This window comes from Micromonospora sp. NBC_00617 (assembly GCF_045161355.1).
In the GTDB taxonomy this organism is placed as follows: domain Bacteria; phylum Actinomycetota; class Actinomycetes; order Mycobacteriales; family Micromonosporaceae; genus Micromonospora.
Genome location: NZ_CP107751.1, coordinates 919,211 through 1,034,553, shown reverse-complemented (window position 1 = coordinate 1,034,553; position 115,343 = coordinate 919,211). Strand labels below are relative to the sequence as shown.

The window sequence follows — 115,343 nt, the reverse complement described above, 5'->3', positions numbered from 1 at the left end:
CGGTCACCTCGCGGACGGCGTCGAGCACTTCGAGGACCGAGTAGCCGTCGCCGGTGCCGACGTTGTACACCTCCGCGCACGCGTCGGTCTCGAGCCGGGCGACTGCGGCCGCGTGCGCGTCGGCGACGTCGGACACGTGCACGTAGTCACGCACGCCGGTGCCGTCCGGGGTGGGGAAGTTGCAGCCGCAGACCACGGCCGGCTCGCCCGCGGTGATCCGCCGGAACACCAGCGGGAAGAGGTTGTCGCCGTTGGTCTCGCAACACACCGGGTCCTCGACACCCACCACGTTGAAGTAGCGCAGGGCGATCCAGGACAGCCCGTGTGCGTTGCCCGCCGAGCGGAGCATCCACTCGCACATCAGCTTCGTCTCGCCGTAGGGATTGATCGGCTCGGTGGGGGTTTCCTCGTCGACCCGCGTCGCCGCCGGCCGGCCGTAGACCGCTGCGCTGGACGAGAAGAGCACCCGCCGGACACCCTTCTCGACCATCGCCTCAAGGAGCACCCGCATGTTCTCGACGTTGTCCCGGTAGTACCCCAACGGCTCCTCGACGGACTCGGGGCCGGACTTGCGGGCAGCGAGGTTGACGACGCCGGTGATCCGGTGCCGGTCCAACGCGTCGCAGACGGCGTCGCGGTCGCCGCTGCTGGCGACGATGAGCGGCACGCTCCGCGGGACCCGTTCCCGCCGGCCGTTGGACAGGTCGTCGAGCACGACCACCCGCTCGCCCTCGGTGTGTAGTCGGCGCACGACGTGCGAGCCGATATACCCCGCGCCGCCCACCACCAGCCAGCTCATGATGTGGTCCGAAGATGCTTCATGACGGTTGTCCTCCGCTGCGGAACCGCTCGGCTGTGCCTGCCATGACAATATGGATGTTGCCAATATTCGCCTAACATTGCCAGCCTAGGCAACCCCATGCAACAGTTGGCGGGACCGCACCGCGTCGAAACTGGAAAGGACCTACCATGGCCGAATCCGGCGTCCCGCCCTCCGCCCCCGCCGCGCAGCGTGTCCTCGTCGGCGCCTGCGGGATGGGCAACGGACACGCGTCCCGCCAGTTGAACCTGGTGAGCCAGCTACAGCAGCGCGGGCACCAGGTCGCGATCGTCACCTTCGGCGACGGCATCGCCGCGCTCGACGAGGCGTTCCCCGCGCACGTGCCGATCGCCGTGCCCACCCACCATCCCGGAGGCTGGGTCGCAATGACGCCAACCGGCATCGATGTCAGCCGCAGCGCCGACAACGGGCGCGCGCTCGACCCGCGCGGCGACGCGTGGAACTTCGCACTGTGCGAGCAGGTCGTCGAGCAGCTCGGCGGCGCGCCGGACGTCGTGCTGACCGACTACGAGCCGGCCAGCGCGCAGATCGCGTACATGCTCGGCTCCCGCCTGGTCACCACCGAGCAGCAGAGCAAGTTCCTGATGTACCGCACGCCCGACGCCGGTGGCTACACGCGTTGGCACGAGGCGGCAAAGCTGCGGTACTTCTTCCCGGCGGCCGACCACCGGATCGCCTCGTCGTTCTTCCCGATGGAGTGGGACCGCGACGAGCGGTACTCCGGCGAGCTGATCGAGCCGATCCTCCGCCCGGACATCCCGCTGCTCGTGCCCGAGGTCGACGACACGTCGGTGGTGGTGTACCTGTCGCCGTACGCGCCGCTGCACCAGGATCCCGCCGGGTTCCTGGCCGCGCTCGCCGAGTTCCCGCAGGTCACCTTCACCGTGTTCACCAACCGGCCGATCGACGACGCACCGCAGAACGTCACGGTGTCCCCGTTCGACCGGCAGAAGTTCACCGAGGCCCTGCGCTCGTGTTCGGCCGTGGTGTCGACCGCCGGCCACCAGCTGCTGTCGGAATGCCTGTACCTGCACAAGCCGGTGCTCGGCCTCCCGTTTGACGTGTACGAGCAGCAGTTCAACGCCATGATGCTCGAACACTTCGGTATCGGCATGCGCTCGGACGGGCTGAGCCCGGACGTGCTGCGGACGTTCCTGGCGGGCCGGGAGGAGTTCGCCGCACGCGCCCGGGACCTGGCTGCCCGCCGGTTCACCGGCTCGTCGGCGGGCCTGCTGGATCGCATCGGCCTGTGAGTCCGGGGGGGCCGCTGTGCGCATCGCCTTGGTGCCCGGGATCTGGTCCTACGGGATCGGCTCCGCGTCGACAGTGCTGTCCGTCCGTGAGGCGGCGCTGCGGTCCGGCGACGAGCCGGTCGTCTTCTCCGGCCCGCACTTCGCCCCGCTGTTGCGGCGGATGGACGTGGCCGCAGTGCCGCTGCCCGGTCTGCCGGCCACCGACTATCCCGATCAGGATGACGTCCTGCGACTCGATGACCTGCTCTCCCGCTCGGTGTATACGGACAGCCGGTTCGTGACGGAGCTGATCGAGCGGCAGTGTGGCCTGCTGGTGGAACACCGCATCGACGCGGTGTTCCACGACTACGACGTCACCTCGGTGGTGGCCGGACGGCTGCTCGGTGTGCCGGTGGTCTCCCCGGTCACCTGGCCGGACCACAGCGGCTTCGGGGCGGGCAGCAGTGGTTTCCAGCCACCGGCGCGCGCCGCCACCGCGGCATTCGGTAAGGCGTTGGACCGCTTCGGCCTGACTGCTCCGCCGGACTTGTCGCAGCTCCTGTTCACCTGGAGCACCCGGCTGGTGTTTCCGCTGCCGCCGGTGCTCGACCCGATCGTCGCGCTGCACGCAGACGGTGAGTATGTCGGCCGGCTGGCCTGGGACGCGCTCGACCGCGCGCTGCCGTCCGGCGTGGCCGATGACTGGCCGCGTCCCGGCCGGGTGGCAGTCCTCGCCTACAGCAGCGGCCCGCCCACGGACGTGCCGGAGTACTTCGCCCGGTGCGTGGCGGCGTTCGACGGCACCGACGTCGACGTACTCATCACCGCCGGCCGGGTAGATCCCCGGTGGTCGGACCGGTCGCCCGCCGGAAACGTCCGGGTGGCCCCGCTCGTGCCGCTGCGGCGACTGCTCGACCGCGCCGACGTGCTGATCTGCCACGGCGGCCGCAACACCCTGGCGAGCGCGGTGGAGGCGGAGGTGCCAGCGCTCGTGTTCGCCGGAACCGACCCGGAACGCGGCTACTTCGCGGACATGCTCGCCCGGCAGGGCCTGGGGCTCAACTGTGCCGACGAGGACTGGTCGGCGCCGCGCCTGCGCGCCCTGGTCCGCGGGGCGGCCGGGCACCGCGCGGCCGCGAGCCGAGGGCCCGGTTCAGGGACCGGCGGCGCGGACCGGGTCGTCGAGGTGCTCCACGAGGTCGGCCGGTCCGACGTGCTCACCAACAGTGGGAGGTTTTCATGACATCCGAGCAGTACAGCGACCATTACGGCACCGAACTGACTCTCCGGCTGGTCGGCATCGCCGACCGCGGGCCGCTGGATGACGGCCACGCGCTCGGCGAGTTCCTACGCCGGATGGTGGCCGCCGTCGGCATGCGGATCATCGCCGGTCCGGCCATCGGGTCCGAGGACGGCTCACCGCAGCGGGCGGGCCACTCCGCCGTGGTGATCCTGGCGGAGTCGCACGCCGCGGTGCACACCTACCCCGGTCTCGGCGAGCTGTTCTTCAACCTGTTCTCCTGCAAGCCGTTTGCCGAGGAGACGGTGTTCGAGCAGTTCCGCGAGTTCGTCGGTGACTTCACGGTGTTGGAGCGCACCTCGGTGCGCCGGGGTGAGGACTGGCCGCGCGCAATCGAGCGGGCCGTCCGCCACTGGCACGACGTCCGGCTCACCCCTCAGGTGCCGAGCCCGCGCCGGCCGCGGAGCGCGCCGCCGCGGCGGACAACAGGTCGTGCACCCCGGCGAAGCTGAGATCCCGGTCGAGCAGACCCTCGATGATGGCCGGCAGCGCCGCGACGGTCTGCTGTCGGTCACCGCCGCCGTCGTGCAGCAGCACGACCGACCCGGGTTGCACCTTGTCGAGCACGGAAGTGCTGATGTGCCGAGCGCCGGGCAGCGCCCAGTCGAAGCCCATCGCGTCCCAGAGCACAACGATCGAGTCCAGCTCGTCGAGGTGGCGCAGCAGCTGCGGTGATCGTCCGCCGTAGGGCGGGCGGAACAGCACCGGCGGCTCGCCGCCGGACGCCCGCGCGATCGCCTCACCGGCACGTTCCACCTGGGCCGCCACCTCCGGGCGGGTGAGCTCCGGCAGAAACGGGTGGGACCACGTGTGGTTGCCGAGCGCGTGGCCCCGCGCGACGATGTCGGCGACCGTGTCCGGGAACGCGTCGGCCAGCATTCCGACGCAGAAGAACGTCGCCCGGACCGCATACCGGTCGAGGATGTCCAGCACCTGGCCGGTGTAGGGCGGCAGCGGCCCGTCGTCGAAGGTCAGCGCGATGGCCTGCCGGTCGCGGGCGCCATTGGTGAGGCACCGCCCGGCCGCGGTGAGTTCGGCGACCACCTCCACGCTGGACGCGAAGCCGGCGTTGAGGTCCTCGCCCCGGCCGCCCAGCGTCCCGTCGGCCAGGTCCAGTGGGGCGAGCCGGGCCAGGTCCTGCTGCGCGGCGCGGGCCAGTGTGCCCGCCGCCACCGACCCGAACCGCGGACGCGGCGGCAGGACGCCGGGATCAGCCCGGTAGACCTGGATCCCGGCGACGGTCAGGTGCCCGTCAATCAGCCCGTTGGTGCTGTCGATCACCGCCACCGCCGGCTGCTCGAGGGCCCGCAGGTAACCGGCGATCCCGCCGGCCCGCCGCGCGGGGAACCGGGTCGCCGGCCGCACCGCCCGGCCCGCCTCGTCGACCACCTCGACCTCGAAGCCCGCACCGTCCCAGGAGATTCCCGAATACCACATGAAGCTATGCTGACCGTTCTGGCAATATTTGGCAACTGCATGACTCACTTGGCATGCTTGGAGGCAGCGACATGTCCGACGAGAGTTCCCGGGTGCCACACCGCGCCGTCCTCGATCGCGCGGTCACGTGGGTGTGTGCCGCGCACGACGCGACCGGCCAGCAGGGCGTCTCGGCCGGCTACGACCTGCGATGTGGCTGGCAGCCGCCGTATCCGGAGACCAGTGGATACCTCATCCCCACCCTGCTGCGGGCCGCCGAAGCGCTGGACCGGCCGGAGCTGGCCGACCGGGCCGCGCTGGTCGGTGACTGGCTGTTGGGCCTGCAGCGCGCCGACGGCAGCTTTCCCGGCGGCATGGGCGTCGACGGGTCGCCGGTCGCGTTCGACACCGGCCAGATCCTGCTGGGCCTGCTCGCGCTGTGGCACGACACGCGCCGGGCGCCGGTACTCGACGCGGCGGTCCGGGCCGGTGCCTGGCTGCTCGCGGCACAACAGCCGTCCGGCACGTGGCTGTCGCACTTCGATGCTCCGAACACATACTCGTCGCGCATCACCTGGGCGCTGGCCGAGCTGTGGCGGGTCACCGCCGAGCCGGGCCTCCTCGCGGCCGTCGGCCGGTCCCTCGACTGGCTGAGCAGCCAGGTCCGCCCCGACGGCTGGATCGACGGCATGGCCTTCAGCCCGGGCCATCCGCAATGGACCCACACGATCGGGTACACGCTGCGCGGCATGCTGCGCACTGCCGACCTGGTCGGCGCCGAGCTGCCCGAGCCGGCGGGCCGGTGCGCCGACGCCGCGGTACGGTGCGCGACGGGGCTGGCGGCACTGCGCACCAACCTGGATCCGCTGCTGCCCGGCGAGATCGGCCCCGGTTTCACGCCGCGAGCAGAGTACGCATGCCTGACCGGCGACGCCCAGCTGGTCACGGTCTGGCTCGACGTCGCCCGCCGTACCGGTGACGTGGGCATGCGCGCCCGCTGCGACAGCGTTCTGGACCGGCTGGCGCAGCTGCAGGTACAGCAGCCGATCGAGCCTGCCACGGTGGGCGCCATCGCGGGTTCCTGGCCACTGACCGGCGGCTTCGAGCCGCTGACGTTCCCCAACTGGGCGGTCAAGTTCCTGGCCGACGCCGTCCTGGACCGCACCACGCGCTGACACCCGCACGCCGCGGGCGCGGGACCACCTTCGGTCCCGCGCCCGCCGAGTCATCCCCGTTGTCTCATCTGGGCCAGTCGATGTCCGAGCTAGCACCAACCGTCCGGCTCACGCACCAGAAAACCATGGGTGTTGTCTCCCCCCGACAGCATCACCTTCCATCGACTACTGTCTCCTGGTAACGCCGGTTTGAAACAAAAATCATTCAGCCGGTCGCTGAAAACCGCTGAAGTGCCGCTCGTCGAACAGATCCGGCCACGACGCGCCGAGACCCAGCTCGCGCGCCCGGGTCAGGGAAGCGCGCCAGTAGGGCTTGACCTGAGGCCACTGGATCCCGGCCTGGCAGTACGACGCGTCGATGAAGTAGCGGTCCCGGCCCCCGCCACCGGGGAGCGCGCGACGGGCGTGGAAGAGCGCCGAATGCAGCACGACGGTCGAGCCGCGCGGCAGCCGGTCGATCACCACCTCGCCGGGCAGCGAGTCGGTACCCGTCGCGGCGCGGGCGTCCTTCTCCGCGACTTCGAGGTGCGAGCCGGGCAGGACGACCAACTGCGCGGTGTCGGCGTCGAGGCCGTCGAGGTAGTGCAACGTGTGGATCATCGTGTACGTCCGGTCGGTCTGCGGCTGTTGCTCGTAGTCGTGGTGCCACGCCTTGCCCGGACGCTCCGGCTCCTGCCGGTCGCTGTGCAGGTGGTGAAACGCGAACGACGGGCCCATCAGCCGGGTGAGCACCGCCATCAGCGGCGGGTGTGTGATCAGCTCGCCGTGCGCCGGCATCTCCAGCTCCAGCACCTGCGGCACGCCGTGGGTGTCCGGATCGATGCTGCACTGGATCGACTGGGCACGCAGCCCTTCGTCCACCCACCGGTCGACCTCGGGCCGGATCCGGTCCACCAGGTCGTCCGGCAGGAAGCCGGGCAGGATCAGGTAACCGGACCGACGGAACTGGTCGACATCCAGCGACGCGGCCAGGCCGTCGACGGCCGGTCCCGGTGTTGCGGTGCGCGGGGTCATGTGATCCCTCCACTCTCGTCGTGAACGGTGTTGCCGGTCAGTTGTTGGCATACCCGGCCGCCGCGTTCCAGCAGCCGGCGCAGCCAGTCCCTACGGGTCTGCTTCGCGGTGCGGGAGACGACCGCGTCCGGGACCCACTGGTCGAAGCTGTGGAAGGCCCCGGACCAGACGTGCAGTTCGGCCTCACCGCCGGCCTGCCAGATCCGCGTGACGTAGGCGGTCGCCTCGTCCCGCAGTGCCTCGGCGGACCCCACGTCGACGAATGCGGGTGGCAGGCCGGACAGGTCGGCGGCCCGGGCCGGCGCGGTCAGCGCGGAGACGTCGGCCGTGCCGCGGCGTTCGCCCAGCAGCGCCGTCCATCCGGCGCGGTTGGAGGCGCCGTCCCACAATCCGGTGCGGCGGAGCTGGTGCTGTGCGGGCGCGTCGCACCGGTCGTCGAGCATCGGGCACTGCAGCATCTGCCCGAGCAGCGGCGGGCCACCACGGTCGCGGGCGGCAAGAGCCAGCCCGGCGGCCAGGCAGCCGCCCGCGCTGTTGCCGCTCACCACGATCCGCTCCGGATCCAGCCCAAGCCCCGCGGCGTGACGCGCGAGCCAGACCAGTCCCGCGTAACAGTCCTCGCGCGGTGCGGGGTCGGGGTGCTCCGGCGCCAGCCGGTAGTCCACCGCCACGACCGCCAATCCCAGCGCCTGCGCCCGGTCCAGGTCGTCGGCCAGCTCCGCGGTACGGGTGCCGCCAGCCACCATCCCGCCACCATGCGTGTGATAGATGACCGGATACGGTCCGACGCCCGTGGTGGGGCGACACAGCAGCAGCGGCACCTCCGGCGCGCCGGGCGGACCCGGCGCGGTCAGCTCGGTCAGCTCGAACACGCCGGCCCGCCGGATGTCCTCATCCGGCAGGCGGCCCGCCGCGGTGCGCGCGCGCCGGTCGGCGATCAGCTCCGGGCTGAGCGGGCCGGGCATCCCGGCCAGGATCGCCGACAGCGGCGCGGCCAGCTCGTGGTCGACCGCGGGCGGCGGCCCGACCGTCGCGGGTGCGTCGTGCAGCGCCGTCACCGGGTCACCGCCAGCGCGTTGCGGAGCAGCTCGTACGGCGGTTCGTCGACCAGATAGAAGTGGTGCCCGGCGACGACGTGCTCACGGAACCCGGCGGTGGTCAGCTCCGGCCACGGGCGCTGGTCGGCGTCGGTGTCGTCCGCGCCAACCACCGCGGTGACCGGGCAGTGCAGCACCGGTTCCCGCCGATGACGGTAGGCGTGGAACATCTCTCCGTCGCTGCGGATGTACGGCAGCACCAGCTCCCGGAAGAACGGGTCGTCGAGCATCGCCGCGTCGGTGCCGCCGAGCGCGGCCAGCCGGAGCGCGAGTTCGTCGGCCTCCAGCTCGGTCGGCGGCGCCACCTCCGGCAGCGGGCCCGCGCGGGAGCCAGACACGATGAGGTGTGCCGGCCGGACACCCAGCTCCTCCAGCGCGCGGGCGGTCTCCAGCGCCACGACCGCCCCCATGCTGTGCCCGAACAGGGTCAGTGGGACGTCGGTGTCTGCCAGCAACTCGCCGAGGGCGTCCGCGATGTCCCTGCCGAGCCGCACCATGTCGGCCGGTGGCGGCTCGTCGATCCGTTCGGCGCGGCCCGGGTAACGCACCGCCAGTACGTCGGCACCGGGCAGCTGCGTGGCCCAGTCACGAAAGAACCCGGCGGAGCCGCCGGCGTGCGGGAACGCCACGAGGACCTGCCGCAGTTCGCGGCACTCGACACTGCGCTGGAACCACCGGTCCGGCTGCGCGCTCATGCCGACCGCTCCCCCGAGTTGGCGCGCTGGCGCCGGGCCCGCACAGCGCGGGCGCGCCGGGCGACGGCCGCGCTGCGGTCCGGTGCCGACTGGCCGGTGCTCGTGCCACCCGCGGTGACCAGGTCGGCCTGCGCCGACACTGTGGTGTGCTGGAAGAGCGCCACCACGGAGGGCCGCACGCCGGTGTGCCGTTCGAGGGCGTCCTGCAGCTGGAACATCGCCAGCGAGTGCCCACCGAGGTCAAAGAAGTTGCCGTCGGCCGGCACCTGCGCGATTTTCAGCACCTCCGACCATGCGGCCGTGACCCCGGCCACCACTCCCGCCTGCGGCGCCTGTGGGGCAGGTGCCGCGGTCGGCTCGTCCGCGGCGGCACGCAGCTGCTCCCGGTCGACCTTGCCGCTGAACGTGAGCGGGAAGTGGTCCAACACGCGGATGTGGGATGGGATCATGGCCTGTGGGAGCCGCTCGGCGAGCGCGTCGTGCACCTGCTTGGGGTCGATCCCGGGGTCCGCGCGGACGAAGCCGACGAGAACGCTGTGGCCGGAGTCCGGGAGCACGACGGCGTCGCGGATGCCCGGCACGGCGGCGAGGGCGGACTCGACGGCGCCCAGCTCGACCCGGTGGCCCCGGATCTTCACCTGGTGGTCCTGGCGGCCGACGAAGTGCAGCGTGCCGTCCGGGTTCCAGCGAACGCGGTCGCCGGTGCGGTACATCCGCGCGTTAGCAACAGGGGTGAACGGGTCGAGCGGGAAAGCTTTGGCGGTGGCGTCGGGCCGACCCAGGTAGCCGGCAGTGACGCCCGCGCCGCCGACGCACAACTCACCGACGGTGCCGGGCGGTACCGGCCGGAGATCGTCGTCCAGGACGTACAGCCGGGCACCGGGGATCGGCCCGCCGATCGACACCGGCCCGGGCGCGTCGAACGCGCGGTAGCTCGCCCACACCGTCGCCTCTGTCGGGCCGTACTCGTTGACCAGGGTGACGCCGGCCCGGAGCTCGGCGAAGTGCCGCTCGACCAGCTGCTCGGGCAGCGGCTCACCAGCCACCACGACGGTCTGGAGGCTGTCCAGCGCGCCGACGCCGGCCCGCCGGGCGGCGTCAAGCAGCACACCGTACAGCGACGGCACACACAGCGTTTGCGTCACGTTGTGACGGCGGATCAGCTCGACCAGCTGCTCCGGGTCGCGGACCTCCGCACGGGACGCGACGACCAGCGTGCCACCGGCGGTCAACGTTCCCCACAGCCCGGCGACCGAGGAGTCGAAGGCCAGTGGCGACACGAGCAGGAAGGTCGGCGCGCCGGGGTAGACCAGCCGGCGGGCCAGCGTGGACGCGGCGAGTTGCCCGTGCGTGACGAGCACGCCCTTGGGTTCGCCGGTGCTGCCGGAGGTGTAGATGACGTAGGCGCCGGCGTCGTCGGACACGAGTTCCGTGGAGGGCTCCGCAGGCTGTCCGTCCGGTTCGTGCTCCCCCGCCAGCACGACCGGGACAGTGGTCCCGGCGAGGCGCGACGCGTCGCCACCGGCGCATACCACGGCGGCGACCCCGGCGTCGTCGAGCACCTCGGTGATCCGGCGATCGGGCCAGGCGGGGTCGACCGGGACATACGCGGCGCCGGCGCGCAGGATGCCGACGACAGCCGCGACCATTGCCGGTGACGGTTCGGCCAGGACGCCCACCCGGGTGCCGGTCCCGGCACCGGCTGCGGCCAGGTCCGCGGCCAGGCGGGCGGACCAGGCGTCCAGCTGCCGGTAGCTGACGCAGGTGCCGCCGCCGCGAACCGCGGGATGGCCCGGCCGGCTGTGGGCGTATCGGATGACGGCCTGGTGTACCGGTTCGCGGCCGGTCTCGGGCAGTGGCGCGCCCAGGCCTGCCGTGGCTGGCTCGACGGTGACTGTCATTGCTTCTCCTCAGGTCTCGGGGTTCAGGAGGTGGTGCCGGCCGCGGCACTGCGCAACTTGTCGCGGACGAGGGCCGTCTGCCGGCCGAGCGTGCGACCGGCGAGCAACTCGCGTAGCGGCACCCGGAGCCCGAACTCCTCGTGGATGCGGCGGGCGAGTTGCGTGATGAGCAGCGAGTCTCCGCCCAGCGCGAAGAAGTCGGAGTCGTCGTCCAGGTCGCCGTGTCCGAGCACCTCGGCCCAGAGCTTGGGCAGCACGACGGCGGGGGCGGCAGCCGGGACCTGGTCGGCCGGTGCCGGACCGGCTGCCGGGCCGGCTGCCGCCACCGGGGCTCGCGTCGCGGCCGCTGCGGCCACCGGCGCCACCTCCGGCGCGCTCCATCGCCGGTCGGCGAACGGGTAGCTGGGCAGGTGCACGGGCCGGCCACCGTCCGCGCCGAGCAGTTCCGGCGCCAGCGGCTGCCCACGCGTCCAGAGCGTGCCGAGCGCGTCGACCACTTCCTGGGCCGGCCTTTCGTCGCGCATCGGCAGCAGCGGGACGGCGTCGAGACCGGCGGCCGCGGCGAGACCGGACAGCACCCGACCCGGCCCCACCTCGATCGCCAGGCAGCCGGGCAGCCGCTCGGCGACCGCGGCCAGGCCACCGGCGAAGAGCACGGGGCGGCGGGCCTGTGCGACGAGGTCGTCCGCCGAGATCGGCTCGCCCGGCTCGATCAAGCGTCCGCTGAGGTTGCTCGCGTAGGGCACGGCCGGCGGGCGCAGCGTGACACCGGTCAACGCCTGGGCCAGCGCGGGCAGCGCCGGCTCGATCAGGCTGCTGTGGAACGCGTGGCTGGTCGGGAGCACCCGGGTCAGGACCTGGTCACCCAGCCAGGCGCGGAACCGCCCGATCTCTTCGTCCGGTCCGGCGACCGCGCAGCTATCGGCGCCGTTCTCGGTGGCCAGTTCGAGGTCCGCACCGGCGTCGGCGAGCAATGACCGCGCGGTCCCCGGGTCGCAGCCGAGCGCCAGCATGCTCCCGCGCGGGCAACCGTGCATCGCCTCGCCGCGGGCGGCGACGAACCGGGCGGCGTCGGGCAGGTCGATCGCGCCGGCCAGGCAGGCGGCGGTCAGTTCGCCGAGGCTGTGGCCGACCAGCGCGGCCGGGGCGACGCCGAGTCCGATCAGGGCCCGGCCGATGGCGTACTCCATCGCGAACAGCGCCGGCTGAGCCAGCACGGTCGCGGCCAGGTCCTCGGCCGGGAACTCCGGGTCGTACAGCGCGTGGCGCAGGTGCGCGGCGAGCGCGGCGCCGTACCCCCGCAAGCATGCGTCCAGTTCGTCGGCGAACCCGGGCAGCACGGCGGCCGGCCCGATCGCCATGCCCGGCCGTTGGGTGCCCTGCCCCGGCAGCAGGAACACGACCGGCGCGGGACCCCCGGTCGGGCAGGCGCCACGGACCACACCGGCGGCGTGCTCGAGGCGCTCAGCGACCTCCGCGGCGGTCCGGCCGGTGACTGCCAGCCGGCTGTTCAGCGGGTTCCGGCCGGTGGCCAGGGTGTACGCCACGTCGGCCAGGTCGGGCTCGGCGCGGCGCAGGTGGCCGGCGAGCCGGTCCGCCGCACGGTCGAGGGCGTCCGTGCCCGCGGTGGACAGGACCACGAGCCGCTCCCGCTCCGGCCGCGGCGGGACCACTGGCGCGGGCGGCGGCTGCTCGACGATGACGTGGGCGTTGGTGCCGCCGATGCCGAACGAGCTGACCCCGGCGCGCCGCGGCTCCGGACCGGTCCACGGACCGGCGGCGGTCGGCACGTACAGCGGGCCGCCGGCGACATCGAGCAACGGGTTGAGCTCGGTGAAGCCGGTGACCGGCGGCACCACGCCCTCGCGGAGCACCCGCATCGCGCGGATCAGCCCGGCCAGCCCGGACGCCGAGTCGAGGTGGCCGATGGTGGACTTGAGTGCGCCGACCGCCACCTGACCCGGGTGCGCGCCACCGGCCGACAACGCGGCGCTCGCGGCCGACCACTCGATCGGGTCGCCGACGTGGGTGCCTGTCGCGTGAGCCTCCAGGTAGCCGATCGAGTCCGCGCCGACGTCCGCGGCGGCGAGGGCGGCGACGATGACTGCCTCCTGACCCTCGGCCGACGGCGCGTAGTAGCCCGCTTTGGCGGAGCCGTCGTTGTTGGTGGCCGTGCCGAGCAGCACGCCGTACAACGGCGGGCCGTCAGTGACGTCGGCGAGCCTGCGCAGCACGACGCAGGCGACGCCGGAGCCGGCCACCACGCCGTCGGCCCGCGCGTCGAACGGGCGGCAGTGCCCCGACACCGACTGGATGCCGCCGGGCACGTGCAGGTGGCCGGCCTGCGGGTAGTCGATGCCGGCGGCGACCACGACGGCCTGGTCGCACTCGCCGTTGATCAGCGCCTGCACGGCCAGGTGCACGCTGACCAGCGACGAGGAACATGCGGTGCGCACGCCGAGCGCCGTGCCGGTGAGGCCCAGTTTGTACGCGATGAGGCTGGCGATGAAGTCAGGCTCGGTGCCGTGCAGTGCCTGGTCGAGCGTGAGCGGATCGAGCGGGCCGGCGGCGAGCATCGCCCGCAGGTAGCCGCTGCCGCTGTCCGACGCGTACACGGCGGTGGTGAGGTCGGCGGACCGCACGGCGGCGTCCTCCAGGGCCGCCCATGCCGATTCGAGCATGAGGCGGTGCTGCGGGTCCATCAGCTCCGCGTCGCGGGCGCTGATCCGGAACAGCGCGTGGTCGAAGCGGTCGGCCTCGTCGAGATGTCCCCGCACCGGCACGTAGTCGGGGTCGTCGGCGAGCTCCGGCGGAACCCCGGCGGAGAGCAGGTCGGTGCGGTCGAGCCGGGTGGTGAGCACCCGGCCGGCCAGCACGGCATTCCACCAGTCGTCCAGGTCGGCGGCTCCGGGGAACAGGGCGTGCACGCCGGTGACGGCGATGTCGAGCGATCGGTCGCGGCTCATGTCCCCAGGTTGCCTCAGTAGGCAATTTTAGGCAACATGGGAGGCGCCTGACTGGAAACACGGGACGGGAGGCAGTCGTGCGGAACGATCTCAACGAGGGTCTGCACCAGCGGGTCGCGCGGTTGGCCCGGCTCCGTCCCGACGCCGTCGCCCTCGTCGCCGAGGAGCGCCCCGTCACCTACGACGAGCTGGACCGCACCGCGGACGGCTGGGCCGCGCGGCTCGCCGGCGCCGGGGTCGGCCCCGGCAGCTGTGTCCCGGTGGTTCTCCCCCGTGGCACCGACCAGGTGACGGCGCTGCTGGCCGTGTTGAAGACCGGCGCGGCGTACGCGATGCTCGACCCGGCCTGGCCGGCAGCGCGCCTCGGCGAGGTGACCGCGATGCTGCCCGCGCCAGTGCTGATCGCCGACCGCCCGGTGCCCGGCGTACGCCGTCCGGTGTGGACACCACCGGAGGAGCCACTGTCCTTGCCGCCGGACTTCCGGCCCGCCGAGGTCGGCGGCCACGCGCCGTGCTGCGTGTTCTTCACCTCGGGGACGACCGGACGGCCAAAGGGCGTCCTCACCCCGCACCGGGCCACCGCGCGGCTGTTCATGGAGGGGACGTTCGCCACGTTCGGCGAGCACACGGTCGTTCCGCTGGCGGCACCGTCACCGTGGGACGCGTACTCCCTCGAGTTGTGGGCAGCGCTGCTGAACGGCGGCACGTCGGTGATCGTCGCGGAGCCCTACCTGACGGCCGGCGCGCTGCGCGAGGGCGTCTCCCGCCACGGCGTGACGACGGTCTGGCTGACCAGCAGCCTGTTCGACATGGTCGTGGACGAGGACCTCGGCGCATTCGACGGGTTGCGACAACTGATGATCGGCGGCGAACGGCTCTCCCCCACGCACGTGGGCCGGTTCCTGCGGCAGCATCCCGATGTGCTGTTGCTCAACGGATATGGCCCGGTGGAAAGCACGGTATTCACGACGACTCATCGGATCCGCCCGGAGGACGCCCGGCGGGCCGGCGGTGTTCCGCTCGGCCGGCCCGTGCCGGGCACCGAAGTGCTCGTGCTGGACGGCGACCGGCCGTGCGCGCCCGGTGCGGTCGGCGAGATCTGCGTCGCCGGCGCCGGGCTGGCGCTGCGCTACCTCGGCGACGACGAACTGACCGCACAGAAGTTCGTGAACGTCACGGCCGACGGCCGGACCGTGCGCGTGTACCGGACCGGCGACCTGGGCCTCCGCGACGCTGACGGGCTGCTGCACTTCCGCGGCCGCGCCGACCGCCAGGTGAAGATCCGGGGGCACCGCATCGAACCGGCGGAGATCGAGCGCCGCGTCGAGGAACTGCTGCCGGTGCGCTCCTGCCGGGTGGTGGCAGACCGGACCGGCGGCGGCGAGCCCGCGTTGGTCGCCTGGTGCATTCCCGAGCGGCCCGGCGACCCGCTCGACGGTGCCATCGGCACGCTGCGTGAGGTGCTGCCCGCCTATCAGGTGCCGACGGCAGTGCACACCGTCGGCGCGTTCCCCGTGACGCCACAGGGCAAGCTGGACGAGCGGGCACTGCTCGCCACGCTCGATCCCCGGCCCATGCGCGCCGTAGGGGTGACCACGGCCGCTGACGGCGGCGAGGCGCTTGTGGCCGAGGTGTTCGCCGAGGTGCTCGGCCAGGACAGCGCGCCGGTCGACGTGCCCTTCACCGAGCTGGGCGCCAGCTCACTCGACCTGGGGCGGGCATGCGCGCGGCTGGCGGCGCGTCTCGACCGCCCGGTGCCGCTGGTCCGCCTGCTGGAACACCCGAGCGCGCGGGCCCTCGCGGCGTGGCTCCGCGCGGACCAGCCGGCCCCGGACACCCCGGATGGCGACGCGGTTCCGCTCACGCCCATGCAGCTGGTCTACCTCACCCGGCACCTCGTCGACCCCGCCGACCGGACCGGGCACTGCCTGCTCACCTGGGTCATTGAGGGCGATCTGGACCACGCGGCGCTGGAAACCGCGGTGGGGGCGGTGCACGCGCGGCACGAGCCGCTACGCGCCGCGTACGTGGCCGACCCCCGGCCGATGGCGGAGGTCCTCGACATCGATCCGCCGCCGCTGGAGGTGCTGCCGGCCGCACCCTCGGTGGAGGAGGCGATGGCGGCGCTGCGGCGGCTCTTCGCGGACGAGTTGGTGATCGGCGAGGCCGACGTGTGGCGTGTGGCGGTCGCCGGGGCCGGCGATGCCACGGTGTTCGGTTGCGTGATCCACCACATCGCGTTCGACGGCTGGTCGGAGGCGGTACTCGCGCGGGACCTCGCGACGGCGTACAACGCCGCCCGGTGCGGTGCCGAGCCGCCCGCCAAACCGGCTCCGCCGTCCCTCGCCCACTCCTACCGCGACCACATCGCGCGGGTCGCGGCCAGCGGGACCGACGTTCGGCCCGACCGCGCGGGGTACGCCGGCCCGCCGCCGGTGCGCTGGCCGGGCAGCCCGGCGGACGGTGCCGGCACCAACGGCCCCGGGCTGGTTCCGACCCGGATCGAGCCGGCGGTCCTCGCCGCGGTGGACGACGCGGCCCGTTCTGCCGGCGTCAGCCGGTTCGCCGTCCTGCTGTACCACTTCGGCGCCGCCCTGGCCGAGGTCACCGGTCAGCGGGACCTGGCCGTGGGCGTGCCGGTGGCGCAGCGCCACGGCGCCGGATCGGAGCTCGCCGTCGGCTGCCACCTCACGATGCTCTGCCTGCGGCTGCGGGGTGCCGCGCTCGCCGATGGCCCGGCCGCCCTGCGCGCGACCGGGCAGTGTTTCGGCGACGCGTTCGCCGCACAGGACGGGCCCGCGTCCGAGCTGGCGTACCAGGTGCTCTTCGCTCTGCAGGACAACGCACCTGCGGAGCTGCGCCTCGACGGGGCTCGCACAATGTTCGTCCGCCAGCGGTACCTGGACCTCCCGCTGGACCTGCACGTGGAGCTCTGGCCGGAGGACGACGGCCTGCGGCTGACCGCTTACCACCGGCCGGAGCGGGTCGCCGAGGAGACGGCACGCGACCTGGTGAAGCGCCTGGACGAGCGGCTGCGGGCGTGAATCGGGCGCCGGTCACTGGGCGTCGCGCCACGCCACCCAGCGGCGCAGCGCGCCGAAGTCGTAGTCCGGGCCGGACACGCCGAGGGTGAACAGCGACACTCCGAGATCGCGCAGCTGCGGCCCGAGGTCCTCGGGCTCGCCGGCCGGCGACGGCCCGCCGCCGATGCTGCCGGAGATCTCAATGTCGCCGGGGTCACGACCGATCTCGGCGCAGTGGCGGTGCAGCACCGCGATCTTGTGCCGCATCGTGTCGACGTCGCCGAAGCTGTGCCAGCGGTCGGCATACCGGGCCACGAGGCGCAGCGTCCGCCGCTCGCCGCTGCCGCCGATCAGCAGCGGGATCGGGCGCACCGGCGGCGGGTTGAGCGCCCTCAGCCGCGCCCGGATGCGTGGCAGCGCGGCGGCGAACTCGTCCAGCCGCTCGACCGGAGTGGCCGGCGGATAGCCGTACTCGACGAAGTCCTTGTCGAACCAGCCGGAGCCCAGCCCCAGCACCACCCGGCCGCCGCTGATGTGGTCGACGGTGCGCGCCATGTCGGCCAGCAGATCCGGGTTTCGGTATCCGCTGCACGACACGAGCGGCCCGAGCTCCACCCGCGTTGTGGCTTCGGCCCAGGCGGCCAGCATGGTCCAGCACTCGAAATGCCGGCCGCCGGGGTCGCCGGTCAGCGGGAAGAAGTGGTCCCACGTGCAGACCATGTCGACGCCGAGTTCCTCGGCCTGCACGACGGCGGTCCGGATCGCGGGGTAGTCGGCGTGCTGCGGCTGCACCTGGACGGCGATGCGGACGGGTCGGACCGTCACGTCGGTGTTCCCACACGCGTCGTCCGGTACTCGGCACAACTGGGCATCCCGCGCTCCTTGATGAGATCGTTCATGTCGAAGAAGTCGATGACCGGCCGCACGGCGAGCAGCCGGGTGATCGGCGTGTCGTACTTGTCGGCGATGTAGTAGCGGTTGCGCATCGCCATCGCCTTGTCCAGCCCGAGCTTGGGGTGCGGGTGGTGGAGTGCGCCGGCGTCGCGGTCGATCAGGAAGACCGCACCGTCCTGGTGCAGCCGGTAGGCCAGGTCGATGTCCTCCGAGCCCCAGGTGCGAAACTCCTCGTCGAACGCGCCGACCGCGCGCACCTGCCTGGTGCGGGCCGACACGTTGCACGTCCAGTACATCAGCCACGGCGCCGGCAGGTCGCGCAGCCGATCGCCGACGCGCGTGTAGAAGTCCTCGCGGATGTCCAGCCACCGGCCCTCGCGGCGCAGCAGCCCGATCGTGCCATCGACGTCGTCGAAGTCGAGCGTCTCCTGCATGTCGCCGGCGTCCTCGTTGGCGTAGTTGAAGCAGTAGACGTAGCCGATCACCGCGGCCGGCTGCTCGGCCGCGTGACTGCGCAGGTGAGCGCGCAGGCAGCCGGAGTGCGCCAGCACGCCGGAGTCGAGAAAGACGAGGACGTCACCCCGCGCCTCGGCGATGCCCATGTTGCGCGCGGCCGCGACCCGGAACCCCTCGTCCGGCTGGAAGAAATACCGCACGTCCAGCCGGTCGCGGAAGCCGGCAACCATTGCCTCGGTGTCGTCGCTGGAGCCGTCGTCGACGACCAGCACCTCGAACGCGTCGGTCCCGATGTCCTGCCGGGTCAGCGCGTCCAGCGTCCGCCGCAGCAGGTCCATCCGGTTGTACGTGGGGATCACGACGCTGCACGCCGGGGAGTTACCCGCCATCGTTGCGCTGCCCTCCGTTCTCGGCCGACGAGAGTCATCGGCGTGGATGCGAAAGCTCATCTAGGCAACAGGCTAAGCAGATTTGTCAAAAGTTGCCACGCGGACGGCTGCGTGGTCTGCTTTTGACTGATACTTGGACGACGCGGCGGGAGTCGAACATGAAGGTGATACGGCGCGAGCGCATCCGGTCCTGGCTGCGGATGACGGCGCTGCTCCGGTACGCGGGGTGGGACGTCCTGGTGCCGACGGTGGTCCTGGCGATCCTGTCCGGGTTGCTGCCGGCGGCGTTCATCGTGGCGATGGCCCGGGTGCTGACCCGTCTGACAGAGGCGGGGGGCACCACCGGTCTCGGCGGCGTGATCAGCGAGGCCGGGCCAGAACTGGTTTTCGCGTTCGTCACGCTCGCCGGGCAGCAGCTGGTGCCGCCGTTCCAGGAGGCGCTCGCGAAGTGGGCGGGGCGCCGCATCGACGCGCACGTCCTCGGCGACCACCTGTCGGTGGCGCTGCGGGCGCCGCTCGACCGGGTGGAGCAGGAGCGCGCGGTGTCGGCGATGGCCGAGATCAGCGACGCCTACCTGCGCGCCGCACCGACGCCGGGCGTGGGCGCCGGCGTACTGCCGATGCTCGCGGGCCGCTACCTTCAGCTGGCCGCCGCGCTCGCGCTGGTCGGCGCGACGGTGTCGTGGTGGGTCGCCGTGCTGCTGCTCATCGGGGCGCTGGTGATCCGGTTCGGCCAGCGCGGTGCGCTCGCGACGTTCACCGACGACTGGGCCCGGTTCGGCGACGCCCGTCAGCGGATGAACTACATCCAGGCGCTGGGCATCGAGCCGGGTGCCGCCAAGGAGATCCGTGTGCTGGGCCTGCTGCCGTGGCTACAGCGGCGCTTCACCGCCGAGTCCGACGGCTACCTGCGGCCATTGTGGCGCCGCCGCCGCGAGGTGTACCTGCGGCCGTTCCTCGGTTACACAGCGATCGGGTTCGTGGTCGCGGTCGCGTCGTTCGTGCTACTCAGCGGGTCGTACGACCCGGCGGAGGGCGTCGCGGTGCTGGTCGTCGCGGTGCAGGCGATACTGCTGCCGCTGCGCTTCGGCGCGTACTTTCCGGAATGTGACGTCCAGACGCAGTACGGCCTGCAGTACCAGAACACCATGGCGGAGTACCGGGAGCTGGTCGGCGAAGCCGCCCCGACCGAGCGGCGTGCCGTCACGGCACCCCGCGTGGCGCCCGAGGATCGCACACCACACGAGATCCGCTTCGAGGACGTGCGCTTCCGCTATCCGAACTCCGAGAGGGAGATTTTGCGCGGACTGGACCTGACGCTGGCCGCCGGCCGGTCGACGGCGCTCGTCGGGATCAACGGCGCGGGCAAGACCACGCTCGTCAAGCTGCTCGCCGGTGGCTATCCGCCCACGTCCGGCGCGGTGCTTGTCGACGGGCAGGATCTGACCGCCCTCGACCCGCTGCGGTGGCGACGCGACCTGGCCGTCATTTTCCAGAAGTTCGTCCGGTTCGACCTGAGCCTGCGAGAAAACCTGCACCTCGGCGCGGCGCATCTGCCCGTTGACGAGGAGGCGATGCACGCGGCGCTCGCCCGGGCCAACGCTGTCGACGTGCTCGACCGCCTGCCGTCCGGACTGGACACCGTGCTGTCGCCCGAGTACGAGGGGGGCACTGGCCTGTCCGGGGGCCAGTGGCAGCGGGTGGCGCTGGCCCGCGCATTCTACGCGGTGCACCAGGGCGCGACGGTGCTCGTGCTGGACGAGCCGACCGCGCAGCTCGACGTGCGCTCGGAGGTGGACTTCTACGACCGGTTCCTGGAGCTGACCGAAGGGCTCACCACGCTCGTGATCTCGCACCGGTTCTCCACCGTCCGCCGCGCCGACGCGATCGCGGTGCTGGGGGACGGCCGGATCACCGAGTTCGGCGACCACGACCAGTTGCTGTCGGGTTCCGAGACGTACGCGTCGATGTTCCGCACCCAGGCCGGACGGTTCGCCGCCGCGGCGGCCGAGGGACCGGCCGACTACCACGCAGGAGGCCGCTCGTGAGAACGTTGACCGCCGCCCGGGAACTGCTGACGATGGCGTGGCGGATCGACCGGAGCAAGCTCATCCGGTCGATCCTGCTGCTGCTCGCCGGGTTCCTGGCCACGCCGTTCATCGCGCTGGGCCTGCGCGAGCTCACCGACGCGCTGCTCGCCGGCCGCACCGGATGGGCCGCCTGGCTGGGCGTGCTCCTCGCCGGGCTGCTGCTGGTCGAGCTGATGGGCGGGCACTTCGCCCACCTGCTCTACTTCGAACTCGGCGAACAGTCGCACACCCACCTGCAACAGCGGTTGTTCACCGCGGCTAACGCCGGTGTGCCGCTGTCGCAGCGTGAACAGCCCGACTACGCCGACGACCTGCAGGTCGCCCAGTCGCGCACGTTCGAGATCAACCGGGCGCTCGAGTCGATCCTGCAGTTCGGCGGACTGGCGCTGCAACTGGCCGTCAGCACCGTGCTGATCGCCCGGCTGCACGTGGTGCTGGTGCTGGTGCCATGCCTGGCGGTCTTCCTGGTGATGGCAAGCGCGTGGGCGCACCGCGAGGTCGAGCGTGCCCAGGAGCGCGCGGCCGAGGAAAACCGCCGCGCCCGGCACTTCCTCGAGTTGTCCACAGCGCCGGAGAGCCTCCTGGAGCTACGGCTGTGGGGTCTGCAGGACGAGGTGGTGGCCCGCCACACCGCCGCGTGGGAGGCGGCCACCCGGCGGCTGGGGCGGGGCCAACTGCGCGCCGCGTTGGGCAAGGTCGTCGGGCAGTTGGCGTTCGCCGCCGGATACGCCGGCGCGCTGCTGTTCGTGTTCCAGCAGCTGGCCGAGGGCCGGGCGACGGTCGGCGACTTCGTCATGGTGCTCGCGCTGACGGTGCAGACGACCATGCAGATCATCACGGCGGTGGGCCTGCTCGGTGTGTTGCAACAGGCGGGGCGGACGATCGCCCGGGTCGAGAAGCTCGGTGAGCCCCGTCCCGGCGCGGAGCCGGACCCGGTGGAGGCGACAGTGGCGGACGCCGACCCGCCGGCCGGCCGCGGCATCGTGCTGCGCGACGTTTCGTTCACCTATCCAGGTGCCGACCGCCCGGTGCTGGACCGGATCAGCCTGACGCTGCCGCCCGGCGGAGTGGTCGCCGTGGTCGGCGAGAACGGTGCCGGCAAGAGCACGCTGGTGAAGCTGCTGTGCGGGCTGTACCGGCCGACGGGCGGGCGGATCTGGTTCGACGGACGCGACGTGACCGCCGCCACCCCCGACCGTCCCACCACCGCCGCCCTGTTCCAGGACTTCGCGCGGTTGGAGCTGGCGGTACGCGACAGCGTCGGCGTCGGCGCCGTCGACGGTGAAGTCATCGCCGACGACCGGGCCGTTGCGGACGCGATCCACCGGGCGGACCTCGACGACCTGCTGGAGCGCCTGCCGGACGGGCTGGGTTCGGTGCTGGGCTCGCGATACGAGCACGGCGCCGAGCTTTCCGGTGGCCAGTGGCAGCGCGTCGGTCTGGCCCGGGCGCTCATCCGGGAACGACCGGCACTGCTCACGCTCGACGAGCCCGCCGCGGCGCTGGACCCGATGGCCGAGCACGCGCTGTTCGAACGCTTCGCCGCGGCGGCGCGGGAACAGGACGTCCACGGCGCGGTGACCGTGTACGTCTCGCACCGGTTCTCCACCGTGCGGATGGCCGACGTCATCGTGGTCCTGAAGGGCGGCCGGGTCGACGCCTACGGCACCCACGAGGAGCTGATGCGCGCGGGCGGCACCTACGCGGAGCTGTACACGATGCAGGCGCGGGCGTACGCCTCAGCCTGATCCGCCGGCACGTCAACGCTGGCACAGAATTTGCCAAGCTTGGCAACGTGTGGCAACGTCTTCTGTATCCGCCGAGGAGGATGTGTGATGGACCGTCGACCAGACTGCAGTGTCATCGTGCCCACCTACAACCGGGTCGCGCTGCTGGCCCGCACGCTCGACGCGCTCAGCCGCCAGGAGATGGACGGCCGCCGGTTCGAGGTGCTGGTGGTGGACGACGGGTCGACCGACGCCACCGCCGAGGTGGTGGACACCTTCCGCGAGCGCCTCGACCTGCGGTACTTCTACCAGCCCGACGAGGGCTTCCGGGTCGCCGCCGCGCGCAACGTCGGGATTCAGCACGCCGCCGCCGAGGTGTGCGTCTTCCTCGACTCGGGCGTGCTGGCCCACTCCCGTTGCGTGCGAGCCCATCTGGACAACCACACCGGCGCCACCTCGGTCGCGGTGATCGGCTACGTGTACTGCTTCAACCACAACAACGAAGACGCCGAGCAGATGCACGCCTCGCTCGACTTCGACGACGTCGACGGCACGATCGCCGCGCTGGCGGAGCAAGGCCGGTGGCTGGATGACCGCGAGCACTTCTACCGCCGCTACCCGGGCGACGCGATCGCCGACCTGCCCGCACCCTGGCTGATGTACTGGACGTGCGACGTGTCGGCCCGCACCGCCGACCTGCGCGCGATCGGCGGCTTCGACGAGGCGTTCCGGTCCTGGGGATACGAGGACGTCGACCTGGCCTACCGACTGCACCGAGCCGGAGCGCGGTTCGTCGTCGACCGGGCGGCCAGCGCGATCCACTTCCCGCACGACAAGGACCACGCGCACAACAAACGGGCCGCCGCTACCAACCTCCGGTACCTCATCGAAAAATACGACACCCCGGAGATCCGGGTGCTGTCCGCGGACCCGCCCGTCGGCTACTTCGACATCAACGACCACCTGCTTGAGCGGCAGACGCAGGCGAGCAACGCCGGATGAGGTGACGGGATGTCGAGTAGCGTGCGCAGCCCTGACGTTCTGGTCGTCGGCTCGGGCTTCGCCGGGTCGTGGGCGGCCAAGGAACTGACCGAGGCCGGCTGGCAGACCCTCGTGCTGGAGGCCGGCCCGCCCCGCGCGGCACGCGACGTCCCGCGGCGCTTCCCGTCCAGTTCCGACGAGCCGGCCGACGAGCCGACCCTCGGACCGGGCTGTGCCGCGCCACGCCTGGACGGTGCACTGCCGGCGACCCTTCCCACCCCGGTCGGCAACCCGGGGCAGCACGTGCAACGGGTTCACCCGGGATTCGGCCCGCGCGGCCCGCACCTGTTTGTCGACGACGACGAACACCCGTACCGGACGCCCGACGACCAGCCGTACCACTGGATCCGCGGGATGCAGATCGGCGGCCGGTCACTGACCTGGGGCGGCACCGCGCTTCGCCTGTCGCGCTACGAGCTGGACGCCGCGCCGCTCGACGGCTGCACGTTGGCATGGCCGGTGCGATACGAGACCCTCGCGCCCTACTACGCGCTCGTCGAGGACGTGCTGTGCCCGACCGGCAGCCGCGAGGGCCTCCCCCAGCTACCCGACAGCCGGTTCCGGCACGAGCCGCCCGCGCTGACCCCCGCGGAGAAGGATTTTCGGGAGGCGTACCGGCCACCTGGCACCCACCCGGTCCCGGTGCGCTTCATCCCCGACGAGAGCGGGCGGGAGGGCTGGCCGCGATTCACGATGCAGGCCAACGCGCTGGCCGCGGCCGAGCGCACCGGCCGGTTGGAGCTGCGGCCGAACGCCGTCGCCACCGACGTGACGATCGACCAGGACAGCGGCCGGGCCACCGGCGTCCGCTACGTCGACACGACAACCGGCGCCCGACACCACGTCACCGCGCGGATCGTCTTCCTCTGCGCGGGCACTGTCGAGACCGCCCGGCTGATGCTCAACTCGCGCGGCCCGCGCCACCCCGACGGGCTCGGCAACACCAGCGACTGGGTCGGCCGCGGACTCATGGACCATCCGGTGTTGGCGGCCTCGGGCGTGCTCGACGGGCACCCACCCGCCGATGGGTACGAGTGGTCCGCGCGGCAGCGTGGTCTCATGGTCCCGCCCGCGCCCACCACAGGCGACGTCCGGCCGTTCGGTCTATGGGTGACGCTGCAACGGCTCACCACTGACGGCGTACCCGTCGGGAGCATCGACGCGCAGGGCGAGATGCTCCCGTACCGGCACAACCGGGTCCGACTCGACGGCCGCACCGACCGCTGGGGCGTGCGCACGCCGGTCATCGAGTGCGCGTACGGACCACACGAGGACCGCCTGTACACCGCGATGCGTGCGGCGGTCGCCCGCGCGGCCGAGGCAGCCGGTCTGCGCCTCACCGGGGTCGCCGACGCACTGACGGTGCCCGGGCTGAACGTCCACGACATGGGTACGGCGCGGATGGGCGCCGACCCGGCGACCTCCGTGGTCGACGCGAACAACGCGTGCTGGGACTGCCCGAACGTGTTCGTCACCGACGGCGCCTGCTTCCCTGGCGGCGGCTGGCAGAACCCCACCCTCACGATCATGGCACTTTCGGCGCGTGCCGGCCGGCACGCCGCCGGGCTGCTCCGCGACGGCGTGTGGTGACCGTGGTGGACGAGGTGGACGGCATGACCGGCACTGTCGGACAGGTCACGATCACCGGCGTCACCGGGCTCATCGGCCGGTCGCTGTGCGAGGTGCTGACGCGCCGCGGTGTCCCGTATCGGGGCCTGGCCCGGACACCGGAGCGGGCCCGTACCGTGGTCGGCGCCCAGGCCGTCGTGGCCGGATCGATCGCCGATCCGGCCGCGCTGACCGAGGCGTGCGAGGGCAGCGCCGCGGTCGTCCACCTCGCGCGCTCCTCGCACGATCTCGCCGACCTATGCCGCTACGACTACCCGGCCCTGCACGCCGTCATCGCGGCGGTGAACGCCAACCGGGCCGAGCTGCATTTCGCCTCCAGCCAGGCGGTCTTCGGCGACGCACCGGATCCGCCGCCGCTGCTCGACGATGACAGCCCGCCCAACCCCACGACGGCGTACGGCGCGATGAAGGCCGCCTGGGAGCGGACCGCCCGGGCGGCGTGCACGACCCCACCGGTCGTGTACCGCCTGCCGATCGTCGTCCCCGACCGGCTCGCCGACGGCGCACCGTGGTTGCGGGAACTGCTCGGCACCGGCTTCTGCCACCTCACGCCGGACGGCACGACCCTGGTGCTGCGCCCGGCGGATGCCCGCTTCGCCCACGCCGGGGTGAGCTTCGTGCACGTCGACGACGTGGCGGAGACGATTGCGGCAAACCTCTTCCGCGCCGAGGCGCGCGGCACCGTCGCGATGCTCGCCGATCCGGAATACGTCCGCTTCCGCGAGTTGGCTGAACTGTTCGCCGGCCTCGCCCGCGACCGCGGCTTGACGGTGCGCGACGAGTGGCCCGACCCGGCCAACGGCGCGGAGCTGACCGGCGCGATGTACCGCTTCGACCCCACCCGCGCCGCGAAGTGTCTCGGCTTCGCCAGCCCGAACGGACCCGAACGACTACTGGCCAAGGCGGCCAAGTGGTTCACCGCGACTCTCGATGCCCACGCCACCGTCTGACCTCCGCAGACAACCGGCCGGACCGACCGAAGGCAGGAGCAGATGCACACCGATCGTCTCAAGTTCAGCATCGTTGTCCCGTTCAAAGGCCGCGAGCGCACCCTACGGGTGGTCCTCGCCGCGCTGGCCGAGCAGACCATGGATCAGGCGGAGTTCGAGGTCGTCGTCGGTGCCATGGAGTACTCCACGGAGTACGTGGAACTATGCCGCGAGTTCACCGACCGCCTCACCGTCGTCTCGGTGATGACGACTGGGGAGTGGAACGTGGCCCGCGCCCGCAACCTGGCGATCCGGCACGCGTCGGGTGAGGTGGTGATGACCCTCGACGCGGACATCGCGCTGCCGCCGGACTCCCTCCGCAACACCTACGACCGGTACTTCGCCCATGGCCAGAACCTGTGCGTGATCGGGCAGGTGGTCGGCTACGAGGCGGCGATGAATGAGCACAGCAGGAGTGCCAAGGTGCTGCCGTGGGACCATTACCGTGCGGTGCTGGCCGACCTGGCCGCCGACGGCGGGCCGTGGGACTACCGGTGGACCGACCGGTACGCGTCGGCGCTCATGAGGTTCCCGTGGGCGTTCGTCGCCACCGGTCTGACGGCCATCCCACGCCGCCTGGTCGAGCAGCACGACCTCTACTTCGACGAGAACTTCCGCGGCTGGGGACCCGAGGACCAGGAGTGGGGCTTCCGGATCTCCCGCGCCCACATCCCCATCGTGCACGCCGCCCCGGTGTTCGGTCTGCACCTGCCGCACCCGCGCGACCTGGCCGTCAACGAGGTGGCGGCGTGGACCAACAACCGGTATTACCTGGCCAAGTGGCCTCGGTTGGACCTGGAGTTGGCGCTCGCCTTCGGCTGGATCGGCGCGGACGAGTGTTACGCCGAGGTGGAGCGCGAACTGGCCGCGTGCCGTCATGGGGGCCGGCGACCGTCAGTACTTCGCGGTCCGGTGGGCGGCCGCGACACGGTCGTCGTCGGCGCCCTCGTCGACCCCCGCACCCAGGCGGCTGAACCGGACGTGGCGGCGCTCTTCGACCGGGGCAGCCGGCCGGAGATCCTGCCGCTCACCGGGTTCGCCCTGCCCTACCCGGACCGGTCCGTCGACGAGGTACGGGTACTCGCCGCGGTGACCGGCCTGAGCCCGCGCTATCGCGAGGCCATCCGAAAGGAGGCCACGCGGGTGGCGGCCCACGCGTCAGATGTCGATGTTTCCGCCGAGCCCGCACTCCAGCACGCCGGTTGATCAGTCCCCGGTGGTTTCGAGCTCCTCGGCCCACAGGCGGCGCATCTCATCGCAGTCGCGCAGCACGTCCCCGAGCCGCCCCCGACCCACCACCCGCCCCTGGTCGAGCACCACCACCTGGTCGGCTCGCTCCAGCGCCTCCCGCCGGTGTGACGCGACCAGCAGCGTGCCCGGGCCGCGCCCCTCGCGCGCGGCCCGGGTCACCCGGTCCCAGAAGAGTGCCTCGGTCTCGCCGTCCAGTGCCGACGACAGGTCGTCCAGCACCAGCAGATCGGGTGCGCGGACGAGGGCCCGCGCTGCCGTGGCGCGCTGTATCTGCCCGCCGGACAACCGGACCCCGCGCGGCCCGACGAAGGTCTCCAGACCCTCGGGCATCGCGGTCACGTCCTCGTCGAGCGCGGCGAGGTGCAGCGCCCGGTCGACAGTTTCACCCGGCCAACCGAGCAACACGTTCTCCCGCAGCGTCGCGGAATACAAGCGCGGGCGCTGACCGGCGTACGCCACGCGCGGCGGCACCAGGAACGTGCCCGGGTCGGCGACCGGCCGGCCGTTCCACCGGATCGTGCCGGCCTGGGCCGGGACCAGCCCGAGCATCGCCCGGATCAGCGTCGTCTTGCCGGAGCCGACCGCACCGGTGAGGACGGTGATCGAGCCGCGTTCGAGTCGCAGGTCCACGTCGTGCACCCCACGGGTCCCACCGTCGTGGTGGGCCGTCAGGCCACACACCTCCAGCACGGTCAGCGGATCGTCGTGCGTCGTCACCGGCCGCGCGTCGGGCGCCGGGGTGTCGCCGAACCACAGTCTGGTGTCGCGCACCAGGTCGGTGGGTGTCTCGCTGGCGGCGAGCAGCCGGTTGAGCCGTTCCGTCGCCACGACCGCCTGCGGCACCTGGAACAGCATCGCGCCGATGCTCCGCGGCAGGGCGGTCAGGCCGCTGACGTACGTGGTGAACAGGGCCAGGTCGCCAACCGTGAAGGCACCGCCGCGCATGGCAGAGGCGGCGAGCAGCAGCACCAGGCCGATGCCGATCTCGACGCTGGCACCGGTGCCGGCGTCGAGCAGGTCGGTGGCGAGCCGATCGCGGACCGCTGCCCGCCGCCGCGTCGCGTTGTGCTGGCGCAGCCGGGCCAGCACGTGCGAATCGGCGCCGGCCGTCTTGATGGTCAGGATCCCGCTGAACATCTCGCCGATGTACGCGGTGACGGTGGCCCCGCCTATCTGCGCCCGCGTATGCAGCCGCTTCACCGTCCGCGCGGCGAACGTGCTCAGGACGGCCACGGCCACCATCGGCAGGACCAGCATCAGGCTGATCCTCCAGTCGATGCGCACCGTGATGACGAGGGCGCCGACGGTGAACAGCACCGCACCGGCCAGCCGGATGAACTCGTCCGCGAAGTCGACCAGGCTCGCCACGTCCGAGCGCAGCCGGGCGAGCGACTCACCGGACGAGTCGGGTAACCGGTCGGCGGCCGGCCCGGGCGCGGTGAAGATGGACCGGAGCGCGTTGCTGCGGAGCACCGACGCGGCGGCGTCCCACCAGTAGACGCCGTAGGCCCAGGCGATGAGCATCGTCAGCCCGCGCACCAGCTCCGCGCCGACGAACGCCGCACACAGCCACCACACGGCGCTCAGGTCGACGGGCTGCCCGCCGCTGATCCGATCAAAGATCCACTTCAGGAGTACGCCCCCGGCCAGCGGCAGGACGCTCACCGGGAGCCAGAACAGCGCGCCGAGGACATACCGCCGCAGGTCGAACCGGATCAGCCGGGCGACTACCCGCACCATGTCGTTCATCGGGCGGCTCCGGTGAGGTTGAGCAGGCCGACGAACCGGCTGCGCGAGTCGGCGAGGAGGTCTGTGCGGTAGCCGAACTCCACGATCCGACCACCGGAGACCACCGCGATCTTGTCCATCCGGGACAGCACCGACAGCCGGTGGGCGATGACAACGCCGGTACGCCCCGCCAGCAGCCGATCGATGCACTCCTCCACCCGGCGCTCCGTCGCCAGATCGAGCCGGCTGGACGGCTCATCGAGCACCACGATGCCAGGGTCGCTGAGCAGGGTGCGGGCGAACGCCAGCAGCTGCGCCTCCCCGGCCGACACCCCGCGCAGCGCGGAGTCCAGCCCCTCGGGCTGCGCGGCGAACCACTCGCCGAGACCCACCTCGTGCAGCACCGCGCGTAGCCGGTCGTCGTCGGTGTCCGGCCGGAACAGCGTCAGGTTGTCGCGGATGCTGGTGGAGAAGAGCTGGACGTCCTGCGTCACCATGCCGGCCCGCCGGCGCAGCGACGCGCTGTCGACGTCCCGCAGGTCGAGCCCGCCGAGGCACACCGCCCCCGCGTCCGGGTCGTACATCCGCAGCAGCAGCCGCGCGATCGTCGTCTTGCCGCTGCCGGTCCGCCCGACCAGTCCGAGCGACTCGCCCGGCGCCAACTCGATATCCACATCGAACAGCGACGGTCGGTCGCCACCAGGGTAGGTGAACGACACCCGGTCCAGCCGTGCCGACAGCGGGCCGGTGGCCGGTAGCTGCCGCGGGTGGACCGGCTGGGGCAGCACCGGCTGGTGGCCGAGCAGGTCGGCGACCCGGGCGACGCTGGCCAGCGCCCCCTGGTAGGCCCGCAGCTGGTCGATCAGCCGTTCGAAGGGCGCCCGCAGCAGCAGAGTGTATTGCAGCAGCAGCACGGCGGTGCCGACGGTCAGCGCACCGGCGTTCAGCAGCCACGCGGCCGAGCCGAGCACCACGGCCGTCCCACCGGCGAACGCCACCGACACGCCGGCCATCACCGCCACGCCGATCCGCGCGGCCCGGTACTCCGCGTGGTACCAGGCGGCGCTCGTGCGGTGGAACCGGCTGAGCATATGCTCCCCCGCGCCGTTCGCCCGGAGATCCTCGGCACCGGCGAGCGACTCCTCCAACTCGCCGTACAGTGCTGCGCTCGCCGCCCGCGACCGGGTCGCTGACGGCACGGCCCAGCGCTGCCCGCGGGCCATCGCCAGGAACACGACTAGGCAGTATCCGGTCAGCACCGCGCCGAGCCGCACGTCCACGAGGAACACCCCGACCACGATGGCGGCGAGCAGCAGGACGTTCACCACCACGTCCAGCAGGAACGCCACAGCGAAGTCGGCCACGGCCGCCACGTCGCCGTCAACCCGTTCGATCAACTCGCCGGGCGGATGCTTGCCGTGGTATCCGAGGTCGAGCGCGAGCGCGTGCTCCGCCAGGCGCTCACGCAGCCGGTTGGTGCCGTCCCAGGCGAGCCCGTTGGCGAGCCAGCCGGTCACCGTCCTCGCCGCCAGGGCGGCGATCGCGAGACTCAGATATCCGACCGCGACGAGCACCAGGTGCCCGGTGCTCGCGCCCGTCATCGCGTCGTCGACGAACCGCAGCGTGAACTGCGGCGCCAGCACCGGCAGCACCGTGGTCGCGAGCACCGACACGACCAGCGCGAAGCCCAGCCGGCGGCCGGGCAGGAGGCTGCGAACCACCAGGGCGCGCCCGCGCGCGCCGGCGGACGTGCCGGTCACCGGCCGATCGCCGCGAGCGCCGTGAGATCGTCGGCCGTGAGCCGCCAGGATGCGGCCGCGACATTCGCGCGCACCTGCTCCGGCGTCGTGGCACCGGCGATCACCGAGGCAACCGCCGGCCGGGCCAGCAGCCCACCGATTGCGACATCGAGCATCGAACGGCCGCGCTCGCGTGCGTACGCCTCAATCTTCTCGATGGCGTCCCACGGCGCGGAAGCGAGCCACGGCTGGTATCGGTCGGTGGTCATCCGGCTGCCGTCCGGCGCCGCCTGGCCGCGCCGGTATTTCCCGGTGAGCAGCCCGCTCTCGAGCGGGAAGTAGGGCAGCAGGCTGAGACCGAACCGCTCACATGCCGGGATCACCTCGGCCTCGGCGGTGCGGGACAGCACGCTGTATCTGTTCTGCGCGCTGATGAACGGCGTGAACCCGCGCGTCCTCGCCAGCCAGGCGGCGTCGGCGATCTGCCAACCAGCGAAGTTGGAGTTGCCGACATACCGCACCTTGCCGGCCCGGACCAGGTCGTCCAGCGCGGCCAGCGTCTCCTCGATTGGGGTGCCCGGGTCGGGCTCGTGCATCTGGTAGAGGTCGATGTAGTCGGTGTCGAGCCGGCGCAGCGACGCCTCGACCGCGCGGGCGATGTAGCGGCGGGACCCGCGGGCGCTGAAGTCGGGCCCGTTGACCCCATCCATGTCCATGCCGAACTTCGTGGCTACCACGACGTCGTCCCGCCGGCCCTTGAGCGCGGCGCCGAGCATGGGCTCCGACGCGCCCCGTTCGAGGCCGTAGATGTCGGCGGTGTCGAAAAAGTTGATGCCCGCGTCCAAGGCGGCGTCGACCACCGCACACGCCTGGTCGAGCTCGATCATGCGGCCGAAAGTGTTGCACCCCAGGCCGACCACCGACACCCTCAGCCCGGACTCGCCGAGGCGGCGGAACTCCATCATGCTCGGGCCTCCGTCCGGGTCGCATCGTGCGCGCCGGCGATGAGGATCTCGTTGATCTCGAAGAGGCTGATCATCGGCTCCACCGCGAGCAACCGGGTGACCGGGGTGTCGTACTTCTCAGCCACGTAGCGCCGGTTGCGCGCGGCGAGCTGACTGTTGTGCGACCAGTCTTTCGCGTGCGGGTAGTGGATCGCCCCGGCGTCGCGGTCGAGCACGAACACCGCGCCGTCGCGGTGCAACCGGTAGGACAGGTCGATGTCCTCGGCGCCCCACGTGGTGAACGCCTCGTCGAACCCGCCGACCCGGCGCAGCTGCGAGGTGCGCGCCGACACGTTGCACGTCCAATAGAGCGACCACGGCGCGGGCAGGTCACGCAGCGGGCCGGGGTGCCGGGCGTAGAACTCCTCGCGCAGGTCGAGCCACCGGCCCTCGCGCCGCAGCCGGGCGATAGTCGCGTCGACGTCGTCGAAGTCGAGCGTCTGCCGCATCCGCTCGGCGTCCTCGTTGCTGAGGTTGAAGCAGTACACATAACCGATCACCGCCGCAGGCTGCTCGTTATCGTGCCTGCGCAGGTGCGCCCGCAGACAACCGGAGTGCAACAGCACCCCGCAGTCGACCATCACGGTCACGTCGGACACGGCGTGGCGGATGCCCATGTTGCGCGCGGCCGAGACCCGGAATCCCTCGTCCGGCTGAAAGAAATACCGCACCTGCAGTCGGTCGGTGAACTCGGCCATCACGTCCGCGGTGCCGTCGTCGGAGCCGTCGTCGACGACCAGCACCTCGAACGCGTCGGTGCCGATGTCCTGCGCCGTCAATGCTTCCAGGCTGCGCCGCAGCAGGGCCGCCCGGTTGTAGGTGGGGATGATGACGCTGCACGCCGGAGTGATATTCATCGCCGCCTCTCAACGTCGCATGCGATCGGATTTTCACCGTAACACAGATGTGGCAACGCGTTTGTCCACTGTTGCCAGAAGTTGCCAAGGTCTCTGACGCGTGGTTCGCTGAGGGTTGACGACACCTACACCTACGGGGGTGCCATGGACATCCACATCATGCTGGCCATCGACGACCACTACGTCCCGGGCGCCGCGGTCCTGGCCCACTCGGCCCGTGCCGAGCTGCGGGACGCCCACACGCGGCTGGTCTTCCACGTCATCGACTGCGACCTGAGCACGGAGCGCCGGGCCGAGCTCAGCGATCTCCTGGGCCGCTCCGGGCACCTGCGGTTCCACCGCATCTCCGACCGGCTGGGGCTGCACGGCCCGAGCCTCTGGTATTCCGACGCGGCCGTCGCCCGGCTGCACGTCGCCGAGGTCATTCCGCCCGACGTGTCACGCCTGCTCTACCTCGACGCCGACCTGCTCGTACTGGAGGACCTCACCACTCTGTACACAGTTGACCTGGGCGGCAACGCGCTCGGTGCGGTGCTCAACGGTTTCGCGCCGAACCGTTCCCTGGTAATCACCGACGAGGGCGCCCGGCAGATCCAGACCGGTGCCGTGCCGCCCGGGCACTTCAACTCCGGCGTCCTCCTCATGGACATGCAGCGCTGGCGCGCCGACCGGATCAGCGAGCGGGCGATCGAGATGCACCGCCGCTACGGCGCGGACACCACCCACGCTGACCAGGACATCCTCAACCACATCTGCGCGGGCCGCTGGACACCGCTGCCGGAGAAGTGGAACAAGATGATCGAGCACCCCGTGCTGGGCAAGTTCGGGGCGGGCCGGATGGATGAGCTAACCCGGCGCGAGGGCATCGTGCATTACGTCGGCGCGGTCAAGCCGTGGCACGACGAGTTCCCCGACAATCCGTTGCGGAACTTGTACGAGCACTACGCCGCCGATGTCGTCAGGGCATGACTGTGTGGAGCTGCAGGGTTTTGAACCCCTGCGCTTACCGAACGTCACGTTCTACAGCTTGTCATTGATCGTCGAACTTCGTCGCTGACCTGCACAGACGCACCGTCGACCAATCAAAGGGTCTGTGGATCTAACGGAGACCTCTTTGCTGCCGGCGGCTTGACAAGAGAGGTGCCGTTAGCGAGGCCCTGTCTCACATTCGGTGGTGACGGGGGGTGGTGGGGTTCGTTGCTTCCTATGTGGAGGTTGTCAACAAGCTCATACAGGTGGTGTTCTCGGGGTTGTCCCCGCTGGTCATCGAGGACGTGGTCGACGAGGGCGAGCGGATCGTGGTGCGGGCCCGGACGCCGCAGGACACCGCGGTCTGCCCGATGTGCGGGGCCTCGTCGAGACGGGTCCACGGCTATCACTGGCGGACGGTGGCCGATACTCCGGTCGACGGGCGCCGGGTGGTAGTCCGCGTGCGGGTGCGGCGTCTGGTGTGCCCCACGCGCGGCTGCCGCCACACCTTCCGCGAACAGGTTCCCGGGGTGCTGGAGCGATACCAACGCCGCACGGCCCGGTTGAACAGGCAGGTCAAAGCCGTGGTCAAGGAGTTAGCGGGCCGGGCAGGATCGCGTTTGCTGGCGATACTGGCCATGGGCCTGTCCCGCCACACAGCCCTGCGCGCCCTGCTGCGCATCCCGTTGCCCACCGGGCGGACGCCCCGTGTGATCGGCGTCGACGATTTTGCTCTGCGCCGACGGCACCGCTATGCCACCGTGGTGATCGACGCCGAGACCCATGAGCGGATCGAGGTACTGCCCGACCGCACCGCCGATACCCTCGAGGCGTGGCTGCGCGAGCATCCCGGCGTCGAGGTCGTGTGCGGCTCGGCTACCTACGCCGAGGCCATCCGCCGCGCTCTGCCCAACGCGGTGCAGGTCGCGGACAGGTGGCACCTATGGCACAACCTATGCGCAGACGACCCTGCAACGCTGGCACCAGGTCCACGGCCTCCTCGACCAGGGGGTGGGCCTGCTGGAGTGCGCTCGCCGTCTGCAGTTGGCCCTGAACACCGTCAAGCGCTACGCGAGAGCCGACCGGCCCGAGCGGATGCTCCGCGTCCCCAAATACCGTGCCAGCCTCGTCGACCCCTACCGCGAACACCTGCGCAAACGCCGAGCCGAGGACCCAGGCGTCGGCGTCAAACACCTCTTCGAAGAGATCAAGGCACTCGGCTTCACCGGCTGCCTCAACCTCCTACACAAGTACATCAACCAAGGCCGCGCGGACGCCGACCGCAGCCACATCTCCCCACGCCGGCTCGCCCGGATGATCCTCAGCCGGCCCGACAACCTCAAGCCCGAGCATCGCAATCTACTGGCACGGCTCACCGCAGCCTGCCCAGAGATGACCCAACTGGCCGCCACAGTCGGGCGCTTCGCCGAACTCCTGACGCCTCAGCCGGGAAACACCGACCGGCTCTCGCTCTGGATCGTTCAGGTCCGCGCGGCCGACCTACCTCATCTGCACGCCTTCACCCGCGGCCTGGAACGCGACCGCGACGCCGTGAACGCCGCGCTCACGCTTCCCCACAGCAACGGCCCCACCGAAGGCGTCAACACCAAGACCAAACGGATCGCACGTCAAATGCACGGACGAGCGGGCTTCACCCTGCTTCGCCACCGCATCCTCCTCGGATAGCAGCACCCTCCGTCACCACCGAAAGTGAGACAGAGCCGTTATTTGTACAGTCCCTTCCCCGGTTGCCATCGCCAGGGTGTTCACCACGGCAGGATGCGCACAGAGTCAGTGATGGTCGTGATGCTCGCCGCAGTGCTCGGAGTCCTCATAGCCGGGTCAGTGATGGTGGAAGCCAACTCAGACCTTCTGAAGGAACGTAGCGGAATCCGAGGACCGGGCGCGGAGGTCAGCGAGGCGATTCCTCAGCGCTGATGTCGGTGACAGTCGCGCCGTAGGCGGCGACCAGGGCGTCCGCGTCGACGAAGGCGACGCGCCCGCCGGTCCCCGCGCCCACGGCGATACGGCGGCCGACTATTCGCTCGTCGGCGACGACCGGCCAGGCCGTGGTCGACCCGATCGGCGTGACGCCGCTCCGGTAGCCCGTCGCGTCGAGGGCCACTCCGTCGTCGGACATCCGCAGCTTGTTGACGCCCACCGCCGCGCGGAGCTTCGGCCACGAGATCTTGCGGCCGCCGGGGATCAGTGCGAACAAGAAGCTTCCGTCGTGCCGCTTCACGACGAGCGACTTCACGATGTCGCCCGGCTCGACGCTGAGCAGCTCGGCTACCTCTGCGAGACTCTGCGCCTCCGGATGCTCGACGATCTCAACGTCGAGATCCGCGCGCGACCGCGTCCGCCTCGAACCGCTCCGCGCCGTCCATCACACGATCTGCGTCGCTCATTCTCCACCTCTCGGGCTTGAGCACGCAGGAATGTGACCCTCCGCACGGCGGTCACAATAGCCCGCAGGCCTCCAGAGCACAAAGCAACCGGTCGAGTGAGGAACCTGATGTCAGCCGAGCTGCTCAACCGCGCTTTGAAGCGGCGTCGGTCACAATCTGCCACATCTCGTAGTTCCCGCATTCTGCAGTGATCTCAGCCGTCGCCTGAGCCGCGGCGAAGAAGTCGTCGGCCATCGGCGAGGTGCGTGACGCCGCCATCGCGATGAATACCTGGTCGGGCGCCAAGCCCGAGACGGGCACGTAGCTGATGTCCGGCCGTGAGTAGAACACGGTCTCCGAACGCCCCACGAACGAGATGCCGCGGCCGGCCGCGACGTGCTCGAGCTTCTCCTCCACCCCGCGCACCCGGAGCCCGGAGTCGGGGTGCGGGCGCCTGGTGGGCTGCGTGCTCGCCTCGGCATGCCAGATCAGCGGCTCACCGGCCAGGTCGGCCTCGGTGACCTCCTCCTTGCCGGCCAACCGGTGATCGACGGGCAGCGCCACCATGAGCGGCTCGGTGTAGAGGGGAGTCAGGCGCAGGCCGGTCTCGTCGATGGGCAGCCGTACATAGCCGACGTCGACGCGGCCGTCGAGCAGCATCGGGGCCTGGTCGTCCCATTCCATGCGCTGCACGTCCACGACCACGTCCGGATGGCGGCCACCGAACTCCCGCGCCGCGGGAATGACCGGGATGCCGGCCCGAAAACCGATCACCAGCCGCTGGCCGCCACGGGCGGTCGCGGACACCCGGCGCCGGACCGCGTGCGCGGAGGCGAGCAGCGGACCGGCGTCGTCCAGGAGTTGTCGGCCCGCGTCGGTCAGCGTGACGCCGTGGCTGTCCCTGGTGAACAGGGAGGCGCCGAGATCCTGTTCGAGCGCGCGGATCTGCCGGCTAAGCGCCGGCTGCGCGATGTGCAGATCGTCGGCGGCGCGGCCGAAGTGCAGCCTGTTGGCGACGGCGACGAAGTAGCGCAGCTTGCGCAGGTCCAGATCCATGGGGGCCCTCCAGGTCCGGCAATGCCTCGAGGGTATCACCACGGCTGAAACAGGTCTTGGACACCCGTTCCGGCCAATGGCATCGTTCATGACAGCCGCGAGAAATCGGTACAAGAATTCGGGATCGGCATTTGATGGCAGGCCTGAAACCAGGATGAGCACATCAATAATTGGGCCTCTTCCGTTCCCGTTTCGGAAACCCATCAATTCAAAGGAGTGACCGTGGGAAAGCTCGATGGCAAGGTCGCGGTGATCACCGGTGGATCCACCGGCCTGGCGCTGGCCGGGGCCAAGCTGTTCGTCGAGGAAGGAGCGTATGTCTTCATCCAGGCGCGGCGGCAGGAAGCGCTGGACGACGCCGTCAAGCTGATCGGCCGCAACGTGACCGCCGTCCAGGGTGACGCGTCCGACCTGGACGACCTGGAGCGCTTGTACGACACCGTCAAGCGGGAAAAGGGCTCGATCGACGTGCTGTGGGCCAGCGCCGGGTTCGGCGAACCTGGTGTCCTCGGCGAGATCACCGAGGAACAGTTCGAACGCTCCTTCTCGCTCAACGCACGCGGAACCCTGTTCACCGTGCAGAAGGCCCTGCCACTGATCAACGACCACGGCTCGATCCTCATGACCGGTTCCAACGCGTCCCTCGGCGCCTTCCCCGGCTGGAGCCTCTACGCGGGAAGCAAAGCCGTCCAGCAGGCCTGGGCCCGTGTCTGGCTCAACGAGCTGCGCGACCGCAAGATCCGGGTGAACGTCCTGACCCCCGGCCAGGTCGGCACCGCCAAGCAGGAAGAGCTGTTCGACGAGGCGACGAGGGCCGCATTCGAGTCCCTCATCCCCCGCGGAACGATGGGCCGTCCCGAAGAGATAGCCAGCATCGCCCTGTTCCTCGCCTCCGACGACTCCAGCTACGTCAACGGTCTGGAACTGGTCGCCGACGGCGGCACCACCGCTATCTGAACCACGCACGAACAAGTCAGAGCGGCGCCTGGAGAACAGGCGCCTCGAGCACAGAGAAAGAGGCACACCTCATGAGCAGCATCACGTTCATCGGTGCGGGGAACATGGCCCGCACGATCGGCACGCTCGCTGTGGCGGGCGGCAACTCCGTCGAGATCATGGCACGTGATCGCTCCAAGGCCGAGGGCCTGGCCAAGGCTCTGGGCGGCGGCACGACGACGGGCGAGTGGGGCGCCGTCCCGTCCGGGGACATCGTCATCACGGCCGTGTTGTACGCCGGTGTCGTTTCGACCGTCGCCCAGTACGGAGACGCCCTCGCGGGCAAGACCATCGTCGACATCAGCAATCCCTTCAACGCCGCGTTCGACGGCCTGGCCCACAGCGAGGCGACCTCGATCGCGCAGGAGGTCGCCAAGGTGGCCCCGGCCAACGCCAGCGTGTTCAAGGCCTTCAACACCATCTTCCGTGGCGTTCTGGAGAACGGCCGGCCCGACGTCTTCTTCGCCGGTGACGACCCGCGGGCCAAGGCGGACGTGGCGGCATTCATCGAGAGCCTCGGCCTGCGCCCGCTGGACGTCGGCGGCCTGAAGATGGCGCACTGGCTCGAAGGAGCGGGAGTGCTCACGGTAGGCCTCGCCGGCAACGGGATCGGCCACGGGAACTTCGCCCTAGGCGTCAACGAGTTCACGGGCTGACCCAGCTGCCCCTCGGGGGTCACCAAGCAGTCGGCGAACAGAATGCCGTGCGCTCTGGTTGGTCGATGGACCACCGGCTCGCCGCTGTCAGACATCAACAGTGGCGAAGGAATTCGCCCGAGGAGGCTCAACGCAATGCAGCTCGGTTTCGTGATTCCTGTTGTCGGGCCCGCTGTCAGCGACGCCCCCGCCCTGAGCGCTTTCGTCCGCGGACTCGAGGACCTTGGCTACGACACCCTGTGGATCGGTGATCGCCTGGTCACGCCGGTTGATCTGGGCAGCGGCTATCTGGACCGAGGGCCGCAGATGACCCGCTCCCTCGATCCGATGCTGCTGTTGACCGTCGCTGCGGCGGCGACCAGCCGGGTGCGCCTGAACACCAGCACGCTCAGCACGTTCTACTACGAGCCGCCGCACCTGGCCCGGCAACTGACCACGCTCGACGTGCTCAGCGGCGGACGCCTTGGCGTCGGAGTCGGGGTGGGGTGGATGAAGCAGGAGTACGACGTGGCCCGCAACGCGGACTGGAGCCGGCGCGGCAGGATGCTCGATGACACGCTGGCGTTCCTGCAGGCGTGGTGGACGACCAGTCCCGTGTCCTGGGACAGCGAGTTCTTCACCATGGCGCCGGTCCACGCCGGCCTGCGTCCGGTCCAGGTGGGCGGGCCGCCCATCTGGATCGGTGGTGCCAGCGAGGCCGCGATGCGCCGGGTCGGCCGCAGCGGGGTGGGCTGGCTCGGGGTCGAAGGGCCGGCGCCCGCTGCGTCGATCAGTAGTCAGGACGAGGGTGCCGGCCGCCTGTGGTCGATCGCGCGTCGAGCGGCGCAGGACGCCGGTCGCGATCCCGACGCACTCAAGACGGCCATGCGGATCAACCTCGATCCGGGCAAGTCCGTGGACTCGGTCGCGGACCAGCTGAAGCGGTACGCCGAGTCCGGTGTTGACGAGGCGTACTTCGATGCCTTCGCGATGTTCACCAGCCTTGACCAGCTGCTCGACTTCGCCGGCGAGGTGATCGCGCGTACCGGCCGGTTGTGACCATCTAAGAAGCGACCAGCCAATAAACGACCACCTAAGAACGACGGACGGGCAAGCCGTTCGATTCAGACCAGAGGAAAAGAGTACTCATCATGAGCAGCATCAGTTTCATCGGCCTGGGGGGCATGGCCCACGCCATCGCCTCACGCGCGGTATCGGGCGGCCACTCCGTTCAACTCATCGGCCGCGACCAGGCCAAGGCCAAAGGCCTTGCCGCCGAGCTCGGCGTCGGGGCCACGGCGGGGACCTTCGGCGCCGTCCCTGTGGGCGACATCGTCGTCCTCGCCGTGCCGTACGCCAGCGCCGTGCCGGTCATCGCCCAGTACGGGGATGCCTTGGCCGGCAAGGTCATCATCGACATCTCCAACACCTTCAACGCCGACGCCACCGGGCTTGTCACTCCTGAGGGCACGTCCGGCGCGCAGGAGATCGTCAAGGCGGCCCCGGCGAGCGCGCACGTCGTGAAGGCGTTCAACACCGTCTTCGGCCACGTCCTGGTCCAGGAGCGTCCGTTGGACGTGTTCTTCGCTGGAGACGACGCACGGGCCAAGGCGAGCGTGTCGGCGTTCATCGAGAGCCTCGGGCTGCGTCCCCTCGATGTCGGCGGCCTGGAGATGGCCCGCTGGCTGGAAGGGGTCGGGCCGCTGCTGATGGGCCTGGCCCGGAACGGCGCGGGGACCTTCGACGTCGCTCTCGGCGTCGACTTCCCCCGCTGAGCCCACCCCGGCTGAGCCCACCCCGCACCACCAACGCTTCCCCCGCATCACTCACAAGGAGTAGTACCGTGCGCGTCTTCGTCACTGGCGGGACCGGCCATTCCGGTTCGTACATCATCCCGGAGCTCGTCACCGCCGGGCACGAGGTCACCGGCCTGGCCCGGTCGGACACCGCAGCGGCGGCGCTATCCGCGCTCGGCGCGAAGGTACGCCGCGGCGACCTCCAGGACCTCGAGGGGCTCAAGGAGGCTGCTGCGGACTCCGACGGCGTCATCCACGTCGCGCACCGGCAGGACCTGCTCCCGTCCGGCGGGGTGGCCGCCGTCGCCGCCGCGGAGCTTCCGATCATGCTCGCGTACGGCGAGGCTCTCGCGGGGACCGGAAAGCCGCTGGTCGCGGCGGGGAGCATCGGCTCGCCCGGCAGCGGGAGGGACCTGGGCCGTCCGGGCACCGAGAACGACCCGGCCCTTCCCGTCGGCGACGAGCACAAGGGCACCCTGCGGGCCCGTAACGTCGTGGAGGCCGCCGTCATCGGGCTCGCCGAGCAGAACGTGCGGTCCTCGGTCGTGCGGATCGCCAACATCGCGCACAGCACGACCGACCAGGGGGGCTTCCTCCCCACCCTGATCGCGCTCGCGAAGGAGAGGGGCTTCGCCGGCTACCCCGGAGACGGCGAGAACCGGTGGAACGCCGTGCACGCCCGTGACGCCGCCTCCTTGTTCCGCCTGGCGCTGGAGAAGGGCCCGGCTGGCAGCTACTGGCACGCGGTCGAGGACGGAGGCATCCCGTTCCGCGAGATCGCCGAGGCCATCGGCAGCCGCCTGGGCGTGCCCGCCGTGAGCGTCCCCCTGGACGAGCTGATGCTGCCGGGATACTTCGGGTTCCTCACGAACGTCGCCACGCAGAGCTACCCGACGTCCAACCTCATCACCCGCCGCACCCTCGGCTGGGAACCCGCTCAGCCCCGCCTCCTCGCCGATCTGGACAACGGCCACTACTTCTCCACTACCTGACAGCAGGAACCCCCATCGCAACGCGTCCGGCATGACAAGGACAAGGCCCTACTGGAAGGACATCGAGAACATGACAACCGTGGGGTTCATCGGAAGCGGATCCATCGGCAGCATCATCGCGCGGCTCGCCGTCACGGCCGGCCACCAGGTCGTGCTCAGCAACTCACGCGGTCCCGAGACGCTCGCGAACACGGTCGCGGAACTGGGGCCGCGGGCCTCCGCGGCGACGCGCGAGGAAGCCGCGGCGGCCGGTGGCATCGTCGTGGTCACGGTGCCGGTCACGGCTTTCCCCGACGTCCCCGCCGCGCCGCTGGCGGGGAAGACGGTCATCGACACCTGCAACTACGGCCCCGATCGTGACGGGCACATCCCCGAGCTCGACGGCACGTCGCTCACCTCGAGCGAGCTGCTGCTGCGGTACGCCCCGGACGCCGAGCTCGTGAAGGCGTTCAACACCATCTATTTCAAGCACCTGCTCTCACTCGCCCGCCCGGCGGGGGTGGCCGACCGCTCATACCTGCCGATCGCCGGCGACTCCGCACCCGCGAAGGCAGCGGTGACCGAATTCATCGCCTCCATCGGGTACGGCGTGGTGGACGCGGGACCGCTGGCCGACAGTTGGCGGCAGGCGACGGGCACGCCTGTGTGGGGAACCCCGTACGGGCCGGCCTCGAACGAGAAGGGCCGGCCAGCCGGCGCGGACGCCATCCGCGCGGCACTGGCCACCGCAACGCGATAACCGCAAGCTGGCGCGGGCCGCAGTACGACCCTGGCCGTGTTGTGGCCCCGTCCGCTTACCCACGGCTGGCCCAGCACCTTCCTGGAGCTCGCCGACCTCGGCCGGCGTCTCGCGGAACCGTCGAAGCACGGTCGTGACCCGGCCGACGCGTTCACGGTCATCGTTCCCTCGCTGCCTGGTATGCGTTCTCACCGCAGCGTCCGACCCTCCCGCCCGGGCTCCAGACGCACGAGATCTGGCACCGGCTCATGAGCGTCGAGCTCGGCTTCGACCGGTACGCAGCCCACGCGGCGACCTTGGCGCCGGAATCACCTCGCGCCTCGAAGAAGCCAATCAGGATGCGCTGGTGGGTATCCATCTGCTCGCCGTCGCCGCACCCCAGGAGTACGACCCAGCGAGCCTCACCCCGGACGAACAGGCCTACCTCGATCAGGTCGCCACCTGGAGCGCCGAGGACGGCGGCTACCAGCACCAGCAGAACACCCGCGAGTCGGCGACCCTGCGGGCCATCGGCCTGAGCAAGGAACAGCTACGCGGCATGCTCGCCGTCGAGGGCGTGCTCATCGCCGGCATCGGCCCGATCCTCGGCATCGTGCTCGGGCTCGTGTTCGGCTGGGCCGGCGCGGTTACGGCGCTGTCCCTCATGGGCGACGTGCGGTACACCGTCCCGTGGACGGACCTCGCGGCGGTCCTGGCCATCGCCCTCCTCGCTGGGCTCCTCGCCTCGGTGCTACCGGCGCGGGCCGCGGCCCGCGCCTCACCCGTGGCAGCGCTTGGGGCGGAGTGACGACCGCCCGTCGCCGTGCGCCACCCTCAGGTCACCAGCCCGTTGCGGTAGGCGTAGACCACCGCCTGCACGCGGTCGCGCAGACCGAGCTTGGCCAGGAGGCGCGACACGTACGTCTTGACCGTCTCCTGGCTGATCACCAGGGCCGCGGCGATCTCGCCGTTCGACAGGCCGTCGGCGATCAGACGCAGCACCTCCAGCTCGCGCCGGGTCAGCGCCGTGTCGCCGGGGGCGCCCTCGGTGGGCCGGATCCGCGTCGCGTACCTGCCGACGAGCTGCCTGGTCACCTCGGGCGCCAGCAGCGCCGCCCCGGAGGCGACCGTGCGGATGCCGTTCAGCAGCTGCGCCGCCGGGGCGTCCTTGAGCAGGAACCCGCTCGCCCCGGCGCGCAGCGCCTCGTAGACGTACTCGTCCAGGTTGAACGTGGTCACCACGAGCACCTTGACGGGACGCGCCACCCCGGCGCCGGCCAGCAGGCGGGTCGCCTCGATACCGTCGAGCACCGGCATCCGGACGTCCATCACCACGACGTCCGGGTTCAGTCGCCCAGCGAGGTCGACGGCGGCCCGCCCGTCCTCGCACTCGCCGACCACCTCGAGGTCGGGCTGGGCGTCGATGATCGTCGCGAACCCGGTGCGGATCAGCGCCTGGTCGTCGCACACCAGGACCCGGATCGCCGCACTCACGACCGGCTCCCGGTGGGGATGCGCGCCAGGACGACGAATCCGCCGTCGGCCCCGCGGTCCGCGCTGAACTCGCCACCCAGGGCTTCCACCCTTCCCCGCAGCCCGACGAGCCCCCGACCGCTCCCGCCGGGAGACCGCGGGCGGGCGCCGACGAGGGCCTGCTCAGGTCCGGTCCCGGCAGTGCTGATCTGCACGGTGATCTCCCGTTCGTCGTAGCGCACGCCGACCGCCGTCGGGCTGCCGTGGGCGTGCTTGAGGGCGTTGGTCAGGGACTCCTGCACCACCCGGTGGGCGACCAGCTCGGCGCTCCCGGCGGATTCCGACTGCGTGCCCTCCTCGGTGAGCTCTACCGGCTGCCCGGCCTGACGGGCCTGCTCGACGAGCGTGTGCGGGTCCCGGAGGAACGGTGCCCGGGCCGCGCCGTCGTGGCCCGGGTCGAGCAGGTCCAGGAGGTTTCGGAGGTCGCCGATCGCCCGCCGGCCCGTGTCGGTGACCGCATTCAGTGTCTCGTCGAGACGATCGGGGGCGTCTGTCAGGTACCTGGCAGCCTCCGTCTGCACGACCATCGCCGTCACGTGGTGCGTCACGACGTCGTGCAGCTCGCGGGCGATCCGCGTGCGTTCCGCGGTGCGGGTCTCCTCGGCGACCCGGAGGCGCCGTTCGGTCTCGGCGACCCGGGTGGAGCGCAGCCAGGAGCCGACGGCCCACACGAGGACCAGCGCCAGGTAGAACGTCAGGTACCCGTCCGCCCGCTCGGTACCGCCGACCAGGTCGATCGCGAGCGCCAGCACCACATAGGCACCCGAGAGGAGGATCGTGACCGTGCGGCGACGGTGTTCCAGGTAGGCACCCGCGCTCAGCAGCGCGATAGCGAGCCCGGCGCCCGCGAGCGTGTGGTAACCCCGGAGCTGGTCGAGGGCGAAGCCGAGGAACACCAGGACGAGGCAGGCGGCCGGCCACCGCCGGCGAACGGCGAGCGGGAAGCACTGGAGGACGATCGCCACGACGGCCAGCGCGTCGAAGGGACGGGTCGGCAGCGCGCCGACCTCCGTCCCCAGCCCGTGCAACGCCGGCACGATCGATGCGACCGCCGGCAGCAACGCGAGCGGCAGGTCCCGGACCGTGACATCGAGCTGCCGCCACCGGTCCAGGACCCGCCGGAGATCGATCACCGGGAGAGCCTAGCGGCCACGTCCGCCCGGGCCGAGCGACGGACGGGGACCACGTGACCACGCCGGTAGGCGAGCCACATGAACACGCCGGTGGCCAGCACGCCGAACACCACCGCGTAGACACTGGCCTCCGGTCCGAAGTCGCCGCCCGTGACCAGCACGGGACCCGAGATCGTCGCGTCCAGCAGGCCCTGCGCGGTGTTACTGCCGGACACCTCGGTGCTGAAGATGGCGCTCGCGGCGATGTTCCAGCCGAAGTGCAGACCGATCGGCACCCACAGCTTGCGGGTGGCGATGTACGCGGCGGTCAGCATCCCGCCTGCCTCGATGGCGATAGCGACGGCACCCAACAGGGTCGCGTTCGCGTTGGCCAGGTGGATCAGGCCGAACAGCGAGCCGGTCAGCGCGAGCGCGATCCAGGTTCCGGTCCAGCGCTCGATGTTGCGGAACAGGACACCGCGGAAGACCAGTTCCTCGGCCACAGCGGCACCCGCCATGATCCCGAGCAGGCTGACGGCGCTCGCCGGCGAGCCCAGGCCGTTGATCGTGTAGTCACCGAAGAAGGCGATGTTCGCGATGACTGCCCCGAACAGCGCAATGCCGAGCAGCGTGCCCCAGCTGACCCCGGCACCTGCTCCCTTCAGCGACACCTCGAGGGGGGCCCGGTGCTCGGTTCGCCGCACCACCCAGCCGTAGACCAGGACCCCGACGACGGCCGTCAGCAGGCCGGCGACGAGCGCCAGCCAGGGGGTGTCCTTCACCGCCGCCGTGCCCAGATTGCCGAGGACCCAGACCGCCGCAACCGCCAAGAGCTGCCATACCAGACGCACGATGACTCCTTTGAGAAGCCGCGGCGGGAGCGTCGCGGGGTACCCCGAACGCTATGGATTTGCCCGCCCAAAGTAGTCACCGCACGGTGGACATTCGCAGGTAGCTCGCACGGGGGACAGACTGGGCTGCACCGGGCAGCCCCGCCCGAACGTCAGCAGACGTACTGGCTCGGCGTCGACGACGAGCAGTTCTACGACCCATACGCAGGCCAGTAGGTAGCGGACCCATTGCGGTCGAAGTAGGCGCGACCTTCGGTGGGGTTGCGGAGCTGGACGGTGGCCATGATGTGCAGCACCGGGTTGATCTGCCGGTTGCCTGCGCGGGAGAGTCGGTGGCGGACCTGCTCGCCGGAGGATGCGTCGATGGGGGCGGTGCCGCTCCAGGAGGCGAAGTGGGCCCGGTTCGGGAACCGGGTGATGTCGCCAACCTCGACCAGCAGCCGGGCGGCGCCGGAGGGTCCGATGCCGTGCAGGTCCATCAACGTGGTCCCGGTGGAAGCAACGAGCTCTTTCAGTTCCTTGTCGGCTTCCTTGGAACGCCGGTAGACGCGTTCGAGGTCACCGATCAGCTCCGCAGCGACCCGGCGTCGGGCTTTGCCGACCGTGTCGCGGGGTCGGACCGTGGCCAGCAGTGCCTTGGCCCGGGCGGCGGACAGGCTCTTCTTCGCCCCACCCGGAATGAGTTCCAGCAGCAGTTGGTGTAGCTGGGGCGCTACCGGCTGCTGCACGCCGCCGCCCGCCTCACCCGCACCGCCCGCCGAACCCGGCTGGCCATCGCCACCGACTGGCCCCCGACGAACGCGCTGGTCACCGCGTTCAGCCGCCTCGCTGCACTACCACGCCCCGCCATCTGAACCATCACCCCGAGCCCGACAACCACCACGGAGGAACCCGGCCCACGCGCCGGGCCTTCACCATGCCCGCACCCAGCACGGGCATTCTCAATGCCGGAATCATCGAGCCACGCCTACCAACATCCACCCAGATGAAAGACCGAGGCTAGCCAGCCCTCAACTACGGCGGCACAGCAAGGAACAACGCCGGGCCCTGGGGTCGGGTCAGGTTCAGGCGCCAGGCCCACCGACCCGCGCCGGGTCAGCGTCACTGCCAGCGATGGTCGAGAGGTACTCGCGGATGACCGCGTCAAAGTCGGGAGGGGGCAGCAGGCCTAGCGATTCCGCGCGTTTCGTGGCGAAGCGCGCGGGCCAGCTGCCGACGATGGCGAAGACGGCGGGGTCTTCGGTCCAGTCGATCAGGTCGCTCGTGCCGGCACCGACCACGCGTTCCAACGCTTCTACCATCTTGCTGGGCGTGGTGGTGAGCGCTGGGAGGTTCAGCGCGGTACGGCTACCCCAAGTCACGTCGTCGGCCTCAGCAGCCCGGATCAGTCCGTCGATCGTGCGGCCTGGCGAGGAAAGGGCGATGGGGGTGTCGGGTGGCACCGGACAGTTGGCGCGTTGCCCCGCGATCGGCTCTCGAATGATCCCGGAAAGGAAGCTCGATGCTGCCGCGTTCGGCTTGCCCGGTCGCACGGAAACGGTCATCAGGCGGACACTGCGTCCGCGGACGAACCCTTTGCGGGTGTAGTCGGCCAGGAGTTGCTCGCCGATGAACTTCTGTGCCCCGTAGCTGGATTGCGGTGTCGGCAGGGTGTCGTCCCGCACGGTCTCGACTGCTTCGCCCGCGGGGTTGGTGCCGAAAACTGCAAGCGAACTCGAGAAGACCAGTACCGGAGGCGCGGAAAGCCGGCGAGCCCATTCGAAGAGGGCGCGGGTGCTGTCCACGTTCGTGCGCATGCCGAGGTCGAAGTCGGCCTCGGCGGCACCGCTGACGACGCCGGCGAGGTGGAACACGAGGTCGGCTGTGCCCACGGTGGGCAACTGCGCCTCCAGCTCGCCGGTGATCGGTACCACTCGCGGGTCTGCGAGGAGGTCCGGTTGGGGTGCTACCAGATCGACCAGCAGAAGTTCCTTGACTGCACGCGGTGCTGCGCCACCGACGCCGACCTCCCCGCAGAGGAGGCGGCGCGCCAACAGGGTGCCGAGGAATCCCGATCCCCCCGTGATCATCACTCTCATGCCGGTTTCTCCGATCTATTAGATGCCTTTTCCAACCGCTCGACGACGTCAGCCAGCGAGGTGTCATCGCCGACGTTGCCGGCGAACACCACGTAGGGCAGATCGGCGGCGAAGCCGCTGGCCGCCTCCCACAGCGACACGATGCCGTCGAGGATCGGCCCTCTGATCCAGGCCCGATCCATGCGAAGAGCCTGGGTTGCCACGTCGGAGGACGTGATGCCCCCCTTGGCGATGACAAAGGACGGGCGGCGTTGTCCGACGATCCGGGCGGTCGCGTCCACCAGCGCCGAGCTCACCGTCCGAGCGATGTCGAGGCTCCCGTTGGCATCGACCCCGGTGACGAGTTGCCGTGATGTGCGCAGCACCACCAGGTTGTCCGCCAATGCTGTTACTGCCTGCCGCACCAGCTGCTCGACGTGCGAGGCTCGGACCGCCGGATCCATCACCATTGCGACGTCCAGTTCGAGCTCGGTAGGGAAACGACGCTGTCGCAGCACGTCGAGCTGCCGCGTGGTCAGACCCACGTGCGAACCGACGACGACCAGGCCGTGGGCGTCGGGATCGACCAGTTGGGCGAGGCGCTCGTCGTCGATGCGTGAGCCGTCCTCCTGCCCGAGTCGCGCGCGTACGAACGACGGCCCGACCCGTTGGACGATGCCGACTCCGGCACGTTCGGCCGCGATGATGTCCAACACCGCCGAGCGCAGATCGTCGTCGGTGGCCGCGTCGATCGCCACGATTTGGCCGTGCCGCGCTGCGGACAGGACAGCCCGCAACGCCCCGCCGCCAGCAGCCCGGATGTCCGTGAGGTGGACCTCGGCCACCTGGGCAGCACGGAGACGACCGCCGCTCTTCTCTTCCACCCACTCCGCGAGGCGCGATGAGTGGTATCCGAACGTTGCGTCGCGCGCGTACTCGCCGTCGGCGATGGGCGCGAGACCGGCCGGCCCTGCCGCCCAGTGGACTCCATCCACGGTGACGCGTCCGGCGTCGATGTACGCCGGCGCGAGGAGCACCGCGTCCGTGTGTTGGCCGTGTTCCGCGAGGACCTCGGCCAGCACATCCGTTTCGAGGGGAAAGTGACCTCGAAGCGTGGAGTCGCCCCGGCTCGCGAACGTGAGCTGCACGTCTTCGAGTCGAGCTGCCTCCAGGCACGCCTTGGCTACGTCACGGTTGCGTTCGGCCGCTGCGGCCGGGGAGAGGCTTCGGGTGTTGGTGAGCACGTAGAAGCCGGATGTCCCCTGGCGCAGCGCCCACCGCACATCCTCGACGTCCCATCGCGTGAGCACGGGGACGTCCCGGACGGTCTGCGTGCCGGTCGGGTCGTCATCGAGCACGACGAGCCGGCGTGCCCCGCTGAGATGGGCGCGGATCTCGGCTGCGGTGACGCCGCGAGCCGGGGGTAGCGCCTTGGCCCAGTTCGCGTCGCGTGGGGCGACGAGCTGATCGCCGGACCCCGTCATTCGACGCCGCTCGCAGCCAGGAGCAGCCGCATGCGGTGCGCCGCCAGTGCGGGATCCGGGAACAGGCCAATCTCGTCAGCGAGCACGAAGAGATCAGTGAGGTGCTGCAGCGAGCGGAATCCTTCCCGACCGGTGACCATCCGGAAGTGGTTCTGGTGCCCGGACAGCCAGGCGATGAACACGGTGCCGATCTTGTAGCGGTCGGCCGGTGCCTCGAACATCTTGACCGCAAGGGGGATCGAGGAATTCATGGCCTCGACGAAGCCCGCCTCGTCGCCCCTGTCGAGCGCGGAGAAGCCCAGGGACGCGACAGGGGCGATGGGGTCGAGCACACCGAGGAGCCCGTGGCTGTGGTGCTCACCATCCCCCAGCAGGAGGTTGGTGTACCCGTAATCGTCGCCGGTGTAGACCTTCACGCCTTCCGGCAGGCGCCGGCGGAACTCCATTTCGAGCTCCTCGTTCAGCAAGCTGAACTTGATCCCGTCGAGGCGCGCCGAGTTCTCCTCAGCCATGCGGACGACGACATTCATCGCCTCGACGGGGTCGGCGTGTCCCCAGTATCCGGCGAGCGAAGGATCGAATCCGGTTCCGAGCCAGTGCACGATGGCGGGCTTGTCCACCTGGGCGAGGACCTGGCCGTAGGCCTTGAGGTAGTCATCTTCGTTGCGGGCGGCAGCGACAAGGGCGTGGCTGGCGCGGATCACCGCGGCGCTCCCTTGGGCCTGGACCCAGTCGAGCTGCTCGAGATACGCGTCGACGATCTCGCCCAGACCGGGGTCGCGGGACGTGATCTGGTCGGTGCCTACGCCGGCCACGACCGCGGCGCCTTCCTCCCTCGCGGCGGCCACGCCCAGTCGGATCAACTCCTTGGCCTGCCCCCACTGGAGGCCACCAGGACCGCGCTCGGAGGTGTCCATGCCTTCGGCGATGCCCACTCCGTAGCTGAACAGGTGCTTGCGGAACGCGATCGTGGCCTCCCAGTCGATGGGAGTCTGCTCCCCCGGGGTGTAGTCAGCACGAGCGTCCGCGACGACGTGTGCCGCGGCGAGCACGGTTCGGGAACTGAAGGGCCCCTGATGGCGCGGGTAGTCGACTGGTTCGTGCATGGCATGCACTTTGGTTCCGCCGTCAGCGGTGGGAATGGTGAGCTTGGCGGTCGTGAGCGTGTCCACGAATTCTCCTCGAGCAAAGCGTTGGTAGTTGGGCGGTCAGTCAGGACCAGGCGGGCCGCCCGCCCGTCGCCTCGCGATCCGACTCGGAGCCGATGACTCCGGCCGACTTCAGCTCGGCGATCTCGTTGGGGCTGAACCCGGCCGCACGGAGGACTTCGTCGTTGTGCTGGCCCACCTTGGGGGGCACCATGCGCAGGCGGGCCGGGGTCTCGGAGAGCGAAACCGGCATGCCGACGAAACGCACTGGTCCGATTCCGGCGACCTCCGCCTCGAGCACGAGGTTGTTGTGCCGAACCTGCGGGTCGTCGAAGACGGCGTCATAGTCGTGGACGGGCGCTACGAGGATGCCCTCCGCCTCGAACCGAGCCATGATCTCGTCACGTGGGAAGCGCGCGATCGCGTCCGCCAGCAGGTCGCGGGTCTCGTGGACGTGTTCGGTCAGCCCCTCGATGCTCTGGAAGCGGGGGTCGTCGATCTGCTCCGGGGTCAGGCCGCAGGCGCGCGCGGCCCTTCGCCACTGCTCGTCAACGTAGTACTCCCCGATGAGCGTGAACCACAGGCCGTCGGCGGCCTTGTAGTAGCCGTAGAGCGCTGTGTTGCGTGCGTGGGCGATGTTGGCTGGCGGGCGGGGATAGCGCTGGCCGGTGTTCAGGAACGTGGTGCCCTCTTGCAGGTGCGTCGTGATCGCGGCGTTCATCAGGTTCGAGTCCACGATCTGCCCGCGGCCCGTGCGTTCCCTGGCCGCCAGCGCGGCCATCATGCCCAGGGCGAACTGCATGGAGGCGACGTAGTCGATCATGAACGTGCCGCTCGGCATCGGGCCGGTTTCCTCGGTGCCTGACAAGGCCATCAGCCCACTGATGGCCTGCGCCGCCAGGTCCTGTCCGCGCCGATGGGTATACGGCCCACTGAGACCGTACCCCGAGGCATATCCGACGATGATGCGTGGATTGACAGCTGACAAGGCGTCGTAGCCCAGCCCGAGGCGGTCCATGACACCCGGCCGGAAGTTGCTCGCCACGATGTCGGCGTCCTTTGTCAGGTCCAGGATGAGCTTGCGGCCCTCGACCGACTTCACGTCGACGCTGATGCTCCGCTTGTTCCGGTTCGTCGCGGACCAGTGCGGGCTGTATCCATCGCCGATGAACGGGACCTGATTGCGCCCGATCTCACCCACGTCGATGCGCTCGATCTTGATGACGTCGGCCCCGAAGTCGGCGAGCATCTGGGTCGCGGACGGGCCCTGCTCGAGCTGGGTGAAGTCGAGGATGCGAATTCCCTCGAACGCGTCGGTCACGATGAGATCAACCTTTCTGTGTCTGCGGCCGGAAAAGACGGCGGGTCATCCGAGGCGGCGCGGAGGCAGGCAACGCAGCCCCATCGGCTCCGGACGGAACAATCGGCCGTCCATTTCTCGAAGTGGTTCGCGGATGATGGGGGTGAAGCCCATGCGTGCAAGGACGTGGTGCTGCAGGTCGACTCCGGGCGCGATCTCGATCAGTTCGATGCCGTCAGCGCCGAGTCGGAATACCGCTCGCTCGGTGACGTAGAGCACTCGTTGTCCCGCGCGGCGCGCTCGCCTCCCGTCGAAGGCGATGCGCTGGACTCGATCGACCAGCTTGCCGTAGCGGCCGTCTCGTACGATCTCGAGGCGGCCCTCTCCGACGCGCACGTCGAGGTCGCCACCGCGGAAGGTGCCGCAGAACACGACGGTCTTGGCCTTCTGGCTGATGTCGATGAAGCCACCGGGACCGATCGGTGTTCCGTCCACGCCCGCCACGTTGACGTTGCCTTCGGCGTCAATCTGGGCAAACGCCAGACCCGCGAAGTCCAAGGCACCGCCGTCGTACAGGTCGAACTGGCTCGACATGTCCACGATCGCCGTCGGGTTGATGGCAGTTCCCGAATCCAGGCCCACGCCGGGCAGGCCACCGAACACACCCTGCTCGATGCTGAGGGTGAACCGGTCGAGGAAGCCCTCCTCGAGTGCCACGTATGAGATGCCGTTCGCCATCCCGACACCGAGATTGGCGAGATCGTCTTCGTGGATCTCCTGCGCGGCTCGACGCGCCACCACCTTTCGGTGGTCGAAGGGCAGCGGGGTGATGGCCGTGGGCCGGTTCGGCTCCACGCCAGTTCGCCGGGGGTCGCTGCGGGTGATGGGGGTCTGATTCGGCCAGTCGGTGATCACGACGTGATCCACGAGTGCTCCGGGTACCTTGACCCGGCCGGCGGGGAGCTCCCCTGCGGCGACGATCTGTTTCACCTCGGCGACCACCGTGCCGCCGCTGTTGTGGACAGCCTGAGCGATGGCGAGGTTGTCGCTGAAGGCGGCCTCGTCGTCCATCGCCAGGTTGCCGTGGACATCGGCCACCGTGGCGCGCAGCAGCCCGAAGTGCACGTCGAAGCGGGGGTAGAAGAGCCACTCGCGTCCCGCGAGGGTGATCAGCTCGCTGAGACCTTCACGAGTACGGTCGTTCATCCGCCCCCACTCCTGACGGGGGTCGACGAACGTTCCCAAGCCGATATCCGTGAACAGCCCCGGTCGTCCGCCAGCGATCTCCCGGTACAGCAGCGAGATGGTGCCGGCGGGCAACCCGACCGCCTCGACCTGGTTGCCGGCAATCGTTTTCTGCTGGCGGGGCGAGAGCACGAAATGCGAACCGACAAACCTGCGCACCAAGCCAGGAATGGCGATGTGGTCGATCCCGCGGCCCTGGAGGTCGCCGAGCCCCATGACGTGCACGACCGTCAGGTCGTTGGGCGCCCGCTCCTTGCCCCAGCGCTGCTCGAGGGCAGCGAGCAGCGTCTCGGGCACCTGCAGGAGAGAACCGCTGCCGCCCACGGCGAGAGTGACGCCCGACGGGACCAGCGCCACCGCATCCTCGGGCGTCAGCACCAGCCCGGGGCGCCGAGGGTTGTCCCCTGGAGTGGGCTTGAGGGTGAGCGTCATGATCGACTAATCCTCTTTACCCAGGAATCTCGTGACACCTTCGCTTAGTTCACTACTCGCGAAGATGTGCTCCAAAGCATCTGACGCACGCACCAGGCCCGCGTTGAGCGGCAGATCGGTCGCCTCATCGACAAGCTGCTTTGCCAGCTGAAGCGACAAGGCACTGCGAGATACGAGAAGGTCGGCGAGTTCGACGGCGCGCTCCCACGCGGAGCCGTCGACGACCTCGGTCGCCAGCCCCCAACCCAGGGCCGTTACCGCGTCGATGGTCTCCCCGGTCAAGAGCAGCTGCTTGGCCCGTCCCGGTCCAACGAGCTTCGTGAGCCGTTGACTCCCGGTCGCGGCGAGCGCGCCGATCTTGACCTCCGGTAGCCCCAGGCGGACGCCGTGTCGAACCACTCGCAGGTCGCACGCCAGGGCAAGCTCCAGGCCGCCGCCCAGCGCCGGTTGGTCGATGGCGGCGATGGTGGGGAACGGCAGCTTGGCGAGCATCCGCAACATGCGGTCCTCGACGAGTACCTTGCGCTCAGCGGCTTGCTCGCCCAACGCCGCAAACTCACGCATGTCGCTGCCGGCACAGAATGCCCGCCCGCCGGCTGCACCCAGGACGAGGACTCGTGCGTCGGATTCGGCTGCACGCCGGAAGGTTTCGGCCAGGTCGGCGAGCATGCCCAGCGTCATCAGGTGCAGCGGCGAGTTGTCGAGTCGCACCAGCCACACGGGGCCGGACCGGTCGAGCCGGACCGCCGGGGGTACGGTGCCGCCCATCAGAGCATCACGTCCCCGCCGCAAACATTCAGCGTCTCCCCCGTGATATAGGAGGCGTCGTCAGAGGCGAGGAACGCCACGGCGGCCGCCACCTCCTGGGCCTGGCCGGTGCGGCCGAGCGGGATGGTGGCAACGCGGTTGGCCAGCATCAGCGCCGGATCCTTGTCGACCATGCGGCCGAGTTCGACGTTCGCCCGCTGGGCCAGCGGCGTGTCGATCCGGCCCGGAGCAACCGCGTTGACCCGAATTCCCCGTGGCGCCAGCTCAGCGGCGAACGTCTTGGTCGTGCTGATGACCGCGGCCTTCGACGCCGCATAGTTCGCCGACATCACATTGGGCAACACCGCCTGGATCGAGGCCACCGTCACGACGCTGCCGCCGTTCGACAGGAGCCGCGCCGCGAGTTGGAGGGTCAGGAACGTACCCCGAGCATTCACGGCCAGTACGCGGTCCCAATCCTCCACGCTCAACTCCAGTAGCGGTCCGAAGGTCTGGATACCGGCGTTGGCGACGACGACATCAACCTGACCTAAAAGGCCGCCGAGCGAGGCCAGCGAGGCTGAGTCCGAGACGTCGACCGTCGCGGACTCGGCGGAGCCGCCGGCGGCCCGCAGGACGGTCGCCGCTTCTCGCGCCAGGTCCTCGTTCACATCAGCAACGACGACATGTGCGCCCTCCGCGGCGAGCCGCTCGGCGATGGCCCGTCCGATCCCTTGGCCGGCTCCGGTCACCAGCGCGCGGCGATCCACGAACCGGAATGCGCTGCCGACCGTCATGACTTCGCGTTCGGCAGTTCGATGCCGTGGAGCACGCCCAGCCGCTCGAAGTGCTGGTAGATCCGGTCGGCGTACTTGCCGAAGGCAGGAGATTCCCCGAGCGCGATCGGCCGCGGACGGGGCAGGTCGACGACGATTTCATCGACGATTTCTCCCGGGCTGGGGCTCATGACGAAGATCCGATCGGAGAGCCCGACGGCCTCCTCCACGCTGTGGGTGATGAACAGGACCGTGGGGCGCCGCTCCATCCACAGCGCCTCGAGGTCGGTACGAACCTGCAACCGGGTCAGCGCGTCGAGCGCACCGAAGGGCTCATCGAGCATGAGAACCGACGGGTCGTGCACGAGCGTCCGGATCAGCGACACCCGCTGGCGCATCCCGCCGGAGAGCTGACGGGGGTACTTCTTCATCGCCTTGGTCAGCCGCAGTCGCTCGAACAACTGCTCTGCGCGACTGCGGATCTCCTGCTCGGGTAGGCCGCGGATCGTCGCTTGCAGCATGACGTTGTCGATAGCGGTCCGGAACTCGAGGAGAAGGTGATCCTGGAACGCGATACCCACGTCCGTGATGGGCCGCTTCACCGACTCACCCCCGACGCGGATGTCGCCGGTCGTGCGGTCGAGCAGTCCGGCGACCATGAGCATGAGGGTGCTCTTGCCGCATCCGGAGGGGCCGACGATGGAGATGAACTCGCCGGGCTTGATGTTCATGTCGACCGGCTTCAGCGCCTGGAACGGGTTCGGGCCGTCCAGTCCGAAGGTCTTGCTGACGGACTCGATGGAGATCGAGGCTTTCGTCCGAGCGTCGGCCGCGGTTGCGCGTGCGATCATGACTGTGCCTTCCCACTTGCATCGACCCCGCCGAGGGGCACCTTGGACAGAAGCTCCACCTTCTGCCCCTCCTGGCAGACGCGGCCGTCCTGGTCGACGACGCGCACGTCGAAGGTCACGATCGCTTGAGTCGGCTTGGACGCACTGTCGCGCATCTCGGCAACCGAGTACTCGACGAAGATCGTGTCGCCGATGAAGATCGGGGCCTTGAACCTCCAGTCCTTGATTCCGAGAAATGCGACGGCGGTGTCCCGCAGCATCTCGGTGCGGGGCCACATCAGGCCGTGCGCGTAGGCCAGGCCCAGCATGCCGTGCGCGATCCGTCGACCGAATTGGCTGGCTTTCGCGTAGACGTCGCTGGTGTGCACCTCGGAGAAGTCACCGGTCAGCGCGGCGAACCCGAGAACGTCGGCGTCGGTGATGGTCCGTCCCGGGCTGCGGAACGCAAGTCCGACGTACAGGTCCTGGTAGATCAGTCCTTGCCGCGGAATGTCGTGTGGCACGTGATCCCTCCTTTCCACAGATCAGTGAGAGGTGTTCGCTGCGGGCTCACTTCGCGGCCAGCGGCACCGGCTTGCCGTCCTGGCACTGCTGCATCTCCGCCTCGGCGGGAAGGAGGTCGTTCGAGTAGTACGTGGTGGCGTCCGTTCCGGCGGGCAGGAGCCCGATCGAGGAGAGCAGGTCCTGGGTACGGCTCCAGCTCTCGGCGGGCGCCTTGCCGACGGCCGTGGCGCCGCCGGCGCAGAACAGCGGAATAATCGCGTTGAGCTCAGCCAGGCTCTGCTGCTCGTTCGAGTTGGGGAAGTACGTCTTGACCGCCGCGGCGCCAGCCTTCGGATCCGCGATGACAGCCGCCCACCCCTTGAGGCTCGCTCGGATGAACGCCTTGACGTCGTCGGCGTTGTTCTTCAGGTAGTCCTCGTTGGCGAACACGCTGGTGCTGACCGTCGGAACCCCATAATCCGCGAACGTCCAGTTCTTGGTCTGCGCGCCCTGCTGCTCCAGCTGCACGCCGTACGCGTCGGTCGAGCCGAGGATGGCATCGACGCGCTTCTGCAGCAGCGCCTGAACCAGGGACTCCTTGGGCAGGCCCACCTGCTTGATGTCCGACGGCTTCATGCCGTTCTTTTCCAGCAGGATGGGCAACATCGCGGTCTGCGAACCGCCGGTCGGCACACCCACACTGCGGCCCTTCAGGTCCTGAATCGCGTTGATGCCGCTCGACGTCAGGGTCGTCACCTGGTTGGGGCTGGACTGGTAGACCGTCATGATGTTCTTCATGGGGGCGCCCTTGGCGATGAGGGCGCTCGTGGTGGCCGCGTCCGCGTATGCGACCTGAGCCTTGCCCGATGCGACCATCTGGGCGGTGACGCCGGAGCCGGCGCCCGGAACGATCTCGACGTCCAGCCCTTCCCCCTTGTACAGGCCGTGGACGGCGGCGTACTCGAAGCCCGCGTTGAATCCGCCCGCGGTGAAGTTGAGCTGGAAGGTGAAGGGCTTGAGCTTGGTGCCGTCGGCGCCGACGGAGGAGTCGCTCGAGCCGCCGCCGCAGGCGGTGAGCGCCATGGAGGCGGCCAGCACGGACGCGACCAGCGCGGATCGCCGGGGGATGTGGCGCATGTCTTTCCTTCCCAGGATCGTCGTCGATCCCGTTTAGTGAGGTGGTGCGTGGTGGAGGGGGGTGATCAGTTAGTTGTTACGCGCGCGCTGCCAGGGCGTCAGCAGCCACTCGACCAGCTCGACGAGGTAGTTGAGAGCGATTCCGATGATGGTCAGCACGACGAGGACGGCGAAGATCAGCGTGGTGTCCAAGGTGCTCGTGCCCTGGAGCAGCAGGTAGCCCAGCCCGGTGTTGGCTCCGACGAACTCGGCGACGAGGGCTGCCGTCGCGGCGAGCGTCGCCGATGTCTTCAGCCCTGAGAAGATCACGGGCAGGGCGGACGGGAACCGCAGATAGCGGAAGGTCTGCCAGCGCGACGCGCCCATCGACTTGGTGAGGTAGAGCATCCGGTCGTCCAGAATCCTGAAGCCGCTGATGCTCGCCACCAGGAGCGGGAAGAAGGTCATCAGGATGGTGAGCAGAATCTTGGACTCCATGCCGAAGCCGATCCACACCACGAAGAGGGGGGCGATCGCGATCTTGGGAACGAGCTGCATGAAGACGACCGGCGGGTACACCACCTGCCTGGCGACGCGACTGAGCGCGATCATCAGCCCGAGCGGGATGGCCGTCACGATGGTGATACCGAGACCGGCCACGATCTCGGTGAGCGTGACGCCGGTGTTCTCCCACAACAGCGGGAAGTCGTTGGCCATGCGGGCGAAGGTTTCCTGCGGGCTGGGCAACAGGTACGAGGGGATGTCAAACGCCTCCACCGCGCCGGCCCACAGAGCGACGATGGCCGCGAAGACCCCCACCGGGATGAGGTCCCAGGCGAGCTTGCGGAGTCGGCGGGGCCGATAGGTCGTCGCCGCGGAGGTCTCAGGCGCCGCGACGGCCTTCGGAACCCCGGCGGTCGTCGGGGAATCGGTTTGCATGGACATCGTGAACCTTTCGTTCATATCAGCGGCTCAGCCGGCTAGCGCCGGGGTGTGGGCAGCGCCTGTCGCGAGGATCGACTCGATCGACGACCTGAGCAGCCGGGCGGTGGAGTGCGCGGGCTGCCCGTCGAAGCGGTCCGTGAGAACTTCGACCTCGAGTGGTCCCGAGAAGCCCGCATGTCGCGCGATCGCCACGAACCCGGCGAGATCGATGACCCCTTCGCCGGGTACTCCGCGCCCACGGGGAAGGTTGACGGTGGGTACGAGCCAGTCGGACAGGTGCACCGCGAGGATGCGGCCGTCGGCGTGCGCGAACTGCGCCGCCAGATCCGGATCCCACCAGAGGTGGTAGGAATCTGCCGCGATGCCGACCCAGCGAGAGTCGAGCGCCTCGACCATGCTGAGCGCCGCGCGAAGGGTGACGAGCGCGGATTTCTCGGCAGCGAACATGGGGTGGAAGGGCTCAAGGGCGAGGGCAACCCCTCGGTCCTCGGCTTCGGGCAACAGTGCCTCCAGCACCCGAGCGGCTCGCTCGAGCGTGGCCCGTGCACTGTGCACTACGGGGCCGACGACGACGACGAGATGGTCGGCACCCAGTTCCGCGGCGTCGTCGAGAGCCTGCAGGCTGGCGTCATCCGCCGCCCGCTGGTCGGGTTCGACGAGATACCCCCCTCGGCAGACGGCGTGAACCGAGAGTCCCGCACGGCGCGTGGCCATGCCTACGGCAGACGCCGATTCGAAGCTCGGGGCGTGTCGCCAGATGTTCAGGGCGTCGAAACCGGCGATCGCGGCGGCCTCGGCGAACTCGTCGGCCGACACCGAGAGGAAGGTGCCCTGGCTCAGGACCGTGGGTCGGGTGTGCGTGTTCGCCACCATGAGGCCTCCCTGACTCCCGGACCGACTGGAACGCCGTTGCTTAGCGGAACGGTATTCCAGTACTGTCGACAGCGCAAGGGGCACGTGGAAGATTGGGTCACGTCAACTTCCCCGCAGCCGATGTGGGCGAGTGCCAATAGAAAGTGGTGGATAATGGTTGCTGCTGGGACACTGTCACGCGGCTTGGCGGTGCTCTCCTGCCTTGTCGGTGAGGTCGAGGGCGTGCCTCTAGCTCGCATCTCTGACCAATTGGGACTTCCCAGGAGCGCGACCCATCGGATCCTCGCGACACTCACGGACGAAGGCTTCGTCTTTCAACTCAAACCGTCGGGCAACTACGCGCTTACGCTCCGTGTCGTCGGCCTGGGGTTACGACACCTGGCGACCTCTACCATCACCGGGCTCGCCAAACCTGTCCTGGCCCGCCTCGCTCGCACCTCAGGCCAACTCGTCCGCCTAAGCCTGGTCGACAGGGAGCAGTTGATCTGGGTCGCCAAGGAGCAGGGCGCAAAGTCCGGACTCCGATACGACGCTGATGTGGATCACGGCCACGTGATTCCCCTCGACTCGACCGCGACGGGGATCGCCTGGCTGTCCGCGCTTCCCGAGGACCGGGCCCTACGGCTCGTCGCCCGGCAGGAGCCGCCGCGACGGCACCCGGTCGGGCCCGGCATGCCGCGCAGCCTCGCCGACGTGACGGCCCGCATCCGCGAAGCGCGAGAGCAGGGCTGGGCGCGCGTGCATGAGAGCAATGAACGAGGGATCTCAGCGATGGCCATGCCGCTGGTGGATGCGCACAGCGGCGAGGCGCTCGGAGCGGTGAGCATTGCCGGACCGAGCATTCTCCTGACCGAGGACCGGGTGCGCGAAATCGTCCCGGCTCTGCAACAAACTGTCGACGAGCTCGGGGGCATTGCCGCAGCACTGGCGGGCGAAGCCCATCGCAACGAGTCGTAGGGCTCTGTTGCGTTGAGCGTTGGCAAGGCCGAGTGGCCCAGAGCGGTACATCGATGCGGCCGACTCTCTTCAATGGCGCCTGAAACCACACCTGAGGTTCCCCCGTTAGCGTGGAGGCCGGACCTAAAGGGATAGATGGTCATGGCTGAAACGAGGAGACGGTTCGACCGGGAGTTCCGTGAGGGCGCCGTGCGGATCGTGCGGGAGACGGGTAAGCCGATCGCGCAGGTCGCTCGGGATCTGGGTATCAACAGCGGCACCTTGGCGAACTGGGTGGCGCAGGACCGACGGGATCGGGGTGAGGCCGCCGCCGGCGGGCTCGGTGAGGACGAACGCGCCGAGCTGGCTCGTCTGCGCAAGGAGAACGCCGAGCTGGCGATGGAGCGTGATGTGCTCAAGCGATCCGTGGTCCTGTGGGTCAAGGAGGCGACGAAGTGAGCGTGGCCGGGTTCGTCGCCGCCCAGAGGACCGAGCACGCTGTGCCGCACGCGGTGACCTGTCGGGCGCTTGGGCTGTCGCAGTCGTGGTTCTACAAGTGGCGTGACCGGCAACCCACCGCGCGGCAGACCCGCCGCGATGCCCTCGATGAGGCGATCCGGGCAGCGTTCGACGCCTCCGGCGGCACTTACGGCTCCCCGCGGGTGACCCTCGACCTGCACGCCGACGGGTGGCAGGTGTCGGTCAACACCGTCGCGGCCCGAGCAACCCCGGAGGACATCTCCCATGACAACCCAACCATCCGCCACGGCGCGAGTCGTCGGCGCATCGAGCTACAGCACCACCATCCCGCCCGCCCACGAAGCCGAGTGCTGGCATCGCCGTCCAGTCCGCTTTCTTTCACATCGGGGCAGCGGAGGCCAAGGAGCGAACGACGCACGCCCACCGACGCGTGTCCCGGCCGGGGCAACCGCCGGACGGAGGCGCATGACGCTGCCGCCCGATCACCAATATCAACAACGCAAGGAGCCGGATTCGGCAACGATCGCAGCAGCGGACGAGCGACTTGACCAGCCCAGCGAAGACAACGGTTCATGGACGGTCGACAACGTCGACGGCGGTGCAACGACCGGGGTCACCAGCGTGGCGGCGCCCGTTCAGCCACCCGAGCTACACCCCGGCGCCGCCGCCGCCCCACTCATCGACGATGCGACCTTCGAGCAGGCCCAAGCACTCCTGCAACGGCGCGGACGAGGAACCGGCGGTCAGCACGTCAGGCGGCGCACCCGCAACCCGTACGTCTTCCGCGGCATGATTTACTGCGCCGCCTGCGACCGACGCGTGCAGGGCCAGTACAACCACGGCGACGCCTACTACCGCTGCCGCTTTCCGCAGGAGTACGCCCTCGCCAACCAGGTCGTACATCCCCGCAACGTGTACCTGCGCGAGGACGCCCTCACCGACCCGCTCGACATCTGGCTGGCCTCCGCCTTCGCACCCCACCGCATCGAACAGACGATCACCGCGATGGCCGACGCCCAGCCCCTGGATCATCCGCCCGCACTTGCCACGGCAGCCCAGACAATCATCACCGCATGCGACGCCAAGCTGGAGCGCTACCGGGCGGCCCTCGACGCCGGTGCCGACCCGGCGGTAGTCACCGGCTGGATCGCCCAGACCCAGGCCGAACGCGCCCGCGCCGAAACCGACCTCCACGCGAAGGTGGGCAACAGCCCGCGCCGGATGAGCCGAACAGAAATCGCGAGCCTGGTGACGGCGGTCGGCGACTTCGCCGCCGTGCTCCGCGACGCCGACCCCGCCGACAAGGCCGAGGTCTACCGGCAACTCGGCCTCCGGCTCACCTACCAGCCTGAAACGCAAACGGTGCGCGCTGAAATGGATCTCAACGCGCACCGTGGGGTAATGGTTTGTGTCCGAGGGGGGACTTGAACCCCCACGTCCAGCATCCATGCACCAGATGGGTGCTCATGCGCCCAATCTACCAGCAGCGCGGAGCGGCAGTTCCGAGTCCTGAGCACAGGTCTCGTAAACCCGCCGAGCAGCTCGCTAAGGGACGTCTCGTATCTAGGTGAAGGCGTTTCCCAGCGCCGGCCCGGCGGTCAGCCGGTCAGGATGATGTTGTGAAGGTTGGCGATGCCGGAGGCGGCGTCGGCCAATGTGTGGGCGGCGCGGCGGTAGTCGCGCAGGATCTTGAAGCACTTCATCCTGGCCAGAGCGTGTTCGACTCCGGCGCGGACGGTGCGGTGGTGGCTGTTCAGCTCTTCTTTCCAGGCTGGCAGGACGCCGCCGTCGGCGGGCTTGCGGTACGGGATGATCACCTCAGAGTTGCCGCGGTAACCGCCGTCGGCCATGACGGGTCGCCCGGCCAGCTTCTCTTCGATGCCGCTGGTGCGGAAGACGATCGTGTCGTTTCGATTGCCGGGCTGCGGGTCGCCGACAGCGATGACCAGGCGGGTGCTGGCGTCGATGGCGACCTGCAGGTTCGTCGAGTACCGGTAGTTCTTGCTCTTAGTGGCCAAGCGGTGATCGCGGGTGGGGATCAGGGTGCCGTCGACGATGGCGATCTGGTCGACCGGCCGTCGGCGCACCGGTGCCAGGGCCAGCAACGGGCCGAGGGTGTCGATGACCCGGTGCGCAGCGGAGTGCGACACCCCGAACAGCGGACCGATCTGGCGCATGGTCAGGTTCGTGCGCCAGTACACGGCCACCAACAGCACCCGATCGGGCAGGTCGAGAGCCCATTGCCGGCCCGGCCGCCCGTCTCTAATCGCGTCACCGCCACGCTCCGCGACCAAGTGGACCAGCTGGCGGAACTGGGCGGGCTGCAGCCCGGTGAACGGGAAAATCCAAGCCGGGCGGGCTGCGGTGATCACCTGCACCCGGGCAGCCTGACCGACCATCTCAACCAGACAGTCGCCGGGGTAAGCAGACCTCCCTTGGACGACCTTCGAGTGGTGCTGGAATCCTGCTCAGATGAGCCAGGACCAGGCGCAGGTGCTGTCCCGTGTTACCAACTTTGCCGTCGTGCAGCTTTCGGGTAGGGCATTCCCCGGCATCCACCTGCAGGGCGATACGTTCGCTGCCCTGCTGGTACAGCTGGCGGACGCGGCGCGCCTACTGCGCCATGACCCCGGCGACCGCGCAGCTCTCGACGAGCTGGACGACGCAGTCGGAGAGTTAGAGCGCTTCCTCGGCTTCTACGAAGCGACGCTCGCGGAGCGAGGGATCCAGCGGCCGTACTGATACGGCGGTCACCGGCGGATGCTCACCTCGAAGACCACCGTCGGTCGGACCACCGCACCAGCGACGGACATCTCACCATCGTCGAGATACGAGACGTCCCTTAGGAGAAGTCCACAGCTCGCTCAACCGGGCTCGACGCCGGTCCAAGCGTCTCGGCTGATGGCTGTCGGCATGGTGTGGTGACGGATGCCAGGGATTTGGGGCACGACCTTGGAGGATCACCATTCAATCACGGCGGCCGCTCTCGCGCCTGAAGAACTGTCGGAGGCAACAACTACCCTGGTGTCTAGCGGCAACCCATCACACAGCGGGGGTGGTAGCGATCAGGAGTGGTAGAAGCTACGAGCGCCAGGTCATGCGGTATCTCACCGAGGAAGATCAGCATGTTACGTTCGAGCTCGATGCAAGAATCCTCGATAGGAGTCAGCGCTATCGCCGTCAGGTCGACATATGGCTACCGAAGTCTCGCGAAATCGTGGAGTGCAAGAATCATTCTCGAGTCGTGGGCGTGGGAGTGGTGGACGCCCTCGTGGGTGCAATCGACGACACCGAAGCCCACGGCGGACGGATTTTCAGTAACAGCGGATTCACCTCGATCGCCCGAGCTAGGGCGGAGAAGGCAGGAATCAGTTGTATTAAACTTCCGTACGGTGATCAAGTCGAGTTCTTTCACACATCCAAAGGTGGAGGCACATACTACGGTGACTACTTGGACCTGTGTTGGGCCTCGACCAAAGGCTGCGACAGCGTAGGAAGGATCAATTACTGCGACGAAGAAGGGGTCGACTTGCCGATAGTTGTAGGCAGTAGTGTGGATTGGGGAAATGTTCAGATGCGCGGCTTCATTGCCTATATCCTTCTGGCGCACCAGCTCGGGAAGCCCCCAGCAGAGTGGACAGTCGACAACTTCGTCTATGAGCATGGCAACATGTTCGAGTCCGGATTCGAGTGGACAATCAACGAAGGAAAGGTAAGCCACCTGGCGGTGGCATGAAATATACGACGCTGCAGCCCGACTACGGACTGGGTACCCAGAACCAGAGACTCCCTACGTTCCATCTCCGGGAGATGGGCCGATAAGACCTTGGGTGTTTACCCCTCGCACTCCGACCGGCGCCGAGAGCAGAGGGTGCGACTCACCCGTTAAGGCTGCCAAAGCTCGGGCGACCTCGTAGACGTCGGCTCGCACATAGGTGCTGGTAGTGCCGGCATCAGACCTGCCATTGTGACCTGCGAACGCTCGGGCTACTGCATAGCCGAAGCTCCGCTCCACCCAGGTCAAGGTTGTGTGGCGTAGCCAATGCGTGCTGACCTGCTGGGTAGCCACCCAAGGCAGGTGCTTACCGAGGCGCTGCCACAGATGGTCGTGGCGCCGGCTTGTGATGGGCCGACCGTTCCGGTATCTGAGCAACCGATCAGTCGGTTTGCCACCACCTCGGTCATCAGAATGCCCCGCAAGCTGAGTGGCCAGCGTAGGTGAGATCGGTTGCCACCGCACGGTCTCGCCCTTCTCGTGCAGCTGGACCATGCACTGCTCCATATCGAGATCCGCGCGGCGGAGGGCAAGCCCTCCGCCCCTCCTGCACGCAGTCTCGATATGGAGTCGCAATATCAGGGCATCGAGCTCAGGGTCGTTTCCGGTGGTGGCAGCGACTTCGTTGATCGAGGCAAGCTGCCGCTCGGACAGGGCCCGCCTCGTGCTGGCCAGGCGTCGGGGCTTGGGCACCCGCTTGGCAGGGTTGTTGAACTCGGTGATGAGCCCGTCGGCCTCGGCATAGCTGTAGAGGCACCTGAGCGAAGAGATGAGGTGCTCCGCGGCCGTCCGCCCGCCGCGAGAGTTTCTTCGCACTACGAGCTGGTCCTTCATGCGCTCGGCGAGCTGCCTGATCTCCAGCGGCGTCGGCTCGTTCAGGCGGCGGCTGCCCCAGACCTCTCGGACCCTGTTCCAGTAGGTACCGTAAACCCGTCCCGTGCCCGCCGTTACCGCCTCAGATACGCGTTCGATGTACTCGTCGAACGTGGGGACCATGCGAGGTGTGCTCTGCACGGTCAGGAGCTGCTCCGGCGTTACCCCTAGCCGAGCCAGAAGGAGCCGAGCCGCCTCCAGTTCGTCGCCCCCGCTGAAGGCCGACCCCATCACGCTGCCTCACGTACGCCGTATCGCGAAACCATGAGCTCAAGTGCGCTCATCGTGTAGACCAGCAAAACGGGGCGGTCCGGGTATGCCAGCACCAGGAGACGATGACCTCGTTCGACGCCGCAGCTCCGCCGCACTGAGGACGGCAGCACCAGGTGACCTTGCCGGTTGATCGTCCACCGCGCGCAGCGCCGCGCGGTCACCGTGATCACGTTGTCCCTAGCGACGAGGTCGATGGGACGACCGGCGAACCACCCGAGGGCTTGTAGTGGCCTGCGGTCGGCCAGACGGCCGCTTACGTCGACGGATGTGACTGCGCAATGTACCGCCTGAGGCTTGAGGGCCCGCGCAAGGGGCGGCAACGGCAGGCCGCGGGCGATAAGGCTGTAGTGGTCGTAGGGACCGGCTCCCAACTGACCATCCTCGGGTCCCTTGCATGCCGATACGGCTATCTCACCCTGTTCATGCAGCACGCGATCACCTCCCGTGAGCAGCAGACCCCAGGCCAGACGTCGCTGGTGGCTTCGTCCCGCTGTGATTAGTGGGAGTGCTCCCCGACGCCAACTCGAACCATGCCGAGATCCGGCTACCGTGCCGCTACCTGTGAGCGCCACGGGAAGCGGCAACGGTAGCGCTTCGCCGCTGGGCCAAGCGCAACCCAGGCTGCGCCGTCGCAACGAGGCCACGCCTGCCGTTCCACATCTTGGACACCGGCGAATATAGACGCGTGTGGAGCGAGGCATTCCAACGCGCCGCAGCAGCTAACCCAGATAAGCCGCAGATCTACAAAAAGAGGTCTGCGGTCTTGGGGAGGCCGACTGCCGCGAGATCGATGTCTAGCCAGGCGGGCTCGTCGCCGTAAGCGGCTGCCCACCAGTCGGTGTGCTCGGTCGCCTCACTGGAGAGAGGAACGATGATCGTCTCGCGCACGAGGTAGGGATGGGTGAGTCGTCGGAGGAAGACTCCGGACGCCGAACGACCGGTAACCGCTTGGGCAGCGGCATCGTTACCGTCGAAGTTCACCCCGGGCCCACTCGACAGTACGACACCGTGGGCGTTCGCAGGCCAGGTGATTCTGCTGCGGATCAAGGCAGCGATTGCATCGATGCGGTCTGCTGGCTCCATCGTGGTCCACGCTGTGAACTGAAAGAGCCCATCCAGGCAGTCCACGCGAACCCAGGCAGGCAGCGGGCCGGCGATCTGCGCAGCCTTCTTAGCGAGAGTTCGACCGAGCCGGTGCCAGCCGTCACGGTTTTGGGGAGCGCCGGTGAAGCTGGGTCCCGGCGGTGACAAGTCCGGGTAGATCACCACCACTCCAAGATCCCCTCGGAGCACCTGCACCTCGTGCGACTCTGCTGCAACAGACGCAAGGACGCCGACGGCCCTCAGCCACTCCCACGTCTCGGTTTCGTCCATGTGATCGTCCAGCGCCACTACACAGGTCACGTCGTGCGTGCGCTCGATTCCCCTGATCACGGCCTGAACATGGTCTTCGTAGTTTTCCCACGCCATGTCGACGGCTCCCCGAGGAACCGTGGTGGTCTCGACCATCCACGGCCTTTGCTCTGGGTCGATAAGGAGGTCCGCGTTCTTGACTGAGCCGGGAATCGGCGGCTCGAAGCTACATGGCGTTCCGGAGCTTGCTGCCGCCCGAGCAACCTCCAGTTGAAGCCAGGTGTGCCGCCAGGTTGCGGTATCCACGCCCTTCCTCATGTTGGTCCGGACTTTCGCGAACGTAGACTCACCGGCCGCAGCGTCCAGCCAGAGCGCCCATGACAGCAACTGAGGTAGCGCGTAGCGGTGAGTACCCACGAGCAGCAGTTCGCGTGGCACCCAGCCTTGCTTCTTGTACTGGCGGCCCAGCCAGCTCTCCCCGAGGTGCATGCGCAACCGACCGACAGCCCACCGTGCTGCGGCAACGCCATTGTCGGGCAAGCCATTGCGGACGATCATCTCGTCGATTAGCTGCCAGGTCGGTCCAGCCTCGCTCATCTCGTCAGGATGGTATCGATGAGCCCTCCGTACAAGCTTCTTTTTTGGCGGACAGGATCCCCTACCGCAGGGGAGAAGCCTGGTCGGCGTCGTCCTCGGCACACCAACGAGTGCAGCGGTGCTGTGAAGGATGCGCCGCGGTATCCGTCCAGCCCGAGGGCAAAACGGCGTCAGGTCAGATGGGTTGCCGCAGAGCTACCGCAATGGCAGGGCCGGAGGGCCGGTCCGGAAGGACCCAGCGCGGGAGGGCATCCAAGCCGAAAACCCACCGCTCCCCAACCCGTTCCTGTTCACCGAGTCGCATCGCCGTATTGACTCGTGCTTGTTGCCGGCGACGCCGTCGGAGAGGATGAACCAGTCCGCAGCGATCGACCGCCGCGTTGCCCTCTCGTTGATCGGTCGCCTGCAGGTCGTCGCCTTCCTCAGTAGGCGCTTGGCCCGGCTGCGCGCCGGACCAGCGCCGCAACGTCATCAAGAATCTCGTGCGGCTGCCTCAAGAGGTCGAGCGGGTGATGGATGATCTCTATCGTCGTATTCCGGATGTGCTTGCGCTCCGGCGGAGTCGTTCCCTTCGCGTATACCAGCCATCCAGCTCGCACATCGAGGGCAGCACAGTAGGCGAGCATCTGGTAGGTGTCTCCGTTCGGGAAACCCGACGTTGGATGCTCAAGCTTGTACTTTGCATCGAACACCGCGACGGGTCGGCCGTCGACCAGGTAGACCAGGTCGGGCCGAATCGGGATGCTCTGTTCGGCATCCAGATAGGTCCGATACTGCTCCTCCGCAACTCCTGGACAGGATCCGAGCGCCTCGCGGATCGCGGCGGCTACGAAGTTTTCGAAGACTGTGGCCATGTTGACGGCGAAGGCAGCGATTGCGATGCCGCCGGCATCGGGCTCCACGGACTGGTTATCGAGGATCAGCTCGGCCAGCCGGAGTGCGGGCACATACCTCATGTTGATCCGACTGGGGCTCCACAGGGGAACCGGCGCATGGGGTGGAAGTACGGGTACCCCGGCAAGGCGTGCGTCCAGCCGCTCTAGCCGCTCCCGTGCGGACGGCAGGAGCCGGGGCACGGCCAACATTCGGCGTACAGCGGTGCGGAGCAGGCGGTTCTCGACGATATCGACGGTCCAGTCGTCGAACTGCACCTCGATCGGCAGCGGTATGGCTGGCCGACGGGCGAACTGCTCGGCGAATCGAACGCGTCCCCGGATCAGAGGGAGTGCCTCCTCGAACGATGTGTACCCCTGCAGGAGACCACCAGCGAGGGCCCGCTCGGCCTGCCGGATCAATGACTCCGCCAGTGCCGGCCATAGTCCTGACGCCGGTGCCGCAGTTACGTCCTCCGGGCGGAACCGCGGATCTTTCGCGTACCCGAGAAAGAACAGCAACCTCACCACGCCGACCTTCGGCTGCACCTGGACGTCGAGGTCTCCAGCGCGGACCGCACCCACCTTGCCGCCAGGTCGAATACGCCAGCTCCTGCGCTCGGGGGTCAGCTTGACCAGGCCGGACGCCCGGAGTACCCGAACCTGAGCGTCGTCGAGGGGCCGCAGCACACCACTGGTATCCAGTTCCGGCAGGATGACCGCATCCACGCTGTCCACTGCTACCGCACGTCATCCGAATCATCGGCAATAACGACGGAAGCGGTTTGGGCACGGACCGCAGCCAGTCCGAATCGGCTGTGCACCTGCGCCCGGCTGAGTCGACCGTAGTAGTGCTCCTCGAGCAGCGGCAGCAGATCGTGCCGCCAGACGCGCTGGAGCGCAGCCTCATCGTCGAGGCCGGGCCGCATGAGATACGACGGCCCAATCTTGAAGTCGTGGTCTTGGGCACCGATCAGGGTGTTGAGTGAGGCCAACAACCCGGCACGCTCGTCGTCTTCGCGGCCGTTGGCGGCAAGCCAACTCCCGAGAACATCGCGAACCGGATCCTCGTCGGGGTGTAGTTCGATGAACGCAAAGCGGCGTCGGATGGCGGCGTCGATCATCGCGATCGACCGATCAGCCGTGTTCATCGTCCCAATGATGAACACGTTGGGCGGCAAGTTGAAGGCCTCGGACGGCGAGTACTGCAGCCGCACAGTGGATTCGCGGTACTCGAGCAGGAAGTACAGCTCACCGAAGACCTTGGCCAGGTTCGCCCGATTGATCTCATCGATGATCAGCACATACGGGCGGTGCCGGTCGTTTCTTGCCTGCGAAGCGATCTCCCGCAGCGGGCCTGGTGTCTTAACAAAGCTCACTGCGCCGCCCTCGACGTTCTCGACCGGCCGGAATCCTTCGAAGAAGTCCTCGTAGGCGTACGAAGGGTGGAACTGCACGAGGCGTATCGCGTCACGCTCGGCCACGTGGCCCGCCAGCGCTCGGGCCAGGTAAGTCTTTCCCGTACCTGGTGGACCGCACAGAATGATCTGCGACCGTTCCTGCCAGAGCTCGAGCAGTTCGGTGAGCCAGGCCCTGCTCATGTGTACATGCTCCGCCAACGCCGCGGTGGCGGCGTTGAGTTTCAGGGTTACGGGGCCGACCGCTCGGTCCACGACGTTCGCCGTACTTGCCATGCCCGTTTCCTGCTCTACCTGGCTGATTGACTCGAAGAGCTCGATCAGCACTGACAGTGCACCGGTCAGATCAACTACGTTGCCCTGCTGATCCAGCTCCGCTGGCAGGGGCGCGGAAAGCGCGGCAGCATCGAGCGACGCGACGGCCCACTCGGCCGGCCGGCGCAGCTCACTACCGGCTGCGGCCGGACGAAACTCCGGCCCGCCGGCCAGGATTCCCAGATACATCCGGTCGTCGATGAGCGTCGTCACAATGTCGTCACTTTCCATCTGGCTGAGGAAAGCATGGAACTCGTTGGCGTAGCTGACACGTTGGGCGTAATCGAGATGCTGGTATCCGATGTCCACGGCCGACCGAATATCGGCCCGGGACGCGCTTAACGCGACCTCCCCGAGATGCGAGGCGCCGAGGGATACGAACGATTCTTTTAGCCAGTCAGCCAACAGGCCAGGACCACCTTGACCCGGACGGATCAGCCAGGCTCGCCGTTCACCGGACGGCCTCTCCTTGACTCGCCACTGATTCACGAATGGTGGCAGGTAGTAGTCCACTGGCTGGCCGGTCTCGCTCTGGATTCTGGCGGTGATCCCAAGCAGATCGCGATTGATAGATGGCGTGCGATCATCTGGATCGCTGAAGGCGTCGCGGATCGCCCGCTTGTGTCCAGTGTTAACGATCGGCAGGAAGTGCGTGGGAAACCGCAGATAGAGAAGCGATTCTCGCAGGGATGGAACGATCTTGGCCTTGTCCACCAGGGCCTGCCACTCCCAGGGGTCGGCCAGCGCACGCTGCCGGCGGTCGGGCGAGATGGTCCACCACTCGCACAGGAAGACGACTGCGTCCGCCAGCCACTTCCAGATCATCGTGTGGCCGCCGATGCCGCCGTTCCATGTCCCCTGCTCGAACGCGGCCAGCACTTGCTCAGGGATGGAAACTGGTTCCTTCATCCAGCCGAGCACTGTGCTTACCCGTTCGCGCAGCTTGCCGGCACTCAGGTTCACCAACGGTAGTCCCTGCAGCGTCAGCAGCTCCGCTGCCAGTTGGATCGCGAGGTCGGATCCAGTGTCGAGCTGCCTGTGCAGCTTGACCATGAACGAATCCGTGCCGGTATCGACCCGTTCGTTGTACAGGTGGAACAGCTCTTCCGCTGTTTCCGCGCTCCAGACTTGCCACCCGGGCGTGAAAAGGGATCCGCCTCGATTCAAGCCCTGCTCGAGGAGCTCCCAGCCAACACGGCGGACCAATTCGTCGTCGCGGGGAGGGATAATCGCAACACTATCGTTCATGATCCGCTTACTCCCCTAGCTGATCGTCAGGTCCATAGGGCGCAAAGCTCAGGTCGGGTAAGGCTGGGTCGACCGGTGAGGGGCGATCAGCTTGACGAACCGCCTGCTCCACACCAACCTCAGCCACACAGAGAGAACCGAGGTCGAAAGAATATCCGCTGGAGTCGACCGGTCAAGCTCTACAAGAGAGGGGCCCGGCTGGGTTGGTCGTTGGGTCGAGGCAGCTGCCACCACCGCGCGGGTACTGCCAACCATGGTGGGCTCAAGATCACCCCGACGATCACCTCCTCGCCAAGTACGAATCGATCTTGAGCGTCAACTTTTCCCACGCGACGAGCACCGCCCGACGCGAGCTCCGAGCGACTATTCGGCTGCTTGAGGATGAGTAGCGCCGGAAGGCAGGATCCCGGCTCCCCCAGGGCGATGCGGTGACGCTCTACGAGCTAGGCGTTCGCAAGGCGCTGCCGCGACCTATTGATGTGAGCGCCTACCCGCTACCGTGATGCCATCGGGGATCATCGTTGGGGGGATCGGTGCGGCCGAGTCGACGTCCACCTATCGCTCTTCAGCTGTCATTACTGATCATCGCCGTCCTGCTGGAGATCGCGGCCAACTTCTTCGCTAACGCCGACACGTCACCGCTGACCGCCGGGATCCGTCAGGCCGCCGGTCCGGCGTTGATCGTCCTGCTGGTGGTGCTGATCGTCGGGAACGGCTTGGTGCTGTGGTGGCAGGCGCCTCGCAGTCCGCGGCCGATGTGGCGGTCGGATCGCAGCCCCTATCCCGGGCTCTCGGCCTTCACCGAGCAGGACGCGTCGGTGTTCTTCGGCAGAGATGAGCAGGTCACTGACCTGGTGCGGCGGATGCACGAGCTGGGGCTGGACGCGTCCGCCCGGTTCGTCTGCGTTACCGGCGCTTCCGGCAGCGGCAAGTCATCCCTGGTCCACGCCGGCATCGTTCCTCGGCTGCGAGAGGGGCGGTGGCAGGTGTTGCCAGCGGTCACGCCGGCGGGTGAGCCTCTCGGCGTGCTCGCGGACCTGGCGGTCACTCTGGGCGCAGCCGACCGCGCCTCCGCGTTGAGGGAGGTGCGGTCCCGCCCGGACAGCCTCGCCCGCCACCTGACGGCCTGGCGGGCTCGTAAGGGACATCGCCATGGGCGCGTCCTGCTGATTCTCGACCAGCTCGAGGAACTGGTAACACTTTCCAGTGACGCCGAACAGGCCACGTTCCTGGAGCAGATCGCGACGGCGCTCGACGCCGACCGGAGGCTCTGGGTTGTCGCGACGCTCCGTGTCGAGTTCCTCGCCGACCTCCTCGCCGGGCCCCGCCCGGAGCTCTTCGCTAGCCCGGTTGCGCTGGGCACCATGCGGCCGGCGGACCTCGTCGCGGTCGTGGAGCAGCCCGCCCAGCTCGCCGGAATGCGCTTCGAGGACGGCGTCGTCGACCAGATCGTCGCCGACACCGCCACACCGGACGCGTTGCCACTGCTGGCGTACCTGCTTCAGGAGCTGCACCGGGCGTCTGGCCCGGGCCAGACGGCTACCCGCCAGGCGTACCAGGCACTCGGCGGCGTCGCGGGGGCGCTGGGCCGCCAGGCCGACAGCGTCATGGCGGACGTGCGGCGCGAGAGCAGCACTGAGGACGTACTGGCCACCCTGCTCCGTCTGGTAGCGATGGAGGGTGCCGAGCCGACTCGGCGCCGGGTGCCGCTGCAGGACCTGTCTGACATTCAGCGTCGGGTGATCGGCGTCTTCACCGATGCTCGGCTGCTGACCATCGACGTGACCGACGGTGAGCCGTACGCGCAGGTCGCACATGAGGCGTTGTTCCGCCGGTGGGCGCCGCTGCGCCAGCAGGTGGAAGCGCGGGCGGAGCAACTGCGTCGGCGTACCGAGCTGGAGCGGTGGGCAGCGGACTGGGTCCACGCCGGGCGCAGCGCCGACTACCTGCTCACCGGGGAACGACTTGAGTTGGCCGGGCAGTGGCTGGAAGCGATGGAGTCCGCCGGCCAGGACAGCCCCGCCGCCCGCGCCCTGGTGAACGCCTCCCGCAGCCGGGACACCGCGTTCCTGCACCGAGTGTCCGAGACGATCGGGCAGTTCGCGCTCGGCAACGTCGACCGCTACCCGGAGCTCGCGGTGCTGCTGACCTCGGCTGCCCTGCAGGAGTGTCCACCAACGCCGATCGCCCGCCGGGCCTTGATGGCAGCGCTGGCGTTCAGCCACACCGAGGCGGTGCTCGCCGGGCACACCGACGCCGTCCGCGGAGTCGCCTGGTCACCTGACGGCGCCCATCTCGTCACCGCCTCCAGGGACGGCACCGCACGGATCTGGCACGCGGACACCGGCACCGTCGTGCGGGTACTGAGTGGGCATACCGGCATGGTGGACGCCGTCGACTGGTCACCCGACGCTACCCGCCTCGCTACCGCCTCCCGCGACGGCACGGTCCGGGTGTGGGACGCCGCAACGGTGGCAACGGTCGCGGTGCTGCCCTGCGCAGACGTGGCACGGGGCGTCACCTGGTCCCCCGATGGGTCCCGCCTCGCCGGATCGAGCCGGGACCGGACGGTCCAGGTCTGGGACACCACCACCTGGCGGCTGACCGCCCGCTTGCTCGGCCACGAAGGAGACGTGTGGGGCGTGCGGTTTGCCCCCGACTCCCGCCGGCTGGCCTCCGCCTCCCACGACCGGTCCGTCATCGTCTGGAACCTCACCACGGCCAAAGCGGAGCGGAGGCTAACGGGGCATGGTGACTTCGTCGAGGCCGTCGCCTGGTCCCCAGACGGGAACCAGCTCGTCACCGGATCCGGCGACCAGACGGTACGGATCTGGGACGTGACCACCGGTGAGACCCGACACGTCATCGGCGGACAGGGATCACCCGTCTGGTCGGTCGCCTGGTCCCCCGACGGTCGCACCGTCGTGTTCGCCAGCGGCGACGGCAGCGTCCGCGCCTGGGATGTCCACCGGCTGCGGGAGATGGCTGAGCTGCGGGGGCACTCCCAGGTCGCCTGGTCCGTCGCTCTGTCCCCTGACGGACGACGAGCAGTCAGTGGCTCCGGCGACGGCACCGCCCGTCTGTGGACGATCCAGCCGCGCGGCGCCGAACGGTGCCTACTAGCCGGACACGACGGACCGGTCAGCGCTCTTGCTCTGGACCGGACAGCGAAGATCGTCACCGGCGGCGCCGACGGCACGGTCCGAATCTGGCAGCCGGACGGCACGGCTGACGTGATGGCTCTGCCTGAGCCGGTCTTGGCGGTCGCCTGTTCGCCGACAGCCGACCTGATCGCCGTGGCCGTGCGCGACGGATCGATCCACCTGATCGGCACCGACAGCGATGTGCAGATTGGGGCTGAGGCGGAGTCGCTGGCCTGGTCACCGGACGGGTCCCGGCTGGCCGCAGGCTGCAAAGACAATTCCGTACGAGTGTGGGACGTCCGCACGAGCAGTTCTGCCGGCGTTCTGCGCGGACACGCCGACTGGGTGGGCACGCTCGCCTGGTCACCGAGCGGTCGGTACCTCGCCTCCGGCTCCGACGACCGAACCGTCCGGGTCTGGGACATCGAACACCCCGGCGAGAGCACCGTTCACTCCGGGCATCAGAACTATGTGGACGGGCTCAGCTGGGCACCCGACGAGCGCCGGCTCGCCACCTGCTCCGCCGACTGGACGGTCCGCGTCTGGGACCTCAGGGGCACCGACCAGCCACGGGTAATGACCGGCCACGACAAGCGCGTCCGCTCGGTGGCCTGGGCACCGGACGGCCGACGCCTCGCGTCCTGCTCAGACGACCGCACCATACGGATCTGGGCCAGCGCGGACGACGACCAAAGCGAGGTGGTCGGCGTTCACCGCGACGCTGTGACCAGCCTGGCGTGGCTGCCGGACGGGCGGCAGATCGTGACTGGCTCAGTGGATGGCACTGCCCGTGTCTGGGCGGACGCCGTCGACGTGGATGAGCTGACCGTGGCAGCACGCTCACGGGCGTTCCGTGCCCTCACGAACGACGAACGGCAGGCCCATCTACTACCTGGCCATGCGGACTCATAGCGTCTGCTCGACCTCGCGGGTCTCCTCGCCAACCAGGTAATCGTCCGGGTCCAGGCCGAGCGTCTTGCGACGCTCCGACGCCCAGTAGGCGGCGTTGGCCTCCTCGAACGACTCAGGTCCATCGTGGGAGATCACCCAGACGTGCTGATTCCGCTCGCGGTCCTTCCACGACCCATGGATCTCGAAGCCGAGATCACGGCGCAGCGGGACGACCAGCTGCTGCCACCTATCCACCCACTCATCCAGCAGCCCAGCCCGGACCGTGTACGTACGGATCTGCACAGTCCTTGCCATACCCGCCACCTCATTCGTGCCGTGATCCCAGGGCCTTACGCCATCGACCCTAACCGAAGCTGTGGAACCAAGCCGGCCACGGAATCCACCACCGGACGACGTCGGGCAGCCGCAGCGAGCGAGCCACTCCATTCCCGAAGCATCCGCCATCCTGTCTGCCATCGACCCGCCCGCCGGGGAGCGGGCCGCCGCCCGGCCCGCCACCGCCTGCGGACCTCGACGGCTGGTACGGACGCTGGCGGGCCGGGCGGCGGTCTGCTCGGCTTGCCCGGGTCGTTGGCAGACAGGATGGCCTACCGCCACCAACCTCGGAGCCGGCGGCCGCGGACGGCCCCCGGCCATCCAGGAGCCGGAGCGCCCCCGCCGGAGGCGCAATGACCGCAAACCACGCGTCGCGCAACTCGCCGACGCAGCCGGGGCCCTCCCTCACATCGCGCATGGTCACTCCGCCCCGCCCGGAGACCGCGCCCGGTCACCGGGGCCGAACCCACGTAGTGCCGCCCGTCGTGCCACCCGAGGGCCGAAACACTGCTGACTCCGATTCGGGACATCCCGGAATGCGTCCCCACCTCACATCTTGTCCTCTGCCTGGAGATTAGAACATCAGTACGCGTTGGCTAGGCCATTGGCTTGCGCGTGTTGCTGGCATGAGGTCGGCGCGCGGGATATGTTGTGCGGCTCGCTGCTGGGCCGACCTTCGGCCCACCCATCGTTGTCCGGCACTAGACAAACGCGGCGACTGTCCACGGCCGGCAAGCCGAAAGGGCTCTTTCGTGGTCGCCGAACACCCTTCGCAGCGCGTCCTGCTCACCTGGGCTGACATCACCGCCGCTGCAGCAGAACTTGAGCCGGATATGCGGGACCTGCTTCTGGAGCTAATCCAGGCCAAGAACCCGAATCTGGCAACGAGCGTCACCACCGCTGACGGGCCTTGGTATGTACGGAACGTGCATGTCCGGGGTCACATAGGAGTCGCCGAGGAAGCGGTCGACCTGCCTCTGAAGCCAACTGCGGGCCTCACGATCGTCACCGCGCGCAACGGCACCGGTAAGACGAGCATCGCCGACGGCGCCCGACACACCCTTAGCAGCGGAACCAAGCGGTCCTACCAGATACTGGCGAACAACATTCATTATCCGCACCGCGACATTGTCACCACAGTCAGCAATGGGCGGCGCGACATAGAGATTTTCTGCGGGGCAGATGAGGTTGTTCAATGGCGCAACGCGGACGGTTCGCTCAGTACGCCGCCCAGCGAGTGGACGGAGGCATTCGAACGCTACATGCCAGTGCTGCTGTATCCGGAGATGTCCCAGGTCATTCAAGATCCGAGCAATCTACACACGTTCCTAAAAGACGCGCTTGAGTTGACCGCACTCGAAGAACTACAGGCCCTGCTCAAAACTGACCGGGACAAGGGCGCGGTGGCCAGGCGCCTTGTGGAGGCCGCCCACACGAGCGCCCTCAACGGCATCGTTAAGGCGGGCCAGGAAGAACTGGCCAGGACGGTGCGGAACTGCGGCGCGTTCCCGGACGAGGAGGCCCAGGCTCGGATCACGGTCTTGACCGAAACCTTGCCGGAGACGGCACCGCCGCCGCTGGGCCTGCCCGACACCTGGGCGGTGGATGACGAGCTTCGCGTACGGACCGTCAACGCGCTCGTCCGGCTGGACAACGCCGTCGGTTCGGATGCGGCCGGGGCAAACGCGCTCCTAGCGGTGCTTCAGAAGGCACTTGCCCTCGGTGACGCGCGGCTCGACGACCTCCGTGACCGGGACGTATGCCCGGTCTGTGGGGCGGCCGGGCACGAGTGGATGCGGCGTGCCTCCGAGGATGCCGACCGGCTGAGGACGGCTACCCGGGAACTGCGCAATGCGAAGGCCGCCGCAACTACGGCGGTGGGCGACCTTGGCAGAAGCTTCCCGACCCCGCTGACCGAATCGCTGCGCCGGGCACTGACCCAAGTGACGGATTCCGCGACTGAACTACGGATTAGGCAGTGGGACCGGCTCGTCCGCCTGGCCACAGAGTTCGCCACCATGGCGCCATCCGTGGCGTCGCTGACTGAGGCGCTTGACGAGAGCGCCGATCTAGTCGGTTGGTACGGGGAGGTCCGCGACGGCCTTCTCGCCCGGCGTGACGACGTCATCGCCGCACAGGCGACGGTCCGCGCGCACATCGGATCGTGGATGGACGTCCGCAGCCAGGAACGGCCGGCGCTGACAAGGCTCGCTGTGGCCGAGCGGCTGGACCGCAAGGTCGACCAGTGGATCCGCACCGCGCGTGAGGACATCTTCGCACCCATCGGAAGGGAGGTGATGGAGTTATGGTCCGTGCTCAACCCAGACGCGGACCTCAAGCTGACCGGCATCACCCTCACCGGCGGTACGAGGATGCGGCGAAATGTGGCGTTGGACCTCGTCGACGGCGACGTCGCGCTGCCGGCCGGCAAGAACAGCTCCGCGGTCCTAAGTACCGGCCAGCGCAATGCACTCTCGCTGGCCACGTACCTGCCCCGTGCTACCCAGCCAGAGAGTCCGTTCGGATTCCTCGTCCTCGACGACCCGATCCACGCGTTCGACACCTGGCGAGTGCGGTACCTGGCTCGGCACCTCATGACCCTCGCTGAGCGCTTCCAGGTCGTCGTGTTCACTCACGACGACCGCCTCTGGCGCGAGCTTCGTGGCCTGGGCGCAATGCCGACGCACATCCGTATGGACCGGCACGGTGACGGCCGGCCGCAGGTCCGAGTGAAGCACGTGGCCAGCCCAGGGATTCAGCGGCTTGACGAGATCCAGCGAATCCTCGGGGCGGAGAAGGGAGCGTCCATCGGAACCCCCGCCGCCGTCACCGCAATGACGCTTGCCATCTGCCGGCAGGCCGTCGATACCGAAGTCGTCGCACAGATCGAGATGCTGGGCCGGCAGGTCGGCTCACCCGAGGCCACAGTCGTCGCCGACCTTCGAAAAGCGCGGAAGACTCTCGACCAGTTGGCGCTCCTAAACAACTATGCCCGCCGCGCGGGCCTGCGAGCCATCGACGTCAACGGCTTCACGCCGACCGTGCACGCACTCAACGGCGGAGCGCACGGCCGCGCCCCCGAGGGAGACGCGCAGCTTTGGATACGCCAAACTCGGAAGATCATTAAAGCCGTCCAGCAGATCGGGAGCTGAGATGGCAACCTACCCGGACGTCGAGCTAGCGGATCTCCAGGCCGCCTACCGGGGGTGGCCCGGTGGCACGGCCGAAAAGGCGGCGCTCGCGGCGCTGGTGCTCCGCGTTCGCATCGAGCGCGCAGCGGCCAGGCTGCCCAGCACGGTGATTGCTGCGAAGCCGGACATCTCGATGATCGAACGACGGCTGTACCTCAGCATCGGTGAGCCGGGGCTGTCGCCAGAGGCCCAGCTCTGCCGCATGCAGACGATCGCTGGCGCGCTAGAGGCATACGTCGCGATCTGCGAGATCCTGCACGGCCGCAACCCAGATCCGACACCTCCTCTGAAGGATATCGATGCATGGACTTCGGCCGTCGATGCGCTCGAGAAAGACCTCTACCCGGCTCCCGCGGCCGCCCGGGACCGAACGTTGCAGGGCACAACTACGGGAGGGTAAGTCGCAATGACAGCTGGCCAACGGCCACGCCTGGTGTGCGGCTCGGAACCCGTCGAGCAGTGGGCTGGTAGACTCGCCAGCACCCACGGTCAGACCTGTTTGCCTCCGAGCCCCGGCGTATTGGGCTTCCGTCCCCTACGAGTCTGTGCGCCGGTTCCGCTTCCTGTCCTCGGCGGCGACGCCTTCGCCCGCCAGTAGTCGAACTTCACCGCGGCGGCCTGCGTGTCGAGATGGTTCGGGCCGAGGAGCCGAACCCGTTCTCGGTACAGGTCGGCGTATGCGCTTGCCGCTCCGCTGGCGTCCGCGGCCTGCTCCCGCCAATACGCAAGGTTGCCACGAGCGACCATGCAATGAGGGTGATCGGGGCCAAGGACTCGCAATCGGTCAGCGAGCACCTCCGCGAAGGCCTTCGCCGCGCCAGCGGCATCACCTGCCTTTCCCTGCCAGTGAGCGAGGTTGCCGCGTGCGGCCAAGGTGTGCGGATGGTCCAAGCCGAGAACCCGTACCCGGTCGGCAAGTAGTAGCCGGAGTGCCGCGATTGCACCCGCAGCCTCTCCTGCCTGTATGTGCCAGTACGCCAGAGCTTCATGCGTCCGAAGAACGTCGGGGTGATCGGCGCCGAGGGCACGCACCTGGTCAGGAAGCAGTTCACGGAGTACCTCAGCCGCGCCAGTAGCGTCCCCAGCTTGCCCGTGTAGATCAGCAAGGTTGTTGCGGGTGAACATGACGTCAGGATGAGTGGGGCCGAGGACTCGCGACAGATCGGGGAGTAGCTCGCGGTGCGCGAGAATTCCTCCTGCTATGTCACCATCCTTTCCCCGCCAGGTGGCGAGGTTCTGACGGGTGGCGAGGGTCTCAGGGTGATCAGAGCCGAGGACGCGAACCCGATCGGGCAATAGTTCCTGAAGCAACTCCGCTGCGCCAGCGGCATCGCCAGCCCGCCCACGCCAGCAGGGCTGTTGCGTAGTCGGTGGCGGAGCATCTGAGCTGGGAGTTTGGGCGGAACTGGGGTCCATGTAGGACGGGTGCGATCCGTTGGTGATCATGAGGTTGCGAAGCCAATGATCACGAGAAGGACCGCACCCGCCGATGCCATCATCACCTACCGCAATGCTGCTGCCCCACCGGCCTACCGGTATACCCCTACCGACTGCGGTCACTGAGGGTGAACATCACAGCCTGATCGTGGCGTTGGCTACGGTGCCCGATCCGCGTGGCCTACGTGGCCGGCGCTATCCGCTGGTGAGCATCCTCTCCGTGGCGGTGTGCGCGGTGCTGGCCGGGGCGTGCACGTTCGCCGCGATCGCCGACTGGGTGCGAGATCTGGACCGGACGGCGTGGGGCCGGCTCGGGTTCACCGACCGGGTGCCCGCGGCCACGACGATCTGGCGGCTATTGATCCGTATCGACGCTGAGGTGCTGTCGGCGGTGCTGGCCCGATGGCTGCGGGCTCGGGCGGCGCCGGTCGTGGTGGCCGGGCGGCGGTGGCGCCTCGTCATCGCCGTCGACGGCAAGGTCGAACGCGGCGCCCGGCTTGCCGACGGGCGTCAGGTCCATCTGCTGTCGGCATACGACACCAGCACCGGCATCGTGCTCGCCCAGGTGCAGATCGCGGCGAAGTCCAACGAAATCCCCGCGTTCACCCCGCTGCTACGCCAGGTCGCCGCCCAACTGGGATCACTGAACGATGTCCTGGTCGTCGCGGACGCGCTCCACGCCCAGACCGGCCACGCCGAACTACTCGCCGCCGACGGCGGGCATCTGATGGTCGCGGTCAAGGGAAACCAGCCCACCCTGCACGCCCAGCTCAAGACCCTGCCCTGGGCGCAGGTGCCGGTCGGCTGCCAGACCCGCGAGACCGGTCACGGCCGTAAGGAGACCCGTACCGTCAAAGCCGTCACCGTGAACACCCCGGGCGGGCTCAGCTTCCCCCACGCGCAGCAGGCCGTCCGGATCACCCGAACCCGTACGATCAAGGGCAAGACCACCCGCGAGACGGCGTACCTGACCGTGTCTCTACCCGCCGAGCAGGCCCAACCCGCCGACCTCGGCACCTGGGCCCGTTCCGAGTGGCATATCGAGAACCGCCTGCACCACGTCCGCGACGTCACGCTACGTGAAGACGCCCATCAAGCCCGGACCGGGAACGGCCCCGCCGTCTTCGCCACACTCCGTAACACCTCGATCGGATACCACCGCACCAACGGTGCCACCAACATCGCCCGAGCCACCCGACGCGCCAACCGTCGACCGCACGACCTCATCGACGCCGTGACCAGGAGCAACCCGACAACGCAATAGCCCTGCCCACGCCAGTTAGCGACGTTATGCCGTGCGCCGAGGGTCTCTGGATGGTCGGGGCCGAGGACCCGCAGCCGATCCAGGAGCAACACTTCAAACTCGGCCACCGCACCAGCAGCATCGCCCACCTCTCCGCGCCAGTAGGCAAGGTTGCCGCGGGTCAACAGGGTTTCAGGATGATCGGGACCAAGGAGCCGCAGCCGATCCAGGAGCAACTCCTCAAAAGCCGCCACCGCACCGGCAGCGTCGCCCGCCTGCCCCCGCCAATGGGCGAGGTTACCCCGGGTGGCCAGGGTGTCGGGATGGCCGGGGCCGAGGACGCGCAGCCGCTCCACGAGCAACACTTCAAACTCGGCCACCGCACCAGCAGCATCGCCCGCCTGCCCCCGCCAAAAGGCAAGGTTACTTCGGGTGACCATAAGATCAGGGTGACCACTGAAGGAACGGCTTTGGTCAATAAGTAGTTCGTGCAGCCCACTGTCTGCAGCGGCAAGATCACCAGCAGTCCCCTGCCAGTTGGCCAGGCGACCCCGGACCTCCAGGGCGTAGGGGTGATTGGGGCCGACAAGCCGACTTAGGTCAGCCAACAACTGCGCGAGCAGAGCAGCCGCACCAGCCGCATCCCCGGCCCTCCCCGACCAGTTGGCGGCACTGCCGCGGGTGACCAAGGTATGCGGATGGTCCGGACCGAGACGTCCAGTCGAAATCTCCTGCAGACTCTGGAAGTAGTCGCGGGCAGCAGCTACGAGCCCTGATTCCCCGAGGCTGCTTCCGCTCCGCAGCAGCACGGTATGTACGCCAAAATCGGCGCTGATGAGGCTGCTCTCGCTGACCACCTGCAATGCGGCTGTGTTGGCTCTGAATGCCTGGGCGTTGGTCCCGACGTCTCCACGGGCGGGCCATGACAGCATGAGGGCATCAGCCGCGACCCGCGCCAGGGTGCGCAAGACGATAGCCGACGTGGCCTCCCGGACAACGCGTTGCACCATGGCGTGTACTCGTACGCTGCGACCGCTGCCATCTAGGCTCGCGAGGCTGAGACGGTGCAGCAGGCGCAGCGCATCATGTGTGTCGTCGTCGTCGATCGGCCGCCCGACTCGCTCAGCAAGGTAGGTGGTGATGGCGTTGGTGGCGAACAGTTCGGTGGGGATTCCGTTCGGGTCGAGCTGCGCCGCCAGTTCCAATATTGGTCGCGCCACGCCTCGCGTACGCTCGTCGGCCGCGTCGATTGACGGATTCCAGGTGAGTCCCACTGGCGCTGCCTGGTCGTCGGGTAGAGCGTGCGGTGCAAGGTCATGAAGCCGGCGGCGCCTCAGTCTCTGTCGGTACTGTGAGCAGGTTAAGTCCTGGTCAATGAGGTATGCAGCGGCCTGTGCCAGGGCCAGCGGTAGGTGACCGAGATCTTGGGCAAGCGCTTCGGCCTCATCAGGACAGTGCAGCGCATCCGAGAGTTTGCTTCGCAGATACTGGGTCGCCTCGTCGGGAGTGAACAGAGAAACGTCAATGACGTTCCGGCCAGCCAAAAGCGCCGCATCCCGCCGTCGTGTAGTCGCCACCACGTGACCGGACGGGGTATTGGGGGGCCATAGGCCCAGTAGATCTGCGGGATCGACGAGGTCGTCGAGCACTACCAGCCATCTGCGCGGCGTGCTGGCCAGCCAGGCCAGAAACCGGACTGCCCCGTCGTTGGAATCTGAATCTACGACGCCGGTCACTTCAGCAGCAGCCTGCGCGTAACGAGCAATTAGCGCGGTACGCGAGGCGGCGGTGACCCATACGAGGAGATCAACTCTTCCCTCCCGCCACCAGCGATCTGCCAGCGCGGTCGCAGCTTGCGTCTTGCCAACACCACCCGGACCAGTCAAGACCTGGCCAAGCGCCAGCGTTTCACGATGATGATCAACCAGCGCGGAGGCTAGCTGCGCGTCAGCCAAGCGGTCCAAGCGTCCCTGCGCAGGCGGCGGAAGAACGCCGACTCGGACCGGCCAAGTCACCGGCCGCGGCGGCAGGTAGAGCTGGTTGACTTGAACCCCGTGATCACCAACCTGCACGCCCATGGCGTGGCGGGCATCGATGGTCCACCTCGCATCACCGGGCCCAACCGTTGCCATCAGTTGAACGAGTTGTGTTGGACGTTGTGGTCGCCAAGCTGCACGCCCCGCGCCTCGCGAAGATCCGCCAAGTAGCGACTGGCTCCCATTCCACCCGAATCGACCGAAGAGAGAATTGCCCGCGCAGCTGAGAGAACTTCCTCATCACGGTCAGCATCCGCCTCGACCAGCGCCGCACTCAACTCCACTCGCCATTCACCAGAGGCATCCTCAAGTCCCTCGATGGCCCCAACTACTCGATTGCTGCCTGCCAATCGCTGACGCAACAAGTCCCGCAGGTCTGCATACGCGTCGACCACCAGCGCCTTCGCCGAGTCGGACACCCCAGCACCAGCCCCTGCGGCCAAGGCGGCAAGGATCATCTCGACACCAGTCACCACTTCACCTTTCAGCAGGCCAACGACACATTGTTGCAGGGCTTCTCAAGGGTTCTCAGGGCACGTAGCAGCTGCGTTGGGGATTCGAGCCTCACCACCCACGGCTCCCTGTGGGCTTCGGACGAGTTTCTCCTCGCACCACATCAACGGTTGCATACGCTGGGCTATTAGCCTGTGGCCTGGTCCGCGACTCTGCACTCAAGGCCATTTATTGATCCTGGAGGTCACGCCAGGCTAGGTCAGTGAGCGTCTCACCCGTCTCGACGGTCCAGCGCGCGGTTCCCTGAACAGCAACCGGGTGCTTTTCCCGGCCGGCCTCCTCCCATATTCTCATGATCAACCCGGACGGTGAATATTGCTGGCCGTCTGCCGACCACAAGATCGGCCTTGATCGATGAGGAACCCACGTGCCTCGCGCTCGTCGAGCGTCTGCAGCCAACCAGTCCCGCGTAGCCTCGATTTCAGCGGCCAGCGGGGTGAGCAGTGTGAGAGCCGCACCTTCGTCTAGAAGGCCTCGGTCGATGATGACCGAGACCGCATTAGGACGGCGCTTACGTTTGGTGGGTGGTACGCGTCGGTACTTGTTGTGGACATTGATGCTCTCCACCTCCGCTCCGGTGAGCACCTTCTGTGTCACTTCGCGACAGCGGTCGACATCCGCGCATACTGATCGAATCTGGGACCGATCCGAGTAAAGGGCATCGATCACCGCGACAACCGTCGGTAACAGCCCCTCCACCAAGTCTCCGACTTGCGCAAGTGCCTGCGCAGCCCAATCGAGTCGGGGGTCAGGCTCGTCGATGGATTCGGTGTCGAGCTGCTGAAAGACCAGATGCGTGAGCAGGTAAACACCATGATCCGCGAGCGCGGCACCGCGACCCTCGTACCGAGGCTTCAGGTCGTGGAGTGTCCGCCGCACCTGGCGTAGGACCTGCACCGCGTTCCACAACAGGTAGACCCCCGGCTGCGGCCGAAAAAGAACGTCGTAGATTCCTTGCGAGCCTCTCTCCCAGAGCACGTCGAGAGTCGTCGCCATGCGAGCCGCGTATTGGCTATCGGGATGGGCGCAAGCAAGGGCACAAGCGGCTTCCACGACCGAACATCCAGTGTCTGGCTCCGGCTCAAGCTCACCGCGGCGAACACTGTAGTCGAGCCCCAACTCGGCGCGCATCTCCTCCAAGATCGATGCCTGCACTGGGTCCAGCGCAATGAAGTCTCGATACTCAACCTTGTTCTGCCGGTTGGTCGCCTGAGTGGCCTGTTTTGCGAATTCGACAGACTTGCCCGTCACGATGACACGAACGCCCACCTGCGCTGACGCGACATCGTCGTCTGCCTCGAGGGCTTCCGCCACCGACTTAACTGTCTGGGCACCATTCACCACGCTTGCGTTTTTCAACGTCAGCCGAAGCGGGCGAGACTGCGGCGCACGCATTGACTGCTGGACGCGTTCAACCGATTCGCAAAGGATCGTGACGCCATTGTTGAAGTACCAAAAGTGGGCAGGCTCATCAACCAACGTCTCAATCATCTCGTTGTTGATAGGCGTGCGGCCAAGCGGATTACGAATGTTTAGATGGGAGAGATTGTAGCCGTTCTTCGCCCAATCGGCGACTTGGTCGGCCTGGACGACACCCTGATAAGACTCGTAGGGGACCGTGATGGGAAACCACGGGAACAGCTCCGCTTCCAGATCGACGGGCCGAGGCGCCATATCCTCACGCACGGAGGTCCAAACTTCAGCAGAGAGAATAATGCGGTTGTCGAGAACAGGGCCATGACGGTTGAACTCGGTCTCTCCACCCTCGACGGCGGCCAAAAAGCCCGCGGTTACCGGCTCGGCACGCATCAGCACGATCACCTGCGTCACAGGAACCGGTCCGCTGGACATGACGGTCTTGGCTGACTCGGCAAGGGGCCGGCCGCGGAAGTTGAACGGAGTGAAGTTTTCGTCGTCAATGAGCCGCAGCCCGGCGAGCAACTCCATCACCGCAGACCGCTCGGACTTGGCGTTTCCGTACTTACTCCACTTTGCCTGAACGAGGAAGACGTGGGGGTCGGGACCATCTATCACGGCAATCGCATCGATGCCTTGGTCTCCGTCGCCATCGATCACGGCAGCAGCCGCGTCCTGCGGCGTCCAACCCGTCACCATCCGCACGGCTTGCGCCGCGAGTGCTCGGGAAAGCGCGCGCGGCGTACGCTCCTCCTCCGGCTTGTCCTCGAGATCACTGAGGTCGAGAAGGCCCGATTCCACATAGACTGATCGAAGGGCTGCTTCAACCTGTCGCACCTGGACGGCCGTCTCTACTTGACTAGAGCCGCGTCGAATCGAGCTCAAACCTTCGCCCCCTAGTTCCGCAGTTTCAGACCACAGTGGACGTCTCATCCTACGCGTCTGAGCCGGTGGAAGCTTACCTGCAGCCAACAGACGACATCGATCAACCTGAGCCGCTGCGGGCCTCTCCGCTCCAAGGTCATCGTCGCGGTTGTCGGCAAGTGGCACGGCTATCCCCGAACACCCCATTCGGGCATCTTCATCAGTACGCTAGTGCCTGCCTCTCCGGCTGGCCGAGCAGCGCGATGAGTCCGGCGAACACGACAGGTCGCCGAGACGTCGTGTCTCGTCAGTCAACGAGGTAGTGAGCCTCGATGTAGGCGACGGTGGAGTCGTATGGCTCCCCCACCGGCTTCAACATGTACCGGCGGAAGACGGCGGCGGTGGCGCGGCGGACGCCCCGGTTGCGAGCGTCTGCGTTGTCCCATGATTGGGCGAGGGTCCGGGTGACCACCTGGTCGATTTCCTCGGCCAGGTTCCTCTCCGTGACGGTGAGGCCGGGCGGTGCGTGGTCGTGGATGATCCGCGACAGGACGCCGACCCGGTCGTCGTCCAGCACTACGATGGCTTCGTCGGGGTGTTTCTCGGCGTTGACGATGGCGCGGGCGATCCGGAGTGCTTCGGCCAGGAACTCCAGGGCGTCCTGGGCGTTCTGGATGATCCTGTCCCGCAGGAGCCTGATCCGCTCGGCGAGGGCGGTGTACTTCGCGGACCCTGGTTCGACCCCCTTGTCGAGGGCGGCCTTGATGTGGTCCAGGATCTCCGCCGCGGAGGGGGGTGTCTTGTCCTCGCCGTCGTCCTTGCCGGGCTTGGGGCGGACGAGGGCCATCAGCTCTTTGAGGATGGTGATGCCCTGGGCGTCCAGGACGAGGGCTTCCTCCTGGGAGGCGACCACGGAGAACGAGTGGACGTGGGCGTTGATGATCTCTAGGACCATCGGTCCCAGCTCGCCCAGCCGTTCCTTCCTCTCCTCGTCGGAGGACTTCTTGAACAGGGTTGTGTACACGGATCCGAACAGCCCGAAGCCGTCCCGGTACTTGGCGATCCGCTTGTCGGTGTTGATGAGCGGGTACAGGCGGGCCAGGAGCCGGTAGTCCTTGGAGAACACCTCGGCGGCGCCGGGGTTGGTGTCCAAGAAGGCGTTGATGGCCCGCACGGACTCGTATCCGTGGACCGTGAGGTTCAGGTCGTCGGCGTCTGCGAGGAGGTCTTCGATGCGGGCGAAGGTGGTTCGGAACTCGGCGACCAGCTCGGAAACATCGGTGACGAATCCGCCGCCCTCGCCGGTCCCCTCGGCGGTGGGGTCGACGACGGCGCGCTGCACTTCTTCGGCCAGGCCGATGTAGTCCACGACCACGCCGGCGGTCTTTACGAATCCGGTCGGGGATACCCAGGTGCGGTTCGGGCGGGTTATCGTCTGGAACAGGGTGTGGGCCTTCAGCGGCTTGTCCAGGTAGAGGACGCCCTCGTTGGGGGCGTCGAACCCGGTCATCAGCTTCGCGGTCACCACCAGGAAGCACAGCGGGTCGTCAGGTGTGAGGAACCGCCGCTTCTGTTCCTCCTCCTCGGCCTCCGAGAGGCGGTACGGCCGCATGGCGGGGTCTTCGTCCTTGGAATCGGAGACGGAGATGTTCACCTCAGCGGTAATCCGGGCGTGCTTCCCGACCTCGGTCAGCACCTGTGAGGCCTCGAAGCCGGCCAGCAGATCGTTGATCTTGTCCGTGTACGCCACGGCCAGTTCGCGGTTGTAGGCGACGACCTGTGCCTTGAGGCCGTTGCGGTAGGCGCCGGCCAGGTAGTGATCGACGATGTCTTGGCAGACCGTGTGGATGCGGTCGGGGTTGGCGAACACCGAGGTGAGTCGTCCAAACTTGCGGGACAGGGCCTCACGGTCGGGGTCGCCGAGGTCGAAGTCGTCGGCGAACTGGTCGAACTCGGCCTGCAACTCCTGGTCGTTCATCTCGAACGAGACCGGGTGCGGATCCAGCATGACCGCGACGGTCGCCTCGTCCTGTAGAGACCTCGACACGGAGTACCGGTGCAGCACCCTGCCCGGGTCGGCCTCCTCGCCGAAGAGGGCGAAGGTGTCGGTGGCGAGGTTCCTGAGGGGGGTGCCGGTCATCCCGAAGAACTTCGCGTTAGGCAGCGCCGCGCGCATCTGCTCTGCCAGGGTGGGCCTACTGGGCAGTCTCCCCCGGTCCCGGCTGACGACTTGGGTGCGGTGCGCCTCATCGACCAGCACGATGATGTTGTCCCGGGTCGACAGGTCCTTGCCGGCATCGGCGAACTTGTGAACGGTCGTGGAGATGACGCCGCGCACGTCGTCGGCCAGCAGAGAACGCAACTCCTGGCCGGTGGCGGGCTGGTGGAAGTAGGCGTGACCCATCGCCGAGGTGAACACCCCGGAGGTCTGCCGGACGAGCTGGGTACGGTCCGAGAGCAGGATGATCGTGGGCGACTCGGTCCGGGTGTCGGCCAACAGTAGCGAGGCGGCGAACACCATCAGTAGCGTCTTCCCGCTGCCCTGGTGGTGCCAGATCAGGCCCTTCTGGCCGCCGGCTACGACCCGCTCGTGGATCAGGTGGGCAGCTTCCATCTGCGGATAGCGGGGCAGGTACTTCTTGTCCACCCCGCCGCCGGAGGTGTCAAACAGGGCGAAGTTGGCGAGCATGTCGAGGACGGTGGCCGGGTTGAGCAGCAGCTCGACGGAGCGCTGCACGTCGGCCTGGCCCGACAGGTTCTCATCGTCGGCGGTGGACCGGAACGGCTGCCACAGGTTCGTCGGCGCACCGGCAGCGCCGAATCGCAGCTTCAGCCCGTCAGAGGCGACGGCGAAGACGTTGGGGGTGAAGAACCACGGGTACTCGGTGGCGTACACGTCGTTGATTTCGCGGGCGGCGTCAGCCCACCCGGACTTCGCGGTCGGCGACTTCACCTCGACCACCACCAGTGGCAGCCCGTTGACCCAGTACACGAGGTCGAACCGGCGGGAGGTCTTGCCGGGGACGGTGATGGTCACCTCGTCCGAGACGACCAGCGTGTTGGCGATCGGGTGCTTGAAGTCGATGACCTTCAGGACGTGCCACACGCCGCCGGCATCCCGGAACTCCTTGTGCCCGTGCAGCAGGCGCAGCACCTGCTCGTTGGCCCGCACCAGCCCGCCCTCAACAGCGTTGACCGTGGCGATGATCTCCTCGACCACCGCGTCCACGTCGAACCCGTCGATCACCCCAGGGTTGAGTCGGACGATGGCGTCCCGCAGCTGGCCGGCGACCACCGTCTGCGTCGTCTTCCGCGGTAGTGACCTGCCCGCTAGGAAACGCCAGCCCATCGGGAGGGACCACTGGACCATCAGGTTTTGGAACTCGCGCTCACGAACGCCCCTCGCCACGGCTCAGACCTCCAGCTTGGCGGACTGGATGTCAATGGTGTGGTTGAGCAGACCCGAGAGCAGTGCCAACCGCGCCTGACGGAGACGTTCCGCCTCAGCACGCAGGGCGGCGACCTGCGTGTCCATCGCGTCAGCCATTCCTGAAATACGCTCCTGCTCATCACGAGGCGGCACGGGCATAACGATCTTATTGAGGTTCGCGGCGGAGACGCGAACCACCTTGGTCTCGCTCGTGAACCGACGTTTCTGGTGCTGAAACAGGGGCGAGGCGAAGAAGTATGAGACGAACTTCGGGTCTAGATCATGGCGAAAGATGAAGCAGTCGTCGTGAACAGCCACATCATCATCACCCAACCAAGCAACCGCCTTGCCGACGTCTTCGACGTTCTCGCTCGTGCCGGCGATTACTACATCGCCGGGCCGTGCCAGGCGCATCGACCCACGGAAGCTCTCAGGCAGGTACGTCACCGTGCGTGTAGCCGACACCCCGTAGTCCGTATAGATCTGCCCGTAGTGGATGCATCCCAGGCCGGACTTCACGTAATCGCTCTTCACGAACCGACGGCCGCGGGCGAGCGTTCCAGCTTCCGACAACGGAGCGGACGACCATCCTTCACCGCCACGGGAGAGTAAGTCCCCCAGAGCAGCATTACGGACTCGAAGGAGGCTTTCTGCCTCAACCTCGAGTGCTGCGGCCTGTTGGTCTACCACGCTGACAACCTCGACTATGCGTTCCTGGAGAGGCAGAGGCGGGATGTCCATGACGATGTCGAGGAAGTCTGCGGGCTTCACCCGCTCGCGCCTGCCGCCCATCCCCTTCGACACACCTTGGAGCGCGTCCCACATGTTCTGCGTCGTGGTGAGGATGCGGAAAAAGTCGGCGTCCGCGTCAGACACGAAGGTAAAGGTAGGGAACTCTTGAGATGCGAACGATTCCGGCAGGCCGCTGGGCGTTACCGTAATCGCGCCTTCGAATGCCTTGAGCCGGCTGTAGACGAGCACGCTGGGGCCGATCCGGTTGAGTTTCTTGTAGGCCGTCGCGCTTCCTGCGACGGGATCGCGGTAGAGAAGCCCTCTCCCCCTGTTCAGGACTCCTACGGTCGGATAAATCCGATCCGGGTCCACGTCGACGAGCTCCACATCCGGTGTGAGGAACCGGGAGAGAGGTGCCCGAACCCACCCCTCTCGTCTGTCAGCTGCCGCGTCATTGCTCCTCGGGTCACTCATCGAATCCCTTAATCCCCGCGTCCGCAAGGACGGCGAGCATGTGCTGCTCGGTCTTCTGACGCTCGGCTCGGGCGAGGTTGTAAGCCTCGATCAGGGTAGGCAGGTCCGCCTGCTCGGTCGTGGTCTGCTTGATGTAACGACTGATGTTGAGGTCATAGCCGTTCGCCGCGATCTCGGTCGCGGATACGAACCGGGCGGTCAGTTCACCGTCTAGTCTTTTTCGCCCTGGTGGGCGGCCCGTTCCTGGGCTGAAAATGGGGGTTCGGTCGCCCGTTGACGTCGTTCCTCCTTGGTCGTTCAGGCCGTCGTCTAGTCGGGCGCTGGGAGTCACGTTGTGGGCCCTTCACTGTTGCTTCGAGCACGCGGATTAGCTTCGCTCCTGTCCCTGTGACTCCTGCGGGCGGCCGGCCCGGATGGTGCTTCGGCGTGGGAGGTTCACGGTGTTGGAAGAAACCCCAGACGACGCGCGGGCCGTGGAACGGGTCGCGGCATTGGATATCGGCAAGGCCGAGGTGGTGTGTTGTGTGCGGGTGCCCAGCCCGTCGGGGTCCGGGCGGCGGGTGCAGGAGGTACGTACCTTCACCACGATGACCCGGTCCCTGCAAGCCATGGGTGACTGGCTGGGCGGGCTGGGCGTGACCCGGGTCGTGATGGAGGCGACGTCAGACTATTGGAAGCCGCCGTTCTACCTATTGGAGGCGGCCGGGTTCGACGTGTGGCTGGTCAATGCCCGGGAGGTCAAACATCTGCCGGGTCGGCCGAAAACCGACAAACTCGATGCGGTGTGGCTATGCAAGATCGCGGAGCGGGGCATGGTCCGGGCGAGTTTCGTGCCGCCGGCCCCGATCCGTCAACTGCGGGATGTGACCCGTTACCGCGTTGATCTGGTCGGTGAGCGGGGTCGGGAGAAGAACCGGGTGGAGAAGCTGCTGGAAGACGCGCAGATCAAACTGTCGGTCGTGGCCAGCGACATCTTCGGGGTGTCCGGCCGGGCGATGATGGACGCCCTGATCAGCGGGCAGCGGGACCCGAAAGCCTTGGCGCAGCTGGCCCGCACCCGAATGCGCACCAAGCTGCGGGATCTGGAAGAGGCATTCGTCGGCCGCTTCGATGAGCACCACGCGTTCCTGCTGGCCCGGATGCTGGCCCACATCGACGCGATCAACGCCGACATCACCGCGGTCGAGGACCGGATCGAGGAACTGGTGGCCCCTTTCGCGCAGGCGGTGGCGAGGCTCGATGACATCCCGGGCATCAGCGTCACCACCGCCCGGGCCATCATCGCCGAGGTCGGTTTGGACATGACGAGGTTCCCCACCGCCGCGCATCTGGCCTCGTGGGCGAAGTTCGCTCCCGGAGTGAAGGAATCCGCGGGCAAAACCAAGGGCAACGCCTCAACCGGGCACGGTAACCGCTACCTGGCCCGGGCCTTGGGAGAAGCCGCCGTCGGCGCCGCGCGCACGAACACGTTCCTCGGTGAGCGCTACCGCAGGATCGCCCGGAGGCGGGGGAAGAAGAAAGCCATCGTTGCTGTCGGCCGATCCATCCTGGTCATCGTGTGGCAGCTCCTGGCCACCGAACAGGCCACCTTCACCGATCTTGGCCCGGACTACTACGACAACCGCGGCGGCACCCAACGCGCCGTCCGCAACCACATCCGCGGCCTGCAAGCCCTCGGCTACCAGGTCACCCTTCAAGCCGCCGCATAACCTCACCACCAACCCGAGCCCGGCGACGCTGCGCGCCGCCAGGCGCTGCCGCACGTCAACTCAACGTCATTTTCGGATTAGGGCGACCGTGTTGGCGTCGGCGTCGATGCCCGCGTGGTAGGCGGTGGCGAGTTCAGTCGGTGGAAGCATTTGCCTCGACGAGTTCGGTGAATATCTCGGAGGGCTTCTTCCAATCGTGGATCTTACGGGGTCGGTCGTTGATCTCGGAAGCCACCATCGCCAGGTATTTGGGGTCGGAGGTGATCGGGACGCCCTTGGGGAAGTACTCCCGCAGGATCCGGTTGGCGTTCTCGTTGCTGCCGCGTTGCCAGGGTGAGTGCGGGCGGGCGAAGTACACCGGCAGTCCGGCGGCGGTGATCCTCGCGTGGCCGGCCATCTCTGACCCGCAGTCCCAGGTCAACGACCGGGCCAGCTGCGGCGGTAGCGTCCCGGCGGCGGCGATGATCGCGTCGCCGACGGTCAACGCGTCCCGCCCGGTCAGCGGGACCAGGACCACGAACCGCGAGGTGCGCTCGACCAGCGTCGCCACCGCGCTCTTGCCGCCCTTGCCGATGACCAAGTCGCCTTCCCAGTGCCCGGGGACCTGCCGACCCTCAACCTCGGCGGGGCGTTCGTCCAGGTAGCGGGGCTCACGGATTCGCGGCGCAGGCGCCGGACGGGCACCGCCACGCCGGGCCGTGCGGCCGGTACGCAGCCGGATCAACTCCCGCGCCAGAGTGGACACGGGCTGGGCGTACACCCACTGGTAGATCGCCTCATGAGACACCCGGTAAGCCTGATCGTCGGGGTAGTCGAACGCCAGCCGACCTGCGATCGACGCCGGCGACCAGCCCAGCCGCAGACGCTCGCGTACCACCTCCTGCAGGCCCGGCGCACGCTCGACCGCCCACGTCTTCGGCCTGCACCGGGCGACCGTAGCCGCCGCGTCGGCCGCCGCGGCCCGGTACCCGGCCCGGCCACCGTGCCGGGCGACCTCCCGCGAGACCACCGACGGGTTCCGGCTGATCAGGACCCCGATCTGCTTGTACTCCAGGCCTTCGGCCAGGCCACGGGATATCTCTTCACGGTCAGCCAAGGTCAATATTGCGCGCACGGCGGAACATCCTGTCCCACCGAACCATCAAGATCAAATGCTACGACCGGCTGAACCTGCCGGTTACTGTGTCAGAGATGTCAGCCTCGGCGAGGACGTTGCGGTTCTTGGCTTTGATGAACCGCTTGGAAGCGTCGATGAACAGCACCCCGTTCTTGCGCTCGTCGATTTTGGTGCCGGGGGCACGGAAGACAAGGATGCAGGTCGGGATCGTTGTGTTGTAGAAGAGGTTCGGCGGCAGGCCGATCACGGCTTCAAGCAGATCGTCGTTAAGGACGCGCCGACGGATCGAACCCTCCGGGCCGCTGCGGAAGAGGACGCCGTTAGGCAGGACAACGCCAGCGCGCCCCTTCTTCGGGTCCATGCTGTGGATCATGTGCTGCACGAACGCCCAGTCCGCCGACGACTGCGGAGCGACACCGCCGAGGGCGCGCGGGTCCTTGGTCCAGGGTTTCCACTTCAGGCTGTAGGGCGGGTTGGCGACGATCACATCGAACTGGGCGATAGAACCGTCCGGCTTCTTGAAGCGCGGGTCCTTCAGGGTGTCGCCGACCTCGACCTGGAACTGAGTGAGGTTGTGCATGAAGAGGTTCATGCGTGCCACACCCGCAGTGTCCGGTACAGCCTCCTGCCCGTACAGGCGGAGCGTGTAGCCACGCCCGCCGTGAGCCTTCAGCAGGTTCGCGGAGGCGATGAGCATGCCGCCCGACCCGCAGGTCGGGTCGTACACCGACTCGAAGCTCTTGGGGGCCAGCACCTCGACGATCAGCTCGACGACCTCGCGCGGGGTGAAGAACTGACCGGCGCGGGTGCCGGAGCCGTCGGAGAACCGCTTCAGCAGGTACTCATACGCCCCACCGAGCACGTCATGGGACATGTTGCCCTCGTGCATTTTCGGGGTGCGGTCCATCGCCTGCATGACGGCTGCCAGCACCTCACCTGGCAGCACTTCTTCAGAGGTCCAGGTCATGGACCCGAAGAGGCGGGAGAACTTGTCAGGGTTGGCTGTCTCGATGGCTTGCAGGGAGGCGCGGACCCGTTGGCCGAGGCCGGGCTGGGTGATGGTGGCGAGGATGGACGACCAGGAGGCGCGACGCTGCTGGACGGTGTCGGGGTGGATGAACGGGATCTCGAACGACTGGTAGTCGCGGTACTCGATCTCGTGGGCTTCCTCGGCGGAGAGGCCGTCCAGGAGGCCCTCGTTGTCGGTCAGGAACTCCTGGTGGTGGTGATCCCAGGTGTCCGACAGGTACTTCCAAAACATCAGCGGGAACACGACCGAGGAGTATTGCGCTTCGGGCATCGCCACGCGCAGCTCGTCGGCGGCGTCCCACAACCGGTTCTCGATCTCCTGCTGCGTCACTGCCATCAGTGGGTGTCCTTGCTCGTCAAAGGGGCGGCCCGAAGGCCGCAGTGTTCCTGCCGGTCACCCTATTTCGGGGATCCAACCGACTCTGCACCGGTTACCGGTGCCGTAGCCGGCGATTCGTTCCACGACGGCAGCCTGCTCTGCATCGCCGGCCCGGAAGTAGCGGGCGGTGGTGTCGAGGGAGGCGTGGCCGAGTAGGGCTTGCACCTGGGCGGGGTCGGCGCCGCCCTGGCAGAGTCGGGTGGCGTAGTTGTGACGGAGTCGGTGCGGGCGCAGGCCGGGAAGTGGGCGTCGGCACCGGCGGCCAGGACGATTTGAGTGATTTCGGAGGTGGTGAGCCGGCCGCGTTGGCCGGTCCACAGCGGTCCCGGCTCGCCGCCGCGGCGGCGGATCCAGGCGGTGAGCCGGTCATGGGCTGGAGCGGGCACTGGGACTTGGCGGGCTTCGTCGCCCTTGCCGTGCAGGCGGATGGTGCCGTGCGGGCGGTGAGGGTGAGATCGGCGACGTCAAGGCGGACGCACTCCTCTGCCCGCGCGGCGGGCGTAGAGCAGCACGGCGACGATCGCTGCGTCGCGCATGGCGCGGCGGTCGGCGGCGCGTTCCACCGCGCCCTGCTCCTTCGGCGTGAGCGCTTTGGGCTCGCCGGGGCGCGGTACTCGGGCGCGTTTGGCCTTCAGCCGTAGATCGCCGCCGACCTCGTAAAGGAGGTCGGCGGCGAGGGCCTGGTTGACATGAAAACCTGGCTCGTTATGCGCTGCGCATCGCCGATGGCGCCTTGAAACCCGTCCTGGTCGAGGAGATCTACGTCAAGTGGTTGCTGGCTACGGAGTGCAGCTTGGCGTTCCGAGGCACGTGGGAACGGATTGCCGGCTGGTGGCCCTCGGGAAGAGCGTGGCAGTTGTTCGGCGAGGTGATCACGGAACATGTCAGCAGCGGAAGTTGGTCGTGTGCACCAGCACGAACCCGGCCGACAACCCTGAACACCAAATGACCCTCGGCCACAGCCGCCATCCCGAGGCCGCCCCCTTCCTCTGGGGCAGGCCCCCTCTGGTGCTGCGATACGTCACAACGCCGGCCGGCTCGATCGCTTGGCGCCAAACGCTCGCAGATCGACAGGAGGCCGCCGATCGCAAGGCGACTCAGGACACTGAAGAGCAACAACGCGTCAGGCGCACCAGGCCTTGATCGCTGAACGCGTTCATGCCGCCGTCGTGGGAGGCGCCGCGACCGAGCGCGACATGGTCGGTGCCACCGGATACAGCCGAGACGAGGTACGCGACGCGATCCACGCGCTCGTGGCCTGCGGCCGACTCACCTATGACGGACGCACCGGCTGGGGTCGCCACCAACGCTGGCAAGCAACAGCCCAGCGGGTGTCTGATGGTGCGTCCGAGACTTCAGCCGCTGACCCAGTAGCCGGCCCCGTCGCCCGTACTTCCCGGGGCAGACAACTGTTAGCGACGCTTCTGCACTGTCTGCCGGATCTGCATCAACGCTCGCTGCTTAACCGCCCCCGCAGGTGTCCCAGCCAGCCCTGCGCTTCCTCTGGCGAAACACCCTCCAGCAGTCAAACGAGCCGCTCTTCGCCTAGGGCTTGATGGACTCGGACGGCGGCCTGCTGCAGGTGCGGCAGGATCGGCCGCATCGCGGGGTGGCGGTCGTCCACGATCGCGGCGAAGGCCGTGCCGAAATGTTGTCGAGCCAGGCCGCTGCCTATTCGCGATTCACCGCAGTCACCACTCGCCCTGCCAGTGCGGTGGGCGCGACGGCGAGCCATTTCGGGGCGGTCGCCGCCTGGCTGGTGAAGAAGGCAACCGCGCCGTCGATCGGCATGTTCGCCAGAACTGGACGACCTTGTCGGGTGCTACTCTGCTCTGCGCAAGGACGGTGATCCAGTCGGGCATCTCGGCAAGGATCACCGGCGCGGCCTCGGCGGATAGCTGCGACAGAATTCCAGCTCGTTGGTCGTACTGGGTCCTCAGCAGCAGCTCGGCGGCGACCGCCAGCGGCATGGTGGTGAGCGCCGCGGCTGCGGCGGTCCGTTGCATCGCGCCGAGGATGTCACCGACAACCTCGTCGTCCATCTCGGTCAGCACTTCGACGGCCCGAGCGGCGGGCACCGCGTCGAGCCGGCGAGCGGCCTCCGACGCAGGCATGTCCGCCAGCTGCCCGACCACGTCCTCGACGGGCAGTGTCTCTGCCCCGGTCGGCCTCGGAGTCTCGGTCGGCACTCAAGGCGCGGCAGCCGGGCCACCCGCACGTCACGGGGCGGTAGGCCGGCGCATTCGGTCCGGCGGCGCTCCGGTCGAGCCGTGGTCACCTGCTCGGACTCGGGCGTTGAGACTGGCAGGGTCGCGTAATCTAAATGTCTTGTATTCGTGTTTATGGCTCGTCCAGCAATCACGGTGAGTCACGCCGAGCATGGTGCTGGCGGCGAGATCTGCATCCACGATCATCGTCTGAGGACGCGAGTTGTTCCGGTGCGGCGGGGCCTGATTCGTGTCACGCGTCGGCGGGCCAGGCGCGGCGTACGGCGTCGAGGGCGGTTTCCTGGTCGGCGCCGAGCAGCCGTGCCTGCCGCAGGTAGGCGGCCGCGTGCCGGTCGAGCGCTTGGCGGTGTCCGTCAGCGGGTGGCGCGGGCGCCTGGTCCGCGACGCGGGTGCCGCCGCCGCGTCGGGACCGGACCAGCCCGGCCGCCTCCAACTCGCGGTAGGTGCGGGCCACGGTGCCGACGGCCAGGCCGAGGTCGCCGGCGAGCTGCCGCAGCGGTGGCAGGCGGTCGCCGGGTTTGAGCGCTCCGGTGTGCATCAGGTCGGACAGTTGCCGGCGCAGCTGCTCGTATGGGGGCGTGGGGTCCTGCGTGTCGACCCGCAGGGTCGGGGTGCTCACGCCGACACCGGGGCGGGCCGGGCGGCGCGGGGGCCGGGGCGAAGGACGGCGACGGAGCTCCAGGCCAGCAGGACGGTCCAGGCCGGGACGAGCAGGAACAGCCCCCAGGCCGCGGCCGTCCACCACAGGGGCCGGCACGGGCTGGACAGCAGTCCGGCTGCGGTGACCAGGCTAATCCCGATGAGCGGGATGGTGACCAGCACGCCGCAGGCGCCGGTGACGGCGGTGGCGGAGCGGCGCCGCTCGGCGTCGTCGCGCACCAAGTCACCGGCGGGGGCCTGCGGGCGGGGACGCCCGACGAGCCGGTGCATCGCCAGCGCGGCGATCAGCACGCCGACGCCGACGACCAGGGCGAGTGGGAGGCTGTAGAAGGAGCCGGCCCATGGGCCGTGGGCGCCGGCGAAGTCGCCGCAGTCGTAGGCCAAGGCGCGGCCGGCGCGGCCGAGGTCGTCGGCGGAGCCGGCGGCGGTGGTAGCGGCCAGTAGGACGGCCAACGCGGTGCCGGCGGCGGCCACCGCCCGGAACGGTCGGCGTGGCAGGTAGTGGCGGACCTGCCGGGTCTCCAGAGCGGCCTGGCGGGTGCTGCCGGCGGGGCGCGCGACGACCCGGCTTTCTCCCGCCACCACTCCGGCCAGCACGCAGAGCCCGAACAGGGGTGCGGCCAGCAGGACGCCGCGTCCCAGCGGGTCGTAGCCGGCGGCGACGGCGGCGACCGCCGCCCCGAGGGCCAGGCCGGCCCACCGCCAGCGCCGGGTGGTGCGTCGGATGTGCTCGGTTGCGGGCTCGCCCGCCGCGGACGGGCCGGCCAGCGCGACGCCGAGCAGCGGCACCAGCAGGAGCCCCACAATCCATGCACCAACCACGATGACACCTTCCTTGTATCAAACGCTTGATACAAGCGAGGATGCCGAGACACCTTGGTTGTGTCAAGTGGTTGATACAAGCGAGGTCAGCCAGACAGGCTCAGCTGCTTCGCTTCGGCGGCGGCCTGGCCAAGGCAGGCCGGTGAGTCTGGCAGGGTGTGCGGTAATCCAACCGTCTTGTATTCACCGCTCGCCAGTCACGGTGCGTTGCGGGTTGGGCTGTAGCGGTTCCAAGTGCCGCCGGCGGCGGCGTGGTGCCGTTGGGTGGTGTGGTGGTGGAAGCCGAGGGCCTGGGCGACGACCGGTGCCGGGGCCTGGAGCACGAGCTGGCGCAGTGCGGCCAGGCGGCCGGGGACGGTCGGGATACCGAGGTCCCGGATGAGCGGGGCCATCGTGCCGACGGTGAGGGGCTGGCCGGCGCGGCGGCCGGGGAACAACCAGCGGGCGTCGCGGTTGGTGGCGGTGCGCATGTTGGTCCGCTGGTCGTGCAGTGCCAGCAGCAGCTCGGCGACGGGTTCCGGGACCGGTGTCGGCGGATCGCCGAGGTGCAGCAGGACGTCGGGCCCGGTGGTGTCGATGTCGTCGATGGTCAGGCGCAGGATGCGGCCGAGGGGTTGGGCGTAGAGCAGGACGAGGATCGCGGCCACGCGGGTGCGCAGTCCGCCGGTCTCGTCGGTGATCAGCTTGCGCAGCAGCGCGAGACGACGGTGCTGGGTGATCGGGGCCTGCTGGCCGGGCCGGTAGGGAGGAATCTCCAGGCGGGGCATGTGCCCGGCGCGTGCGGCCCAGGTCAGGAATGGCTTGAGGAGTTGCCGCTGGTGCGGCCGGTGGTCGACGAGCCAGCGGTCGAGGTCGGCCTGCCGCAGGGCAGCGAGGGCCACGCCCTGCTCCTGGGTCCAGGCGAGGAAGTCGTCGGCGCGCAGGACCTGCTGGCCGAGGCCGTTGCGGGTGGCGCGGCTGATGGGTCCGCGTTCGGCGCGGCGCCGGAGCCAGGGCAGGGTGTGCCAGGTGGTGTACTGGCGCAGCAGCCGGCGTTGCTCAGCCTCGGTGACGGTGTCCAGGTGTTCGAGCAGCCACCGCTCGAACAGCATGACCTGCTTGTCGATGCGGGGTAGGACGTCGCACTGCATGAGCAGCTCGCGTAGGTGGGCGGCGACGCGCCAGGGCCGCAGGCGGTGGAACGCCCCGTGGGTCAGCTCAATGTCGCCGCGTCCCAGGCCCCGCAGCAGATCGGCGGCCCCGGCGGAGCGACCGTGCCGGGATGAGACCCATGCCAGGCCGGAGAGTGGGTTGTCCATGCTGGTCAGCAGCTCGGCCAGCGGCACCAGTTCGGGCCGGACGCGTCCGGTGCCGTCGTCGAGGAGTTCGGCGACGCGCCGGGTGACGGTGCAGCGGGTGCAGCGGCGGCCGGCGTGCAGCTTGCCCTCCTGCCCGCACTCGGCACAGGCATAGGAGATGGAGAATCCGGCGCAGCTGGTGCAGATTGGCGCCTGGTCTTCGGCGCGCAGTCCGGCCAGGACCCGGTCGAGGCCGCAGCTGGGGCAGCGGCCATGGGTGCGTAGTGCCCGGTCGTGGCAGGTGCGGCAGACGTGCCCGTCGGGCCAGCGCGCCGCGAAGTTGCCCCGCCGACCGCAGCGGGCGCAGTCGCGGATGAACCAGCGTTCGTACTGCTCGGCGGTGGCGTAGTGGCGGTCCATCAGTCCGGTCGCACGCGGGCCCGCCGGGGCCGGACCGTGGCCAGGTCCACCGGCGCCGGGACGTCTCCGGCGACGGCCTTGCGCGGGGCGACGTTGGCCGCCGTGGTGACAACCAGGTCGGCGGGGGTGACGTCCAGGATGTCGCACAGCGCGGCCAGCACCGGCAACGACAGCCGCTCGGGGGTGCCGGTGACCAGCCGGTGGACCTGGGAAGCGGACAGGTCGATGCCGCGTTCGTGTAGCAGCGGCACCAGCTCAGTGGCGGTGAACACGTCGCGGGCGGCCATCATCTCCCGCAGCCGCCACCGGTAGCTGACCTGCCGTTTCATGCTCATTGCGCCCTCCGGGCCGGTCGTAGTGCCGCGTCCATGGTCGCGTCGAGAGCCTGCCGCAGTGTGCGGGTGCGGAAGTCCGACGACACGCAGGTGTAGATCGCCGTGGTGGAGGCGTGTTCGTGGCCGACCTGCTGCTGCACGAACAGCGGATCCCAGCCGGCCTCGATCAGGTGGGTGACGTAGGAGCGGCGCAGGGAGTGGAAGTCCAGCCCGGCGTCCAGGCCGAGGGCGTCGCGGTAAGCCGACAGCCGCGCGTTGATCTGCGCCAGCCCGACCCGGGGGGCCCGTTCCGAGGGCCACAGCGCCGGATTGCCCTCGACGGCCAGCAGCGGCCGGATGTCGCCGATCCACTCGGCGAGAACCTCCGGCACCCACCCCCAGACCGTCAACACGCTGCGCCGCTTCGGCGCCGAGCCCTTCATCGCCTTGCCGTGGCGCACGTAGAGCACGCCGTACTCGCCGAACTCCTCGGCGTGCGGGTTGCGGCCAAAGTCGGCCACGTCCAGCATCCTTGTCTCGTTGCGCCGCAGCCCGTACCCGTAGGCGATCTTGAACAGGGTGGCGTCTCGGAAGGCCGGCAGCCAGCCCTTGCGCCCCGCTGCCCTGATCCTGGCGACCTGCTCGTCGGCGTAGTCCAGCAGCGCCTGCACCTCGTCGAGCGTGAACGCCCGCTTGGCCGGATCGCCCTCGGCCGCGGCGACGTGGACCGCGGCGTTCCACTCGTGGACCACCTGCACCGGGTGCGTGCCGAAGCGCTTCTCACACTCACCGACCCAGCCGTAGGCCGGATCGGTGAGGTACGCGCAGAACATCCGGACCGCCTCCTGGTAGCCGCGCAGCGTGGAACGGCGTACCCGGCGCACGGCCCGCAGATCGGTGCACCACTCGTCGACCAGCTGCGGAGTCCACCGCCACGGCAGCGCCTGCGCGTGCGCGGCGAACGCCCGCACCGCCCGCTGCCTGTTCTCCACGGTGCCGAAGGACAGGTTCCGCGCGAGCTGCTGGTTACGCCAGCCGTCGAGCATCGCCGTGAACACCTGCTCGTCCGGCCGCAGCAGCCGCAACCCGTCGGCGAGGTGCAGGGCCGCCAACCCCGGCGTGGCGCGTTCCACGTCCACCGACAGTGACCTCCCCCCGCTCGCATCAGATGCGAGATTTTCGCATCTGATGCGATCCGCTTGTCAAACGGGCAGGTCAACGCGGGTGTTTGGCGCCCGCCCCCGCGGCGAGGGCGCGCCTATAACGTCCACGGCCGACGGCTGCTACCTTCGCGACCACCAGCGCCAGCCTTGACCGCGCTCGCACGCACACTGTCGCGTATTCGCATCAAATCGAATACGCGACGGAAGGAAGATCGGAACGAAAACTGGCGCTAAGACTCGGCGAGGTTGGCCTGCGCGGCGAGCTGGAACGCAGCGAACACCAGCCGCGCCCAGCTCAAGGTCGTCATCGGTGGTCTGGGGAGCACGAACTCGTCGGGGTAGTCGTCGGGCCGCCACGCCAGGCATGCCTCGTTGTCGACGCTCAGTGGCGGCAGCAACCCGCGGTCCGGGGCCAGCACCTTCGGCTCTGTGAACACGTCCTGCTCGTGCAGCCCGGAGGCGGCGTAGAAGGACATCCACGTCTCTGAAACTTGCAAAGTGCCGGTAGCCTCCTCGCTGATCCATGAGGACGCCGACCACCCCCGGGAAAGCGGAGTAAGCCCCACGATGACCAGCGAACCGACGGCCGACGGCACCGACGAGCACCGACGCGACGATCCGACCGGCATCCAAGAGGAACCATCAGGTGCCGAGACCTCCGCCGGAGATCGTGAGACCCCCGCCGCGGGGGACGAGGCTGGCGTGGAGTTGACCGGCGGCACGTGGAAGCCGGTCCTCCCGCCGGAGGTGATCGAGAACATCGTCGGCGCGTTCCGCCCGCAACTGCCTGCCTTCGACAAGATGCTGGGCAACCAGTTCCGCACCTTCGTCCCGAAGATCACGGCCGTGGTTGCACCGCAGTTCGCTGACCGCTTTCAGCTGATCGACTTCAGCAAGATCGCGGAGCCTTTGCTGCCGGACCTGTCAGCGATCATGCCGAAGGTCATTGCCCCGGGCCTGACCGAAAGCTTCCGTGACCTGCTGCAGCAGATCACGGACAAGATGCCGCCCAACTGGCCTGAGCAGGCCGACTTCGATCTCGTGTTCAAGGTCATTCAGGAGGACGGCATCCCACTGGTCTGGGTGCCTCGCCCGGAGATCGTGGCGGACCTGCTGGCCGCCCCTGACCGTGACGCGAGGGTCAAGGTGCTGACGGCCCGGGCCGCCGATGTGGCGCACGACTGCCGGGAAACCCTCGGCCAGATCACCCGCCCCGACCTCGTGAACATGCTGCCGATGGCATCCAGCGCCCTGGACGCGTACATCGACGGCCACCACGCACCCGCACAAGCTCTGTCCGTCGCGGTCGTCGAGACCGTCGTCACCCGGACGATCGGCAAGTACCAACAGGCCAAGACCTTCGCGAAGATCGACGATCCGAAGAAGCTTGGCATGGCCGAACTGCGCTTCCGCGCAGCCTTGGCGCCGATCGCACCGTTCTACGTCGCCTGGTGGCCCAGCTCGAACGACCCGATGCCCGAGCAGCTGAGCCGGCATGTCACCGTCCATCAGGCCGACCCCGCGCACTACACCCACGGCAACGCCACCGTGGCAATCATGCTGCTGGCCTCGGTGTTGCGCGGCGTCCAGGAGTATCTAGACCTCACGAAGCCTTCGCCCCCCTAGCCGCCCAGCTGTGGATCTCACCCCGGATCCACGGCAACGCCGGGCGGCGCCCGCGGGCCGTGATGCGGCCCGCGGCAGATCACGCGGACCGGTCACTATCGTGTCGCCGGCGGCGTGCAGCCGGGAAAAGGAGACCAGACGATGGAACTCGGAGATGCGGCGACGTGGGCGGCTGCCCTCATCGCAACCGGCGCGGCGGTCTGGTCGTGGCGTAGCGCGACCGCTGCGAACAGGTCCGCAGTTGCCGACGAGCAGATGCTCCACCACCAGCGAACCCCCCAGTTCACCGCGCTGGTCGAGGACATGAACGGCGACTCCACCGGCCACGGCGGCACCCCGCGTCTGATGCTGCAGCTGGTCTCCCCGCAGGCAGTGGATTCGGTGGAGGTTGAGCTGGTCACCCCGGAAACCGTGTTCCCGCCGTCGCAGAACGGGGTGGAGCCGGGTGCGCCCCGACGCATCGCGGTGCGCACCGACGGCGCCGGCACCCCGGTGCCCATGGCTGTGGGACAGGAGGCCCGCTGGAGGATCGCATTCCCCGCGGTGGACGCGGGACCGAAGGCCATCCCGCCCGTCGACGTCGTCCAGCTGGTCGTTCACGCGGCCAAGGGCAAGGCCCGCTGGGATGTCCTGGTGAAGGCCCCGGTGGAAGCCCGGCAGAAGTACCAGGGGGCCAGCGAGCAGTTCAAGAAGCTCAACCGCTACCTGACCGGCAAGCAATAGCCTCCGGCCGCCCACGGCAAGAGGGGCCCGTTCAACGCCCCCTGGCCGGGACCTGACACGGCCGACAACGCCTATGGCGAGCCGTAAGCCAAGGGTGTGTGACTGGGTCGTGGACTGCGGCCACATGTGGCTCTGCCTGGATGCGACCAACCGGCGCCTGTCCCAGCCTGTTGCCGGAGGGTTGGCTGATCCCATAGAGCTGGACCGCGAGGTCAACGCCGTTCTGGCCCACCACAAGGCTTCCCGATCGGCCTCTACCATCCGACATCTCACCGCGCAGCTGCCGCAACTGACCTCACGGAACCTGCTACCAGGCACCCGATTCGTGCCGCTGATCGTTATCCCGGAAGATGGCCTGCCCTGGACCCTCGGTGCACCGCAGGGTCCAGGAGATCTTGGCAGCGTCCGGGACGCTGCAAGCCAGTCACGGACGCCGCTGGGCGCCATCACCGTGGACGATCTTGGTTTGGTAGAGCGTGCCGTCGAGGAAGGCGCGAACGCGGGCGACCTGCTAAGCCGGTGGCGCTCCGAAGACCCGGAAGTGCCGCTGCAGAGATTCCTGCACACCCGTGGAATGCCGCTGCGGCGGCCTCGGCGGGAAGTCGAGACGTTCGAGCGGCTCACAGACGAGCTCCTGGATCGGATGACCGGTTATCAAGACGGCGTCACCGGGTCCTGATGCGATAGAACGCATCGAAGTGGTCGGCCAAGTCCCGGCAGAGCACCGAAAGCTGGGTACACGACCTCGCCTTGTGGACCGGCGAATGGGCCAACCATCGGACCTACGGCCGCCAGTCAACCCATGAGCCATAACCGGGGCCACCCTCTCGCCACGCGGCACCGGCAGCGGTCGGCCCAACTCCTCAACTAGCCAGCAGGCCCGCTGGGGACCGCACATCAGGTCACTCAACCGGACAGGTCCATGGCGGCCCGAACAGAGAACCAGCTGCGCTGCTCCCAATCTGCTCCCAATGTAAGCAGCACATACGGCGAAGCCCGTTACCGACTGATCCGGCAACGGGCTTCTGACCTGCACAAACTGAGAGTGGGCGATGCTGGTATCGAACCAGCGACCTCTTCGGTGTGAAACAGGATGCCGCACCGACTCTGACCTGCGGAAACGTGGAGCCGCAGGTCGACGTGGATGCCGTTGGGCGCTGTTCGGCCCCGTTGAGCGCAGTTGGCTGCCGTTCAGTGCGCCCGGTTGCTCCCATCCCACTCCCCCGATTCCCGGCCCCGCGATGGCCAAATCCGGGAGCATCGGGCACGAGCTGATCGCTCCGTGTGCGGAGTGCGGGGCAGCGACGGCTGGTGTCGTCACCGAGACGGTCGACGGGGACAGGCTCGCTTGGGCGATCTCATGGGCTGCCATCGGCTCCACCATGACACCCAGCGGCAGCCAACGGCACGTCGGTCAGGACCTCGCCCCGACACCGCTCCCACGAACTTCCCAGAGCCTGATCGTGGAGGTGGAGGTCGACCAGGACTTGGAATGGGCCGATCTTCTCGGCGTCGCTGAACCGCGTTGGCGGAGGCGTTCGATTCATGGGCGCTCCTCCTCCGCGACGAAGACATTGCGGAGAGCCACCATGCGGACGAAGGCCTGCTACGCGTCGGGGTGAGATCGCTGTAGCTGTGACCGGTCGATTGCGCCATCGATGACCAACGCATGGTTGCGGAGCACACACCGCCCGATGCACCCTCCGATGCTGCGGCGGACGGCTGTAGTATCAGCGCATGCGCACTCAGAGTGCGCACCAATGCGGAAAATCTGTGTCCGAGGGGGGACTTGAACCCCCACGCCCTATACGGGCACTAGCACCTCAAGCTAGCGCGTCTGCCATTCCGCCACCCGGACCTGCTCGTTCAGCCTACCTTGCCGCTCAAATGATCTTTCCATCCGAGGTCGGCACGGCGAGCCGCACGGGGAGTTACTGTACACGGCACTCGTGGATCATGCACATCGCCCACTGGTCCCTGCCGAATCGCACTCCCGCCCCTGCTCACACCCGTCACGCGAGGTCACCGAAGCGGGATCGGGTGTGAGCCGGGTAGCGTCGGCGGCCCGGTGACGGGCAGCATTGCCCTGTGTCCCATCCCTCTCCTCTGGCCGCCGTCCAGCAACGGGCCCTCGCACTGCGCACCGAGGGCGACCTCGGCACTGCCCGCCAGCTGCTCGCGGACGCTGTCGGGTCCGTCCGTCCGCCGTACGGCGAGGACCATCCCGAGACGCTGCACACCGCGCACCTGCTGGCCCGTCTGCACCGCGAGGCGGACGACCCGCTTGCCGCCCGCCGGGTGCTGGAGGAGGCCTTCGCGGCGGGCGAGCGGCGCTGGGACCATTCCGAGCCGACGATGCTCGCGCTCGCCTTCGAACTGGCCGAGGTCGCCGAGGAGTTGGGCAACAGGCACGAGGCCCGCCGCAACTACACGCGCGTCGCCAGCGCCGGGCCCGCCGTGCTCGGTGAGCACCACCCGGCGGTACGCGCCGCCCGCGACTACCTCGGCGAGGCCAGCCCTGGCCCGAACCGGCCGGACGTCGGGCCGCCGACGCCCGGCTCCGCTGCCACGACGAAGGACTCCGGCGCCGGATCGGCGTTGACCGGTCCGACGCTGTCCCTGGCGACCCTGGCCGCGATGCGCCCGGCGGCGGGCGACCGTCCGGCCTCCCCGTCGCCCTGGGCCCCACCGCCTCCCCCGACTCCCGCCCATCCAGCACCGGCCGCGTCCGTCATGTCGCCGCCGCCAGCCAGCCGTCCTGTTCCGGCCGCGTCCGTCATGTCGCCGGCGCCGGCGCCGGCCACGCCCACCCATCCGGTGCCGCCGCGCCAGCGGACCGAGCAGCAGCCGCCGGCGTCACCCCGGCCACCGGTCGCGCCGCCGCCTCAGGCGGCCGGCCGGCCGCCGGCGTACGTCCGGCAGCAGCCACCACCCGTACCGCCGCGTCAGCGCACGAGTGATCAGCCGATCCACCCGGTCGTCGAGGCACCGCCCTCCGCGCCGTCGGCTTCGGATCCGGCTCACCTGCCGGCCCATCCGGCGACTCCGGCCCCGGCAGCCGCCGCGCAGACCTCCGCCGCGCCCTCGGCACCCCCACCGTCGGCTCCGGCTCCGCGGTGGGCAGACCCGACCATTCAGGTACGGCAGATCGAGCCCCTGCTGGCCGAGGAGGCCGCCCGGATCGCAGTGACCGGGCCGAGCGGGGCGACCCGCACGACGGACGGGCCGGGGCCCTCCGGGACGGTCCCGACGACCCCAGACGTGGGGACCTCCCGCCCGGTGAGCGGGCCACCCCTGCACCACGCGGTCGGCGCGACGCCCGCCGCGCCGCAGCCGGTCTCCGCGCCGCCCGTGCACGTCGGCCCAGCCTCCGCACCGGCCGTGGGCTCTTCGCATCCGGTGTCGGCTCCGCCCGACCACGACCAACCCGTCTCCGGGCCGCCCGACCGGCCCCACCCCGCCTCCGGCCCACCGGCGGCCCACACCCAGCCGGCGTCCGGGCCACCCGGCTACGGACCGCCGGTCTCCGCGCCGCCCCTGCACACCTACCCCGTATCGGGGCCACCAGCGCAGCCGTTCCCGGTGTCCGGACCACCCGCCCACAGCCAGCCCGTGTCCGGACCACCCGCCCACCCCTACCCCGTGTCCGGACCACCCGCCCACCCGTTTTCCGTGTCCGGACCACCCGGCTACAGCCAGCCCGTCTCCGCGCCGCCGGTGAGCGCGCCGCCGGTGAGCGCGCCGCCGGTGAGCGCGCCGCCCTGGGGACTGACCGCTCCACCCTGGAGCAGCAGCGCGCCGCCCCCGCATCCGCTGCCCACGGCTGGCGGGATCCCCGTGGACCCGTCCCCGACGGACACCGCAGGGACCACACCCAATAGCGCGGCCACCCTGGGCGGCGCGGTCACACCGAACAGCACGACCACACCGAACAGCACGGTCGCCGTGGGCGGCGCGGCCACCCTGGGCGGCCGGTCCACAGCGGGCGGCGAGAACATGCCGGTCGCGAGCCCGCCGTTGCCGACCGTGCAGGGTGAACCGTCGGGGTTCGCGTCCGCGTCGACGGAGGTGTTCCCGGCCGTCGGGCCGGCGCCGGCCCCGCCGCGGGACACGACGGCGGCGCCCCTGGCGCCCGTTACCTACCGACCGTCGGCCACCGTCACGCAGCCGCCCGCCGCGCAGTACCCGTCCGGTCAGCAGTACCCGGGGCAGCCCTCTCAGCCGAGCCACGAGGTGTACCCGGGGCAGCGGTATCAGGAGAACCCCTACTCGACCGCGTACGCCGATGAGAGTGTTTCGACGGGCCGCAGCCGGGCGACGCTGATCGGTGCGGCGGTGGCGGCCGGGGTTGCCCTGGTTGCGGTCGCCGGCCTGGGTGCGATGGTGCTGAACCGCGACGACGCGCCGCCTCCGCCCGGGGGCGCGGTGACGGCGGCGCCGACGGTGACCGGCCCCCCTCCCGGTGACCTGAAGCTGCGCGACGACGTCGTGACGATCACTCTGACCTGGACGGATCCGTCCGGGGGTGCGGTGCCGTTCATGGTCGCCGGTGGACGGGCCGGTCTGGCGCTCGGGGTGATGGCCACCGTGGAACCGGGGCGGACCAGCCACACCGTCAACGGGCTCAGCTCCCGGGTGGACTACTGCTTCACGGTGCTCGCGGTCTACTCCACGGACAGCTTCGCCACCTCAAGCCAGGTCTGCACCAACCGCGAACGGTCCACGCCGCCAAGCTGATCGCGAACGGTCCACGCCGCCGAGTCGACACAGTCGGGTTCGCGATCGTCGGGCTGAGCTGGGCGTCCACTGCGCACGCTCGGTATCCACAGGGGTGACGGTGCGGGTTTCCCCGTTCCCGGCCGGGCCATATGATGGCACCCGGCTCAGGGGAGGGGTCGCCGCGAGGCGTACGCCACCTGCCACGACTCAGGGAAGGCAGCCGGCTGTGGCCAGCATCGACGACGCCGAGCGGACCGACGCCCCCCGTTCCCGGTCCCGACTGCGCGGCGGGCTGGTGACGGTCGGCACGGTCATCGCGCTGCTGGCCGCCATGGGGCTGACCGTCCTGGGGCTGGGGGCGGCGGACAACGCGGTGGCCAACTACGACGCGAGTTCCTGGCTGTGGAGCGGGGTACGCAGCGAGCTGGCCCGGGTCAACGGGGTCACCGCCCGGGTGGACACCCGCACCGAGGTTCCCGGTGCCCGCCGGCATCCGATGCAGGTCGCCCAGACCGATCGGCTGCTGATCCTGCGTGATCTGCAGACCGGGCAGATCAGCTCGCTGGACCTGGCCACCCTGCAGCTCACGGCGACCACGCCGACCACCCCCGGCCTGGGTGTGAGCGTCGCCCTGCACGAGGACGCGGCGTTCGTCGTCGACGCCGTGCAGGGCATCGTGCGGCAGCTCGACCCGCGGTCGTTGAGCCCGGTCGGCGAGCCGGTGCGCTATCCCCCGGGCATCACCGGTGGCACGTTCGACGGCGAGGGCCGGCTCTGGATCGCGGTGCCCAGCGAGGGCACCGTCTCGGCGATCACCGCCGCGAAGCTGCCGTCCGCGCCAGCGTCGGCCGCGCCGGCAGGTAGCGGGCTCAGCCCGGAACGGGTCGAGACGTACGACGTGGCTGACGCCAGCCACGAGCTGGTGGTCTCCACCCTGGACGACGGGGTGGCGGTGCTCGACCGTACGGCCGCCCGGCTGGTGCGGGTGCAGCGCGGTGAGGTCCGCCCGACGTCGCTGACACTGCCCGGCCCGGCGGCGATGCCGACCCGCACCTCGGGGTCGCGGGTGCCGGTGACGGTGCCCGCCGAGCGGCGGGTGTTGGTCGTGGGTGACGTCGGTGAGGAGCGGGCGTTCACGGTGCCGGGCAGCGGCGACCGGCTGAGCCCGGCGGTGGCCTGGGCCGACCGGTTCTACTGCGCCGACGAGGCGACCGGCACCATCTACTCCTTCGACGCGGGCGGCCAGTTGGTCGACACCATCAAGGGCAGGGCGAACGGGCCGCTGGAGATGGAGGTGCGGGAGAACCACCTCTTCATCAACTCGCCCGACTCGGCGACGGCCCGGGTGGTGGACGACAAGCACCAGGTGCGCGAGGTCGACAAGTACGCCAACGACGTGCTGGGCGGTGACCCGCCGCCGGCTCCCCCGCCGCCGCCCCCGCCGAAGAAGCCCCGGGTGGGCAAGCCGAGCGCGCCGCGCAGCGTCACCGCCGCCGCCGGCAACGCCCAGGCTCGGGTGAGTTGGCGGCCGGCCGCCGCGAACGGCGCTGAGATCATCAAGTACGTGGTGCAGGGTGCCGGTCAACGTCTGGAGGTGGGCGTCAACCAGCGTTCGGTGGAGGTCAAGGGGCTGACCAACGGCGAGACGTACCGTTTCGCGGTGCACGCCGTGAACGCCAAGGGGGACGGCCCGGCGCGCAGCAGCAACCCGGTGACCCCGACCGCCGCGGTGCCCGATCCACCGGCCAGCGTCACGGCGCAGGAGCGGCCGGACGGCACGGTGGTGGTGAAGTGGCCGGCCGCGAACGGGCAGGGCAACAAGATCGCCAAGTACGCGGTGACGGCCACGTCGGCGGGGACGAACGCGCCGGCCGGCGAGTCGACGAAGACGGAACTGGTGGTGCCGGCCGGTGAGTTGGAGTTCGGCACCCAGTACGCGTTCACCGTCGTGGCGGTCAACGACAAGGGCGCCGGCTCGGCGGCGTCGCCGGTGAGCAACACGGTGGTGCCGTTCGCGGCACCCGGCCGGCCGCTCGACCTGCAGGCCGGTACGGTCGCCGACCAGCCCGGCGCGGTCACCGTGCAGTGGTCGCCGGCCGAGGCGAACGGCCGACCGGTGACGAAGTACCTGGTGGACGTCGGCGGCAAGACGAGCGAGGTGACCGAGACCCGCACCACCGTCACCGGGCTGGGCAACGGCCAGAACGTCACGGTGAAGGTGAAGGCGGTCAACGAGGCCGGGCCCGGCCCGGAGGCCACCGCCACGGCCCGTACGGTCGCCGCGCCCCGGGTCACGGTCACCGGCTCGTCGGCGACGGCCACGTCGGCGACTGTCACGTTCACCGTGGACGCGGGCGGCGGCAAGGCCACCTGCTCGCTGAGCACGTCGGGTGAGCCGGCGAAGGCCGGGGCGTGCTCCAGCATCACGATGACGGGGCTGACGCCGGGCACGGCGTACACGTTCACGGTGACCGCGAGCAACGCCGCCGGTAAGGACACCGCGACGAGAGCGCAGAAGACACAGCCGCTATACGGGATCGCGACGTGTCGCAACGGGGCGTCCGGGCCCGAGTCGACTTACTGTGATCGGGATCGGGACGGCCGCAACGGCAACGAGATCTTCTCGGTCACCCGGCAGGACAACGACAAGCAGGTGGGTTGGGCGGAGCCGGGCACCCGGCTGCAGGCGTACTGCAAGAAGTCGGGCGAAGAGGTCTACGCCTACATCTACAACAACGACAAGCGCAGCACCTGGTGGGTGCAGGTCGAGTACAGCGGGAAGAACTACATTCCCTGGGCCTGGCTCAACCTGGAAGGCGGCGACAACATCAACGTCCTGCCCACCTGCTGAACCACCAGCCGAGGAGCACCACCGATCGTGAACACCCACGAGCCGCTCACCCAGCCGGAGGTGCAGGGCTTCGCCGCCCTGGCCGCCCGGCTGGCCGAGAACGTCAACGCGGTGGTGCTCGGCAAGCCGCAGGTGGTCCGGCTGGCGCTGACGGCGCTCTTCGCCCAGGGTCACGTGCTGCTGGAGGACGTGCCGGGGGTCGGTAAGACGACCCTGGCACGGGCCATCGCCGCGACCGTGAAGGGTCAGTGGCGGCGCATCCAGTTCACGCCCGACCTGCTCCCCTCGGACGTGTCCGGTGTGACCATCTTCAACCAGGCGAGCCGGGACTTCGAGTTCCATCCGGGGCCGGTGTTCGCCAATATCGTGATCGCCGACGAGATCAACCGGGCGTCGCCGAAGACCCAGTCGGCGCTGCTGGAGGTGATGGAGGAGCGCACGGTCACGGTGGACGGCGTCCGGCATCCGGTGCCCGCGCCGTTCCTGGTGGTCGCCACGCAGAACCCGGTCGAGATGGACGGCACCTACCGGCTGCCCGAGGCGCAGCTCGACCGGTTCCTGGTGAAGCTGTCCGTCGGCTACCCGGACGAGGCGGTCGAGGTGGAGGTGCTGCGCGGCGCGACGGTCCGCTCCCCCGAGGCGCTCGCCCCGGTCACCGACACCGCGACCGTCGGGGAGATGGTCCGGATGGCCCGCCGGGTGCACATCGCCGAGCCGCTCTACGCGTACGCGGTCCGGCTGGCCGCCGCCACCCGCACCCATCCGCAGGTACGCGTCGGGGTCAGCCCTCGGGGCGTGATCGCGTTGACCCGGGCGGCGTGCTCGTACGCGCTGATCGACGGTCGGGGCTGGATCATGCCGGAGGACCTGAAGGCGCTCGCCGAACCGGTGTTCGCGCACCGGCTGCTGCTGACCCCGGACGCGCAGGTGCGCGGGGTGACCCCTGCGGAGGTGCTGCGCCAGGCCATCGCCTCGGTGCCGGTGCCGCTGCCGTCGGGGCAGCCCGCCCCGGTGCAGGGCTGACCGGCAGCAGCGCCATGGGGATCACCGCCCGCGGAATCGGGCTGCTCGTCGCCGCCGTCGTCCTGCTCGGCCTGGGATTCGGCTTCGCGTACCCCGAGTTGACGTTGCTCGGCGCGGCGGCCGGCGCGGCCGTCGGCTACGCGGCGCTGACCGCGGCCTGGCGGCCCCGACTGGTGGTCAGCCGTCGGGCGGACCCGGACCGGGTCGCGCGCGGAGAGCCGGCGAGCATGACGCTTACCGTCCGCAACGCCGGCCGGCTGCGCTCGGCGAACCTGCTGGCCGAGGACCGGTGCGGGAGCCGTGCCGTGCCGGTGCCGCTGCTGCGCCTGCGGCCCGGTCGGGACACCGAGGTCCGCTACGACGTGCCGACCGACCGTCGCGGGGTGGTGCCGGTCGGTCCGCTGCGGGTGACCCGGCGCGACCCGTTGGGTCTGGTGGCGTTGGCCCGCCCGTACGGCGGGACGACGCCGGTCTGGGTGCATCCCCGGATCCATCCGCTGACGGCGGTGCCCACCGGCGCGGGGCGCAGCCTCGACGGCCGGGTGGACGGTGTGCCGCACGGGTCGATCACGTTCGACTCGCTGCGGGAGTACGTGGTGGGTGACGAACTGCGTCGGGTGCACTGGCGCACGAGCGCCCGGGTCGGCGAGCTGATGGTGCGCGAGAACGTGGACACCAGCCTGCCCCGCCTGGTCGTCCTCCTGGACAACCGGGCCGCCGCGCACCCGCAGCGGTCCGCCGGGGTGGCCGAGTCGTTCGAGTCCGCGTGTGAGGCGGCGGCGTCGGTCGTCACCGCCGCGCACCGCGCGGATCTGCCGGTGTTGATGCTGCTGGTCGGCCCGGAGCTGATCGAGCGCGGCCCGGCGGGGGACGCCGAGATCGGGCCCCTGGACCGGCTCGCCGCCGCCGACCTGTCCGACGAGGCCGAGGCGCTGCGCGCGGTCACCACCCGGCTGCGCCAGGACCGGCTCGGCGACACGCTGATCTTCCTGACCGGCCCCGGTGGGCGGGACGGGTTGGGACATGTCGGCGCGCTGCGCGGCGCGTACCCGTCGGTGGTGGTCGGGGTGTTCGGCGCTGCCGAGCCGACGCCGGCGGGCACGGCCGGCCTGGTGGTGGTCGACGCGGTGGACGGCGCGCAGTTCGCCGCCGAGTGGGACGGGGTACGCCGGTGGTGACGGGCATCGCGCCGCAGGAGGAGACGGCGGCCCCTCGACAGGCGCCACCGGCGGCCGGCGGACCGAGCGCCGCAGAGCGGGTGGTACGCGCGTTGCGGGCGGCCGTCGTGCCGCTGGCGCTGATCACGCTCACCGCGCTCGCCGGGGTGGTGCTCGGCCGGGTGTACGCGGGTGACCTGCTGACCCGGCTGGTGATCGGCGCGGCGGTGGGCTCGGTGCTGGTCAGCGTCGCCGCCCGACGGCTGCCGTCCTGGCTGGTCGCGCCGGTGTCGATGGCGGCGATGGCCGGGTGGACGCTGTGGTCGTTGCGGCTGGCCGCCGCCCGCGCCGACCTGCCCGGCAGCCTGCTGGAGGTGAGCGCGGACGCGGCACGCAACGGCATTCCCCGGCTGCTCACCGCGATGATTCCCGTGGAGCCCACACCGGACACGGTGCTGGTCCCGGTGGTGGCGGCGTGGCTGGCCGGTCTGGCCGGGGCGGAGGTGGCGCTGCGCACCGGCCGGGTGCTGCTCGGCTACCTGCCGGCGGCTGGGCTCTACGCCGCGGCCCTCTACGTGGTCGGCCCGAACGCCGAACCAGCGATCGGGACGACCATTGCCTTCGTCGCGGTCGCGGCGGTCGGGCTGGCCGCGCCGACGGGTACGCCGTCGGCCGGCGGTGACCCGACGGCCGGTCTCGCCCCGGGGATGCGCGCGGCGGTGCGGCTTCGGCTGGCGGTCTCGGCGGCGCTCGGCGTCGCGCTGGTGATCGGCCTGGTCGCGCTGCTCGGCCCGGTGGTCGCCGGTCAGGTCGACGGGCGTCCGGTGGACCCGCGCCGGTACGTGGAGCCACCGCAGGTGCAGACGCTCGACGAGAACCCGCTGATCCGCATCTCCGGGTGGGCGCTGCGCCCGGAGCAGAAGCTCCTCGACGTGAGCACGGTGGGCGCCACCCCGTCGGCCGGCGGAGCGGACGACCCGAAGGCGACCGGCGGCGTGGACGACGCAGCGACCGGCGACGCGGGCGACGCGAAGGCGGGCCGCAGCGTACAGATCCGGTTGGCGGTGCTCAGCGACTACGACGGGATCACCTGGCGGGTCGGTGCGACGTACCGCAACGCGGGGCGGATCCTGCCGGCCACCGCGCCGGCCCGGGACAGCACGGTGGATACCGTCCGGCAGGAGATCACCGTGGCGGAGCTGAGCGGTCGGCTGCTGCCGGCCGTGGCGACGCCGCGCGAGGTCAGCGGGGCGCGGGTGGCGTACGACCCGGCGACGGGAACGCTGATCAGGCCGGAGGGACTGACGCCGGGGCTGCGGTACAC

Annotated in this window: 93 protein-coding genes, 1 tRNA gene and 3 pseudogenes (2 of these 97 running past the window's edge); 40 read left to right on the top strand and 57 right to left on the bottom strand. The window is 69.0% G+C overall.

Annotated elements, in window-relative coordinates; translation table 11 throughout:
* A protein-coding gene (gene galE / locus OG505_RS04635) for a UDP-glucose 4-epimerase GalE (RefSeq protein WP_405431236.1) crosses the window boundary here: on the bottom strand, nt 1-799 show its 5' portion. The gene continues 158 nt to the left of window position 1, outside the view; only the first 799 of its 957 coding nucleotides appear in the window; its start codon is at nt 797-799; the stop codon falls past the left edge of the window.
* 170 nt (nt 800-969) lie between these two features.
* On the opposite strand from galE, the gene OG505_RS04630 reads away from it, so the two are divergent.
* From OG505_RS04630 to OG505_RS04620, 3 genes are read left to right on the top strand one after another with little or no spacing between them, the layout of a single operon-like run.
* Complete coding sequence (locus tag OG505_RS04630; RefSeq protein ID WP_405431234.1) at nt 970-2,094, top strand: glycosyltransferase family protein; 1,125 nt, start codon at nt 970-972, stop codon at nt 2,092-2,094.
* A gap of 16 nt (nt 2,095-2,110) precedes the next feature.
* Complete coding sequence (locus OG505_RS04625) at nt 2,111-3,316, top strand: glycosyltransferase (protein ID WP_405431233.1); 1,206 nt, start codon at nt 2,111-2,113, stop codon at nt 3,314-3,316.
* A complete protein-coding gene (locus OG505_RS04620) occupies nt 3,313-3,825 on the top strand; it encodes an S-adenosylmethionine decarboxylase (RefSeq protein ID WP_405431232.1) in 513 nt (170 codons plus the stop codon). The genes OG505_RS04625 and OG505_RS04620 overlap by 4 nt, the downstream gene beginning before the upstream one ends.
* On the opposite strand, the gene OG505_RS04615 is transcribed toward OG505_RS04620, so the two are convergent.
* Nucleotides 3,743-4,810 (bottom strand): polysaccharide deacetylase family protein, encoded by a 1,068-nt coding sequence (locus OG505_RS04615; protein WP_405431230.1) that lies wholly within the window; start codon nt 4,808-4,810, stop codon nt 3,743-3,745. The two genes, OG505_RS04620 and OG505_RS04615, sit on opposite strands and share 83 nt — an antisense overlap.
* A gap of 71 nt (nt 4,811-4,881) precedes the next feature.
* Between OG505_RS04615 and OG505_RS04610 the strand changes: the two genes are divergently transcribed.
* Entirely contained in the window at nt 4,882-5,964 is a 1,083-nt protein-coding gene (locus tag OG505_RS04610; RefSeq protein WP_405431228.1) for a prenyltransferase/squalene oxidase repeat-containing protein, read from the top strand.
* Nucleotides 5,965-6,165: 201 nt separating this feature from the next.
* Here OG505_RS04610 and OG505_RS04605 read toward each other — a convergent pair whose 3' ends face one another.
* From OG505_RS04605 to OG505_RS04585, 5 genes are read right to left on the bottom strand one after another with little or no spacing between them, the layout of a single operon-like run.
* The gene (locus OG505_RS04605; RefSeq protein ID WP_405431227.1) at nt 6,166-6,978 is read right to left on the bottom strand and encodes a phytanoyl-CoA dioxygenase family protein; all 813 of its coding nucleotides are present in this window, start codon (nt 6,976-6,978) and stop codon (nt 6,166-6,168) included.
* Nucleotides 6,975-8,036 (bottom strand): alpha/beta hydrolase, encoded by a 1,062-nt coding sequence (locus OG505_RS04600; RefSeq protein ID WP_405431226.1) that lies wholly within the window; start codon nt 8,034-8,036, stop codon nt 6,975-6,977. The genes OG505_RS04605 and OG505_RS04600 overlap by 4 nt, the downstream gene beginning before the upstream one ends.
* Nucleotides 8,033-8,770, bottom strand: a complete 738-nt coding sequence (locus tag OG505_RS04595; RefSeq protein ID WP_405431224.1) for a thioesterase II family protein — start codon at nt 8,768-8,770, stop codon at nt 8,033-8,035. The genes OG505_RS04600 and OG505_RS04595 overlap by 4 nt, the downstream gene beginning before the upstream one ends.
* Nucleotides 8,767-10,671, bottom strand: coding sequence for a non-ribosomal peptide synthetase (locus OG505_RS04590; protein WP_405431222.1), 1,905 nt, complete (start codon nt 10,669-10,671; stop codon nt 8,767-8,769). The genes OG505_RS04595 and OG505_RS04590 overlap by 4 nt, the downstream gene beginning before the upstream one ends.
* A 23-nt stretch (nt 10,672-10,694) precedes the next feature.
* Nucleotides 10,695-13,637, bottom strand: a complete 2,943-nt coding sequence (locus OG505_RS04585) for a type I polyketide synthase (protein WP_405431220.1) — start codon at nt 13,635-13,637, stop codon at nt 10,695-10,697.
* A gap of 77 nt (nt 13,638-13,714) precedes the next feature.
* On the opposite strand from OG505_RS04585, the gene OG505_RS04580 reads away from it, so the two are divergent.
* Complete coding sequence (locus OG505_RS04580; protein ID WP_405431218.1) at nt 13,715-16,681, top strand: amino acid adenylation domain-containing protein; 2,967 nt, start codon at nt 13,715-13,717, stop codon at nt 16,679-16,681.
* Nucleotides 16,682-16,693: 12 nt separating this feature from the next.
* Here OG505_RS04580 and OG505_RS04575 read toward each other — a convergent pair whose 3' ends face one another.
* Both OG505_RS04575 and OG505_RS04570 read right to left on the bottom strand, forming a co-directional pair.
* Nucleotides 16,694-17,485: an LLM class F420-dependent oxidoreductase gene (locus OG505_RS04575; RefSeq protein ID WP_405431216.1), complete on the bottom strand. Its 792-nt coding sequence runs from the start codon at nt 17,483-17,485 to the stop codon at nt 16,694-16,696.
* Nucleotides 17,482-18,399 (bottom strand): glycosyltransferase, encoded by a 918-nt coding sequence (locus OG505_RS04570; protein ID WP_405431214.1) that lies wholly within the window; start codon nt 18,397-18,399, stop codon nt 17,482-17,484. Before OG505_RS04570 ends, OG505_RS04575 begins: the two co-directional genes overlap by 4 nt.
* 158 nt (nt 18,400-18,557) lie before the next feature.
* On the opposite strand from OG505_RS04570, the gene OG505_RS04565 reads away from it, so the two are divergent.
* The 6 genes from OG505_RS04565 (at nt 18,558) to OG505_RS04540 (ending at nt 27,081) form a co-directional block, all read left to right on the top strand.
* Nucleotides 18,558-20,447 carry an ABC transporter ATP-binding protein gene (locus OG505_RS04565; protein WP_405431212.1) on the top strand — a complete coding sequence of 630 codons (1,890 nt, stop codon included), beginning with the start codon at nt 18,558-18,560 and terminating at the stop codon, nt 20,445-20,447.
* On the top strand, nt 20,444-22,237 hold the full coding sequence (locus OG505_RS04560; RefSeq protein ID WP_405431210.1) for an ABC transporter ATP-binding protein: 1,794 nt from the start codon (nt 20,444-20,446) through the stop codon (nt 22,235-22,237). The genes OG505_RS04565 and OG505_RS04560 overlap by 4 nt, the downstream gene beginning before the upstream one ends.
* A gap of 87 nt (nt 22,238-22,324) precedes the next feature.
* Nucleotides 22,325-23,218, top strand: coding sequence for a glycosyltransferase (locus OG505_RS04555; RefSeq protein ID WP_405431208.1), 894 nt, complete (start codon nt 22,325-22,327; stop codon nt 23,216-23,218).
* A gap of 9 nt (nt 23,219-23,227) precedes the next feature.
* Nucleotides 23,228-24,847, top strand: a complete 1,620-nt coding sequence (locus tag OG505_RS04550; protein WP_405431206.1) for a GMC oxidoreductase — start codon at nt 23,228-23,230, stop codon at nt 24,845-24,847.
* Between the two features lie 23 nt (nt 24,848-24,870).
* Nucleotides 24,871-25,836 (top strand): NAD-dependent epimerase/dehydratase family protein, encoded by a 966-nt coding sequence (locus tag OG505_RS04545; RefSeq protein ID WP_405431204.1) that lies wholly within the window; start codon nt 24,871-24,873, stop codon nt 25,834-25,836.
* A 42-nt stretch (nt 25,837-25,878) separates the two neighbouring features.
* The gene (locus OG505_RS04540; protein WP_405431202.1) at nt 25,879-27,081 is read left to right on the top strand and encodes a glycosyltransferase family 2 protein; all 1,203 of its coding nucleotides are present in this window, start codon (nt 25,879-25,881) and stop codon (nt 27,079-27,081) included.
* On the opposite strand, the gene OG505_RS04535 is transcribed toward OG505_RS04540, so the two are convergent.
* From OG505_RS04535 to OG505_RS04520, 4 genes are read right to left on the bottom strand one after another with little or no spacing between them, the layout of a single operon-like run.
* Complete coding sequence (locus tag OG505_RS04535; protein WP_405431201.1) at nt 27,082-28,875, bottom strand: ABC transporter ATP-binding protein; 1,794 nt, start codon at nt 28,873-28,875, stop codon at nt 27,082-27,084.
* The gene (locus OG505_RS04530) at nt 28,872-30,614 is read right to left on the bottom strand and encodes an ABC transporter ATP-binding protein (protein WP_405431199.1); all 1,743 of its coding nucleotides are present in this window, start codon (nt 30,612-30,614) and stop codon (nt 28,872-28,874) included. Before OG505_RS04530 ends, OG505_RS04535 begins: the two co-directional genes overlap by 4 nt.
* Complete coding sequence (locus tag OG505_RS04525) at nt 30,611-31,555, bottom strand: aldo/keto reductase (protein ID WP_405434387.1); 945 nt, start codon at nt 31,553-31,555, stop codon at nt 30,611-30,613. The genes OG505_RS04530 and OG505_RS04525 overlap by 4 nt, the downstream gene beginning before the upstream one ends.
* The gene (locus OG505_RS04520; RefSeq protein ID WP_405431197.1) at nt 31,555-32,454 is read right to left on the bottom strand and encodes a glycosyltransferase; all 900 of its coding nucleotides are present in this window, start codon (nt 32,452-32,454) and stop codon (nt 31,555-31,557) included. The genes OG505_RS04525 and OG505_RS04520 overlap by 1 nt, the downstream gene beginning before the upstream one ends.
* A 144-nt stretch (nt 32,455-32,598) precedes the next feature.
* Here OG505_RS04520 and OG505_RS04515 point away from each other — a divergent pair, with 144 nt between their 5' ends.
* From OG505_RS04515 to OG505_RS04505, 3 genes and pseudogenes are all read left to right on the top strand, one after another.
* Nucleotides 32,599-33,423, top strand: a complete 825-nt coding sequence (locus OG505_RS04515; RefSeq protein ID WP_405431195.1) for a glycosyltransferase family 8 protein — start codon at nt 32,599-32,601, stop codon at nt 33,421-33,423.
* 371 nt (nt 33,424-33,794) lie between these two features.
* Nucleotides 33,795-34,499, top strand: a pseudogene (locus OG505_RS04510) (ISL3 family transposase); the annotation flags it as partial.
* Nucleotides 34,500-34,518: 19 nt separating this feature from the next.
* Nucleotides 34,519-35,109 carry a transposase gene (locus OG505_RS04505; RefSeq protein WP_405434385.1) on the top strand — a complete coding sequence of 197 codons (591 nt, stop codon included), beginning with the start codon at nt 34,519-34,521 and terminating at the stop codon, nt 35,107-35,109.
* Between the two features lie 226 nt (nt 35,110-35,335).
* Here OG505_RS04505 and OG505_RS04500 read toward each other — a convergent pair whose 3' ends face one another.
* Together OG505_RS04500 and OG505_RS04495 are read right to left on the bottom strand one after the other, a co-directional pair.
* Nucleotides 35,336-35,752, bottom strand: coding sequence for an aminoacyl-tRNA deacylase (locus tag OG505_RS04500; protein ID WP_405434384.1), 417 nt, complete (start codon nt 35,750-35,752; stop codon nt 35,336-35,338).
* A 202-nt stretch (nt 35,753-35,954) separates the two neighbouring features.
* Nucleotides 35,955-36,866 carry a LysR substrate-binding domain-containing protein gene (locus tag OG505_RS04495; RefSeq protein WP_405431193.1) on the bottom strand — a complete coding sequence of 304 codons (912 nt, stop codon included), beginning with the start codon at nt 36,864-36,866 and terminating at the stop codon, nt 35,955-35,957.
* A gap of 222 nt (nt 36,867-37,088) precedes the next feature.
* Between OG505_RS04495 and OG505_RS04490 the strand changes: the two genes are divergently transcribed.
* From OG505_RS04490 to OG505_RS04460, 7 genes are all read left to right on the top strand, one after another.
* A complete protein-coding gene (locus OG505_RS04490) occupies nt 37,089-37,823 on the top strand; it encodes an SDR family NAD(P)-dependent oxidoreductase (protein WP_405431191.1) in 735 nt (244 codons plus the stop codon).
* A 71-nt stretch (nt 37,824-37,894) separates the two neighbouring features.
* Nucleotides 37,895-38,518: an NADPH-dependent F420 reductase gene (locus tag OG505_RS04485; protein WP_405431190.1), complete on the top strand. Its 624-nt coding sequence runs from the start codon at nt 37,895-37,897 to the stop codon at nt 38,516-38,518.
* Between the two features lie 135 nt (nt 38,519-38,653).
* Nucleotides 38,654-39,556, top strand: a complete 903-nt coding sequence (locus tag OG505_RS04480) for a TIGR03619 family F420-dependent LLM class oxidoreductase (RefSeq protein ID WP_405431189.1) — start codon at nt 38,654-38,656, stop codon at nt 39,554-39,556.
* Between the two features lie 92 nt (nt 39,557-39,648).
* Nucleotides 39,649-40,272: an NADPH-dependent F420 reductase gene (locus OG505_RS04475; RefSeq protein WP_405431188.1), complete on the top strand. Its 624-nt coding sequence runs from the start codon at nt 39,649-39,651 to the stop codon at nt 40,270-40,272.
* 68 nt (nt 40,273-40,340) lie between these two features.
* Nucleotides 40,341-41,285 carry an SDR family oxidoreductase gene (locus OG505_RS04470; protein ID WP_405431187.1) on the top strand — a complete coding sequence of 315 codons (945 nt, stop codon included), beginning with the start codon at nt 40,341-40,343 and terminating at the stop codon, nt 41,283-41,285.
* Nucleotides 41,286-41,355: 70 nt separating this feature from the next.
* On the top strand, nt 41,356-42,024 hold the full coding sequence (locus tag OG505_RS04465) for an NADPH-dependent F420 reductase (RefSeq protein ID WP_405431185.1): 669 nt from the start codon (nt 41,356-41,358) through the stop codon (nt 42,022-42,024).
* A 346-nt stretch (nt 42,025-42,370) separates the two neighbouring features.
* On the top strand, nt 42,371-42,811 hold the full coding sequence (locus tag OG505_RS04460) for an FtsX-like permease family protein (RefSeq protein ID WP_405431184.1): 441 nt from the start codon (nt 42,371-42,373) through the stop codon (nt 42,809-42,811).
* A 26-nt stretch (nt 42,812-42,837) separates the two neighbouring features.
* Here the strand turns inward: OG505_RS04460 and OG505_RS04455 are convergent, their stop codons facing one another.
* The 16 genes from OG505_RS04455 to OG505_RS04380 form a co-directional block, all read right to left on the bottom strand.
* A complete protein-coding gene (locus OG505_RS04455) occupies nt 42,838-43,497 on the bottom strand; it encodes a response regulator (RefSeq protein WP_405431183.1) in 660 nt (219 codons plus the stop codon).
* A complete protein-coding gene (locus tag OG505_RS04450; protein ID WP_405431181.1) occupies nt 43,494-44,669 on the bottom strand; it encodes a sensor histidine kinase in 1,176 nt (391 codons plus the stop codon). The genes OG505_RS04455 and OG505_RS04450 overlap by 4 nt, the downstream gene beginning before the upstream one ends.
* Entirely contained in the window at nt 44,666-45,499 is an 834-nt protein-coding gene (locus OG505_RS04445; RefSeq protein ID WP_405431179.1) for a CPBP family intramembrane glutamic endopeptidase, read from the bottom strand. The genes OG505_RS04450 and OG505_RS04445 overlap by 4 nt, the downstream gene beginning before the upstream one ends.
* A gap of 191 nt (nt 45,500-45,690) precedes the next feature.
* Nucleotides 45,691-45,978: a transposase gene (locus tag OG505_RS04440; protein ID WP_405434383.1), complete on the bottom strand. Its 288-nt coding sequence runs from the start codon at nt 45,976-45,978 to the stop codon at nt 45,691-45,693.
* Between the two features lie 585 nt (nt 45,979-46,563).
* Nucleotides 46,564-47,577 (bottom strand): D-erythronate dehydrogenase, encoded by a 1,014-nt coding sequence (denD, locus tag OG505_RS04435; RefSeq protein WP_405431178.1) that lies wholly within the window; start codon nt 47,575-47,577, stop codon nt 46,564-46,566.
* Complete coding sequence (locus OG505_RS04430) at nt 47,574-49,040, bottom strand: four-carbon acid sugar kinase family protein (protein ID WP_405431176.1); 1,467 nt, start codon at nt 49,038-49,040, stop codon at nt 47,574-47,576. Before OG505_RS04430 ends, denD begins: the two co-directional genes overlap by 4 nt.
* On the bottom strand, nt 49,037-50,212 hold the full coding sequence (locus OG505_RS04425; protein ID WP_405431174.1) for a DUF993 family protein: 1,176 nt from the start codon (nt 50,210-50,212) through the stop codon (nt 49,037-49,039). Before OG505_RS04425 ends, OG505_RS04430 begins: the two co-directional genes overlap by 4 nt.
* 40 nt (nt 50,213-50,252) lie before the next feature.
* A complete protein-coding gene (locus tag OG505_RS04420) occupies nt 50,253-51,509 on the bottom strand; it encodes a CaiB/BaiF CoA transferase family protein (RefSeq protein ID WP_405431172.1) in 1,257 nt (418 codons plus the stop codon).
* A 45-nt stretch (nt 51,510-51,554) separates the two neighbouring features.
* Nucleotides 51,555-53,165, bottom strand: a complete 1,611-nt coding sequence (locus OG505_RS04415) for an acyl CoA:acetate/3-ketoacid CoA transferase (protein ID WP_405431170.1) — start codon at nt 53,163-53,165, stop codon at nt 51,555-51,557.
* Between the two features lie 6 nt (nt 53,166-53,171).
* On the bottom strand, nt 53,172-53,933 hold the full coding sequence (locus OG505_RS04410; protein WP_405431168.1) for an enoyl-CoA hydratase/isomerase family protein: 762 nt from the start codon (nt 53,931-53,933) through the stop codon (nt 53,172-53,174).
* Entirely contained in the window at nt 53,933-54,709 is a 777-nt protein-coding gene (locus OG505_RS04405; RefSeq protein WP_405431166.1) for an SDR family oxidoreductase, read from the bottom strand. Before OG505_RS04405 ends, OG505_RS04410 begins: the two co-directional genes overlap by 1 nt.
* Nucleotides 54,706-55,539: an ABC transporter ATP-binding protein gene (locus tag OG505_RS04400; RefSeq protein WP_405431164.1), complete on the bottom strand. Its 834-nt coding sequence runs from the start codon at nt 55,537-55,539 to the stop codon at nt 54,706-54,708. Before OG505_RS04400 ends, OG505_RS04405 begins: the two co-directional genes overlap by 4 nt.
* Nucleotides 55,536-56,042, bottom strand: a complete 507-nt coding sequence (locus tag OG505_RS04395) for a MaoC/PaaZ C-terminal domain-containing protein (protein WP_405431162.1) — start codon at nt 56,040-56,042, stop codon at nt 55,536-55,538. The genes OG505_RS04400 and OG505_RS04395 overlap by 4 nt, the downstream gene beginning before the upstream one ends.
* A 46-nt stretch (nt 56,043-56,088) precedes the next feature.
* Nucleotides 56,089-57,120 (bottom strand): ABC transporter substrate-binding protein, encoded by a 1,032-nt coding sequence (locus OG505_RS04390; protein ID WP_405431160.1) that lies wholly within the window; start codon nt 57,118-57,120, stop codon nt 56,089-56,091.
* A 108-nt stretch (nt 57,121-57,228) separates the two neighbouring features.
* Complete coding sequence (locus tag OG505_RS04385; protein WP_405431158.1) at nt 57,229-58,083, bottom strand: ABC transporter permease; 855 nt, start codon at nt 58,081-58,083, stop codon at nt 57,229-57,231.
* Between the two features lie 27 nt (nt 58,084-58,110).
* Nucleotides 58,111-58,956 carry a sugar phosphate isomerase/epimerase family protein gene (locus tag OG505_RS04380; RefSeq protein ID WP_405431156.1) on the bottom strand — a complete coding sequence of 282 codons (846 nt, stop codon included), beginning with the start codon at nt 58,954-58,956 and terminating at the stop codon, nt 58,111-58,113.
* 120 nt (nt 58,957-59,076) lie between these two features.
* Between OG505_RS04380 and OG505_RS04375 the strand changes: the two genes are divergently transcribed.
* From OG505_RS04375 to OG505_RS04360, 4 genes are all read left to right on the top strand, one after another.
* Nucleotides 59,077-59,913 carry an IclR family transcriptional regulator gene (locus tag OG505_RS04375; RefSeq protein ID WP_405434381.1) on the top strand — a complete coding sequence of 279 codons (837 nt, stop codon included), beginning with the start codon at nt 59,077-59,079 and terminating at the stop codon, nt 59,911-59,913.
* Nucleotides 59,914-60,054: 141 nt separating this feature from the next.
* On the top strand, nt 60,055-60,351 hold the full coding sequence (locus tag OG505_RS04370; RefSeq protein WP_091446604.1) for a transposase: 297 nt from the start codon (nt 60,055-60,057) through the stop codon (nt 60,349-60,351).
* Nucleotides 60,327-60,920, top strand: coding sequence for an IS3 family transposase (locus OG505_RS04365; RefSeq protein ID WP_405431153.1), 594 nt, complete (start codon nt 60,327-60,329; stop codon nt 60,918-60,920). Before OG505_RS04370 ends, OG505_RS04365 begins: the two co-directional genes overlap by 25 nt.
* Nucleotides 60,838-61,800, top strand: coding sequence for a zinc ribbon domain-containing protein (locus OG505_RS04360; protein WP_405431151.1), 963 nt, complete (start codon nt 60,838-60,840; stop codon nt 61,798-61,800). Before OG505_RS04365 ends, OG505_RS04360 begins: the two co-directional genes overlap by 83 nt.
* 170 nt (nt 61,801-61,970) lie before the next feature.
* Here OG505_RS04360 and OG505_RS04355 read toward each other — a convergent pair whose 3' ends face one another.
* Nucleotides 61,971-62,750 (bottom strand): transposase family protein, encoded by a 780-nt coding sequence (locus tag OG505_RS04355; RefSeq protein WP_405431149.1) that lies wholly within the window; start codon nt 62,748-62,750, stop codon nt 61,971-61,973.
* Nucleotides 62,751-62,844: 94 nt separating this feature from the next.
* Here OG505_RS04355 and OG505_RS04350 point away from each other — a divergent pair, with 94 nt between their 5' ends.
* Together OG505_RS04350 and OG505_RS04345 are read left to right on the top strand one after the other, a co-directional pair.
* Nucleotides 62,845-63,114, top strand: a complete 270-nt coding sequence (locus OG505_RS04350; RefSeq protein WP_405431147.1) for a DUF6959 family protein — start codon at nt 62,845-62,847, stop codon at nt 63,112-63,114.
* A 355-nt stretch (nt 63,115-63,469) separates the two neighbouring features.
* Nucleotides 63,470-64,108, top strand: a complete 639-nt coding sequence (locus OG505_RS04345) for a restriction endonuclease (RefSeq protein WP_405431145.1) — start codon at nt 63,470-63,472, stop codon at nt 64,106-64,108.
* Between the two features lie 54 nt (nt 64,109-64,162).
* On the opposite strand, the gene xerC is transcribed toward OG505_RS04345, so the two are convergent.
* The 5 genes from xerC to OG505_RS04320 form a co-directional block, all read right to left on the bottom strand.
* Complete coding sequence (gene xerC / locus OG505_RS04340) at nt 64,163-65,143, bottom strand: tyrosine recombinase XerC (RefSeq protein ID WP_405431143.1); 981 nt, start codon at nt 65,141-65,143, stop codon at nt 64,163-64,165.
* 107 nt (nt 65,144-65,250) lie between these two features.
* Nucleotides 65,251-65,724, bottom strand: a complete 474-nt coding sequence (locus tag OG505_RS04335) for a hypothetical protein (RefSeq protein ID WP_405431141.1) — start codon at nt 65,722-65,724, stop codon at nt 65,251-65,253.
* Between the two features lie 310 nt (nt 65,725-66,034).
* Nucleotides 66,035-67,243 carry a hypothetical protein gene (locus OG505_RS04330; protein WP_405431139.1) on the bottom strand — a complete coding sequence of 403 codons (1,209 nt, stop codon included), beginning with the start codon at nt 67,241-67,243 and terminating at the stop codon, nt 66,035-66,037.
* Between the two features lie 422 nt (nt 67,244-67,665).
* The gene (locus OG505_RS04325; protein ID WP_405431137.1) at nt 67,666-68,853 is read right to left on the bottom strand and encodes an McrC family protein; all 1,188 of its coding nucleotides are present in this window, start codon (nt 68,851-68,853) and stop codon (nt 67,666-67,668) included.
* A gap of 2 nt (nt 68,854-68,855) precedes the next feature.
* The gene (locus tag OG505_RS04320; RefSeq protein ID WP_405431135.1) at nt 68,856-71,096 is read right to left on the bottom strand and encodes an AAA family ATPase; all 2,241 of its coding nucleotides are present in this window, start codon (nt 71,094-71,096) and stop codon (nt 68,856-68,858) included.
* A 533-nt stretch (nt 71,097-71,629) separates the two neighbouring features.
* Here OG505_RS04320 and OG505_RS04315 point away from each other — a divergent pair.
* Nucleotides 71,630-75,151 carry an eIF2A-related protein gene (locus tag OG505_RS04315; RefSeq protein ID WP_405431133.1) on the top strand — a complete coding sequence of 1,174 codons (3,522 nt, stop codon included), beginning with the start codon at nt 71,630-71,632 and terminating at the stop codon, nt 75,149-75,151.
* Here OG505_RS04315 and OG505_RS04310 read toward each other — a convergent pair.
* Nucleotides 75,146-75,445 carry an NIPSNAP family containing protein gene (locus OG505_RS04310; RefSeq protein ID WP_405431131.1) on the bottom strand — a complete coding sequence of 100 codons (300 nt, stop codon included), beginning with the start codon at nt 75,443-75,445 and terminating at the stop codon, nt 75,146-75,148. The two genes, OG505_RS04315 and OG505_RS04310, sit on opposite strands and share 6 nt — an antisense overlap.
* Before the next feature lie 773 nt (nt 75,446-76,218).
* Between OG505_RS04310 and OG505_RS04305 the strand changes: the two genes are divergently transcribed.
* Nucleotides 76,219-78,618, top strand: coding sequence for a hypothetical protein (locus tag OG505_RS04305; RefSeq protein WP_405431129.1), 2,400 nt, complete (start codon nt 76,219-76,221; stop codon nt 78,616-78,618).
* Between the two features lies 1 nt (nt 78,619).
* Nucleotides 78,620-79,057 (top strand): hypothetical protein, encoded by a 438-nt coding sequence (locus OG505_RS04300; protein ID WP_405431127.1) that lies wholly within the window; start codon nt 78,620-78,622, stop codon nt 79,055-79,057.
* Nucleotides 79,058-79,146: 89 nt separating this feature from the next.
* Here the strand turns inward: OG505_RS04300 and OG505_RS04295 are convergent, their stop codons facing one another.
* A complete protein-coding gene (locus tag OG505_RS04295) occupies nt 79,147-79,782 on the bottom strand; it encodes a tetratricopeptide repeat protein (RefSeq protein WP_405434379.1) in 636 nt (211 codons plus the stop codon).
* Nucleotides 79,783-79,923: 141 nt separating this feature from the next.
* A pseudogene (locus OG505_RS04290) lies at nt 79,924-80,073 on the bottom strand (hypothetical protein); the annotation flags it as partial.
* A gap of 169 nt (nt 80,074-80,242) precedes the next feature.
* On the opposite strand from OG505_RS04290, the gene OG505_RS04285 reads away from it, so the two are divergent.
* Nucleotides 80,243-81,358 carry an ISAs1 family transposase gene (locus OG505_RS04285; protein ID WP_405425859.1) on the top strand — a complete coding sequence of 372 codons (1,116 nt, stop codon included), beginning with the start codon at nt 80,243-80,245 and terminating at the stop codon, nt 81,356-81,358.
* 56 nt (nt 81,359-81,414) lie between these two features.
* On the opposite strand, the pseudogene OG505_RS04280 reads toward OG505_RS04285, so the two are convergent.
* The 6 genes and pseudogenes from OG505_RS04280 to OG505_RS04255 form a co-directional block, all read right to left on the bottom strand.
* A pseudogene (locus tag OG505_RS04280) lies at nt 81,415-83,415 on the bottom strand (tetratricopeptide repeat protein); the annotation flags it as partial.
* Between the two features lie 53 nt (nt 83,416-83,468).
* Nucleotides 83,469-83,846, bottom strand: a complete 378-nt coding sequence (locus OG505_RS04275; RefSeq protein ID WP_405431125.1) for a hypothetical protein — start codon at nt 83,844-83,846, stop codon at nt 83,469-83,471.
* A gap of 208 nt (nt 83,847-84,054) precedes the next feature.
* Complete coding sequence (locus tag OG505_RS04270; RefSeq protein ID WP_405431123.1) at nt 84,055-86,103, bottom strand: AIPR family protein; 2,049 nt, start codon at nt 86,101-86,103, stop codon at nt 84,055-84,057.
* A 370-nt stretch (nt 86,104-86,473) separates the two neighbouring features.
* The gene (locus OG505_RS04265; RefSeq protein WP_405431121.1) at nt 86,474-89,575 is read right to left on the bottom strand and encodes a type I restriction endonuclease subunit R; all 3,102 of its coding nucleotides are present in this window, start codon (nt 89,573-89,575) and stop codon (nt 86,474-86,476) included.
* Between the two features lie 3 nt (nt 89,576-89,578).
* Complete coding sequence (locus tag OG505_RS04260; RefSeq protein WP_405431119.1) at nt 89,579-90,715, bottom strand: hypothetical protein; 1,137 nt, start codon at nt 90,713-90,715, stop codon at nt 89,579-89,581.
* A gap of 79 nt (nt 90,716-90,794) precedes the next feature.
* Nucleotides 90,795-91,133, bottom strand: a complete 339-nt coding sequence (locus OG505_RS04255; protein WP_405431117.1) for a hypothetical protein — start codon at nt 91,131-91,133, stop codon at nt 90,795-90,797.
* A gap of 142 nt (nt 91,134-91,275) precedes the next feature.
* On the opposite strand from OG505_RS04255, the gene OG505_RS04250 reads away from it, so the two are divergent.
* Nucleotides 91,276-92,511, top strand: coding sequence for an IS110 family transposase (locus tag OG505_RS04250; protein ID WP_405427134.1), 1,236 nt, complete (start codon nt 91,276-91,278; stop codon nt 92,509-92,511).
* Between the two features lie 133 nt (nt 92,512-92,644).
* On the opposite strand, the gene OG505_RS04245 is transcribed toward OG505_RS04250, so the two are convergent.
* The 10 genes from OG505_RS04245 to OG505_RS04200 all read right to left on the bottom strand — a co-directional run bounded on the left by OG505_RS04245 (nt 92,645) and on the right by OG505_RS04200 (nt 102,396).
* Complete coding sequence (locus OG505_RS04245; RefSeq protein ID WP_405431115.1) at nt 92,645-93,607, bottom strand: IS30 family transposase; 963 nt, start codon at nt 93,605-93,607, stop codon at nt 92,645-92,647.
* Nucleotides 93,608-93,665: 58 nt separating this feature from the next.
* Nucleotides 93,666-94,994: an N-6 DNA methylase gene (locus tag OG505_RS04240; RefSeq protein ID WP_405431113.1), complete on the bottom strand. Its 1,329-nt coding sequence runs from the start codon at nt 94,992-94,994 to the stop codon at nt 93,666-93,668.
* 57 nt (nt 94,995-95,051) lie between these two features.
* Nucleotides 95,052-95,354 carry a tyrosine-type recombinase/integrase gene (locus tag OG505_RS04235; protein ID WP_405431111.1) on the bottom strand — a complete coding sequence of 101 codons (303 nt, stop codon included), beginning with the start codon at nt 95,352-95,354 and terminating at the stop codon, nt 95,052-95,054.
* A 1,373-nt stretch (nt 95,355-96,727) separates the two neighbouring features.
* Nucleotides 96,728-97,171, bottom strand: a complete 444-nt coding sequence (locus tag OG505_RS04230) for a magnesium transporter MgtE N-terminal domain-containing protein (RefSeq protein WP_405431109.1) — start codon at nt 97,169-97,171, stop codon at nt 96,728-96,730.
* 325 nt (nt 97,172-97,496) lie between these two features.
* Nucleotides 97,497-97,883, bottom strand: a complete 387-nt coding sequence (locus tag OG505_RS04225; RefSeq protein WP_405431107.1) for a GntR family transcriptional regulator — start codon at nt 97,881-97,883, stop codon at nt 97,497-97,499.
* Complete coding sequence (locus OG505_RS04220) at nt 97,880-98,746, bottom strand: hypothetical protein (RefSeq protein WP_405431105.1); 867 nt, start codon at nt 98,744-98,746, stop codon at nt 97,880-97,882. The genes OG505_RS04225 and OG505_RS04220 overlap by 4 nt, the downstream gene beginning before the upstream one ends.
* A gap of 197 nt (nt 98,747-98,943) precedes the next feature.
* Nucleotides 98,944-100,443 carry a hypothetical protein gene (locus OG505_RS04215; RefSeq protein WP_405431103.1) on the bottom strand — a complete coding sequence of 500 codons (1,500 nt, stop codon included), beginning with the start codon at nt 100,441-100,443 and terminating at the stop codon, nt 98,944-98,946.
* The gene (locus OG505_RS04210; protein ID WP_405431101.1) at nt 100,443-100,778 is read right to left on the bottom strand and encodes a helix-turn-helix domain-containing protein; all 336 of its coding nucleotides are present in this window, start codon (nt 100,776-100,778) and stop codon (nt 100,443-100,445) included. The genes OG505_RS04215 and OG505_RS04210 overlap by 1 nt, the downstream gene beginning before the upstream one ends.
* Nucleotides 100,775-101,815, bottom strand: coding sequence for a tyrosine-type recombinase/integrase (locus OG505_RS04205; protein WP_405434378.1), 1,041 nt, complete (start codon nt 101,813-101,815; stop codon nt 100,775-100,777). The genes OG505_RS04210 and OG505_RS04205 overlap by 4 nt, the downstream gene beginning before the upstream one ends.
* Nucleotides 101,816-102,150: 335 nt before the next feature.
* Nucleotides 102,151-102,396: a hypothetical protein gene (locus OG505_RS04200; RefSeq protein ID WP_405431099.1), complete on the bottom strand. Its 246-nt coding sequence runs from the start codon at nt 102,394-102,396 to the stop codon at nt 102,151-102,153.
* 91 nt (nt 102,397-102,487) lie between these two features.
* On the opposite strand from OG505_RS04200, the gene OG505_RS04195 reads away from it, so the two are divergent.
* The 3 genes from OG505_RS04195 to OG505_RS04185 all read left to right on the top strand — a co-directional run bounded on the left by OG505_RS04195 (nt 102,488) and on the right by OG505_RS04185 (nt 104,948).
* On the top strand, nt 102,488-103,546 hold the full coding sequence (locus OG505_RS04195) for a hypothetical protein (protein ID WP_405431097.1): 1,059 nt from the start codon (nt 102,488-102,490) through the stop codon (nt 103,544-103,546).
* Between the two features lie 141 nt (nt 103,547-103,687).
* On the top strand, nt 103,688-104,269 hold the full coding sequence (locus OG505_RS04190; protein WP_405431095.1) for a hypothetical protein: 582 nt from the start codon (nt 103,688-103,690) through the stop codon (nt 104,267-104,269).
* A 124-nt stretch (nt 104,270-104,393) separates the two neighbouring features.
* A complete protein-coding gene (locus OG505_RS04185; RefSeq protein ID WP_405431093.1) occupies nt 104,394-104,948 on the top strand; it encodes a hypothetical protein in 555 nt (184 codons plus the stop codon).
* Nucleotides 104,949-106,043: 1,095 nt separating this feature from the next.
* Here OG505_RS04185 and OG505_RS04180 read toward each other — a convergent pair.
* Nucleotides 106,044-106,127: transfer RNA gene (locus OG505_RS04180), tRNA-Leu, on the bottom strand.
* Between the two features lie 230 nt (nt 106,128-106,357).
* On the opposite strand from OG505_RS04180, the gene OG505_RS04175 reads away from it, so the two are divergent.
* The 5 genes from OG505_RS04175 to OG505_RS04155 all read left to right on the top strand — a co-directional run.
* Nucleotides 106,358-109,006, top strand: a complete 2,649-nt coding sequence (locus OG505_RS04175; protein ID WP_405431091.1) for a tetratricopeptide repeat protein — start codon at nt 106,358-106,360, stop codon at nt 109,004-109,006.
* 208 nt (nt 109,007-109,214) lie between these two features.
* Nucleotides 109,215-111,839 carry a fibronectin type III domain-containing protein gene (locus tag OG505_RS04170; RefSeq protein ID WP_405431089.1) on the top strand — a complete coding sequence of 875 codons (2,625 nt, stop codon included), beginning with the start codon at nt 109,215-109,217 and terminating at the stop codon, nt 111,837-111,839.
* Between the two features lie 27 nt (nt 111,840-111,866).
* Nucleotides 111,867-112,862, top strand: coding sequence for a MoxR family ATPase (locus OG505_RS04165; protein WP_358158818.1), 996 nt, complete (start codon nt 111,867-111,869; stop codon nt 112,860-112,862).
* Between the two features lie 14 nt (nt 112,863-112,876).
* Nucleotides 112,877-114,040: a DUF58 domain-containing protein gene (locus tag OG505_RS04160; protein WP_405431086.1), complete on the top strand. Its 1,164-nt coding sequence runs from the start codon at nt 112,877-112,879 to the stop codon at nt 114,038-114,040.
* A protein-coding gene (locus OG505_RS04155; RefSeq protein WP_405431084.1) for a transglutaminaseTgpA domain-containing protein crosses the window boundary here: on the top strand, nt 114,016-115,343 show its 5' portion. The gene runs 1,195 nt beyond the window's last position; 1,328 of the gene's 2,523 nt are visible here — the first part of the coding sequence; the start codon lies at nt 114,016-114,018; its stop codon lies off the right edge, out of view. The genes OG505_RS04160 and OG505_RS04155 overlap by 25 nt, the downstream gene beginning before the upstream one ends.

Coding starts and splice junctions, on each gene's coding strand:
- OG505_RS04380 (WP_405431156.1), bottom strand. CDS start 58,956: ATGGTGGCGAACACGCACACCCGACCCACGGTCCTGAGCCAGGGCACC.
- OG505_RS04595 (WP_405431224.1), bottom strand. CDS start 8,770: ATGAGCGCGCAGCCGGACCGGTGGTTCCAGCGCAGTGTCGAGTGCCGC.
- xerC (WP_405431143.1), bottom strand. CDS start 65,143: ATGGTCCCCACGTTCGACGAGTACATCGAACGCGTATCTGAGGCGGTA.
- OG505_RS04210 (WP_405431101.1), bottom strand. CDS start 100,778: ATGAGCATGAAACGGCAGGTCAGCTACCGGTGGCGGCTGCGGGAGATG.
- OG505_RS04610 (WP_405431228.1), top strand. CDS start 4,882: ATGTCCGACGAGAGTTCCCGGGTGCCACACCGCGCCGTCCTCGATCGC.
- OG505_RS04485 (WP_405431190.1), top strand. CDS start 37,895: ATGAGCAGCATCACGTTCATCGGTGCGGGGAACATGGCCCGCACGATC.
- OG505_RS04360 (WP_405431151.1), top strand. CDS start 60,838: ATGACGCTGCCGCCCGATCACCAATATCAACAACGCAAGGAGCCGGAT.
- OG505_RS04630 (WP_405431234.1), top strand. CDS start 970: ATGGCCGAATCCGGCGTCCCGCCCTCCGCCCCCGCCGCGCAGCGTGTC.
- OG505_RS04590 (WP_405431222.1), bottom strand. CDS start 10,671: ATGACAGTCACCGTCGAGCCAGCCACGGCAGGCCTGGGCGCGCCACTG.
- OG505_RS04465 (WP_405431185.1), top strand. CDS start 41,356: ATGACAACCGTGGGGTTCATCGGAAGCGGATCCATCGGCAGCATCATC.
- OG505_RS04475 (WP_405431188.1), top strand. CDS start 39,649: ATGAGCAGCATCAGTTTCATCGGCCTGGGGGGCATGGCCCACGCCATC.
- OG505_RS04330 (WP_405431139.1), bottom strand. CDS start 67,243: ATGAGCGAGGCTGGACCGACCTGGCAGCTAATCGACGAGATGATCGTC.
- OG505_RS04320 (WP_405431135.1), bottom strand. CDS start 71,096: ATGAACGATAGTGTTGCGATTATCCCTCCCCGCGACGACGAATTGGTC.
- OG505_RS04440 (WP_405434383.1), bottom strand. CDS start 45,978: ATGGACCTGCACGGCATCGGACCCTCCGGCGCCGCCCGGCTGCTGGTC.
- OG505_RS04295 (WP_405434379.1), bottom strand. CDS start 79,782: ATGTTCACCCGCAACAACCTTGCTGATCTACACGGGCAAGCTGGGGAC.
- OG505_RS04370 (WP_091446604.1), top strand. CDS start 60,055: ATGGCTGAAACGAGGAGACGGTTCGACCGGGAGTTCCGTGAGGGCGCC.
- OG505_RS04620 (WP_405431232.1), top strand. CDS start 3,313: ATGACATCCGAGCAGTACAGCGACCATTACGGCACCGAACTGACTCTC.
- OG505_RS04185 (WP_405431093.1), top strand. CDS start 104,394: ATGTGGCTCTGCCTGGATGCGACCAACCGGCGCCTGTCCCAGCCTGTT.
- OG505_RS04605 (WP_405431227.1), bottom strand. CDS start 6,978: ATGACCCCGCGCACCGCAACACCGGGACCGGCCGTCGACGGCCTGGCC.
- OG505_RS04195 (WP_405431097.1), top strand. CDS start 102,488: ATGACCAGCGAACCGACGGCCGACGGCACCGACGAGCACCGACGCGAC.
- OG505_RS04570 (WP_405431214.1), bottom strand. CDS start 18,399: ATGGCGGGTAACTCCCCGGCGTGCAGCGTCGTGATCCCCACGTACAAC.
- OG505_RS04480 (WP_405431189.1), top strand. CDS start 38,654: ATGCAGCTCGGTTTCGTGATTCCTGTTGTCGGGCCCGCTGTCAGCGAC.
- OG505_RS04545 (WP_405431204.1), top strand. CDS start 24,871: ATGACCGGCACTGTCGGACAGGTCACGATCACCGGCGTCACCGGGCTC.
- OG505_RS04345 (WP_405431145.1), top strand. CDS start 63,470: ATGCGGTATCTCACCGAGGAAGATCAGCATGTTACGTTCGAGCTCGAT.
- denD (WP_405431178.1), bottom strand. CDS start 47,577: ATGAGAGTGATGATCACGGGGGGATCGGGATTCCTCGGCACCCTGTTG.
- OG505_RS04410 (WP_405431168.1), bottom strand. CDS start 53,933: ATGGGCGGCACCGTACCCCCGGCGGTCCGGCTCGACCGGTCCGGCCCC.
- OG505_RS04300 (WP_405431127.1), top strand. CDS start 78,620: ATGGCAACCTACCCGGACGTCGAGCTAGCGGATCTCCAGGCCGCCTAC.
- OG505_RS04540 (WP_405431202.1), top strand. CDS start 25,879: ATGCACACCGATCGTCTCAAGTTCAGCATCGTTGTCCCGTTCAAAGGC.
- OG505_RS04585 (WP_405431220.1), bottom strand. CDS start 13,637: ATGAGCCGCGACCGATCGCTCGACATCGCCGTCACCGGCGTGCACGCC.
- OG505_RS04555 (WP_405431208.1), top strand. CDS start 22,325: ATGGACCGTCGACCAGACTGCAGTGTCATCGTGCCCACCTACAACCGG.
- OG505_RS04535 (WP_405431201.1), bottom strand. CDS start 28,875: ATGAACGACATGGTGCGGGTAGTCGCCCGGCTGATCCGGTTCGACCTG.
- OG505_RS04415 (WP_405431170.1), bottom strand. CDS start 53,165: ATGACGCTCACCCTCAAGCCCACTCCAGGGGACAACCCTCGGCGCCCC.
- OG505_RS04215 (WP_405431103.1), bottom strand. CDS start 100,443: ATGGACCGCCACTACGCCACCGCCGAGCAGTACGAACGCTGGTTCATC.
- OG505_RS04520 (WP_405431197.1), bottom strand. CDS start 32,454: ATGAATATCACTCCGGCGTGCAGCGTCATCATCCCCACCTACAACCGG.
- OG505_RS04310 (WP_405431131.1), bottom strand. CDS start 75,445: ATGGCAAGGACTGTGCAGATCCGTACGTACACGGTCCGGGCTGGGCTG.
- OG505_RS04550 (WP_405431206.1), top strand. CDS start 23,228: ATGTCGAGTAGCGTGCGCAGCCCTGACGTTCTGGTCGTCGGCTCGGGC.
- OG505_RS04505 (WP_405434385.1), top strand. CDS start 34,519: ATGCTCCGCGTCCCCAAATACCGTGCCAGCCTCGTCGACCCCTACCGC.
- OG505_RS04430 (WP_405431176.1), bottom strand. CDS start 49,040: ATGACGGGGTCCGGCGATCAGCTCGTCGCCCCACGCGACGCGAACTGG.
- OG505_RS04385 (WP_405431158.1), bottom strand. CDS start 58,083: ATGTCCATGCAAACCGATTCCCCGACGACCGCCGGGGTTCCGAAGGCC.
- OG505_RS04350 (WP_405431147.1), top strand. CDS start 62,845: ATGAGCCAGGACCAGGCGCAGGTGCTGTCCCGTGTTACCAACTTTGCC.
- OG505_RS04400 (WP_405431164.1), bottom strand. CDS start 55,539: ATGATCGCACGCGCAACCGCGGCCGACGCTCGGACGAAAGCCTCGATC.
- OG505_RS04495 (WP_405431193.1), bottom strand. CDS start 36,866: ATGGATCTGGACCTGCGCAAGCTGCGCTACTTCGTCGCCGTCGCCAAC.
- OG505_RS04405 (WP_405431166.1), bottom strand. CDS start 54,709: ATGACGGTCGGCAGCGCATTCCGGTTCGTGGATCGCCGCGCGCTGGTG.
- OG505_RS04200 (WP_405431099.1), bottom strand. CDS start 102,396: ATGTCCTTCTACGCCGCCTCCGGGCTGCACGAGCAGGACGTGTTCACA.
- OG505_RS04565 (WP_405431212.1), top strand. CDS start 18,558: ATGAAGGTGATACGGCGCGAGCGCATCCGGTCCTGGCTGCGGATGACG.
- OG505_RS04375 (WP_405434381.1), top strand. CDS start 59,077: ATGTGGGCGAGTGCCAATAGAAAGTGGTGGATAATGGTTGCTGCTGGG.
- OG505_RS04190 (WP_405431095.1), top strand. CDS start 103,688: ATGGAACTCGGAGATGCGGCGACGTGGGCGGCTGCCCTCATCGCAACC.
- OG505_RS04515 (WP_405431195.1), top strand. CDS start 32,599: ATGGACATCCACATCATGCTGGCCATCGACGACCACTACGTCCCGGGC.
- OG505_RS04525 (WP_405434387.1), bottom strand. CDS start 31,555: ATGGAGTTCCGCCGCCTCGGCGAGTCCGGGCTGAGGGTGTCGGTGGTC.
- OG505_RS04240 (WP_405431113.1), bottom strand. CDS start 94,994: ATGGCAGTGACGCAGCAGGAGATCGAGAACCGGTTGTGGGACGCCGCC.
- OG505_RS04160 (WP_405431086.1), top strand. CDS start 112,877: ATGGGGATCACCGCCCGCGGAATCGGGCTGCTCGTCGCCGCCGTCGTC.
- OG505_RS04615 (WP_405431230.1), bottom strand. CDS start 4,810: ATGTGGTATTCGGGAATCTCCTGGGACGGTGCGGGCTTCGAGGTCGAG.